The organism is Streptomyces sp. MUSC 14 (genome assembly GCF_001866675.1).
GTDB lineage: Bacteria > Actinomycetota > Actinomycetes > Streptomycetales > Streptomycetaceae > Streptomyces.
This window is the reverse complement of the sequence record NZ_MLYN01000062.1, coordinates 1-96,447: the sequence shown is the minus strand read 5'-3', so window position 1 is coordinate 96,447 and position 96,447 is coordinate 1. Positions and strand designations below refer to the sequence as shown.

General features: G+C 72.6%; 85 protein-coding genes, 1 tRNA gene and 3 pseudogenes. 34 read left to right on the top strand and 55 right to left on the bottom strand.

Annotated elements, in window-relative coordinates; genetic code table 11:
- Positions 1 to 670: 670 nt before the first annotated feature.
- Positions 671 to 744: transfer RNA gene (locus BIV25_RS36110), tRNA-Pro, on the bottom strand.
- 126 nt (positions 745 to 870) lie between these two features.
- Between BIV25_RS36110 and BIV25_RS36105 the strand changes: the two genes are divergently transcribed.
- Positions 871 to 1,578 (top strand): transketolase, encoded by a 708-nt coding sequence (locus BIV25_RS36105; RefSeq protein ID WP_071376740.1) that lies wholly within the window; start codon positions 871 to 873, stop codon positions 1,576 to 1,578.
- 36 nt (positions 1,579 to 1,614) lie between these two features.
- On the top strand, positions 1,615 to 2,538 hold the full coding sequence (locus BIV25_RS36100; protein WP_071376739.1) for a transketolase family protein: 924 nt from the start codon (positions 1,615 to 1,617) through the stop codon (positions 2,536 to 2,538).
- 275 nt (positions 2,539 to 2,813) lie between these two features.
- Here the strand turns inward: BIV25_RS36100 and BIV25_RS36095 are convergent, their stop codons facing one another.
- The 11 genes from BIV25_RS36095 to BIV25_RS36045 all read right to left on the bottom strand — a co-directional run bounded on the left by BIV25_RS36095 (position 2,814) and on the right by BIV25_RS36045 (position 12,875).
- Positions 2,814 to 3,173 carry an MmcQ/YjbR family DNA-binding protein gene (locus tag BIV25_RS36095; protein WP_071376738.1) on the bottom strand — a complete coding sequence of 120 codons (360 nt, stop codon included), beginning with the start codon at positions 3,171 to 3,173 and terminating at the stop codon, positions 2,814 to 2,816.
- Between the two features lie 30 nt (positions 3,174 to 3,203).
- A complete protein-coding gene (locus BIV25_RS36090) occupies positions 3,204 to 3,740 on the bottom strand; it encodes an N-acetyltransferase family protein (protein ID WP_371273107.1) in 537 nt (178 codons plus the stop codon).
- An 88-nt stretch (positions 3,741 to 3,828) separates the two neighbouring features.
- Positions 3,829 to 4,734: a LysR family transcriptional regulator gene (locus BIV25_RS36085; protein ID WP_071376737.1), complete on the bottom strand. Its 906-nt coding sequence runs from the start codon at positions 4,732 to 4,734 to the stop codon at positions 3,829 to 3,831.
- 31 nt (positions 4,735 to 4,765) lie between these two features.
- A complete protein-coding gene (locus BIV25_RS36080; RefSeq protein WP_071376736.1) occupies positions 4,766 to 5,965 on the bottom strand; it encodes a glycine C-acetyltransferase in 1,200 nt (399 codons plus the stop codon).
- 40 nt (positions 5,966 to 6,005) lie between these two features.
- Positions 6,006 to 7,034 (bottom strand): L-threonine 3-dehydrogenase, encoded by a 1,029-nt coding sequence (tdh, locus tag BIV25_RS36075; RefSeq protein ID WP_071376735.1) that lies wholly within the window; start codon positions 7,032 to 7,034, stop codon positions 6,006 to 6,008.
- Between the two features lie 191 nt (positions 7,035 to 7,225).
- The gene (locus BIV25_RS36070; RefSeq protein ID WP_071376734.1) at positions 7,226 to 7,801 is read right to left on the bottom strand and encodes a GAF domain-containing protein; all 576 of its coding nucleotides are present in this window, start codon (positions 7,799 to 7,801) and stop codon (positions 7,226 to 7,228) included.
- A 127-nt stretch (positions 7,802 to 7,928) separates the two neighbouring features.
- On the bottom strand, positions 7,929 to 8,528 hold the full coding sequence (locus BIV25_RS36065) for an ATP/GTP-binding protein (protein ID WP_071376733.1): 600 nt from the start codon (positions 8,526 to 8,528) through the stop codon (positions 7,929 to 7,931).
- Entirely contained in the window at positions 8,506 to 8,877 is a 372-nt protein-coding gene (locus tag BIV25_RS36060; RefSeq protein WP_071376732.1) for a DUF742 domain-containing protein, read from the bottom strand. Before BIV25_RS36060 ends, BIV25_RS36065 begins: the two co-directional genes overlap by 23 nt.
- A 2-nt stretch (positions 8,878 to 8,879) precedes the next feature.
- A complete protein-coding gene (locus BIV25_RS36055) occupies positions 8,880 to 9,314 on the bottom strand; it encodes a roadblock/LC7 domain-containing protein (protein ID WP_071376731.1) in 435 nt (144 codons plus the stop codon).
- A 123-nt stretch (positions 9,315 to 9,437) separates the two neighbouring features.
- A complete protein-coding gene (locus tag BIV25_RS36050) occupies positions 9,438 to 11,390 on the bottom strand; it encodes an ATP-binding protein (RefSeq protein WP_079177085.1) in 1,953 nt (650 codons plus the stop codon).
- Between the two features lie 312 nt (positions 11,391 to 11,702).
- Positions 11,703 to 12,875, bottom strand: a complete 1,173-nt coding sequence (locus BIV25_RS36045; RefSeq protein WP_071376730.1) for an MBL fold metallo-hydrolase — start codon at positions 12,873 to 12,875, stop codon at positions 11,703 to 11,705.
- Positions 12,876 to 13,057: 182 nt separating this feature from the next.
- On the opposite strand from BIV25_RS36045, the gene BIV25_RS36040 reads away from it, so the two are divergent.
- Together BIV25_RS36040 and BIV25_RS36035 are read left to right on the top strand one after the other, a co-directional pair.
- Positions 13,058 to 14,248: a Glu/Leu/Phe/Val dehydrogenase dimerization domain-containing protein gene (locus BIV25_RS36040; RefSeq protein ID WP_071376729.1), complete on the top strand. Its 1,191-nt coding sequence runs from the start codon at positions 13,058 to 13,060 to the stop codon at positions 14,246 to 14,248.
- Positions 14,249 to 14,327: 79 nt separating this feature from the next.
- Entirely contained in the window at positions 14,328 to 14,942 is a 615-nt protein-coding gene (locus BIV25_RS36035; protein WP_107486515.1) for a TetR/AcrR family transcriptional regulator, read from the top strand.
- Positions 14,943 to 15,011: 69 nt separating this feature from the next.
- On the opposite strand, the gene BIV25_RS36030 is transcribed toward BIV25_RS36035, so the two are convergent.
- Positions 15,012 to 15,830 carry an SGNH/GDSL hydrolase family protein gene (locus BIV25_RS36030; protein WP_256256802.1) on the bottom strand — a complete coding sequence of 273 codons (819 nt, stop codon included), beginning with the start codon at positions 15,828 to 15,830 and terminating at the stop codon, positions 15,012 to 15,014.
- A 108-nt stretch (positions 15,831 to 15,938) separates the two neighbouring features.
- Entirely contained in the window at positions 15,939 to 18,026 is a 2,088-nt protein-coding gene (locus tag BIV25_RS36025; protein ID WP_071376727.1) for an alpha-galactosidase, read from the bottom strand.
- 173 nt (positions 18,027 to 18,199) lie between these two features.
- Between BIV25_RS36025 and BIV25_RS36020 the strand changes: the two genes are divergently transcribed.
- Positions 18,200 to 18,997: a tyrosine-protein phosphatase gene (locus BIV25_RS36020; RefSeq protein ID WP_071376726.1), complete on the top strand. Its 798-nt coding sequence runs from the start codon at positions 18,200 to 18,202 to the stop codon at positions 18,995 to 18,997.
- A 16-nt stretch (positions 18,998 to 19,013) separates the two neighbouring features.
- Here the strand turns inward: BIV25_RS36020 and BIV25_RS36015 are convergent, their stop codons facing one another.
- The 19 genes from BIV25_RS36015 to BIV25_RS35920 all read right to left on the bottom strand — a co-directional run bounded on the left by BIV25_RS36015 (position 19,014) and on the right by BIV25_RS35920 (position 40,291).
- Positions 19,014 to 19,136: a DUF6126 family protein gene (locus BIV25_RS36015; RefSeq protein WP_071376725.1), complete on the bottom strand. Its 123-nt coding sequence runs from the start codon at positions 19,134 to 19,136 to the stop codon at positions 19,014 to 19,016.
- A complete protein-coding gene (locus BIV25_RS36010; protein ID WP_071376724.1) occupies positions 19,133 to 19,756 on the bottom strand; it encodes a helix-turn-helix domain-containing protein in 624 nt (207 codons plus the stop codon). The genes BIV25_RS36015 and BIV25_RS36010 overlap by 4 nt, the downstream gene beginning before the upstream one ends.
- 162 nt (positions 19,757 to 19,918) lie before the next feature.
- Positions 19,919 to 21,304: an aspartate aminotransferase family protein gene (locus BIV25_RS36005; RefSeq protein ID WP_071376723.1), complete on the bottom strand. Its 1,386-nt coding sequence runs from the start codon at positions 21,302 to 21,304 to the stop codon at positions 19,919 to 19,921.
- On the bottom strand, positions 21,301 to 23,247 hold the full coding sequence (gene dxs, locus BIV25_RS36000; protein ID WP_071376722.1) for a 1-deoxy-D-xylulose-5-phosphate synthase: 1,947 nt from the start codon (positions 23,245 to 23,247) through the stop codon (positions 21,301 to 21,303). Before dxs ends, BIV25_RS36005 begins: the two co-directional genes overlap by 4 nt.
- 30 nt (positions 23,248 to 23,277) lie before the next feature.
- Positions 23,278 to 24,411, bottom strand: a complete 1,134-nt coding sequence (ispG, locus tag BIV25_RS35995) for a flavodoxin-dependent (E)-4-hydroxy-3-methylbut-2-enyl-diphosphate synthase (RefSeq protein WP_071376721.1) — start codon at positions 24,409 to 24,411, stop codon at positions 23,278 to 23,280.
- 4 nt (positions 24,412 to 24,415) lie between these two features.
- On the bottom strand, positions 24,416 to 25,438 hold the full coding sequence (gene hpnH / locus BIV25_RS35990) for an adenosyl-hopene transferase HpnH (protein ID WP_071376720.1): 1,023 nt from the start codon (positions 25,436 to 25,438) through the stop codon (positions 24,416 to 24,418).
- A 5-nt stretch (positions 25,439 to 25,443) separates the two neighbouring features.
- Positions 25,444 to 26,085 (bottom strand): 1-hydroxy-2-methyl-2-butenyl 4-diphosphate reductase, encoded by a 642-nt coding sequence (locus tag BIV25_RS35985; protein WP_071376719.1) that lies wholly within the window; start codon positions 26,083 to 26,085, stop codon positions 25,444 to 25,446.
- A gap of 1 nt (position 26,086) precedes the next feature.
- A complete protein-coding gene (gene shc / locus BIV25_RS35980; protein WP_071376718.1) occupies positions 26,087 to 28,132 on the bottom strand; it encodes a squalene--hopene cyclase in 2,046 nt (681 codons plus the stop codon).
- A gap of 116 nt (positions 28,133 to 28,248) precedes the next feature.
- Positions 28,249 to 29,313, bottom strand: coding sequence for a polyprenyl synthetase family protein (locus BIV25_RS35975; protein WP_071376717.1), 1,065 nt, complete (start codon positions 29,311 to 29,313; stop codon positions 28,249 to 28,251).
- A 68-nt stretch (positions 29,314 to 29,381) separates the two neighbouring features.
- Positions 29,382 to 30,788 (bottom strand): hydroxysqualene dehydroxylase HpnE, encoded by a 1,407-nt coding sequence (hpnE, locus tag BIV25_RS35970; protein ID WP_071376716.1) that lies wholly within the window; start codon positions 30,786 to 30,788, stop codon positions 29,382 to 29,384.
- Positions 30,789 to 31,038: 250 nt separating this feature from the next.
- The gene (gene hpnD, locus BIV25_RS35960) at positions 31,039 to 32,001 is read right to left on the bottom strand and encodes a presqualene diphosphate synthase HpnD (RefSeq protein ID WP_071376714.1); all 963 of its coding nucleotides are present in this window, start codon (positions 31,999 to 32,001) and stop codon (positions 31,039 to 31,041) included.
- Positions 31,998 to 32,894, bottom strand: coding sequence for a squalene synthase HpnC (gene hpnC / locus BIV25_RS35955; RefSeq protein ID WP_071376749.1), 897 nt, complete (start codon positions 32,892 to 32,894; stop codon positions 31,998 to 32,000). Before hpnC ends, hpnD begins: the two co-directional genes overlap by 4 nt.
- Positions 32,895 to 33,254: 360 nt before the next feature.
- Positions 33,255 to 34,055, bottom strand: coding sequence for an ABC transporter ATP-binding protein (locus BIV25_RS35950; RefSeq protein ID WP_071376713.1), 801 nt, complete (start codon positions 34,053 to 34,055; stop codon positions 33,255 to 33,257).
- Positions 34,048 to 34,977 carry an ABC transporter permease gene (locus BIV25_RS35945; protein WP_071376712.1) on the bottom strand — a complete coding sequence of 310 codons (930 nt, stop codon included), beginning with the start codon at positions 34,975 to 34,977 and terminating at the stop codon, positions 34,048 to 34,050. Before BIV25_RS35945 ends, BIV25_RS35950 begins: the two co-directional genes overlap by 8 nt.
- 60 nt (positions 34,978 to 35,037) lie before the next feature.
- Positions 35,038 to 35,910: a glycosyltransferase family 2 protein gene (locus tag BIV25_RS35940; RefSeq protein ID WP_071376711.1), complete on the bottom strand. Its 873-nt coding sequence runs from the start codon at positions 35,908 to 35,910 to the stop codon at positions 35,038 to 35,040.
- A 5-nt stretch (positions 35,911 to 35,915) separates the two neighbouring features.
- Positions 35,916 to 36,695 carry a CDP-alcohol phosphatidyltransferase family protein gene (locus tag BIV25_RS35935; protein WP_079177087.1) on the bottom strand — a complete coding sequence of 260 codons (780 nt, stop codon included), beginning with the start codon at positions 36,693 to 36,695 and terminating at the stop codon, positions 35,916 to 35,918.
- Positions 36,673 to 37,734, bottom strand: a complete 1,062-nt coding sequence (locus BIV25_RS35930; RefSeq protein WP_071376709.1) for an iron-containing alcohol dehydrogenase family protein — start codon at positions 37,732 to 37,734, stop codon at positions 36,673 to 36,675. Before BIV25_RS35930 ends, BIV25_RS35935 begins: the two co-directional genes overlap by 23 nt.
- Positions 37,722 to 38,474: a sugar phosphate nucleotidyltransferase gene (locus BIV25_RS35925; protein WP_071376708.1), complete on the bottom strand. Its 753-nt coding sequence runs from the start codon at positions 38,472 to 38,474 to the stop codon at positions 37,722 to 37,724. The genes BIV25_RS35930 and BIV25_RS35925 overlap by 13 nt, the downstream gene beginning before the upstream one ends.
- Positions 38,471 to 40,291 carry a DUF5941 domain-containing protein gene (locus tag BIV25_RS35920; RefSeq protein ID WP_071376707.1) on the bottom strand — a complete coding sequence of 607 codons (1,821 nt, stop codon included), beginning with the start codon at positions 40,289 to 40,291 and terminating at the stop codon, positions 38,471 to 38,473. Before BIV25_RS35920 ends, BIV25_RS35925 begins: the two co-directional genes overlap by 4 nt.
- 271 nt (positions 40,292 to 40,562) lie before the next feature.
- Here BIV25_RS35920 and galE point away from each other — a divergent pair, with 271 nt between their 5' ends.
- The 3 genes from galE (at position 40,563) to idi (ending at position 43,380) form a co-directional block, all read left to right on the top strand.
- Positions 40,563 to 41,534: a UDP-glucose 4-epimerase GalE gene (gene galE, locus BIV25_RS35915; protein ID WP_071376706.1), complete on the top strand. Its 972-nt coding sequence runs from the start codon at positions 40,563 to 40,565 to the stop codon at positions 41,532 to 41,534.
- Between the two features lie 136 nt (positions 41,535 to 41,670).
- Complete coding sequence (locus tag BIV25_RS35910; RefSeq protein ID WP_071376705.1) at positions 41,671 to 42,612, top strand: cation diffusion facilitator family transporter; 942 nt, start codon at positions 41,671 to 41,673, stop codon at positions 42,610 to 42,612.
- Positions 42,613 to 42,786: 174 nt separating this feature from the next.
- A complete protein-coding gene (gene idi / locus BIV25_RS35905; protein ID WP_071376748.1) occupies positions 42,787 to 43,380 on the top strand; it encodes an isopentenyl-diphosphate Delta-isomerase in 594 nt (197 codons plus the stop codon).
- 38 nt (positions 43,381 to 43,418) lie between these two features.
- Here the strand turns inward: idi and BIV25_RS35900 are convergent, their stop codons facing one another.
- A complete protein-coding gene (locus BIV25_RS35900) occupies positions 43,419 to 43,913 on the bottom strand; it encodes an ATP-binding protein (protein WP_071376747.1) in 495 nt (164 codons plus the stop codon).
- Between the two features lie 178 nt (positions 43,914 to 44,091).
- Positions 44,092 to 44,688: an HdeD family acid-resistance protein gene (locus BIV25_RS35895; RefSeq protein ID WP_071376704.1), complete on the bottom strand. Its 597-nt coding sequence runs from the start codon at positions 44,686 to 44,688 to the stop codon at positions 44,092 to 44,094.
- Positions 44,689 to 44,804: 116 nt separating this feature from the next.
- On the opposite strand from BIV25_RS35895, the gene BIV25_RS35890 reads away from it, so the two are divergent.
- Complete coding sequence (locus tag BIV25_RS35890; RefSeq protein WP_071376703.1) at positions 44,805 to 45,560, top strand: enoyl-CoA hydratase/isomerase family protein; 756 nt, start codon at positions 44,805 to 44,807, stop codon at positions 45,558 to 45,560.
- On the opposite strand, the gene BIV25_RS35885 is transcribed toward BIV25_RS35890, so the two are convergent.
- Positions 45,532 to 46,182, bottom strand: coding sequence for a DJ-1/PfpI family protein (locus BIV25_RS35885; RefSeq protein ID WP_071376702.1), 651 nt, complete (start codon positions 46,180 to 46,182; stop codon positions 45,532 to 45,534). The genes BIV25_RS35890 and BIV25_RS35885 overlap by 29 nt on opposite strands.
- 31 nt (positions 46,183 to 46,213) lie before the next feature.
- Positions 46,214 to 47,171 (bottom strand): annotated as a pseudogene (locus tag BIV25_RS35880) (GlxA family transcriptional regulator).
- Positions 47,172 to 47,350: 179 nt separating this feature from the next.
- On the opposite strand from BIV25_RS35880, the gene BIV25_RS35875 reads away from it, so the two are divergent.
- Complete coding sequence (locus BIV25_RS35875) at positions 47,351 to 49,774, top strand: Tex family protein (protein WP_071376701.1); 2,424 nt, start codon at positions 47,351 to 47,353, stop codon at positions 49,772 to 49,774.
- Positions 49,775 to 49,924: 150 nt separating this feature from the next.
- Here BIV25_RS35875 and BIV25_RS35870 read toward each other — a convergent pair whose 3' ends face one another.
- Positions 49,925 to 51,565, bottom strand: coding sequence for an ABC-F family ATP-binding cassette domain-containing protein (locus BIV25_RS35870; RefSeq protein ID WP_071376700.1), 1,641 nt, complete (start codon positions 51,563 to 51,565; stop codon positions 49,925 to 49,927).
- A 35-nt stretch (positions 51,566 to 51,600) separates the two neighbouring features.
- Positions 51,601 to 52,668, bottom strand: coding sequence for an oxidoreductase (locus BIV25_RS35865; protein ID WP_071376699.1), 1,068 nt, complete (start codon positions 52,666 to 52,668; stop codon positions 51,601 to 51,603).
- Between the two features lie 101 nt (positions 52,669 to 52,769).
- Here BIV25_RS35865 and BIV25_RS35860 point away from each other — a divergent pair, with 101 nt between their 5' ends.
- Positions 52,770 to 53,684: an FAD-dependent oxidoreductase gene (locus BIV25_RS35860; RefSeq protein WP_071376746.1), complete on the top strand. Its 915-nt coding sequence runs from the start codon at positions 52,770 to 52,772 to the stop codon at positions 53,682 to 53,684.
- Positions 53,685 to 53,696: 12 nt separating this feature from the next.
- Here BIV25_RS35860 and BIV25_RS35855 read toward each other — a convergent pair whose 3' ends face one another.
- Positions 53,697 to 55,661 (bottom strand): Xaa-Pro dipeptidyl-peptidase, encoded by a 1,965-nt coding sequence (locus tag BIV25_RS35855; protein ID WP_071376698.1) that lies wholly within the window; start codon positions 55,659 to 55,661, stop codon positions 53,697 to 53,699.
- Positions 55,662 to 55,860: 199 nt separating this feature from the next.
- Here BIV25_RS35855 and BIV25_RS35850 point away from each other — a divergent pair, with 199 nt between their 5' ends.
- Positions 55,861 to 57,363 carry a M1 family metallopeptidase gene (locus BIV25_RS35850; RefSeq protein ID WP_071376697.1) on the top strand — a complete coding sequence of 501 codons (1,503 nt, stop codon included), beginning with the start codon at positions 55,861 to 55,863 and terminating at the stop codon, positions 57,361 to 57,363.
- A gap of 15 nt (positions 57,364 to 57,378) precedes the next feature.
- Here BIV25_RS35850 and BIV25_RS35845 read toward each other — a convergent pair whose 3' ends face one another.
- The 3 genes and pseudogenes from BIV25_RS35845 to BIV25_RS35835 all read right to left on the bottom strand — a co-directional run bounded on the left by BIV25_RS35845 (position 57,379) and on the right by BIV25_RS35835 (position 60,264).
- Positions 57,379 to 58,371 carry an adenosine kinase gene (locus BIV25_RS35845; protein ID WP_079177084.1) on the bottom strand — a complete coding sequence of 331 codons (993 nt, stop codon included), beginning with the start codon at positions 58,369 to 58,371 and terminating at the stop codon, positions 57,379 to 57,381.
- A gap of 175 nt (positions 58,372 to 58,546) precedes the next feature.
- A pseudogene (locus tag BIV25_RS35840) lies at positions 58,547 to 58,750 on the bottom strand (Appr-1-p processing protein); the annotation flags it as partial.
- A gap of 50 nt (positions 58,751 to 58,800) precedes the next feature.
- The gene (locus BIV25_RS35835) at positions 58,801 to 60,264 is read right to left on the bottom strand and encodes an amino acid permease (RefSeq protein WP_071376696.1); all 1,464 of its coding nucleotides are present in this window, start codon (positions 60,262 to 60,264) and stop codon (positions 58,801 to 58,803) included.
- Positions 60,265 to 60,498: 234 nt separating this feature from the next.
- On the opposite strand from BIV25_RS35835, the gene BIV25_RS35830 reads away from it, so the two are divergent.
- Positions 60,499 to 61,260 (top strand): MerR family transcriptional regulator, encoded by a 762-nt coding sequence (locus tag BIV25_RS35830; protein WP_071376695.1) that lies wholly within the window; start codon positions 60,499 to 60,501, stop codon positions 61,258 to 61,260.
- Between the two features lie 599 nt (positions 61,261 to 61,859).
- On the opposite strand, the gene BIV25_RS35825 is transcribed toward BIV25_RS35830, so the two are convergent.
- From BIV25_RS35825 to BIV25_RS35815, 3 genes are all read right to left on the bottom strand, one after another.
- The gene (locus BIV25_RS35825; RefSeq protein WP_071376694.1) at positions 61,860 to 64,031 is read right to left on the bottom strand and encodes a 3-hydroxyacyl-CoA dehydrogenase NAD-binding domain-containing protein; all 2,172 of its coding nucleotides are present in this window, start codon (positions 64,029 to 64,031) and stop codon (positions 61,860 to 61,862) included.
- Between the two features lie 50 nt (positions 64,032 to 64,081).
- Positions 64,082 to 65,296: an acetyl-CoA C-acetyltransferase gene (locus tag BIV25_RS35820; RefSeq protein WP_071376693.1), complete on the bottom strand. Its 1,215-nt coding sequence runs from the start codon at positions 65,294 to 65,296 to the stop codon at positions 64,082 to 64,084.
- Positions 65,297 to 65,360: 64 nt separating this feature from the next.
- Positions 65,361 to 66,497, bottom strand: coding sequence for a CaiB/BaiF CoA-transferase family protein (locus BIV25_RS35815; protein WP_071376692.1), 1,137 nt, complete (start codon positions 66,495 to 66,497; stop codon positions 65,361 to 65,363).
- Positions 66,498 to 66,683: 186 nt separating this feature from the next.
- On the opposite strand from BIV25_RS35815, the gene BIV25_RS35810 reads away from it, so the two are divergent.
- A complete protein-coding gene (locus tag BIV25_RS35810; protein ID WP_177235531.1) occupies positions 66,684 to 67,889 on the top strand; it encodes a trans-acting enoyl reductase family protein in 1,206 nt (401 codons plus the stop codon).
- A 119-nt stretch (positions 67,890 to 68,008) separates the two neighbouring features.
- Positions 68,009 to 68,197, top strand: a complete 189-nt coding sequence (locus tag BIV25_RS35805) for a hypothetical protein (protein WP_071376690.1) — start codon at positions 68,009 to 68,011, stop codon at positions 68,195 to 68,197.
- Here BIV25_RS35805 and BIV25_RS35800 read toward each other — a convergent pair.
- Complete coding sequence (locus tag BIV25_RS35800) at positions 68,161 to 68,904, bottom strand: endonuclease V (protein ID WP_071376689.1); 744 nt, start codon at positions 68,902 to 68,904, stop codon at positions 68,161 to 68,163. The two genes, BIV25_RS35805 and BIV25_RS35800, sit on opposite strands and share 37 nt — an antisense overlap.
- A 60-nt stretch (positions 68,905 to 68,964) precedes the next feature.
- On the opposite strand from BIV25_RS35800, the gene BIV25_RS35795 reads away from it, so the two are divergent.
- Positions 68,965 to 69,261, top strand: coding sequence for a YciI family protein (locus BIV25_RS35795; protein ID WP_071376744.1), 297 nt, complete (start codon positions 68,965 to 68,967; stop codon positions 69,259 to 69,261).
- Positions 69,262 to 69,274: 13 nt separating this feature from the next.
- Here BIV25_RS35795 and BIV25_RS35790 read toward each other — a convergent pair whose 3' ends face one another.
- Complete coding sequence (locus BIV25_RS35790; RefSeq protein ID WP_177235530.1) at positions 69,275 to 70,384, bottom strand: oxidoreductase; 1,110 nt, start codon at positions 70,382 to 70,384, stop codon at positions 69,275 to 69,277.
- A gap of 209 nt (positions 70,385 to 70,593) precedes the next feature.
- Between BIV25_RS35790 and BIV25_RS35785 the strand changes: the two genes are divergently transcribed.
- From BIV25_RS35785 to BIV25_RS35770, 4 genes are all read left to right on the top strand, one after another.
- The gene (locus BIV25_RS35785) at positions 70,594 to 71,010 is read left to right on the top strand and encodes an SsgA family sporulation/cell division regulator (protein ID WP_071376688.1); all 417 of its coding nucleotides are present in this window, start codon (positions 70,594 to 70,596) and stop codon (positions 71,008 to 71,010) included.
- A 328-nt stretch (positions 71,011 to 71,338) separates the two neighbouring features.
- On the top strand, positions 71,339 to 72,964 hold the full coding sequence (locus BIV25_RS35780) for an ABC-F family ATP-binding cassette domain-containing protein (protein WP_071376687.1): 1,626 nt from the start codon (positions 71,339 to 71,341) through the stop codon (positions 72,962 to 72,964).
- 156 nt (positions 72,965 to 73,120) lie between these two features.
- Complete coding sequence (gene ddaH, locus BIV25_RS35775) at positions 73,121 to 73,897, top strand: dimethylargininase (protein WP_071376686.1); 777 nt, start codon at positions 73,121 to 73,123, stop codon at positions 73,895 to 73,897.
- A 249-nt stretch (positions 73,898 to 74,146) separates the two neighbouring features.
- Positions 74,147 to 75,121 carry an acyl-ACP desaturase gene (locus BIV25_RS35770; protein ID WP_071376685.1) on the top strand — a complete coding sequence of 325 codons (975 nt, stop codon included), beginning with the start codon at positions 74,147 to 74,149 and terminating at the stop codon, positions 75,119 to 75,121.
- A gap of 53 nt (positions 75,122 to 75,174) precedes the next feature.
- On the opposite strand, the gene BIV25_RS35765 is transcribed toward BIV25_RS35770, so the two are convergent.
- Positions 75,175 to 75,420, bottom strand: a complete 246-nt coding sequence (locus BIV25_RS35765; protein WP_071376742.1) for a WhiB family transcriptional regulator — start codon at positions 75,418 to 75,420, stop codon at positions 75,175 to 75,177.
- Positions 75,421 to 75,701: 281 nt separating this feature from the next.
- On the opposite strand from BIV25_RS35765, the gene BIV25_RS35760 reads away from it, so the two are divergent.
- Positions 75,702 to 76,490 (top strand): VOC family protein, encoded by a 789-nt coding sequence (locus BIV25_RS35760; RefSeq protein WP_071376684.1) that lies wholly within the window; start codon positions 75,702 to 75,704, stop codon positions 76,488 to 76,490.
- A 48-nt stretch (positions 76,491 to 76,538) separates the two neighbouring features.
- On the opposite strand, the gene BIV25_RS35755 is transcribed toward BIV25_RS35760, so the two are convergent.
- From BIV25_RS35755 to ligD, 3 genes are all read right to left on the bottom strand, one after another.
- Entirely contained in the window at positions 76,539 to 77,612 is a 1,074-nt protein-coding gene (locus BIV25_RS35755) for a LacI family DNA-binding transcriptional regulator (protein ID WP_071376683.1), read from the bottom strand.
- 141 nt (positions 77,613 to 77,753) lie between these two features.
- Positions 77,754 to 78,692 (bottom strand): ornithine cyclodeaminase family protein, encoded by a 939-nt coding sequence (locus tag BIV25_RS35750; protein ID WP_071376682.1) that lies wholly within the window; start codon positions 78,690 to 78,692, stop codon positions 77,754 to 77,756.
- 103 nt (positions 78,693 to 78,795) lie between these two features.
- A complete protein-coding gene (gene ligD, locus BIV25_RS35745) occupies positions 78,796 to 79,815 on the bottom strand; it encodes a non-homologous end-joining DNA ligase (protein WP_177235529.1) in 1,020 nt (339 codons plus the stop codon).
- 104 nt (positions 79,816 to 79,919) lie between these two features.
- On the opposite strand from ligD, the gene BIV25_RS35740 reads away from it, so the two are divergent.
- Positions 79,920 to 80,981, top strand: a complete 1,062-nt coding sequence (locus BIV25_RS35740; protein WP_071376681.1) for an ATP-dependent DNA ligase — start codon at positions 79,920 to 79,922, stop codon at positions 80,979 to 80,981.
- A 239-nt stretch (positions 80,982 to 81,220) separates the two neighbouring features.
- The gene (locus BIV25_RS35735) at positions 81,221 to 82,273 is read left to right on the top strand and encodes a DUF3048 domain-containing protein (protein ID WP_256256756.1); all 1,053 of its coding nucleotides are present in this window, start codon (positions 81,221 to 81,223) and stop codon (positions 82,271 to 82,273) included.
- Positions 82,274 to 82,349: 76 nt separating this feature from the next.
- On the opposite strand, the gene BIV25_RS35730 is transcribed toward BIV25_RS35735, so the two are convergent.
- Complete coding sequence (locus BIV25_RS35730) at positions 82,350 to 82,814, bottom strand: MarR family winged helix-turn-helix transcriptional regulator (protein WP_071376679.1); 465 nt, start codon at positions 82,812 to 82,814, stop codon at positions 82,350 to 82,352.
- A gap of 182 nt (positions 82,815 to 82,996) precedes the next feature.
- On the opposite strand from BIV25_RS35730, the gene BIV25_RS35725 reads away from it, so the two are divergent.
- The 8 genes and pseudogenes from BIV25_RS35725 (at position 82,997) to pcaD (ending at position 89,208) form a co-directional block, all read left to right on the top strand.
- On the top strand, positions 82,997 to 83,752 hold the full coding sequence (locus BIV25_RS35725) for a CoA transferase subunit A (protein ID WP_071376678.1): 756 nt from the start codon (positions 82,997 to 82,999) through the stop codon (positions 83,750 to 83,752).
- On the top strand, positions 83,752 to 84,396 hold the full coding sequence (locus BIV25_RS35720) for a CoA transferase subunit B (RefSeq protein ID WP_071376677.1): 645 nt from the start codon (positions 83,752 to 83,754) through the stop codon (positions 84,394 to 84,396). The genes BIV25_RS35725 and BIV25_RS35720 overlap by 1 nt, the downstream gene beginning before the upstream one ends.
- Positions 84,393 to 84,623, top strand: coding sequence for a hypothetical protein (locus BIV25_RS35715; RefSeq protein ID WP_071376676.1), 231 nt, complete (start codon positions 84,393 to 84,395; stop codon positions 84,621 to 84,623). The genes BIV25_RS35720 and BIV25_RS35715 overlap by 4 nt, the downstream gene beginning before the upstream one ends.
- Positions 84,620 to 85,229: pseudogene (locus BIV25_RS35710) on the top strand (3-oxoadipyl-CoA thiolase); the annotation flags it as partial. The gene BIV25_RS35715 and the pseudogene BIV25_RS35710, both read left to right, overlap by 4 nt.
- Before the next feature lie 115 nt (positions 85,230 to 85,344).
- Positions 85,345 to 86,118 (top strand): protocatechuate 3,4-dioxygenase subunit beta, encoded by a 774-nt coding sequence (gene pcaH / locus BIV25_RS35705; RefSeq protein ID WP_071376674.1) that lies wholly within the window; start codon positions 85,345 to 85,347, stop codon positions 86,116 to 86,118.
- A gap of 5 nt (positions 86,119 to 86,123) precedes the next feature.
- Entirely contained in the window at positions 86,124 to 86,726 is a 603-nt protein-coding gene (pcaG, locus tag BIV25_RS35700) for a protocatechuate 3,4-dioxygenase subunit alpha (protein WP_071376673.1), read from the top strand.
- Positions 86,723 to 88,075 (top strand): 3-carboxy-cis,cis-muconate cycloisomerase, encoded by a 1,353-nt coding sequence (gene pcaB / locus BIV25_RS35695; RefSeq protein ID WP_071376672.1) that lies wholly within the window; start codon positions 86,723 to 86,725, stop codon positions 88,073 to 88,075. Before pcaG ends, pcaB begins: the two co-directional genes overlap by 4 nt.
- Positions 88,072 to 89,208, top strand: a complete 1,137-nt coding sequence (gene pcaD, locus BIV25_RS35690; protein ID WP_071376671.1) for a 3-oxoadipate enol-lactonase — start codon at positions 88,072 to 88,074, stop codon at positions 89,206 to 89,208. Before pcaB ends, pcaD begins: the two co-directional genes overlap by 4 nt.
- Before the next feature lie 160 nt (positions 89,209 to 89,368).
- Here the strand turns inward: pcaD and BIV25_RS35685 are convergent, their stop codons facing one another.
- Complete coding sequence (locus BIV25_RS35685) at positions 89,369 to 92,053, bottom strand: AAA family ATPase (protein ID WP_071376670.1); 2,685 nt, start codon at positions 92,051 to 92,053, stop codon at positions 89,369 to 89,371.
- Between the two features lie 347 nt (positions 92,054 to 92,400).
- Between BIV25_RS35685 and BIV25_RS35680 the strand changes: the two genes are divergently transcribed.
- Positions 92,401 to 93,561, top strand: a complete 1,161-nt coding sequence (locus BIV25_RS35680; protein WP_071376669.1) for a DUF2510 domain-containing protein — start codon at positions 92,401 to 92,403, stop codon at positions 93,559 to 93,561.
- 155 nt (positions 93,562 to 93,716) lie between these two features.
- Here BIV25_RS35680 and BIV25_RS35675 read toward each other — a convergent pair whose 3' ends face one another.
- A complete protein-coding gene (locus BIV25_RS35675; RefSeq protein ID WP_071376668.1) occupies positions 93,717 to 94,331 on the bottom strand; it encodes a TetR/AcrR family transcriptional regulator in 615 nt (204 codons plus the stop codon).
- Positions 94,332 to 94,606: 275 nt separating this feature from the next.
- Here BIV25_RS35675 and BIV25_RS35670 point away from each other — a divergent pair, with 275 nt between their 5' ends.
- Both BIV25_RS35670 and BIV25_RS35665 read left to right on the top strand, forming a co-directional pair.
- Positions 94,607 to 95,410 carry a phosphatase PAP2 family protein gene (locus BIV25_RS35670; RefSeq protein WP_071376667.1) on the top strand — a complete coding sequence of 268 codons (804 nt, stop codon included), beginning with the start codon at positions 94,607 to 94,609 and terminating at the stop codon, positions 95,408 to 95,410.
- Positions 95,407 to 96,375 (top strand): hypothetical protein, encoded by a 969-nt coding sequence (locus BIV25_RS35665; RefSeq protein WP_071376666.1) that lies wholly within the window; start codon positions 95,407 to 95,409, stop codon positions 96,373 to 96,375. Before BIV25_RS35670 ends, BIV25_RS35665 begins: the two co-directional genes overlap by 4 nt.
- Positions 96,376 to 96,447: the final 72 nt, after the last annotated feature.

Genomic DNA, 96,447 nt, shown 5'->3' with positions numbered 1-96,447 from the left:
GATCCCGTACACCACGACGAGGGACACCATCGACCCCCAGACGGGCCTCTAGGTGCCGGATGGCCCCTGTCTCACGCTGGACCAAGCCGCACCCGTCCACGTCGACCCTTGAAGCCGCCACTCCCGAGACCTACTTGGCAGTCGGCGTCGACGACCTGCTCCGCCACCGCCCGACGTCGAGGCCCCCGTCACTGTGAAGTTCGCAGCCCATGCAGGCACATGCCGCAATAAACCTCATCGCCGCTGGGGGCCCCTGGACCTTGTTGGGCCTTCCGGCTGCATGAACGGGCACTAGCGTTCAACAGCCGTCATTGGGACAGGTCAGCAGGCCCTTCGATATCCGTGCCACACGCTGCCTCAGAGCCAAACCGGCGCGATGCCAGACGTCGGTAGCGCCAGCCTCCGGGAGGTCACGTCCGATGGAGTGGTGTACCGACGGCCACTCCACGAGACGCGCCCCGCCGTCATCATCCGTCCAGGACGCACTAGAAAGTCACAGGTCAGAACATGTACCCGCGCCACCGGCCTGCCATCTGTGGCGCACCTTGACTGGGTCAAGATGCGCCACAGCCCCTTCAAAGTGCACTGGTCCCCAAGCGGTCCCCAAGAATGATCAAGGGGCCACTCCAGATCTCCTCTGAAACGGCCCCTGACCTGCGACTTCGTAAAGTCGGGACGACAGGATTTGAACCTGCGACCCCTTGACCCCCAGTCAAGTGCGCTACCAAGCTGCGCCACGTCCCGATGCCGTTTGACCTGGGGTTTCCCCGGTCGAAACGTGCAGGGAAACAATACCGCACTCGGATCGGTCGTCGCGCCCCGCTTTCCGCTGTTGACCTCAAGTTTGGTTGAGGTTGCACGATCGACGGCATGACGATCACAGCGGACCACGGCCGGACCCACGGCTACGACGATCTCCCCGGGCTGATGGGCCTGATGACCGGCGACGAGAAGCACGGACCGGCGGCCACCTCCACGCTCGACGTGCTGTGGGTGCTCTACGACCGGGTGCTGAGGGTGACTCCGCAGCGGCGGGACGATCCGGCCCGGGACCGGTTCCTGCTGAGCAAGGGGCACGGGCCGATGGCGTACTACGCGGTGCTGGCCGCGAAGGGGTTCGTGCCGGTCGGCTGGCTGCCCGGGTTCGGGGCGTACGACTCCCCGCTCGGCCATCACCCCGACCGGGTCCTGGTGCCGGGGGCCGAGATCGCCAGCGGGTCGCTCGGACACGGGCTGCCCATCGCCGTGGGCAGCGCCCTGGGGCTGCGGGCGCAGCAGCTGCACGACCCGGCGGTCTGGGTGCTGATCGGGGACGCCGAGCTGGACGAGGGCAGCAACCACGAGGCGATCGCCTTCGCGGGGCCCGCCGGACTGGAGCGGCTGCACACGATCGTGGTCGACAACTCCTCCGCCAGCCATGCGCGGCCCGGCGGGATCGCCGCCCGGTTCGAGGCCGCGGGCTGGTCCGCGGTGACCGTCGACGGGCGCGACCACGAAGCCCTGTACGCCGCCTTCACGGCGCCGCATCCCGGGCGGCCGCACGTGGTCGTGGCCCGGGTCGAGCCGAAGACCGCCTGAATCTCCCTCCCTCACCTTCTTGAAGGGCTCTCTGTCATGGACACCATGCGTGACCGTTTCGCTCCCGTCGTCTCCCGGATGCTGGACGAGGACCCGCGCGTCGCGGTCGTCCTCGCCGAGATCGGCAAGGACGCCTTCCACGAGGCCATGGCCCGGCATCCCGACCGGGTGATCAACGTCGGCATCCGGGAGCAGCTGCTGGTCGGGGCGGCGGCCGGGCTGGCGCTGACCGGGCTGCGCCCCGTCGTGCACACCTTCGCGAGCTTCCTCGTGGAGCGGCCGTTCGAGCAGGTCAAGCTGGATCTGGGGCACCAGGAGGCGGGGGCGGTGCTGGTCAGCGCGGCGGCCTCGTTCGACTGGCCGGCGGGCGGCTACACGCACATGTCCCCCGGGGACGTGGCGCTCCTCGACACCCTGGACGGCTGGACCGTCCATGTGCCCGGGCACCCGGACGAGGCGGAGACCCTGCTGCACCACGCGGTCGCCGCGGGCGACGACAAGGTCTACGTGCGGCTCTCCGTCCAGTCCAACCGGCGGGGGCGGGTGATCGACGGACGGCACCTCGTCACGGTCCGCGAGGGCCGCGCCGGGGTGGTCGTCGCGGTCGGGCCGATGCTGGACGCCGTCCTCGCCGCCACGGAGGGGCTGGACGTGACCGTGCTGTACGCGACGACCGTACGGCCCCTCGACGCGGCGGGCCTGCGCCGGGCCGCGGAGGCGGCGGGCACCGACGTCGTCCTGGTCGAGCCGTATCTGGCCGGCACCTCGACGGCCGAGGTGAGCGAGGCCCTGTCCGACGCGCCGCACCGGGTGCTGGGCCTGGGCGTGGGACGCCGGGAGCTGCGCCGCTACGGGACGGTCGAGGAGCACGTGGCCGCTCACGGGCTGGACGCGCGGAGCCTGCGGGAGCGGATCGGCGCGTTCGTGGGGGCGCGGGGGCGGGTGGCCGCCGGGGTGTGACCCGCGGTGCGGCGGTGACGCCGGGGGCGTTCGGCTCCGCCCGGAGCGGGGTGCGTATCGGCAGGACCGCCGGGAGGGCCGTGGCCGGCGCCGAACCTCCCAGTCGGCGGGAAGACGAGGTAAGGGACGCCGGCAGCGTGGTGTCGCCGAGGGGGGGCGACGGCCCGGGCCGTGACGAAGAACAGGGCGAGGTCCCGTGACCAGACGGCCACGGCGCCGCCTTCGGAGCGCCGCGCGGGATCATGCCACGCCGGACCCGCGCGCACCGGGAATTCTCACTCCGCGGCCGGGCGGCCCAACTCGGGGTGGACGTCGAGGAGTCGGGGCGGGGCGGCCTGGCGCCAGGAGTCGGCGAGGATGTCGCGCAGCTCGTCCTCGTCCTCCAGCGCGCCGAGTCTCGCTCTCACCCAGGCGAACTGGGCCTCGTGGTCGGCGACCCAGAACTTCTCGGGCTCGGCCAGCACCAGTTCGTCACGCTCCTCCTTGGGGCAGCGCACGGCGATGGACGTCTCCTCCTCGGGCAGGGTCACGAACATCTTCCCGGCCACCCGGAAGGTGGGCATGCTCCAGGCGATCTTCTCGGTGGTCTCCGGCAGGGACAGGGCGATACGGCGTACGTCTTCGGCATCCGGCATGCAACGCACCGTAGCCCCTGCCACTGACAGTCACCCTCCGGGCCGCCGGAAATCGAGCCGCTTGAAATACAGCGTCGTCGGCCGCAGCTCGCCCGCCGGGCTCAGCACGTAGTCGGGGATGACGCCGGCCCGGGTCCAGCCCGCTGAGCGGTACAGCTGCTCGGCGGGGCTGTCGGTCTCGGTGTCGAGGTGGAGCAGGGTGATCCCGGCCGCGGCGGCCGCGTCCTCGGCGGTGGTCAGGAGGCGGCGGCCGAGGCCCTGTCCGCGCGCGGTGCGGTGCACCATCAGCTTCACCAGTTCCGCGCGGTGACGGCTGTTCGGTTTGTCGGGGCGGTCCAGGCTGACGGTGCCCAGGACCCGGCCGGTGTCCGCCACGGCCGCCCAGACGGCGAGCCGCCCGCACACCATCGCGTCCGCCCGCTCCCGCCACCAGCCGGCCGCCTGCGCACGTCCGAACGAGGCGAGGAAGCCGACCGAGGCGCCGCCGGCCACGGTGTCGGCGAGCAGCTCCGCCAACTCCCCCGCGCACGCCCGCACGTGACCCTCGTCCCAGCGCTCCACCCGCACGGGCGCGCGATCGCGCGCGAAGGCGCTCTCCTCACATCTCACGTCCGGGAAGCTATCCCGCACGGGGGACGTCCGCGTTACGAAAGCCTCACGCCCCCTGCGCTGCCCGTCCCAGTGCCTCCAGCACCGGGCGGATCAGCGGGTGCCCCTCGGCTCCGCGTCGTACGGCGGCGAAGACGCGGCGGGTGGGGGCCACGCCGTCGACGGGGCGGACGATCACCCGGGTCAGGTCCATGCCGTTCAGCGCCGAGCGCGGTACGAGGGCCACGCCCGCGCCGGCCGAGGCCAGGGCGACGACGGCGCGGAAGTCGTCGGAGGAGTGCTCCAGCCGCGGCTGGAAGCCGGCGCTCTCGCAGGCGAGGACGACCACCTCGTGACAGGGGTTGCCGGGGTACGGGCCGATCCAGGCGTCCTTGGCCAGGTCGGCGAGGGGGACCTGGGCGCCGTCCGCGAGGCGGTGGCCGACGGGGACGACGGCGTCGAACGGCTCGGCGTAGAGCGGGACATGGGTGAGCCGGGGGTCGTCGGCCGGCGGGGCGCCCCGGTACTCCACCGCGACCGCCACGTCGACCTGCCGGTCCAGCACCATCGGCAGGCTGGCGTCGCCCTCCGCGTCCTGGACGCGGATGCGTATGCCGGGCGCCGTGTCCGCGAGCCGGGCCAGGGCCGGGGCCACGACCTGGGCGATGCCGGTGGCGAAGGCGGCCACGGTGACCGTGCCCGCCTCGCCCGAGCCGTACGCCGCCAGCTCCGCCTCGGCCCGCTCCAGCTGCGCGAGGACCGCGTTGGTGTGGCCGAGCAGGATCTCGCCGGCCGGGGTGAGCCGGACCCCCTTCGCGCCGCGCTCGACCAGCCGGTGGCCGGTCTCCTGCTCCAGGGCCGTCAGCTGCTGGGAGACGGCGGAGGGGGTGAGATAGAGCGCGGCGGCCGCCGCCGTGACCGTGCGGTGGTCGGCCACCGCACGGAGGATGTGGAGCCGCCGTGCCTCGATCATGCCCTCAATTATCGCAAGGCGTCCGGGCTGCTCAGGCCCCCAGTTCCGCGCGCGCCGCGACGAACGCGTCCACCGCGCGGTTGACGTCGTCCGTGGAGTGCGCGGCGGACAGCTGGACGCGGATACGGGCCTGGCCCTGCGGGACGACCGGGTACGAGAAGCCGATCACGTACACGCCGCGCTCCAGCAGCAGCTCGGCCATGCGGCCCGCCTCCGACGCGTCACCGATCATCACGGGGGCGATGGCGTGGTCGCCGGGGAGGATGTCGAAGCCCTCCTCGGTCATCCGGCGGCGGAACAGCGCGGTGTTCTCGGCCAGCCGGACGCGCAGGTCGTCCGCCGACTCCAGCAGGTCGAGGACCTTCAGGGAGGCGGCGGCGATCACCGGCGCGAGGGTGTTGGAGAACAGGTAGGGGCGGGAGCGCTGGCGCAGCAGGGCGACGATCTCGGCGCGGGCGGCGACGTAACCGCCGGAGGCGCCGCCGAGGGCCTTGCCGAGGGTGCCCGTGACGATGTCGACGCGGTCCATGACGCCGTGCAGCTCGGGGGTGCCGCGGCCGGTGGGGCCGACGAAGCCGACGGCGTGCGAGTCGTCGACCATGACCATCGCGTCGTGGCGGTCGGCGAGGTCGCAGATCTCGCGCAGGGGCGCCACGTAGCCGTCCATGGAGAAGACGCCGTCGGTGACGATCAGCTTCCGGCGGGCGCCGCCCTCGGTGGCCTCCTTGAGCTTCGCCTCCAGGTCGGCGAGGTCGCGGTTGGCGTAGCGGAAGCGGCGGGCCTTGGACAGGCGGATGCCGTCGATGATGGAGGCGTGGTTGAGGGCGTCGGAGATGACCGCGTCCTCCTCGCCGAGCAACGTCTCGAAGACGCCGCCGTTGGCGTCGAAGCAGGAGGAGTACAGGATCGTGTCCTCCTGGCCGAGGAAGGAGGACAGGCGCGCCTCCAGCTCCTTGTGCACCTCCTGGGTGCCGCAGATGAAGCGGACCGAGGCCATGCCGTAGCCCCAGCGGTCCAGGGCCTCGTGGGCGGCGGCGATCACCTCGGGGTGGTCGGCGAGGCCGAGGTAGTTGTTGGCACAGAAGTTGAGGACCTCGCCGGGGCGGCCGCCGGCGGTCACGGCGACGGTCGCCGACTGCGGGGTGCCGATGACGCGCTCGGGCTTGTGCAGACCGGCGGCGCGGATCTCGTCGAGGGCGGCGCGCAGGTCGTCGCGGACGGTGTCGAACATGGGGAAGCTCCTGAAAGTGCGGGCGCGGAACGGGGGTTGCTCAGACGGTCCAGTCGAGGATGACCTTGCCGCCCTTGCCGCTCGCGGCGTCGGCGAAGGCCGCCTCGAAGTCGCGGTAGCCGTACCGGCCGGTGATCACGGGGGCGAGGTCCAGGCCGCCCTCCAGCAGCACCGACATCGCGTACCAGGTCTCGAACATCTCGCGGCCGTAGATGCCCTTGATGGTGATCATCGAGGTGACGATGCGCGACCAGTCGACCGGGAACTCCTGCGCGGGCAGGCCGAGCATCGCGATCCGGCCGCCGTGCGTCATGTTGGCGATCATGTCCCGCATGGCCTCGGGGCGGCCGGACATCTCCAGGCCGACGTCGAAGCCCTCGCGCAGGCCCAGCTCACGCTGGCCGTCGGCGATGGTGGACGTGGCGACGTTCAGGGCGAGGCTGGCCCCTGTCTTGCGGGCCAGTTCCAGGCGCTCCTCGCTGACGTCGGTGACGACGACGTTGCGGGCGCCGGCGTGCCGGGCGACGGCGGCGGCCATCAGGCCGATCGGTCCGGCGCCGGTGATCAGGACGTCCTCGCCGACCAGCGGGAAGGACAGCGCGGTGTGCACGGCGTTGCCGAACGGGTCGAAGATCGCGGCCACGTCGAGGTCGACGGGGACACGGTGCACCCACACGTTGGTCGCGGGCAGGGCGACGTACTCGGCGAACGCGCCGTCGCGGCCGACCCCGAGGCCGACGGTGGCCCGGCACAGGTGGCGGCGGCCGGCCAGGCAGTTGCGGCACTTGCCGCACACCAGATGCCCCTCGCCGCTGACCCGGTCCCCTGTGCGGATGTCGGTCACGTCCCGGCCGGTTTCGACGACCTGGCCGACGAACTCGTGCCCGATCGTGAGCGGGGTGCTGATCGCCTGCTGCGCCCAGCCGTCCCAGGCCCGGATGTGCAGGTCGGTGCCGCAGATACCGGTCCGCATGACCTTGATCAGTACGTCACCGGGGCCGATCTCGGGCTCCGGGACGTCCGTCAGCCAGAGTCCCGGCTCCGCCTTCTGCTTGACCAGCGCCTTCACGAATGCGGCTCCTGTGCGTGAGATCCCGGCCCGCGGGCATGCCGAAGGCGCCCGCACCGGGTCAGAGGGGTGGAATCACCCTGCAATCTGCCGTATGCGCGGCCGCGGGTCCATCGAGCTTTTCTTAACCGCCGCCTCAGCTTTCCTTCACGCCTCCTGAGTTTCCCGCACCCCGGTACGGGCCACAGGGCTCAGAGCGGTAGCCCGTCCTCGGCGCTGCGTTCGAGACGTACGACGAGGTCGGCGGCGAGCGCCTTGATGCCCTCCAGGCCCGCCCTGCCCCACACCCGGGGCTCGACGTCGGCCGCGCACACGGTGCCGAGTGTCATGCCGGAGCTGTCGATGAGCGGGGCGCCGAGGTAGGAGCGGATGCCGTAGGCGTCGACGACCGGGTTGCCGGCGAAGCGCGGGTAGTCGCGGACGTCCTCCAGGACCAGCGCCTTGTGGCGGACCACCACATGGGGGCAGAAGCCGTGGTCACGGGGCAGGACCCGGCCGAGCTCGGCACTGCTGCCGTCCTCGCGGAGGACCGGCACGACGGTGGGGGCGCTCAGGCCGGCGAAGAACTGGTGCTCCTCGCCGATGAAGTTGACCATGGCGTACGGCGCGCCGGTGAGCCGGGCGAGATGGTCCGCGAAGGAGTCCAGCGCCGGGTCGGGGCGGTCCGCCAGGCCGAGCCGGCGCAGCCGGTGCACACGGGCGGGAGCCTCTCTGTCCTCGGGGGTGAGCAGCAGACCCCGGACCGGCCGGGGCGGCTCGTAGCTCATGGCCGGGCTCCGGTCCGTACGTCCGGCCCTGGCCCCGCCGCGGTGCCGGCTCGTGACCGTGCTCCGGGCGGGGCTTCGGCGCTGCGGGTGTACGTCATACGGGAACTCCGGGGGCGAGAGGGCGGGATCACCGGTGGGCGCCATGGCTCGGCGCGGTCGCCGGGGCATGGGCCAGGAGGTGGCGGACGAGGGTGAGCAGGGTCTGCACGCCGGAACTGGAGATGCGTGCGTCGCAGCGGACGACGGGGATCTCCGGGTCGAGGTCGATGGCGGCGCGGACCTCTTCGGGGTCGTAGCGGTAGCCGCCGTCGAACTCGTTGATGGCGACGATGAAGCCGAGCCCGCGCTCCTCGAAGAAGTCCACGGCCGCGAAGCAGTCCTCCAGGCGCCGGGTGTCGGCGAGGATGACCGCGCCGAGCGCGCCCTCGGACAGCTCGTCCCACATGAACCAGAACCGCTCCTGTCCGGGCGTGCCGAACAGGTACAGCACATGGTCCGGATCGAGGGTGATCCGGCCGAAGTCCATGGCGACCGTGGTCTCCATCTTGTTCTCGATGCCGTCGAGACTGTCCGTTCCGACGCTGACCGTGGTGAGCAGCTCCTCCGTACTGAGCGGCGCGATCTCGCTGACCGCGCCCACGAAGGTCGTCTTGCCGACCCCGAACCCGCCCGCGACGAGGATCTTCAGCGCGGTCGGGAACGGGTCAGAGCTGTCGTCGTAGTCCATCGAGCACTGCCTCCAGCAGAGACCGGTCAGTGGGTGTGTGGTGGAAGACGGGGGGCTTGGTGGTCAGCGCCCCGCAGTCGACGAGGTCGGAGAGCAGCACCTTGGTGACCACCGCGGGCAGCTTCAGCTGCGCTGCGACCTCGGCGACCGAGACGGGCCCGCGGCACAGGTCCAGGGCCTGGGCGTGCTCGGGGCCGAGGTAGCCGAGCGGAGCGACGCCGGTGGCCATCACCTGCGACATCAGGTCCAGGGCGACGCTGGGCTCGGTGCGTCCGTTGCTGACCGTGAACGGGCGCACCAGCCGTCCGGCCGCGTCGTCCAGCCAGGGCCCGTCGCCGGCTGCGGCCACGCTCAAGGCCTCGTCGCCGCGGAGTCGACGGGGTGCTGGCGGGGCGCGGTCACCAGATAGGGGCGGACGCTCTTGACGAGCATCGCCATCTCGTAGCCGAGCACGGCGGCGTCGGCCTCGCGCCCGGCGAGCACGGCGAGACAGGTGCCGGAGCCGGCGGTGGTGACGAACAGCAGGCTCGTGTCGAGTTCGACGACGACCTGGCGGACGTCGCCGCCGTCACCGAACCGGACGCCCGCGCTGCGGCCCAGCGAGTACAGGCCGGAGGCCAGGGCGGCCATGTGGTCGGCGCTGTCGATGTCGAGGCCGTGCACGGACTTCACCAGCCCGTCGCAGGACAGGAGCACCGCGCTGGTGGTGTGCGGTACGCGCTGCACGAGGCCGCTCAGCAGCCAGTCGAGGTCGGATGCATGGGCGGTCGGCGCATCGCTCGCCATGGTGGATCGACTCCTTGGGGTACGAAGGTCTGCGGGAGCGCGGACAGTTGGGGGATGGGGGGGGATAGGGGGATGAAAGGGATGGGGGGAACGGTCGGGTGGAGCGGGGGTGGGTGCGGGCGGTCAGCCGGCCGGAGCGCTCCCGTCGGGCCGGCCGGCGCCGTGGGCACCGTCGATTCCGGGCGCGTGGGCGCGCCCTTGGGGTATGGGCGTCGGGCCCAGGAGTTCCGCCCCGTTCATGGGTGGGGGCTCCATGGGTACGGCCGCCGTGTTCTCTAGGTGTTCGAGGTGTTCAAGGTGCTGCTGGGCCTCGGCGAGTCCGATCCCGCGCTGGAAGGCGGCCATCAGCCCCGGGTCGTGGCCCGCGACGGTGTCGGCCTCCCGGCGGGGTGCCGGGCCGCCGCGCAGCTCGGGGACGATGTGCTCCTGGGCGCGGCGGCGGGGCAGTTGGGGCTTGCCCATGGTGCCGCGCACGGCGCCGGCGCGCGGGGTGGGCAGGACGCCCGCGTGCGCCTCGACGGCGGACCGGTCCCCGGCGCCGATGCCCGGGACGGCCGCGGCGGGAGTGGGCCGGTCCTGCCGGGCGCCGCGCACGGGCAGCGGCGCGGGCGCCCCGGCGTCCCGCTCTCCCCGCACGTCCTCGGCACCGGATCGGCTCGGCTCGGCGTGGGTTCCGTGCTGTTCGGCCCCGGTGTTCCCGGCCGCCGGCCGGCCTTCGACACCCTGCGGGGGCACCGGCGCGGACACCTGGGCCTGCGCGTGCGTCCGGACCTGAACGTGCGGCTGAGGCTGTTGCTGTGGCCGCGTGTGCGGGTGCGGCTGGACCCCCGCCTCCGGTACGGCCGCCGTCGGCTCCTCGGGCGCGCCCGCAGCGGTGCCCAACAGCGCCTGCGGGACGACGAGTACGGCCTGGACACCGCCGTAGATGTTGGTCTGGAGGCGGACGTGGATGCCGTGCCGGCGGGCGAGCTGGGAGACGACGTAGAGCCCGATGCGGCCGTCGGCCAGCAGGCTGGCGACGTTGACCTGGTCGGGGTCGGCGAGCAGGGCGTTCATCCGGTTCTGTTCGCCGACGGGCATGCCGAGTCCGCGGTCCTCGACCTCCACGGCGAGCCCGGAGGTGACGAGGCCCGCGCGGAGCAGCACCTGGGTCTGCGGAGCCGAGAACACCGAGGCGTTCTCGATGAGTTCGGCGAGCAGGTGGATGACGTCGGCGACGGCGTGCCCGCGCAGCTCGCCGTCGATCGGTGGCACCAGCTTGACCCGGGAGTACTGCTCGACCTCGGCGATGGCGGAGCGCAGCACCTCGGTCATGCTCACCGGGTTGCTCCACTGGCGCCGGGAGACGGCGCCGCCGAGCACGGCGAGGTTCTCGGCGTGCCGCCGGATCCGGGTGGCCAGGTGGTCCACGTGGAACAGGCCCTTGAGCAGGTCGGGGTCCTCGATCTCGTTCTCCAGCTCGTCGAGGATCGAGATCTCCCGGTGCACGAGGGACTGAAGCCGGCGCGCGAGGTTGACGAACACCTCCAGCTTCTGCTCGCTGCCCGTGTGGCTGGAGAGCTGGGCGGCGCGTACGACGGCGGTGACGGCGCCGTCGTGCGCACGGGCCAGGTCGGCGGCGAGCAGCTCGAAGTCGTCGGCGTCGGCGGGCAGTCGACGGCGCGCGGAGCGCTGCGGCGGCGCCTCGCCCTGGCGCAGCGCGTCGACCAGCGCGTGCAGGTCGGCCTCGCCGCGTGCGGCGGTGCGGCGCAGGACGTCGACGCGGTCGGCGACCGAGCGGGCGGCGCGGTCGGCGGCCACGGCGGCGATGAGGATGCCGGCGACGGTCACGGTGACCGCTCCGGCGAGCACGGCCCACAGGACGGGGCCGGTGCGGGCGCCGGTGGAGCGGATGCTGAACAGGACCGCGGCGGAGGCGCTCAGCGCGACCGCGAGCGGCGGCAGCACGGCGAGCCGCATCAGCTGGGGCCGTATGTGCATTTCGGGCAGTGCGGGAGCGGTTCGGGCACCCGGCCGCCCGTGCCGCCCGCCCTCTCGGCGGTCGGCGCGCGTGGCCGGTGCTCGGAGGTGAGACATCTGCGTCCTCGTACTGGTCCGTCGGGCCTGCCCTCGCGGGATGTGCGAGGCGGGCATGCGTCATCGCAGCGCCGGCGGACGGAACCCGGAGATCCGGCCACCCGTCAGCCGACGGACACTCACAGTAATGGCCTGAGCATCATGTGCGGTGGGCAGTTGACAAACTCCCCCGAGGAGCGTCCCGCTCTGGTATGAAGCCTCGTACGACAGACCGATTAACCGGCCGGGCCCGGAATCGGCCCGGCCCACGCGTCGATCGCCTGGGGCGGAATGTTACGGAGAGTATCCGCTTTGGCCTTGGCTGATCCGGCCCTACGACCGGCCCCGCGCGGGCGGCTCCGCCACCAGCGCCCCGACCGAGCTCCAGGTCCGGCGCTCCGTGCCCGCGACACCTCGCCACCAGGCCTCGGCCGGGAGCTTGCCCGCCGGTTCGAAGGGCTCGCCGGGGCGCGGCAGGGCCACCGCCTGGCCGACCTCCTCGGCCGCCTCCTTGGTCCACTCCCCCGGCTCCGCCCACGGATGCGGCGCGAGGTTGAACGTGCCCCAGTGGATCGGCAGCAGCGCGCCGTGCGGCGCGCCGCCCTGGAGGTCCAGGTGGGCGCGCAGGCCCTCGTCGGGGCGCATGTGGATGTCGGGCCAGAACTCGCTGTACGCCCCGACCTGGATCATCGTCGCGTCGAACGGGCCGTGGGCGGCACCGATCTCCCGGAAGCCGTCGAAGTAGCCGGTGTCGCCGCTGTGGTAGATCCGGTGCTCCTCGCCGGCGACGACCCAGGAGGCCCAGAGGGTGTGCTGGGTGTTGCGCAGGGCGCGGCCGCAGAAGTGGCGGGCCGGGGTGGCGGTGAGGGTCAGGCCGCCGACCCTGGTGGACTCGTGCCAGTCCAGCTCGCGCAGCCGGTCCGGGGAGACGCCCCAGTGCTCGAGGTGTGCGCCGACGCCGAGCGGCACGGCGAACAGGGTGTCCGTGCCGGCCAGCGCCTTGATCGTGGGCAGGTCGAGGTGGTCGTAGTGGTCGTGCGAGATCACCACGACGTCGACCGGGCCCAGCGCGGCCAGCGGCAGCGGGACGGGGTGCAGCCGCCGTGGTCCGGCGAACGGGAACGGCGAACAGCGCTCGCCCCAGACCGGGTCGAACAGGACCCGCCGGCCGTCGATCTCCGCCAGCACGCCGGAGTGGCCCATCCAGGTCAGCCGCAGCCCCGTGGCGGGCGGCTTGGCCAGGTCGGCGAAGGTCGTGGGGTACACCGGGACGGTGCCCTTCGGGGCGCGCAGCGGCCGGGTCTCCTTGTCGAGGAAGACCTTCGCGAGGTCCAGCGAGGAGCCGGAGGGGCGGGTGCGCGCGGGGCCGCCGGGGTTCTGGAAGACGCCGTCCTTGAAGTGGGGGGAACGGCGGATGCGCGCCATGCGCTCACCGCCCGGGTCCGCGCCGAAGGCCTCCGGACGCAGCGCGCGGAGCCCGGAGATCGAGGAACGCAAGCCGGTCACGGTACCTCCCGGTGAAGTGGGTGAGGCTCCCCATTATGGTCGGCGCCTCCGACAGCCCGGAGGCCCCGGGGCGCGAGGCCTGCCTCACACGGCCCCGCCGACTCTCCGTCCGGCGCGTTGACAGGGCCCGGAGCGGCTCCTGATACTGACTCGTGATTCAGTACCGTGCCCGAGGAGACCTCATGACGGCGCCCGTCCCCACGCCCCTGATGTCGCTCGTCTGGACCGACCACGTGACCGGCCGCCGGGGCTTCCTGGTCGTGGACCGGCTGGTGCGCGGCGTGGCCAGCGGCGGGCTGCGGATGCGCCCCGGCTGCACGCTGGAGGAGGTGACGGGGCTCGCCCGCGGCATGACGATGAAGGAGGCCCTGCACTACGACCCCGAGCGCCGCTACGTCCCCCTCGGCGGCGCCAAGGGCGGTATCGACTGCGATCCCCGGGCCCCGGAGGCGTACGGGCTGCTGGTGCGCTATCTGCGCGCGATGCGGCCGTACATCGAGAGTTTCTGGACCACCGGCGAGGATCTCGGTCTCTCCCAGGACCTGGTGGACCGGGCGGCGGCAGAGGCGGGTCTGGTCTCCTGCGTCCAGGCGGTGTACCCGCTGCTGGACGACGAGGCGGCGGCCCGCGCGCGGCTCGCGGACGCCTTCGCGGTCGAGGTGGACGGCATCGGCCTGGACGAGCTGGCGGGCGGCTGCGGGGTCGCCGAGTCGGTGCTCACGGCGCTGGACCGGGCGGCGGTGCCGTACGCGGGCGCGCGCGTGGCCGTCCAGGGGCTCGGCACGATGGGCGGCGCCACCGCGCGCTTCCTCACGCGCGCGGGGCTGACGGTGGTGGCGGTCGCCGACATCAAGGGCACGATCGCGAATCCGGCGGGGCTGGACGTCGAGGCACTGCTGGCCGCGCGGGACGGCTACGGCACCGTCGACCGCCGGGTGTTGCGCCCCGGCGACCGGGAACTGCCCGGCGACGCCTGGCTGTCCGCCGCCGCCGAGGTGCTGGTGCCGGCGGCGGTGTCGTACGCCGTCGGCACCGGCGAGGCGGAGCGGATCCGCGCCCGCTGGATCGTGGAGGCCGCCAACATGCCGGTCCTGCCGGCGGCGGAGGGACTGCTGACCGCGCGCGGGGTGACCGTGCTGCCGGACGTCGTGGTCAACTCCGCGACGAACGCCTGGTGGTGGTGGACCCTGTTCGGCGACATCGGTGCGGACGCCGACGAGGCCTTCGCGTACATCCGGCGCTCCATGCGCGCCCTGACCGGCCTGATGCTCGACCGCGCGCAGGCCGACGGCACGACCCCGCGCGCGGCCGCCCACGCCCTCGTGACCGACCGGCTGCCGGTGATCGCGGAGCGCTTCGGGTGGTACCGCTGACGGCCGGACGACGGCCGCAACCGCCCGTGGCAGCCGGGTCGCGTCGGCGCTGCCCATGACAACGGATTAGGGTGGCCGCGTGGCGAGAGTGCGGTTGAGCGTGGCCGAGCGGCGCGAGGAGCTGCTGCGGGCCGCCATCGGGCAGATCGAGGCGCGGGGCGTGGCGGCGGTCAGGATCGCCGACGTGGCCGCGGCGCTCGGGGTGAGCAACGCGCTGGTGCTGTACCACTTCTCGACGAAGGAGCGGCTGGTCGCCGCGGCGTTCACGTACGCGGCCGAGGACGATCTCGCGCATCTGCACAAGGTGCTGGGGCGGCGCACGTCCGCGCTGCGCCGGCTGCGGGCGGCGGTGCGCTGGTACGCGCCGACCGGGCAGGCCAAGGGCTGGCGGCTGTGGATCGAGGGCTGGGCCGTGGCACTGCGCGAGCCCGCGCTGCGGGACGTCACCCGGGACCTGGACCGGCAGTGGAAGGCGGCGATCACCGAGGTGATCGCCGAGGGCGTGGCGGCGGGCGAGTTCACGTGCGCCGACCCGGCCGGTGCCGCCCTGCGGCTGACCGCGCTGCTGGACGGGCTGGCGGTGCAGCTGACGTCGTACCCGGGCGCGGTGCCGCGCAGCCGGGCCCAGCAGTGGGTCGACGACACCCTCGCACGCGAACTGGGCCTGGCCGGTGAGGCGTTGACCGAGCGCTGAGGGGTGCGCCGCCGCCCGCGCCCCGCTCCGTCGGCCGGGCGGAGCGGGGCGGGGGCGGGAGCCCCGGTGTCAGGCCACCGACGCGATGCGGTGCTTGATGTCGTCCGGGGACAGGGCGCCCTTCGCCGTCACGTGGTCGCCGGAGGACTCGCCGCGCAGCCTGCGGCCGATCCACGGGACGAGGAACTCACGGGCCCAGTGGACGTCGTCGCGGCGGATCTCCAGCGTGCCCCGGGGCGGCAGCGGCGGCCACGCCTGCTCCGGGTCGGCCGGGATCTCCAGGCCGAGGGCCTGACCGGCGCGCAGCGCCACGCGGGTGTGTCCCTCGGGCGAGAGGTGGAGCCGGTCGCTGTCCCACACCCTGCGGTCCTGCACGGACTTCAGGGACCACAGGTCCAGCACCGGGCAGCCGTACCGGTCGGCGATCGCCCGTACATGTCCGTTGTACGTGGCGATCCTGCCCCGCAGATGCTTGAGCACGGGCACACCGCGGGTGTCGAACCCGGTCGTCACCATGACCGTGCCCGCGGCCTCGCTCAGCCGGGCCACGGCCCGTTCGAAGCGCTCGGCCACCTCGTCCGGGTCGGTGCCCGGGCGGATGATGTCGTTGCCGCCCGCGCAGAGGGAGACCAGGTCCGGGGCCAGGTCGACGGCCTTCGGGAGCTGGTCCTCCACGATCTGGTCGAGCAGCTTCCCGCGGACCGCGAGATTGGTGTACTTGAAGTCCCCCTCGGGACGCCGGTCGGCGAGCAGGACCGCGAACCGGTCGGCCCAACCGACGAACGCCCCGTCGGGGCCGGGATCGCCGACGCCCTCGGTGAAGCTGTCCCCCACCGCCACGTACGACCCGATCGCTGATCTGTTGTCATTCTTCGAATCGTCTGCCACGTCGGACCATGATTCACCTTCGGATGTGACCTACGCGACCGTAGGCAGGGGTTGACGAACGGTGAGATGAGACACCCCAAAAGAATTTGCCATTCAGGAATAGACCGGTCATCCGACGCGTTGGAGCCGCAGCACCGTCGCGTCCAGGTCGCCCGTGAGTCCGGTGCGCAGCCCGTGGTGCAGCAGCACGGCCCCGCGGTGCACCTGGCCGGTTTCGCGGCATGCGTACGACGCGGCCGGGTCGAGCCCGCGCAGCCGCAGCGCCGGTGCCGGCTCGCCGTAGCGCTGCGCCTGGAGCCAGGCGAGCACCACCGTCTGTGCGCCCCGGACGTACTGGACGGCGCTCAGACCGCCGGCCGGGGGCCGCAGCCGGTACAGCTCGCCGTGCTGGACGACCGGGCGGATCTCCTTGTACAGGTCCACCCAGCGCCGGGCCTCGGCCAGGTCTTCGTCGCTCCACTCGGTGAGGTCGCCGCCGACGCCGAGCACGCCCGCCATGGCGCTGACGAACCGGAACCGCAGCGAACTGACACGCCCGTTGAGCTGGGTGTTGGGGCTGTCGGTGACCCAGGCGGCCATGACCCGGGCGGGGTGGAGCTGGCTGAAGCCGTGCTGGATGGCGAGGCGGTCGAGCGGGTCGGTGTTGTCGGAGGTCCACACCTGGTCGGTACGGCTCAGCACCCCGAGGTCGATCCGGCCGCCACCGCCCGAGCAGGACTCGAAGGCGACACCGGGGTGGGCGGCGCGCAGCCGGTCCAGCAGGGCGTACAGACCGCGGACATGGTCCACCCACAGCCGCTGCGGGTACGGCTCGCCGGGCCAGCCGGCGTCGGTGAAGCAGCGGTTGAAGTCCCACTTCACGTAGTCGACCGGGGCGCCGGACAGCAGCGTGTCCAGCTGCTCCCACAGGTACTCCCGGACGTCCTCGCGGGCGAGGTTGAGGACGAGTTGGTTGCGCAGTTCCGTCCGCCTGCGTCCCGGCTGGTACTGCACCCAGTCGGGGTGCGCGCGGTACAGGTCGCTGTCCGGGTTGACCATCTCCGGCTCGACCCAGATACCGAACCGCATGCCGAGGCCGTGCACCTGGTCGGCGAGCGGCTTCAGGCCGTGCGGGAAGCGGTCGGGGTTGGGCGTCCAGTCGCCGAGCCCGGCGCGGTCGGCGGTGCGGGCGCCGAACCAGCCGTCGTCCACCACGAACAGCTCGACCCCGATCGCGGCGGCCCGGCGCGCGAGGGCGAGCTGCTGCTCCTCGGAGATGTCGAAGTTCGTCGCCTCCCAGGAGTTGAACAGCACGGGCCGGTCCCGCTCGGCGTCCGGGACGACGTACGCGCGCTGGTACGCGTGCCAGGCGCGGCTCGCGCCGCCGAAGCCGCCGTCGCTCCACAGGCCCGCGAAGACGGGGGTGGTGTACGACTCCCCCGGCTGCAGGAGCAGCAGGCCCGAGTCGTCGTAGCCTGCGCCGCCCGTGATCTGCACGCGCGCGTCCGGGAGTTGGGCGACGGCGATCCGCCAGGAGCCGGACCAGCCGAGCGCGCAGGCGTAGACCTCGCCCCGCTCCTCGGCGGCGTCGGTGTCCAGGGCCACCCAGGGCAGGTGCTGGTGGCCGGTGTGGCCGCGGCGGCTGCCGATGACCTTCTCGCCGTAGGTGAGCGGGACGGTGGTGAGCCGGGACTCGGCGGCCCAGCGACCGTGCAGCTGGGACAGCCGCCAGCCCTCGCGGTCGGGCAGGGTCCAGGTGGCCGCGTCGGCCCGCAGCAGCTCCACGCGCGCGTGCCCGCCGTTGTCCACGCTCACCCAGCGCTCCACGACGTCGCCGCGCATCCGGTGGTGCAGGGTGATCGCGATCCCGTCGTCGTCGAAGCGCAGCCGCAGCTCGTCGTCCCCGCCCTCCCGCCCGGTGTCGTACGACACGAAGCGCCACTCGGTGCCGCGCCGCTCCTCGGTGCGCACGGACAGGGCGGGCCGGACGAAGCGGGGGCCGCCCTCGACGGGGTACTCCTCGCGGCCGTCGAGCGGGGACTCGAAAGGCCAGTAGCCGGGCAGCGGGTCCCGCGCCAGGGCCTCGGCGTCCGCGAGGGCGATGCGCGGCCCCCAGTGGAGGTGGAGCAGTTCGTCCGCACCGGTGAGATGCAGCGCATAACTACTGGTGGGCCCCGTAAGGAGCCAGGTACGACCGTCTTCGGCGATGTCCAGCACGTACGACCTCACAGGTGCCAACAGATCCGCTCAAGTGCCAACATCATCAAGCCGCCCGGCGCTGGTGACAATGCCTGTGGACAACTCCTTGCCCGAGGTAACCGATGTCGTATGGTCGACAGAGCGCCCGCCGACGAGCCGCGACGGCGGGGCCCGACCGCGAGGAGCCCCCCGTGACGCAGCAGGTCCCGTCGACCGAGCCGGAACTGGCCGGCGTGCGCAATTTCCGCGACGTGGGCGGACTGCCGACCGCGGACGGGCGCCGGGTGCGCCCCGGCGTGCTGTTCCGCAGCGGACATCTGGCGCACGCGACCGAGGACGACGCGGCCTTCCTCGCCTCCCTGGGCCTGCACACGATCTTCGACTTCCGCAACGCGGCCGACCAGAAGCTGGAGGGCCCGGACGTCGCGCTGCCCGGCGTGCGGAATGTGAACCTGCCGCTGAGCGACCCGGCCGACGGCGCCGAGTTCTGGAAGATGGTCCGCGACGGCGACCTCGACCAGCTGCGCGCGATCCTCGACCACGGCAAGGGCGCGGCCCGCATGTCCGCCTCGTACCGCACGATCGTCAAGGAGCGCACCGCCGAGCACTCCCGGGTGCTGCACGCGCTCGCCGAGGACAGCGTGCCCGCGCTCATGCACTGCGCGGCGGGCAAGGACCGCGCCGGCATCTCCATAGCCGTGACGCTGCTCGCCGTCGGCGTGGAGCGCGACGCGATCGTCGCGGACTACCTGGAGTCCAACGCCAAGCACCGGCGCTACAGGGTCCACCGCAGCGGCAGCGCCGAGTCCGCGTACACGCCTGAGGTGATGGAGCTGCTCAGCCCGCTCTTCGACGCCCGCGCCGAGTACCTCCAGGCGGCCTTCGACAGCATCGAGGAGACCTGGGGCGGCACCGACACCTACCTGGAGCAGGGTCTCTCCCTCGCTCCCGCCCACCGCGACCGGCTGCGCGAGCGCCTGCTGGGCTGAGCGGCGGCCGGCCCGGTCAGCCCTTGCCGCCGATCGCGAACAGCAGGTAGAGGAACGCGGCGAAGACATGGCCGACGGCGATGTAGATGATCAGGCGGATCCACAGGGAACGGGGGAACTTCGTCTCGAAGTTGCTCATGGCAGCTCTCCGGTCGACGGCCCCAGGCACAGCGTGGCCGTGGGGCTCTGCAGCAGGGTGTGGACGAACAGCAGCTCGACACCGTCGTGGTCCTCGGCGGCGAGACGGTGCGGGGTGAGCGAATCGAAGTGCGCGCTGTCGCCGGGCGCGAGCAGGTGCACGGTGTCACCGAGGCGCAGACGCAGGCGGCCCCTGAGGACGTAGAGCCACTCCTCGCCGGGGTGCACGCGTACGACGTCGCCCTGCGAGCCGTACGGCACGCGCACGCGCAGCGCCTGCATGCCGCGGCCGGACGCCCCGGCCTGGAAGTACGTCCAGCCGCCCGCCCGGGTGGGCTCCATGTCGCCAGAGCGCACGATCGCGTCCCGGTCGGCGGCCGTCTCGCCCAGCAGCTCGGAGACCGTCGTACCGTAGATGCGGGCGAGGGCGAGCAGCATCGGCAGTGACGGCTGGCGCTGTCCGGTCTCCAGCCGGGACAGATGGGCGGCCGAGAGACCGGCGGCACGGGCCGCGGCCTCCAGCGTGAGGGCGGCTCGCCGGCGCAGTGCGCGCAGCTGTGGCGCGACCACGGGCAGTGCGTCGCCCGGCTCCGCCGGCGGCCCGGCGTCTGAGGCGTTCATGTCTCCATTCAGCCCCAGCTTTGCCTCAGGGGCAATTTTTTTGCCTCAGAGGCAAACCTGCGGCGCCTGGCCCACGCGCACCTTCCTCCTGTTTCCCTGGCCGCGGTCGGGCTCGCCGCCTTCGTCGTCTTCTTCGTGACCCTGTACGAGACACCACGGCGCTCAGCGGCCCGCCACCGCCTGCTTGATCAGGGTCTTTCCGAAGTCCCACATCAGACCGCCGCCGCTGTGCGCGTCGTCCATCACGGCCGTGAAGGCGTCCACGAACCGGTCCACGTCGGCCGTGTCGAGAACCAGCGGCGGGATCAGCTTGATCACCTCCAGGTGGTCGCCGGAGACCTGGGTGAGGATCCGGTGCCGCTGGAGCAGCGGGACCACGACCATCTGCGCGAACAGGCCCTTGCGGGCCGCCTGGAGCATGGTCCAGCGGCTGCGCAGCTTCAGCGAGGACGGCCTACCGAACTCGATGCCGATCATCAGGCCCCGGCCCCGGACGTCGGCGAGCAGCTCGTACTTCTCGACCAGCGCGGTCAGCCGGGACTTCAGCAGCTCGCCGGTGGCGCGCGCACCGGCGACGACCTGCTCGTCCTCCATCACCGACAGCACGGCGAGGCCGCACGCCATCGCCTGGGCGTTGGAGCCGAAGCTCGCCGAGTGGACCAGCACGCGGTCCATGGACGAGTAGACCTTCTTGAAGATCCAGTCCCGGCCCAGGGTGGCGCTGACCGGGACGTACCCGCCGGACAGGGCCTTGGAGACGCACACGAGGTCGGGCTCCACGCCGTCCTCGTGCTGGTAGGCGTAGAAGTCGCCGGTGCGGCCGAGGCCGGTCTGCACCTCGTCGGCGATCAGCAGCGCCTTGTGCCGATGCAGCAGGTCCTGGGCGGCACGCAGATAACCGGGTGGGGCCTCGTGCACGCCCTTGCCCTGGATCGGCTCGACGATCAGTGCGGCGACGTCGCCCTTCCTCAACTCCCGTGCCAGGGCGTCGAGATCGCCGAGCGGTACGGCCGTGTCGGGCAGCAGCGGGGCGAAGCCGTCCCGGAAGCCGCCTTCGCCGTTGACCGACAGGGAGCCGGTGGTCAGGCCGTGGAAGGCGTGGTCGCAGTAGAGGACGCGGGGCTTTGCGGTGGCGTACCGGGCGAACTTCAGCGCGGTCTCCACAGCCTCCGTGCCGCTGTTGCCGAAGAACACCCGGTCCAGGTGCGGGCTGTGCACGAGCAGCCGCTCGGCGAGCAGGCCGGGCAGCGGCTGGCAGTCGAAGCGGGTGAGGTCGGCGAGGTCGAGGTCGAGGACGTCGTGCAGCGCCTTGCGGACGACCGGGTGGTGGCGGCCGAGGCCCATCACCCCGAACCCGGCGAGCATGTCCAGGTAGTCGTTGCCGTCCGCGTCGTAGAAGTGGGCGCCCTCGGCCCGCTCGTAGACCTTGTCGAAGCCGATGGTGTGCAGCATGCGCGGGAACTGCGGGTTGAGGTACTTCGTGTGCAGCTCGTAGCGTTCGCCGCCGCGCTCGGCGAGCAGGGCGCCGAGGTCGAACTCCGTGCTCATTCCTTCTCCTCGGCCTTCTCCTCGGCCTTCTCCTCGGCCATCTCCTCGGCCTTCTCCCCGGCCGGGGCGGCGGCGTCGGTGACGGCCAGGCTCGCGCTGATCCGTCCGGCGATCTCGACGGGCGTGAGACCGATGTCGGCCAGCACCTCACCGCGCTTGGCGTGCGCGAGGAACTGTTCCGGGATGCCGAAGCGCCGTACCGGCACGTCCACGTCGGCGTCCCCGAGGGCCAGCGCGACCGCCGAACCGACGCCCGCGGAACGGCTGTTGTCCTCCACGACGGCCACCAGCCGGTGTCCGGCGGCCAGGCCCGGCAGGGCGGGGTCGACGGGTTTGACCCACCGGGGGTCCACCACCGTGCAGGTGATCCCGCGCGCTTCGAGCAGATCGGCGGCCTGGAGGCACACGGGTGCCATCACGCCGACGGCGACGAGCAGCACCTCGGGGTCGTCGGCGCGGTGCAGGACGTCCATGCCGCCGATCCGGTCGAGCGCCGGGAGGTCCGGGCCGACCGACTCCTTCGGGTAGCGGACCAGGGTGGGCGCGTCGTCCACGGCGACGGCCTCGCGCAGCTGGGCACGCAGCTGACCGGCGTCGCGGGGGGCGGCGATCCTGAGGCCCGGCACGACCTGCAGGACCGACATGTCCCACATGCCGTTGTGTGAGGCACCGTCGACACCGGTGACACCGGCCCGGTCGAGGACGAAGGTGACCCCGCAGCGGTGCAGGGCGACGTCCATCAGGAGTTGGTCGAAGGCGCGGTTGAGGAAGGTGGCGTAGACGGCGAAGACCGGGTGCAGCCCGCCGGTGGCGAGGCCGGCCGCCGACACCGCCGCGTGCTGCTCGGCGATGCCCACGTCCCACACGCGGCCGGGGAAGCGCTCGGCGAACCTGGTGAGCCCGACCGGGTGCAGCATGGCCGCGGTGATGGCGACGACGTCGCCCCGCTCCTCGCCGATCCGCACCATCTCGTCGCCGAACACCGAGGTCCAGGACGGCCCGCCGGACGGCGAGAGCGGCTCGCAGGTGAGCGGGTCCATCACGCCGACGGTGTGGAAGTGGTCCTCCTCGTGGGCGAGGGCGGGCTCGTAGCCGCGGCCTTTCTCGGTGAGGCAGTGCACGAGGACCGGTCCGTGGAAGCGTTTCGCGCGCCGCAGCGCCGACTCGACGGCCAAGACGTCGTGGCCGTCGATCGGGCCGACGTACTTGAGGCCCAGGTCCTCGAACATGCCCTGCGGGGCGAAGGCGTCCTTGAAGCCCTTCTTCGCGCCGTGCAGGGACTCGTAGATCGTGTTGCCGACGACAGGCGTTCTCAGCAGCACGTCCTTGCCCCAGGCCAGCACCTTCTCGTAGCCGTCCGTCGTGCGCAGGGTGGCCAGGTGGTTGGCGAGGCCGCCGATGGTGGGGCCGTAGGAGCGCTCGTTGTCGTTGACGACGATGATCAGCGGCCGGTCCTTGGCGGCCGCGATGTTGTTCAGCGCCTCCCAGGCCATGCCGCCGGTCAGCGCGCCGTCGCCGATGACCGCGACCACATGGCCCTTCTCCCCCTGCACCTGGCGGGCCTTGGCGAGGCCGTCGGCCCAGCCGAGCGCGGTGGAGGCGTGGCTGTTCTCGATGACGTCGTGCTCGGACTCCTCGCGCGAGGGGTAGCCGGACAGCCCGCCCTTGCCGCGCAGCTTGGAGAAGTCCTGACGACCGGTCAGCAATTTGTGCACATAGCTCTGGTGGCCGGTGTCCCACAGGATCCGGTCGACCGGCGACTCGAAAACCCGGTGGAGCGCGACGGACAGTTCCACCACCCCGAGATTGGGCCCGAGGTGACCTCCCGTCCGCGAGACCGCCTGCACCAGGAACTCCCTTATCTCCCGGGCAAGTTCACCGAGTTCCGCCTCGGACAGCGCCTTCAGGTCGCGCGGTTCCCGGATGCTCTCCAGAATGGTCACGCTGGGCCCCCTCTCGGTCCGTGCCGTGCCTCAATTCGACTGCTCTGCGGGGCTCGTCCGTTCGGCGAGCTTCATGGCCTCCTCGATCAGGGTCTCCACGATCTTCGACTCGGGCACGGTCTTGACGACCTCGCCCTTGACGAAAATCTGCCCCTTTCCGTTGCCTGAGGCAACTCCGAGGTCGGCCTCACGGGCCTCGCCCGGACCGTTGACCACACACCCCATCACCGCGACCCGGAGCGGCACCTCCATGCCGTCCAGCCCCGCCGTGACCTCCTCGGCGAGCTTGTACACATCGACCTGGGCCCGGCCGCAGGACGGGCAGGAGACGATCTCCAGCCGCCGTTCCCGCAGGCCCAGCGACTGCAGGATCTGGATGCCGACCTTGACCTCCTCGACCGGAGGCGCGCTCAGCGACACCCGGACGGTGTCGCCGATGCCGCGCGACAGCAGCGCCCCGAAGGCGACGGCCGACTTGACCGTGCCCTGGAACGCCGGGCCCGCCTCCGTGACGCCCAGGTGCAGCGGGTAGTCGCACCGGTCGGCGAGCTGCCGGTACGCCTCGATCATCACGACCGGGTCGTTGTGCTTCACCGAGATCTTGATGTCCCGGAAGTCGTGCTCCTCGAAGAGCGACGCCTCCCACAGGGCCGACTCCACCAGCGCCTCCGGAGTCGCCCTGCCGTACTTCCGGAGCAGCCGCCGGTCCAGGGAACCGGCGTTGACCCCGATCCTGACCGGCGTGCCGTGGTCCCTGGCGGCCCGCGCGATCTCCTTCACCTGGTCGTCGAACTTCTTGATGTTGCCCGGGTTCACGCGAACCGCGGCGCAGCCGGCCTCGATCGCGGCGAACACGTACTTCGGCTGGAAGTGGATGTCCGCGATCACCGGGATCCGGGACTTCCGGGCGATCGTGGCGAGCGCGTCCGCGTCGTCCTGCGTGGGGCAGGCGACGCGGACGATCTGGCAGCCGGACGCGGTGAGTTCCGCGATCTGCTGGAGGGTGGCGCCGACGTCCGACGTCCGGGTCGTCGTCATCGACTGCACCGACACCGGGGCTCCGCCCCCGACCGCCACCGGCCCGACGCGGAGCCGGCGCGACGTGCGCCGCGGCGCGAGGGGCCGGGCCGGTACCTCGGGAACGCCCAGGGGAACGGCGGCCATGACGTCAGTCCCGGTTCCCGGAGACGGTCTCGCGCATGGCCCGCAGGGACTCCTTCAACGAGCCCATGGTGGCGAGCACGGCGGTCGGCTCGTAGCCGCAGTGGGCCATGCAGTTGGCGCAGCGCGGGTCCTTGCCGCGGCCGTACTTGTCCCAGTCGGTCTTCTCGATGAGTTCGCGGTACGTCGGCACGTATCCGTCGCTCATCAGGTAGCAGGGGCGCTGCCAGCCGAAGAGCGAGTAGTTCGGGATCGCCCACGCCGTGCAGGGGAAGTCGACCTTGCCCTCCAGGAAGTCCAGGAAGAGCGGCGAGTGGTTGAGCCGCCACTTCTTCCGGTTGCCCCCGGAGAAGGCCTTCCTGAACAGCTCGCGGGTCTGCTCGACGCCGAGGAAGTGCTCCTGGTCCGGGGCCTTCTCGTAGGCGTAGGCGGGCGAGATCATCATCTCGTCGACCTTGAGGTCGTCGTTGAGGAAGTTGAGCACCTCGATGATGGTCTGCGGGGTGTCCGTGTTGAAGAAGGTGGAGTTGGTGGTCACCCGGAAGCCGCGCCGCTTGGCCTCCTTGATGGCCGCGACCGCCTCGTCGAACACGCCCTCCTTCGCCACGGACTCGTCGTGCCGTTCACGCAGCCCGTCGATGTGCACCGCGAAGGCGAAGTACGGCGAGGGCGTGAACTTGTCCATCTTCTTGCGCAGGAGCATCGCGTTGGTGCACAGGAAGACGTACTTCCGCCGGGCCACCAACTGCCGGACGATCTCGTCGATCTGAGGATGCATCAGTGGTTCGCCGCCGGCGATGGACACCATCGGCGCACCGGATTCCAGCACCGCGCCCACGGCCTGGGCGACGGGCATGCGCTGCTTGAGGACGCCTGCCGGATGCTGGATCTTGCCGCAGCCCTCGCACTTGAGGTTGCAGGCGAAGAGCGGCTCCAGCTCGACGATCAGCGGGAACTTGTCCCGCCTGCGCAGCTTTTGCTCGGCCAGGTACGTAGCAACCTTGATGGACTGACGCAACGGCATGGCCATCTGGCTCACCTCCGGGGGAGCAGCAAAGAACGGTGCCATTCGAAAAATGCGGGCAGTACGGAACGGAGCACGCGGAAGGCCGATATCCCGCCGCGCACGGTGCCGATCCGGACGAGTTCGTGTTCGGGAGCGTCCACGACCACCCGGACGGCCGCGACCGGGCGGTCACCGGTGCGGACGGCGGTGCGGAGCGTGGCCGCCGACTCCATGTCGACCGCGATCGCGCCGGTCGCGAGCAGCTGGGACCGCTCGGGGCCGCGCACGACGTGATCGGAGCCGGTGAGCGGCCCGGTGTGGACCGTGCGCCCGGGCAGCAGGCGCACGAGTTCCTTGACCAGCAGTTCGGTCGCCACGCAGGCGACGGCTCCGCGCGGGTCCCGGGTCTCGTCGGCGACCACCAGGTCACCGGGGTGCATGCCGGGCGCGAGCCCGGCGCAGAAGCCGGTGGCCAGCACGGCCGCGTCGGCGCACTCCGGGAGGGCGAGCTGCCGTTCCAGAGTGCGCTCCGCCGCCTTCGGGCCCATGCCCGTACGGACGACGGAGTACGGCCCGCCCGCCCCGCTCCTGTCACCGGTGCGCAGGGCGAAGTGCTCGATGCCGAGCGCGCAGGCGATCAGCAGCGGGGGCGGGGCGGGCTGGGTGTTCACCTCAGCTCACCCTGGCCTCGGCGAGAGGTTTCTGCACCTCGGCGAGCGGCTTCCTGGCGAGCAGCCGGCGCTCGAAGGGGTCGCCGTGCAGGTACCGGCCGAGCGCGGTGAGCGGGAAGACCTGCCGGTACAGGTGGTAGTTGATGGAGAAGTCCCAGGGGAAGCCGGTACCGGTGAAGTACGGCTCGTCCCAACTGCCGTCCTCGCGCTGGGTGTCGGCCAGCCACCGCACGCCCCGCTCGACGGCCCGGGAGTCCTGCTCCCCCGCCGCGAGCAGCGCCATCAGCGCCCACGCGGTCTGCGAGGCGGTGGAGGCGCCGCGGCCGCTCCACTCCTTGGCGTACTTGTAGGAACGCAGGTCCTCGCCCCAGCCGCCGTCGTCGTTCTGGACGGACTCCAGCCAGGTCACGGCCCGCCGGATCGCGGGGTGCGAGCCGGGCAGTCCGGCCGCCGTCAGCGCGGGGACCACGGAGCCGGTGCCGTAGACGTAGTTGACGCCCCAGCGGCCGAACCACGAGCCGTCCGCCTCCTGTTCGGCGAGCAGCCAGTCGATGCCGCGCCGGGTGCGCGGGTCGTGGGCGAGGCCCTCGGCCGCGAGCATCTCCACCACGTGCGCGGTGACGTCCGCCGACGGCGGGTCGATGACCTCGCCGAAGTCGCAGAACGGCAGCCGGTTGGGGAACGGGCTGGTGTTGTCGACGTCGAAGGCGCCCCACGCGCCGTTCCTCGACTGCATCCCGAGGTTCCAGCGCACCGCCCGCCCGATGGACCTGTCCACCCGCTCGGGGTCGTGGTGGCGGACCCGGCGCAGCGCGAGCGCGACCTCGGCGGTGTCGTCGATGTCCGGGTAGTTGTCGTTGTGGAACTCGAACGCCCAGCCGCCCGGCGGCAGTTGGGGTCGGCGCACGGCCCAGTCGCCGGGCCGGACGATCTCCTCGCCGAGCATCCAGTCGGCGGCCTTGACCAGTTGCGGATGGTCGACGGGGAGCCCCGCGTCGACGAGCGCGATGGTGGCGAGGCAGGTGTCCCACACCGGGGACTGACAGGCCTCGATCATCCGGGCGCCGTCCTCACGCCACACGGCGAAACGGTCCAGCGAGGCGATGCCCTCGCGCAGCACCGGGTGGTCCAGGTCGTAGCCGAGCAGGTGCAGGGCGATGACCGAGTACACGGCCGGGGGCTGGATGCCGCCCCAGCAGCCGTCGTTCTCCTGCCGCTCGATGATCCAGCGGGCCGCGCTGTTCATCGCGGCCCTGCGCAGCCGGCGCACGGCGACCCTGCGGTAGCCGCGGACCACCTTGTCGAGGCGCTGGAAGAGCCCGTCCCAGCTCGCCACCGGGGCGAGCGGCTGTGGGGGGTTGGGGTTCGCCGGGTCGGTGTGCAGTTCGTCCAGCGCGAAGGGCGCCGGGCGCACGGGACGCTTGGCGGAGACGACGGTGAGCGGCACGATGGTCTGCCGCGCCCAGCAGCCGAAGTTGTAGATGTTGAGCGGGAACCAGGTGGGGAAGTAGAGCAGCTCCGGCGGGAGTTCGGGCAGGTCGTCCCACTTCCACCAGCCGAACAGGGCGAGCCAGATGCGGGTGAAGACCCGGGCGGCGGCGATCCCGCCGCGCTCGCGGATCCAGGCGGCGGCCCGCGCCATGTGGGGCGCGTCGGGCGCGTCACCGGCCAGCCGGAGGGCGACGTACGCCTCCATGGTGGCGGACAGGTCGCCGGGCCCGCCGTAGAAGGTGGCCCAGGTGCCGTCCTCGCGCTGCTCGCCGCGGATGAAGAGGGCGGCGGCCTGTGTGGTCCGCTCGTCGCGGATGCCCAGGAACTGACGCAGGAGCAGGTCCTCGGCGTCCATGGTGACGTTGGTCTCCAGGTCGCCCTTCCACCAGCCCTGGGCGTCCTGCCGCGCGAGCAGGAAGTCGGTGGCGCGCCGGGCGGCGCGGGCGGCGGCGTCGTGCACCCCGGCCGTCTCGGGGGTGGTGAGGGTGGTGTCGCTGGCCGCGGCCGCGTGGGACGGCGAGGGCGCCCCGGTGCTTCCGTCGGTCGTCGCTGTCATGGCTTCCCCTTCGTGCAGTCGTGCGAGTCGTGCTGCTGTGGGTCCGCCGTCGGCCGGTGTCCTGCGTCGAGGGACACCGGCCGGCGACTACGCGAGCTGTATCGAACCGATAATGATCATCTCTTTCGTACGACGACGAAGTCGGCGAGCGCCGCGAAGGCGTCCCGGACCCGGCCGGGCATGTCGACCGCGTCGAGGGCTTCGAGGGCGACGGTGTGCTGCCGGCGCGCCTCCTCGGCCGTCCAGTCGCGGCCGCCGGCCTCCTCGATCAGGGCCGCGCGGGCCGCGAACTCCTCCTCGGAGAAGTTCTCGAAGTCGGTGCTCTTGGCGTCCGCGGCGAGCATCTCGCCGAGCTTCTCGGAGGCGGCGCCGCCGGCCGCGAGCGCGGCGACGACCGGCAGGGACTTCTTGCGCTGGCGCAGGTCGCTCCAGGTCTGCTTGCCGGTGGCCTCCGGGTCGCCCCAGATGCCGAGCAGGTCGTCGACGGCCTGGAAGGAGAGGCCGAGGTGGTAGCCGTACTTCTCCAGGGCGTCGGCGGTGGCGTCGTCCGCACCGCCGAGCACCGCGCCGATGGAGCTGGACGCGGCGAGCAGCGCGCCGGTCTTGTTGCCCTCCATCTCCAGGCACTCCTCGACGCTGACGCGGTCGCGGTGCTCGTAGGAGATGTCCTGCGCCTGACCGTCGATCAGGGCGCGGGAGGCGGCGGTCAGCCGGCGGGTGGCACGGCCCGCCTCGACGGTGCCGAGCTCCAGCAGGACCTCGTTGGCGAGGGCGAACAGGGCGTCGCCGACCAGGATGGCCTGGGCGGGGCCGTGCACCTTCCAGACGGTGTCACGGTGCCTGCGCTGCTCGTCGCCGTCCATCAGGTCGTCGTGCAGCAGCGAGAAGTTGTGGACGAGTTCGACCGCGACGGCCCCCGGGACGCCCACCTCCGGCCGCGCGCCGGTGACCTCGGCGGAGAGCACGGCGAGGGCGGGCCGTACGGCCTTGCCGCCGTCGCCGTCGGCGGGGTTGCCGGCCGCGTCGATCCAGCCGAAATGGTAGGCGGCGACGGTGTCCATGGGCGGCGCCAGCCGGTCGACGGCCGTCCGCAGGACCGGTGTGGCCAGCGTCCGTCCGCGCTCCAGCAGCGCGGTCACGTCCACCGCGGTCCTCCGAGCGGGTGTCGAGGCCGGGGGCACAGTGGGCACAGTCTCTCCTCTTGTTGCGGTACCGGGGGTGCGGGGACCTGCCGCGCGCTCACCGAGCATCAGGCCGCCTCCTCGAACGCGAAGAGACGGCGGGGGCGGGGCCGGCCCAGGGCACTGAGCGCGGCGTCGGCCGCGCTCACTCCACTGCGGACCGCACTCTCCATGGTCGCGGGCCACCCGGTGGCGGTCCACGCTCCGGCCAGGTACAGGCCGGGGGCCTTGGTGCGGGCGCCGGGCCGCAGCCGCCCGACGCCGGGGGTGGGAGCGAACGTCGCCGTGCGCTCCCGGGTCACGAAGAAGTCCTTCACCACCGCGCCGCGCGTGCCCGGGATCAGCCGCTCCAGCTCGGGCAGATAGCGCTCGCGCAGTGCGGCGACCGGCGCGTCGATGTCGTCGTGCGCGGCCGACTGCGACAGCGCCAGGTACTGGCCCTCGGCGAGACCGGAGGCGTCCGTGCGGTCGAAGACCCACTGCACGGGGGTGCCGAGCGCGGCGAAGAAGGGGCGGGCGAGCACCGTGCGGTCGTAGACGACGTGCACGTTGAGGATCGGCGCGGTGCCGATGCCGAGCAGCCGCCCGGGGTCGTCGAGGGCGCCGGGCGGCAGCAGGCCGTGGGCCTCGCGCTGGGGTACGGCGAGGACGACGGCGTCCGTCCGGAGCGTCTCGCCGGGAACCTGAACGCTCCAGCTCCCGTTCTCGTTGAGGGAGACGGAGGTGACGCGTGTACGGACCTCGGTACGCACGCCCGCGGAGTCGAGCGCCCTGCGGGCCAGCCGGTCGTGCAGTTCGCCCAGCGGGACATGGGCCCAGCCGATGTCGGCCGCGCCCGGCTCGGAGAGCAGACCGGTCTTGAACACCATCGCGGCGAGCCCCAGCGAGGCGTCGCCCGCGACCGCGTTGAGGGTGGCGACCCCGACCAGGTCCCACAGGGCCTCGACGGCGCGCGCCGACTGGCCGTGTGCGGCCAGCCAGCTGCCGAAGTCCTGTGTGTCCAGGGCCGGATCGGCGAGGTCGAGCCCCCCCAGCGCGAGCGCGGCCCGCCCGACGGCGGCACGCTCGGCGAGCGAGAGATGCGGATACGTGGCGAGGCTGCGTCCCAGATGCAGCGGGACGGGCAGCGCGTCGCGCCGCAGTCTGCCGAGCCGCCGGCCCTCGGGTCTGGCGACGTCGACGACGGGCACGTCCAGGCGGTCCTGCAGCGGTGCCAGCGCCGAGCCCTCGATCCGGTCGAGGAACCAGCGGTAGGCGGTGCAGCAGCGCAGGTACACGTGCTGGCCGTTGTCGACGGTCAACTCGCCGCGCTGGAAGGAGAAGGCGAGGCCGCCCAGCCTCGGTCTGCCTTCGAGCAGGGTGACGCGGACGCCCGCGTCCGCGAGCGCGAGCGCCGCGGTGATGCCCGCGAGTCCGCCGCCGACCACGACGGCGCTGCCGGCATGCGCCGGTGCGGGGCGCGAGCTGTCGCTCATCGTGCGTCGTCCTTCCATACGTGCGCCCCGCAGGGGGTGCCGTGACGGGCCGTCCGGCGTTCGCGGTTCCGTCGTGTCCGGTCGCGCCCGCGCGGCGGTAGCCGCATGTCCAGCACCGCCTCGCGCCCCTCGGGGGCGCGGGCCCGCAGGGTGAACGGTGCACGGTCGGCCGTCGCAGACTGGGACGCCACGCCGGAGTGCGGGGTTGCCTGCCGCACGCCCTCTGGTTCGGCTGGTTCGGCGAGGTCCATCAGGCGCGCCTCCTGACGGAGCGGGGCGCGACATGGCGGGTCACGTTGCGGGTGTCGAGCCCGGACAGGCCGCGCACGGCGACGTAGGCCTTCTCGCGTCCGGGCAGCGAGACCCGGCCGCGCAGCACGGCCTCGGGATCGCGCTCGATGCGGTCCAGCAGCCGGCGGTAGATGCCGGCCATGGCGGCGACACAGGCGCCGCTGCGCCGGTCGAGCATGGGGAGCAGCCGGTAGCCCTCGGCGAAAAGGGCGCGGGCCCGCCGCACCTCGAAGTGGACGAGGCCCGCGAAGTCGGAGCCCTCGGGTGGCGTCGGCCCGTCGAACCCGGCCGAGCAGCCGAACTTGGCCAGGTCGTCGGCGGGCAGATAGGTACGGCCGCCCTGGGCGTCCTCGCGGACGTCTCTGAGGATGTTGGTGAGCTGGAGCGCGAGGCCGAGGGTGTCGGCGTACTCGGGGGCGCGCTCGGCGCCGCGCGCGCCCGGTTCGGTGCCGAACACGCCGAGCGAGAGCCGGCCGATGGCACCGGCGACACACCGGCAGTAGACCTTGAGGTCGTCCCAGGTCTCGTACGTCTGACCGCGCACGTCCATCTGGACGCCGTCGATCAGCTCGTCCAGGCCGCCGAGCGGGATCGGGAAGGCGCGCGCGGCATGGGCGAGGGCGACGGCCACCGGGTCGGTGTCGTCCTCGGCGACCTCGCCGGCGTGCACCCGGGCGAGCAGCGCACGGGTGTCCTCCAGGCGGGTCAGCTTGGTCTCGCCGGGCAGGTCGCCGTCGCCGATGTCGTCCACGCGCCGGGAAAACGCGTACAGCGCCGACATGGCGCGGCGCTTGGGCGTGGGCAGCAGCCGGATGCCGTACGCGAAGTTACGGGCCTGCTGCCCGGTGACGGCCTCGCAGTAGCTGTAGGCGGCGAGCACCGGCGCGGACACGTGCGACGGAGACTCCACGGTCCGGATCACCCCTCTCCTCGCAGGATCACGCCCGCCTCACGCAGCAACTGGACCTTGCCGGGTCGGGGCGGGCCGGGAAGTACGTCGTATTCGGCGGCGGCGATCGCCCGGATCGCCGCCCTTCCCCCCGCCACGAACCCTGCGAGCAGCAGCTTCAACCTGCCGTGGACGCTACCCACCAGGGGGGCGCCTTCATTCAGCAGATCGCGGGCGCGTTGTGCTTCGTATGCAACCAGGGCGCGCACCGATGCGCCCGCGGTTTTCGCGCCAAGATCCGCTTCCTGCACGTGGAAGCGCTTCATGTCGGCGGCGGGGAGGTAGATCCGGTCGCGGCCGAGGTCCTCGGCGACGTCCTGGAGGTGCTCGACGATCTGGAGGGCGGTGCAGACGGCGTCGGAGAGGCGGATCCGCTCGGGCGTCTCGGTGCCGGTCACGCCGAGCACGAGGCGGCCGACGGGGTTGGCGGACAGTTCGCAGTAGGCGAGCAGGTCGTCGTACGTCTCGTAGCGGGAGACGAGTTGGTCCTGGCGGTTGGCGGCGATCAGGCCCAGGAAGGGCCCGGGGGTCAGGCCGCGGCGGCGGACGGTGTGCTGGAGGCGGCGCAGCAGCGGGTGGGCCGGGGTGCCGTCGAAGACGCGGCGCAGGTCGGCCTCGAAGGCGTCGAGCAGCACTAGGCGGTTCTCGGCCTCGGTGGCCGACACGCCGAGCAGACGGGCGTCGGCACCGCCGGGGGCGAGGTCGCCGTCGCCGATGTCGTCCACGAGGCGGGCGAAGCCGTAGACGGCCATGAGATCGTCGCGCCAGGCCCGGGGCAGGAAGAAGGGGGCCACGGGGAAGTTCTCGCTCGCGGCCTTGTCCAGGGTGGCGCGTTCCAGGTCCGGCGCCGTCTCGGTGGCCGTCATCGCCCGCAGCCCGTGGCGGGGACGGCACATGCTGCGTTGAGCTGGGGAGTTTCCGTAGCCATTGCCGTCACATCTCCCGTTCTACACTGCCGACCCAATACACACTATTTCGGACACGCCGCCCGGCAATCCGCGGGGTCGCCCCGGCGCGGGATGTCGCGCGGTATCGCCCCACTTGCCGCTTTCCGGGACCGGTACAGCTTACGTTGTACAACGCATCGAGGTCCGCCGGGGTGTCCTGCACATCACAACAACACACCGATTGGCGTCAAGATTCCTTGCGCAGACCGGAGTTGACGTTTCCTTTGCGACCCGGGGCCCGACCGGACGGCTGCCGACGGACCCCTGGCCGAAAACAGGCTACTTGCCCGTGAACTTCTCGTACTCCCTCAGCACCTCGTCGGTCGGCCCGTCCATGCGCAGCTCGCCGCGCTCCAGCCACAGGACGCGGTCGCACGTGTCACGGATGGACTTGTTGTTGTGGCTGACCAGAAAGACCGTTCCGGCCTCCTTGCGCAATTCCCGGATGCGGTCCTCGGAGCGCTTCTGGAACCCCCGGTCACCGGTGGCGAGAGCCTCGTCGATCATGAGGACGTCGTGGTCCTTGGCGGCGGCGATGGAGAACCGCAGCCGGGCGGCCATGCCGGAGGAGTACGTCCGCATCGGGAGGGTGATGAAGTCGCCCTTCTCGTTGATCCCGGAGAAGTCCACGATCTCCTGGTAGCGCTCCTTGATCTGCTCCCGGGACATGCCCATGGCGAGACCGCCCAGGATGACGTTGCGCTCACCGGTGAGGTCGTTCATCAGGGCCGCGTTGACGCCCAGCAGCGACGGCTGGCCGTCGGTGTAGACCTTGCCGCGCTCGGCCGGCAGCAGCCCGGCGACGGCGCGCAGCAGGGTCGACTTGCCGGAGCCGTTGGAGCCGATCAGGCCGACGGCCTCGCCCCGGTGGGCGACGAAGGAGACCCCGCGCACGGCGTGGACCTTGCGCACGCCCCGCGCCTCGTCGCCGGAACCCCGTCGCACGATGCGGCTGAGTGCGGCCGTCGCGCTGCCCTTGCCGCTCCTGGCGCCGTTGACGCGGTAGACGATGTGGAGGTCGTCCGCGATGACCGTGGGCCTGCGTGCGCCCGTTGCCGGATCGTGCAGCTGCTCAGCCACGGCCGTACCTCTCCTCCGCCTTCCAGAAGAACACGAAGCCGCCGGCGAAGACGACCACGGCCCAGAACAGCGCGATGGCCCACACGTGCGGAGGCAGGTTCGACGCGCCGTAGCCGTCGATGAGGGCGTAGCGCATGAGGTCCATGTAGACCGCGGCCGGGTTGACCTGGAGCAGCCGGACGGCCAGCTCCGAGCGGCCCTCCATCATCTTGCTGATGGAGAACATCACGCCGGAGGTGTACATCCACGTGCGCAGGAGGAACGGCATCAGCTGGGCGAGGTCCGGCGTCCTGGCGCCCAGGCGGGCCACGATCAGCGCGAGCCCGGTGTTGAACAGGAACTGGAGCACCAGGACCGGCACGATCAGCAGCCAGGACGGGCCCGGATAGCTGCCGAACCCGATCGCCACGACGAACATCACGATCATCGAGAAGAGCAGCTGCTGGAGCTGCTGGAGCGAGAAGGAGATGGGCAGCGAGGCGCGCGGGAAGTGCAGGGCGCGCACCAGGCCCAGGTTGCCGGAGATCGCCCGGACGCCCGACATGACCGAGCTCTGCGTGAAGGTGAACACGAACACGCCCGTGACCAGGAACGGGATGTAGACGTCCTGGGACAGCCCGCGGCTCGCGTGCAGGATGACACCGAAGATGAAGTAGTACACGCCCGCGTTCAGCAGCGGGGTCGCCACCTGCCAGAGCTGGCCGAGCTTGGCCTGGCTGTACTGGGCCGTCAGCTTGGCCTGCGAGAAGGCGAGGATGAAGTGGCGCCTGCCCCACAGCTGACGGACGTACTCGGCGAGCGAGGGACGGGCGCCGCTGACGGCGAGCCCGTACGCGGCGGCCAGCTGCGCGGCCGTCGCTCCCTCGTCGGGCGACGGTATCGCGCTCACCGCGACACCGCCGTCTTGGGTTGTGTGACTCACGAGTGGGAATCCGGAATCTCTTGGTAAGAAGCTTGCTCTCTTCAGGTAAGAGCAAGCTTCTCAGATCACCGGGGGCCGGCCCAGCCGGGTCAGCCGCCACACCGTGCGCCAGCGCATGGGACGGCGCGGACCGCACGGTGCCGTCCAGCCCTCCTTGAAACCGCCGAACCAGGCCTTCAGGGCGGGCACGGACGGGCGGCGCAGCAGCGTGAGCAGCAGCCAGACGCCGAGGTAGACGGGGACGAGCGGCAGGGGCAGGTTGCGGCGGGCCAGCCAGACGCGGTTGCGGGCGACCATGCGGTGGTAGACCGCGTGCCGCGAGGGGGCCGTCGTCGGGTGGTACAGGACCATGTCCGACCGGTAGTCGATCATCCAGCCGGCGTCCAGGGCCCGCCAGGCGAGGTCGGTCTCCTCGTGCGCGTAGAAGAACGCGTCCGGCAGCGTCCCGGCCTCCGCGAAGACCCGGGTGCGCACGGCGTTGGCGCCGCCGAGGAAGGTGGTGACGCGCGAGGAGCGCATCGGGTCGGAGGCGCGCAGCCGGGGCACGTGGCGGCGCTGGGTCTCGCCGGTCTCGGGGTCGGCGATGCGGAAGCTGATGATGCCGAGCTCCGGGTCGGCCTCGAACGCCTCGCGGCACAGCTGGGCGGTGTCGTGCCGGGCGAGCAGGCCGTCGTCGTCGAGGAACAGCAATATGTCGACATTGCGGCCGCCCGGCCCGAAGGCCTCTATGCCGACGTTGCGGCCGCCGGGGATGCCCAGGTTCTCGGGCAGCTCGATCGTCCGCACGCCCTCGGGGACGTCCGGGACGGGTGAGCCGTTGCCGACGACGACCACCTCGACCGGGTCGCCGTCCTGCTTGGCGACCGAGTCGATGAGGGCCCGCAGCTCCTCGGGCCGGTTGCCCATCGTGATGATGACGGCACCGACCTTCACGGCACTCACTTCAGCCTGCTGGAGGCGAGGATGGACACCAGGTGCAGCAGGGTCTGCAGCAGGGCGATGCCGGCCAGCACGGCGACACCCAGCCGGGAGAAGAACAGGTCGCCGCGCACGTGGTCGACGATCGCCAGCACCAGGATCAGCAGGGACGCCTCGATGCCGAGGATCAGCCGGTGGAACTTGAACGCGGCGGCGGCCCGGCGGGCCAGCGCCATGCCGGAGGAGCGCATCTCGGCGGCGGCCTCCTTGACCGGCGGCTTGCCGGCCTGGTGCCGCGCGACCCCGACGAGGTCCGTCTCGGCCTTGATCAGGATGGCGCCGAGCGCGGCGAGCGTGCCGAGGAAGGCCCACAGCCAGTCGATGCGGCCGCCGCCCCACAGGTCGGCGGCGCGCAGGCCGAAGCCGACGAGCACCGCGGCGTCGGTCAGATAGGCGCCGACCCGGTCCAGGTAGACGCCGCTCAGCGAGTACTGCTTCTTCCAGCGCGCGATCTCGCCGTCGACGCAGTCCAGCAGCAGGTACATCTGGACGCAGACCACACCGAGCACGGCGCCCCAGATCCCCGGCACCAGGAGTGCCGGGGCCGCGAGGACGCCGAAGACGGTCATCAGGTACGTGAGCTGGTTGGGCGTGACGCGGGTGCCGACCAGGTAGCGGTCCACCCGCAGGGACACCTCACGCATGTAGAGGCGTCCCATCCAATGCTCACCACTGCGCCGGTCCTTCACCCCGGCGGGGTGGACGACCGGACGGAGTTCAGCTACCGATGGCCTTGACATAGTCGGCGTAGATGTCCTTGATCTGGTTCGGCTTGAGGGCGAGGTGTTCGAGGATCGTGTAGCGGCCGGGCCTGGTCTCGGGGGCGAACTCCACGACGCGGACGAACTCGTCCACGGTGAAGCCGAACTCCTCCGGCAGCACCGGAAGCCCGTGCCGGCGCAGCACCCCGGCCGTGTGGACCGCCTCCTCGTGGGCCCCGCGCAGATACGTCGCGAAGGCCGCGCCGAATCCGCACTGTTCGCCGTGGGCGGCCGCCCGCTTGGGGAACAGCAGGTCGAAGGCGTGGTTGATCTCGTGGCAGGAGCCGGAGGACGGGCGGGAGTCGCCGGAGATCGACATCGAGATGCCGCTGAGGACGAGCGCCTCGGCGAGCACCTGGAGGAAGTCGTTGTCGCCGATGCCGCCGGGGTGGCGCAGCACGGCCTCGCCGGCCTGGCGGGCCATGGCGGCGGCGAGACCGTCGATCTTCTCACCGTTGACCCGGTTCGACAGCTCCCAGTCGGCGACCGCGTTGATGTTGGAGATCGCATCCCCGATACCGGCCCGGACGAAGCGGGCCGGGGCCTCGCGGATCACGTCCAGGTCGATGACGACCGCGATCGGGTTCGGCACGCCGTAGGAGCCGCGCCCCGCGTCGTTGTCCAGCGTCGCGACCGGCGAGCACAGACCGTCGTGCGCGAGGTTCGTCGGCACGGCGACCAGGGGCAGGCCGACACGCGCCGCGGCGAACTTGGCGCAGTCGATGATCTTGCCGCCGCCGAGCCCGACGACGGCGTCGTAGTGGCCGGACTTCATGTCGCCGGCCAGCCGGATCGCGTCGTCCAGGGTGCCGCCGCCCACCTCGAACCAGGCGGCGCCGGGCAGCGAGGGGCCGAGGCGCTCGCGCAGCCGGGCGCCGGAGCCGCCGCTGACGGCGACGGCGAGCCGGCCGGACTGCGCGATGCGCTCGTCGGCGAGGACTCCGGCCAGGTCGTCCAGGGCACCCGGGCGGATGTCCACGACGACCGGCGAGGGGATCAGCCGGGTCAGTAGCGGCACGCGATCTCCCGCCCCTTGGCCAGGTCGTCGTGGTTGTCGATCTCGACCCACGAGACGTCGCCGATCGGCGCCACGTCGATGCGGAAGCCGCGGTCGACCAGTTCCTGGTAGCCGTGCTCGTAGAACTGCTGCGGGTCGGTCTCCCAGACCGTCTTCAGCGCGTCGGCCAGGTCGGGGGCGGCGTCGCCCTCGATCAGGGTGACGCCGATGTACTCACCGGTGGCCTCGGCGGGATCCATCAGCTTGGTGATCTTCGTCATGCCCTTCTCGGCGTCGACGACGACCTTCATCTCCTCGTCCGCGAGGGACTTCACGGTGTCCAGGGCAAGGATGATCTTCTTGCCCTCGCCGCGCGCGGCGAGCAGCGTCTTCTCCACGGAGACCGGGTGCACGGTGTCGCCGTTGGCGAGGATCACGCCGTCCTTGAGGGCGTCACGGCCGCACCACAGGGAGTAGGCGTTGTTCCACTCCTCGGCCTTGTCGTTGTCGATGAGGGTGAGCGTGAGGCCGTACTTCGCCTCCAGCGCCGCCTTGCGCTCGTACACGGCCTCCTTGCGGTAGCCGACGATGATCGCGACCTCGGTCAGGCCGATCTCGGCGAAGTTGCCGAGGGTGAGGTCGAGAACCGTGATCGAGTCCTCTATACCTGCCGGCCCCACCGGCACCAGCGCCTTGGGCAGGGTGTCGGTGTAGGGGCGCAGACGGCGTCCGGCGCCGGCCGCCAGCACGAGGCCGATCATGCGGGTTCTCCTTCATCGTGTACGGCGGGTGCGCCTCCGAGATGAGACGACACCCAGAAGCGGATGCTCTCGGCGAGCACCACGAGGGCGACGGCCACGGCGAGGACCGTGAGCGCGACCGTGAACTGCGAAGCGGTGAGCACCGCGGCCAGGACGGCGACGAGCAGCGTCCGCCCCTCGTGCCCCCCGATGACGCGCGTCAGCCAGGCCGGGGGTGCTCCGGCGTCGCCGCGGATGCGGTACACCGTGTCGTAGTGATGGTAGGCGACGGCGGCCACCAGTCCGAAAGCCGCAGGAAGGGCCCCGTTCACCCCCGCCGTGCCCGCGAGGGCCAGCACGGTGCCGTACTCGGCGGCCCGGAAGAAGGGCGGGACCAGCCAGTCGAGGGTGCCCTTGAGGGGGCGGGCGACGGCGAGTGCCGAGGCCAGGACGTAGATCAGGGCACCGATCACGGGCAGGACCGAGCCGGGACCGGTGAGGGCCGAGCAGACGACGACCGCGGCGCCGCCGAGGAAGGCGACGGCCGGCCCGGCGAGCCCCGGCAGGCCCCGCCGGGCCACACGTCCTGCGGCCTCGCTCAGCGGGCCGGAGTCGGCGAGGTCCGCGAGCGCCCGGGCGGCCCGGTCGGTGCGCCGGGCCCTGCGGGTCAGGGAGCGCAGGACGCGGCCGGCCGTGGTGTACGTCGCCGCGAGGGCGCAGCCGACGAGCAGGACGTAGAAGGTGATCCGGGGTGTGGTGGCCGCGGTGAGGACGGCGATCATCGCCCAGCGCTCACCGATCGGCAGCACTATCATCCGCCGCACCCAGACCGTCCAGCCGACGCTGTCCAGCTTGTCGGAGAGGGCGGCGGTGGGGCTGGTGTTGGCCGTGGCGTCGTGGTTGGCCTCGTTGAAGGAGAAGTCGACCACGTGCCGGCAGGTCTGGAGGATCATCGCGCCCAGCGCGAGCGCCCATACGTCGTCGTGGTCGCCGCAGCGGGCCGCACCGAGGGCGAGTCCGGCGTAGTAGGCGTACTCCTTGGCCCGGTCGAAGGTGGCGTCGAGCCAGGCGCCGAGCGTGGAGTACTTCAGGGCGTAGCGGGCGAGCTGGCCGTCGGTGCAGTCGAGCACGAACGACGCGATCAGCAGCACGCCGGCGGCGACGAACCCCGCGCGCGTGCCCGTCGCCGCGCAGCCGGCCGCGATCAGGGCGGTGAGCAGCGAGGCCGTGGTGACCTGGTTCGGGGTCAGGCCCCGGCGGGCGCACCAGCGGGCGAGGTAGCGCGAGTAGGGGCTGATGAGGAACGTGGTGAAGAAGCCGTCGCGGGACTTCACGGCCGACTTCAGGCGTACGGCCTCGTCGTCCACGGCGGCGACGGCCTGCCGCGCCTCGTTACGGGCCTGCGGGTCGGCGGGGACCGCGGCGACGAGGCTGCCCAGCTCGGGCCGGTGCACCTCGCTGCCGTCGGCGTCGAGGGCGGTGACGATGCGGTCGGCGAGGCTGGCGACGGCGAGGGCCGTGCCGCTGCCGCCGCCCGCGGAGGTCTCGCGGGCCACGGCCCGGGTCAGCGCCTGCCGGGCGTCCGGCCGGGCGGTGACGCCGCCGGGGACCGCGGCGAGCGCGAAGCGCGGGTCGGTGAGGCCGAGGCGCAGTGCGTGCAGGTGGCCGACGAAGCGGGCGTCGACCAGGGCCACGCGCTCGGTGGCAGCGGCGGCGGCGAGCGCGGTCTCGGCCTCCGCGGCGTCCACGGCCACCAGGACGTCGAAGCCGAGGGACCGCAGATCGTTCTCCAGTGACGATCCGGGGACCGGCTGACCGGTGACGATGGCGGTCGACAACCGAACTCACTCCCTGGGTGTCGGCGCGCGGGCGCCGGTCGCTTGCATGGTGGGGCGCCTGCCTGCGGGCACCCGGGTGTCGGCAGAGGGTATCGGATGGTTCCGGACCTGCGTTCACCGGCCGTTCACGGCCCTGTCCACGTCGGCTGCCCCGGCCTTTGCCGCGATCATCATCACGGAAACGGGGCCCCGCCCACAAACCCGGCGGCGCAGACCCGGGTAAGACCCGGCAAAGGAGACACCCCCGGTGATCGGCTTAGGGTGGGCGACCATGACGTGGCTGATCACCGGCGGAGCCGGATACATCGGGGCACATGTGGCGCGGGCCATGACGGGCGCAGGGGAGCGGGTCGTGGCGCTGGACGACCTGTCGGCCGCGGTGCCGGCGCGGCTGCCCGCCGGCGTCCCGCTCGTCGAGGGCTCGACGCTGGACAAGGACCGGCTCACGCGGGTCCTGCGGGAGTACGACGTCACGGGCGTCGTCCATCTCGCGGCGCGCAAGCAGGTCGCGGAGTCGGTGGCCGAGCCGACCCGCTACTACCGGGAGAACGTGGGCGGCCTCGGCACGCTGCTCGACGCGGTCGCCGCGGCCGGGATCCGGCGGCTGGTGTTCTCCTCCTCGGCGGCCGTGTACGGCAACCCGGACGTGGACCTGATCACCGAGGACACCCCCTGCGCCCCGGTGAACCCCTACGGCGAGACCAAGCTGGCCGGGGAGTGGCTGGTGCGGGCGGCGGGAGCGGCGTACGGCATCTCCACGGTGTGCCTGCGGTATTTCAACGTGGCGGGCGCGGCGGCGCCGGAGCTGGCGGACACGGGCGTGTTCAACATCGTCCCGATGGTCTTCGACCGGCTCACCCGCGACGAGGCCCCGCGGATCTTCGGCGACGACTATCCGACGCCGGACGGCACCTGCGTGCGGGACTACATCCACGTGGCGGATCTGGCCGAGGCCCACCTGGCCGCGGCACGCCGGCTCGCCGGGGAGGGCGCGGCGGGCGACCTGACGCTGAACATCGGGCGCGGCGAGGGCGTCTCGGTGCGCGAGCTGATCACGGTCGTCGGCGAGGTCACCGGGGACCGCCGCGCGCCGGTGACCGAAGGACGCCGCCCGGGCGACGCGCCCCGCGCGGTCGCCTCCGCCGAGCGCGCCGCGCGGGAACTGGACTGGCGGGCCCGGCGCGACGTACGGGAGATGGTCGCCTCGGCCTGGCAGGGCTGGCGGCTGCACCGCGGCGGCTGACGCTCCGCGGAACGTTTCCGCAGGTCAGGGAAGACGATAACGAGGTTCAGTGCCGCGTTGCCCCATACCCCCCGCCCGTAGTTCACTGGGCCTGCCGGACGGGTTCCGCGAAGGGCGAGGAAAGGGCGGTTCCGCCATGGGGGCAGGGCACGACCACGGCCACGCGCACACGCACGCGCCGGCCACGGGTACGGCCGCGGCGGCGTACCGCGGGCGGCTGCGGATCGCGCTGGGCATCACGCTCACGGTCATGGTCGTCGAGATCGCCGGCGGTCTGGCCGCGGACTCGCTCGCGCTGATCGCGGACGCGGCGCACATGGCGACCGACGCGGTGGGCCTCGCCATGGCGCTGCTCGCGATCCGCTTCGCGAACCGCCCGGCGAGCGCCCGCCGCACCTTCGGCTACGCCCGCGCCGAGATCCTCGCCGCCCTGGCCAACTGTCTGCTGCTGCTCGGCGTCGGCGGCTATGTGCTGTACGAGGCGGCCGAGCGGTTCGTCGCGCCCGCGCCGACGCGCGGCGGGCTGATGATCGTGTTCGGTCTGATCGGCCTGGTCGCGAACTCGGTCTCGCTGACCCTGCTGATGCGCGGGCAGAAGGAGAGCCTGAACGTGCGCGGCGCCTTCCTGGAGGTCGCCGCGGACGCGCTCGGCTCGTTCGCGGTGATGGTCTCGGCGGCCGTCATCCTGACCACCGGCTGGCAGGGCGCCGACCCGGTCGCCTCGCTGGTCATCGGCCTGATGATCGTGCCGAGGACACTCAAGCTGCTGCGCGAGACGCTGGACGTGCTGCTGGAGGCGGCCCCGAAGGACGTCGACATGGCCGAGGTGCGCGCGCACCTCCTGGCGCTCGACGGCGTGGAGGACGTGCACGACCTGCACGCCTGGACGATCACCTCCGGCATGCCGGTGCTCTCGGCGCACGTGGTGGTCGGCCCGGCGGCGCTCAACGCCATCGGCCACGAGAGGATGCTGCACGAGCTGCAGGGCTGCCTGGGCGATCACTTCGACGTGGAGCACTGCACCTTCCAGCTGGAGCCGGGCGGGCACGCGGAGCACGAGGCACGCCTGTGCCACTGAACATCTGCACGAGCGTTCGCCCTGGCGGGCGGTTCCGGCCGCGGCCTGCCGGGCACGATGATCTACCGGGTCCCCGTCCCGGTACGGCGCCGCGCGCGGACGTGCGGGGAAGTGCCGGGAGTGCCGGATTCGTACGGCAGACTTGGGGTGCGAAGAACGAGGCGAAGGATGGGTATGCCGATCACACCTGCCACCGCGACGCACAGCTCGTCGACGGGCACCGCAGAGCAGATTTTGCTGGAACTGGTCGACGAGAAGGGTGTGACGATCGGCACGGCGGAGAAGCTCACCGCCCACCAGCCGCCGGGACAGCTGCACCGCGCGTTCTCGGTGTTCCTCTTCGACGAGCAGGGCAGGCTGCTGCTCCAGCAGCGGGCGCTCGGCAAGTACCACTCCCCCGGCGTCTGGTCCAACACCTGCTGCGGCCACCCGTACCCGGGCGAGGCGCCGTTCGCCGCGGCGGCCCGGCGCACGTTCGAGGAGCTGGGGGTGTCCCCCTCGCTGCTCGCGGAGGCCGGCACGGTCCGCTACAACCACCCGGACCCGGCCTCGGGCCTGGTCGAGCAGGAGTTCAACCACCTCTTCGTCGGCCTGGTGCAGGCACCGCTCGCGCCGGACGCGGACGAGGTCGCCGAGGCCGCCTTCGTGACGGCGGCCGAGCTGGCGGAGCGGCATGCCCGCGACCCGTTCTCGGCCTGGTTCATGACCGTGCTGGACGCCGCCCGCCCGGCGATCAGGGAGCTGACCGGCCCGTCCGCGGGCTGGTGAGCACCGCTGCGGCCCGGTGAGCGGACGCCGGTGCCGCGCTACGGCAGTGTCGCGGGCTTGAGCGGCAGGGCGGCCCAGATCACCTTGCCGCCGCTCGCGGTGTGCTCCACGTCGACGGCGCCGCCCGCCTCCCGGGCCACCTCACGGACCAGCAGCAGGCCCCGGCCGCCGGTCCGGCCGTGGTCGGCCTCCAGGGCGGTCGGCCGGTAGGGGTGGTTGTCCTCCACGGACACCCGCACCCACTCGGCCCCGACGGCGACCTCCACGGCCAGCATCGGCGACAGCAGCGCCGCGTGCCGTACCGCGTTGGTGACCAGCTCGGAGACGATCAGCAGCAGGCCGTACTCCAGGTCGTCGGAGAGCGGTACGCCCTGGCGCAGCAGCAGGTCCTGCACGGCGTGCCGGGCCTGCGGGACCGAGGCGTCCACGGCCGGAGCGGTGAACCGCCAGACGCCCTCGTACGGCAGTGGATCGGGCGGCCGCTCGGCGCCCCCCGCTGGGCGCGGGCCGTCCCCGCGCCCGTGGTTGTCCATCGTCCGGTCGCCACCCTCGCGCTCGATTGTCACCACACGTCGAGTGTTGGTAACGATCCGCTCCGGGCCGGATACCTGAACACAAGTCAGCGGGTATCGAGCGCTTTGTGACCGAGTGCGTATGACACGGTCACGTGTGGGACTGTTTCCTGTCCCCCTGGCGCCGCTTCGCGAACTCTTAGGGTTGTACGGGTTTGGGCCCGCCCTGCCCCGAGACGAGCCCCACGACACGGCGCCCGCCGTAGCCGGTGGCCACGAGCCCGAGGCCGTCGAAGAGCAGGGCCAGCGAGAAGAAGGTGCCGATCACGTACTGGCTGCTGCTCGGCCAGGAGCCGAGGACCAGGATCCCGAGCAGCAGGTCGAAGGCGCCGAGGAGCAGCGTCCAGCCCAGCTGCGGCCCGCGTACGACCAGGCCGCCGGCCAGCCGGAAGATGCCTCCGGTGAGGAACAGCAGGGCGGCGAACATGGTGAGGGCGGCGGCCGTGGCGTGGGGCAGGTGGATGACGACGACGCCGGCCGCGATGTTCAGGGCGGCGACGATGACGCCCAGCCAGAAGTAGCTGGTGCCGCGGGCCTGGACCGCGTGCACCAGGCCGACGGTCCCGCCGATCAGCAGCAGCCAGCCGAACAGCAGCATCGAGGTCAGGGTGGCGACCGCGGTGTAGCCGAGCCCGACGAGTCCGGCGAGGACGAGGAGCACACCGAGTGCCGCGAGCAGGCCGAAACCACGGCTCAGGCTCGTCGCGCTGTCCTTCCGCTTCCCGGCTCTGGCCATCACAGCCTCCCTCGCACCCCCACATCACCATTGAGCCACTTCCCTCCCTATTTTTCCCTATTTCCCCCGGGGGGCGGGGTTCGGTGACGCGCGCGGGGGCGCATAGCATCCCGACCATGGAGCCCCAGCTGTCGCACCGCGTCGAAGGCGCCGTCGCCACCGTCGTCATCCGTCACCCGGCCAAGCGCAACGCCATGACCGCCGCGATGTGGCGGGCGCTGCCCCCGCTGCTGGACGCCTTCGCGCGGGATCCAGGAGTGCGGGCACTGGTGCTGACCGGAGAGGGCGGGACCTTCTGCGCGGGCGCGGACATCAGCACGCTGCAGGGCTCGCCGGAGGAGGCACAGATGCTCGCCGTGGCGGCCGAGGAGGCGCTCGCGGCGTTCCCGAAGCCGACCGTGGCCGCGGTGCGCGGGCACTGTGTGGGCGGCGGGGCGCAACTCGCGGCGGCCTGCGATCTGCGGCTGGCGGAGCAGGGCGCGCTGTTCGGGGTGACCCCGGCGCGGCTCGGCATCGTCTACCCGGCCTCCTCGACCCGCAGGCTGGTGTCGCTCGTCGGCCCGTCCACCGCCAAGTACCTGCTGTTCACGGCCGAGTTGATCGACGCCGGACGGGCGCTCGCCACCGGGTTCGTGGACGAGGTGCTGCCGGAGGGCGAACTGGACAAGCGGGTGGCGGAGTTGACCGGGATCCTGGTCTCGCGCTCGCAGCTGACGCAGGCCGCCGCGAAGGAGTTCGCCGGCGGCCGGACGGACCGGGACGGCCACTGGGCCGGACAGGCGCGCGGCAACCCCGACACCGCGGAGGGGGTCGCCGCGTTCCTGGAGCGCCGCCCGCCCCGTTTCACCTGGAGCGTGGCTGCGTCAGGCTGAACCGGCCGCCCGTGCGCAGCTCCTCGACGAGGTGTGCGGGCGCCTTGTGCGGGGAACCCGCGTCGTACGGCGGTTGCGGATCGTACTCCGTCAGCAGCTGCACGGCCCGGGCGTGTTCGTCGCCCGCGATCCGGCCGGTCAGGGTGAGCGCCATGTCGATGCCGGCGGAGACCCCGGCGGCGGTGACGTACTTGCCGTCGGTCACCACCCGCTCCCCGGTCGGTTCGGCGCCGAACCGCGCCAGCGTCTCCAGGACGCCCCAGTGGCTGGTCGCGCGGCGGCCGCGCAGCAGTCCCGCGGCGGCGAGCAGCAGGGAGCCCGAGCAGACCGAGGTCGTCCAGGTGCTCGCCGCGTCGGCGGCGCGCAGCCAGTCGAGCAGGGCGGGGTTCTCCATCTGGTCCCTGGTGCCGGGGCCGCCGGAGACCACCAGCAGGTCCGGGTGCGGCATCTCGTCCAGGGCCCGGTCGGCGGTGACGGCGAGGAATCCGGTGTCGGTGCGGACGGGGCCGGGCCGCTCGGCGACGAAGGCGAGCTGTGCGTCCGGCAGCCGGCTGAGGATCTCGTAGGGGCCGACCACGTCCAGCGCGGTGAAGCGGTCGTAGACGACCAGGGCGATCTGCACGGCGGTCTCCTTCGGTGGGTGTTCCGGGCGGTCAGCGGACCGGGGCGGGGTGGAAGCGCCTGCGGTACTCCGCGGGGGGTGTGCCGAGGGCGCGCAGGAAGGCCCGGCGCATGGCCTCGGGGGTGCCGTAGCCGCCGGCGCGGGCGATCTCCTCAATGCCGTCGGCGGTGTCCTCCAGCAGTCGGCGGGCGTGTTCGAGGCGGACGCGGTCGACGTAGCGGCCGGGGGTCATGCCCGTCTCCTCGCGGAACGCGCGCGAAGTGGCGCGGCGAGAGCCGGGCCCGGGCGGCGAGCGAGTCGACCGTCAGGTCGCCGGCCGGGTGCTCGGTGATCCACTGCTGGACCTCCCGCAGGGGCGCGCGCTGCGCCGTCTGGGCCGCCAACTGGGCGCTGAACTGCGCCTGGTTGCCGGGCCGGCGCAGGAAGACCACCAGGTGCCGGGCGATGTCGAGGGCGACGTCCCGGTCCAGGTCCTCCTCGACCAGGGCCAGCGCGAGATCGATGCCAGAGGTCACCCCCGCCGAGGTGGCGATCTCCGCGTCACGGACGTAGATGGGATCCGGTTCCACGGTGACCGCCGGATGGTCCCGGGCGAGCTTGTCGCAGTAGGCCCAGTGGGTCGTCGCCCGGCGGCCGTCGAGCAGCCCGGCCGCGGCGAGCAGGATCGCGCCGGTGCACACGGAGACCAGGCGCCGGGCGCGCGGGCCGTGGGCGCACAGCCAGTGGATCAGCCGCGGGTCGGGCGCGCGGGTGCCCGCCCCGCCGGGGACCACCAGGGTGTGCGGGTCGGACGCCGCGGTGAGCGCCCCGTCGGGGACGAGGGTCAGCCCGCCGGAGGTGCGCACCGGGCCGCCGTCCAGGGAGGCCGTGCGGATCCGGTACGACCCCGGCGTGTGTTCCTCGGCGCCGGCGAAGACCTCCATCGGGCCGGTGACGTCGAGGCTCTGGACACCGTCGAAGAGGACGAAGAGGAGCGTGCGCTGCGGCATGTCTCCCAGTCTTCGCCGCCCCGGGCGTGGCCGCAATGACGAGTTTCCCACCTTTTCTGCCATCGGCGGGGCCCGGCGCGGGGGTGCGCGGCCCGCCGGTGAACCGCCCTGACCGACGGTTGTCGGTGCCACCTGCCACAATTGCCGCGCAACCTCAGTGGAGAAGGCGGTACGGGATCGTGACGACACCCGGGTCCAGCGGATCCATCAGCGTGGGATCCATCGAAGGCAGGATCGCCGAGGAACTCGGCGTACGGGAGCGGCAGGTGAAGGCCGCGGTGGAACTGCTCGACGGCGGTTCGACGGTGCCCTTCATCGCCCGCTACCGCAAGGAAGCGACCGAGATGCTCGACGACGCGCAGCTGCGCACGCTCGAGGAGCGGCTGCGCTACCTGCGGGAGCTGGAGGAGCGGCGGGCCGCGATCCTGGAGTCGGTGCGCGAGCAGGGCAAGCTCACCGACGAGCTGGAGGCGCGGATCCGCGGCGCCGAGACCAAGGCGCGGCTGGAGGACATCTACCTCCCGTACAAGCCCAAGCGGCGCACCAAGGCGCAGATCGCGCGCGAGGCGGGGCTGGAGCCGCTGGCCGAGGGCCTGCTGGGCGACCCGTCGGTGGAGCCGCTGGCGGCGGCCGCCGCGTTCGTGGACGCCGACAAGGGCGTCGCCGACCCGCAGGCCGCGCTGGACGGCGCGCGTGCGATCCTCACCGAGCGGTTCTCGGAGGACGCCGACCTGATCGGCGAGCTGCGCGAACGCATGTGGGTGCGCGGGCGGCTGGCCGCGAAGGTGCGCGACGGCAAGGAGGAGGCCGGCGCCAAGTTCGCCGACTACTTCGACTTCGCCGAGCCGTTCACCGAACTGCCCTCGCACCGGATCCTGGCGATGCTGCGCGGCGAGAAGGAGGAGGTCCTCGACCTCGTCCTGGAGCCGGAGGAGCCGGGCGAGCAGCCCGGCCCGTCGTCGTACGAGGGCATCGTCGCGCACCGGTTCGCGATCGCCGACCGGGGCCGCCCGGCCGACAAGTGGCTGACGGACACGGTCCGCTGGGCCTGGCGCACCCGCATCCTGGTCCACCTCGGCATCGACCTGCGGCTGCGGCTGCGTACGGCGGCCGAGGACGAGGCGGTGAACGTCTTCGCGGCCAACCTGCGCGACCTGCTGCTGGCCGCCCCGGCCGGCACGCGCGCGACGCTCGGCCTGGACCCCGGTTTCCGTACGGGGGTGAAGGTCGCCGTGGTCGACGCGACCGGCAAGGTGGTCGCCACGGACGTGATCCATCCCCACGTCCCGGCCAACAAGTGGGACGAGGCCCTCGCCAAGCTGGCCCGGCTCGCCCAGGAGCACGCGGTCGACCTGATCGCGATCGGCAACGGCACGGCGTCCCGCGAGACCGACAAGCTCGCCGGTGAACTCATCACCAGGCACCCGGAGCTGAAGCTCACCAAGGTGATGGTGTCCGAGGCCGGCGCGTCCGTGTACTCGGCCTCCGCGTTCGCCTCCCAGGAGCTGCCCGACATGGACGTGTCGCTGCGCGGCGCCGTGTCGATCGCCCGCAGGCTCCAGGACCCGCTCGCCGAGCTGGTCAAGATCGACCCCAAGTCGATCGGCGTCGGCCAGTACCAGCACGACCTGTCCGAGGTGAAGCTCTCCCGCTCGCTGGACGCGGTGGTCGAGGACTGTGTGAACGGCGTCGGGGTGGACGTCAACACCGCCTCCGCACCGCTGCTCTCGCGGGTCTCGGGCATCTCGTCCGGCCTCGCCGAGAACATCGTGGCGCACCGCGACGCCAACGGCCCCTTCGGCTCCCGCGCGGAGCTGAAGAACGTGGCGCGGCTCGGCCCGAAGGCGTACGAGCAGTGCGCGGGCTTCCTGCGCATCCGCGGCGGCACCGACCCGCTGGACGCCTCCAGTGTGCACCCCGAGGCGTACCCGGTGGTGCGCCGCATGGTGAAGACCAGCGGCCAGGAGGTGGCGTCCCTCATCGGCAACACGGGTGCGCTGCGCTCACTGCGCCCCACAGACTTCGTGGACGACACCTTCGGTCTGCCGACGGTCACCGACATCCTCAAGGAGCTGGAGAAGCCGGGCCGCGACCCGCGTCCCGCCTTCAGGACGGCCACCTTCAAGGAGGGCGTCGAGAAGATCTCCGACCTGTCCGCCGGGATGATCCTGGAGGGCGTGGTGACGAACGTGGCGGCCTTCGGCGCCTTCGTGGACGTCGGTGTCCACCAGGACGGCCTGGTGCACGTCTCCGCGATGTCGAAGACGTTCGTCAAGGACCCGCGGGACGTCGTCAAACCCGGTGACATCGTCAAGGTGAAGGTCCTGGACGTGGACATCCCGCGCAAGCGGATCGGGCTGACCCTGCGTCTGGACGACGAGGCGGCCCCGCAGGGCGGTCAGGGCCAGGGCGGCGGACGCCAGCAGCGCGGCGGCGGCCGGCCGCCCCAGCAGCGGCAGGGCGGCGGCCAGGGGCAGGGGGGCGGCCAGCGGCAGGGCCGGGGCGGCGGCGACCGGGGCGGGCGGCAGGCTCCGGCCCCGGCGAACAGCGCCATGGCCGACGCGCTGCGCCGCGCGGGTCTGCTCGACCCGAAGAAGCGCTGACCGGGCTGGGCCGGAGCCGCAGTGCTCCGGCCCCGTGCGCCCGCGCCCCGAAGGGGCGCGGGAAACTGCGCGACCGGCCACAACGGTGCCGCGGCCGCATGACGCACGGCACGCCCAGGCCCTGCACGCTCCGGCCCGGCCGGCGGAGCGCTACCTCTCCGTCACCTTTCCGTCCGCCACCTCCAGGCGCCTGCTCACGTGGACCGCGTCCAGCATCCGGCGGTCGTGGGTGACCAGCAGGAGCGTGCCGGTGTAGGAGTCGAGGGCCGATTCCAGCTGCTCGATGGCCGGCAGGTCGAGGTGGTTCGTCGGCTCGTCCAGGACCAGCAGGTTGACGCCCCGGCCCTGGAGCAGGGCGAGGGCGGCGCGGGTGCGCTCGCCCGGGGAGAGCGTCGCGGCCGGGCGCAGCACGTGGTCGGACTTCAGCCCGAACTTGGCGAGCAGGGTGCGCACCTCGACCGGCTCGGTGTCCGGGACGGCCGCGCAGAACGCGTCGAGCAGCGTCTCGGGGCCGTGGAACAGCCCGCGGGCCTGGTCGACCTCGCCGACCAGGACGCCGGGACCGAGGGCGGCGTGGCCCGCGTCGAGCGGGACACGGCCGAGGAGCGCGCCGAGCAGGGTGGACTTTCCGGCGCCGTTGGCCCCGGTGATCGCGACCCGGTCCGCCCAGTCGATCTGGAGGGACACCGGTCCGAAGGTGAAGTCGCCGCGCCGGACCTCGGCGTCGCGCAGGGTCGCCACGACCGCGCCGGAGCGTGGGGCGGCGGCGATCTCCATCCGCAGCTCCCACTCCTTGCGCGGTTCCTCGACGACGTCCAGGCGCTCGATCATGCGCTGGGTCTGCCGGGCCTTGGCCGCCTGCTTCTCGCTGGCCTCGCTGCGGAACTTGCGGCCGATCTTGTCGTTGTCGTTGCCCGCCTTGCGCCGGGCGTTCTTCACGCCCTTGTCCATCCAGGACCGCTGCATCTGCGCCCGGTCCTGGAGGGCGGCACGCTTGTCGGCGTACTCCTCGTAGTCGTCGCGGGCGTGCCGCCGGGCCACCTCGCGTTCCTCCAGGTAGGCCGCGTAGCCGCCGCCGTAGAGATTGATCTGCCGCTGGGCGAGGTCGAGTTCGAGGACCTTGGTGACCGTGCGGGTGAGGAACTCGCGGTCGTGGCTGACGACGACCGTGCCGGCGCGCAGGCCGGTGACGAAGCGTTCGAGGCGCTCCAGTCCGTCGAGGTCGAGGTCGTTCGTCGGCTCGTCGAGGAGGAAGACGTCGTAGCGGGACAGCAGCAGCGAGGCGAGGCCGGCGCGGGCCGCCTGGCCGCCGGAGAGGGCGGTCATCGGCTGGTCGAGGCCGACGGCGAGGCCGAGGGAGTCGGCGACCTCCTCCGCTCGTTCGTCGAGGTCCGCGCCGCCGAGGTCCAGCCAGCGCTCCAGGGCTGTCGCGTAGGCGTCGTCGGCGCCGGGTGCGCCGTCGACCAGGGCCTGGGTGGTCTCGTCCATGACGCGCTGCGCCTCGGCGACGCCGGTGCGGCGGGCGAGGAACTCCCGGACCGTCTCCCCCGCCCTGCGCTCCGGCTCCTGCGGCAGATGGCCGACGGCCGCGGTCGGCGGGGACAGCCGCAGCTCGCCCTGCTCGGGTGCGACGAGCCCGGCGAGCAGCTTCAGCAGCGTGGACTTGCCCGCGCCGTTGGCACCGACCAGCCCGATCACGTCGCCGGGCGCGACGACGAGGTCGAGCCCGGAGAAGAGGGAGCGGTCACCGTGCCCGGCGGTGAGGTTCTTGGCGACGAGGGTGGCAGTCATCAGGACGCCGATCCTAATGCGCCCGGCCCCCGGTCTCAGCCCCGTTCCCCGCCGGTCACCGTGGGACGGGCCCGCCGGCGCTGCCCGCCGACGACCGGGGCCGCCCGCACGTCCCCCGCCGTGCGGGCGACGACGTAGGCCTGCCCCCTGACCGCCCGCGGATCCAGCGGGACCCGGTGCCGGCCGGGCTCCAGGGCGCCGTCGAACACCTCCTCGGTTCGGGTGCGGTGCAGCCGGTCCAGGCGGTACGCCGTGATCCGCACCCGGCATGCGGCGCCCACCTCGACGTCCGCGGTGGTGCCGGTGGCGGCCAGTGCGGTCAGCAGGCGGCGCGGGAGCGGGCCGCGGCCGAGGGCGTGCTCGATCTGGGCGACCAGCAGCGGCACGATCGGGGCGAGGCCGTCCACCGCGGCGACCTCGGCCCCGGCCTGTTCGAAGGCCCGCAGCACGGCGGCCCGTTCGGCCGGGCCGACCGCCCGGCCGAAGGCGACCGCGCCGTAGCCGCGCAGTTCCTCGGCGGTGACCCCGCGCGCGTCCTGGGTGATGTCGGCGCCGATGCCGATGGTGCGCAGGGCGGCGGCCAGCCGGGCGAGGACGGCGACCCGGGCGCCGATCAGCAGCACCCTGCGCCGGGGCGCGGCCGAGCCGTCCCGCAGGGCGGTCAGGGCGGCACGGTACTCGGGTCCGCGGAACCGGAACGGCCCCATGCCGGGATAGCCGTTGCGCTCCAGATCGGCGTGCTCGTCGGTCTGCCAGGCGAAGTCCCGCCAGACGTAGTCCTCGCCGTCGCGCTCGATGACGGCGGTGACCGCGCCGCAGCCCAGGTCCTCGCACTCGGGACAGCCGTAGAGGACGAACCGGCCGGCCGGGAGCGGCGGTTCGGCCTCCAGCAGCAGCGCGCGCACCTGCTCGGTGAAGATGGCGGGCGGCACGTCCGAGGCGAGCGGGGAGACCCCGTCGAGGTCGGACAGCTGGAAGAGCAGTGGACGGCCGTCCACGACGAAGTCCACGAAGTCGCGGTGGACCTGGTAGCGGCCGTCGGCGAGGACACCGCCCGCGCGGGTCGCCGGTGCCAGGTCGAAGGTCGCGTATGCGCCAGACATGTGGTGAGTATCCCCACACCGGGACGAATCCGATCGCAGCATGACATGGTCGTCCGGACGGGTTCTATCGTCCAGGCGTGGGCAGTGAGCCGAACGACGAAGTGATCGTGGTCGGGGACGGGGTCGCCGGGCTGGCGACGGCCGTGCTGCTGGCCGAGTCCGGGCACCGGGTGCGGGTGTGGGCGCGGGAGCCCGCCGAGCGCACGACCTCGGCGGTCGCGGGCGGCCTGTGGTGGCCGTACCGCATCGAGCCCGAGCGGCTGGTGAGCGCGTGGGCGCTGGAGTCCCTCGCCGTGTACACGGAGCAGGCGCGGCGCCCCGAGGAGACGGGCGTACGCCTGGTCGACGGCGTACACGCGGGGACGCGGCTGGACGACCTGGGCGACTGGGCGGGCCGGGTGCCGGGGCTCCGGGAGGTGCCGGACGGTCTGGCGGCGCGGCTGCCGGTGATCGACATGCCGGTGTATCTGGCCTGGCTGCGGGAGCGGTTGGGGAAGGCGGGAGGGACGGTGGAGGCGCGCGAGGTGAGCGACCTGACGGCCGTGCCCGCCCGTGTCGTCGTCAACTGCACGGGGCTGGGCGCCCGTTCACTGGTACCGGATCCGCGGTTGCGTCCGGTGCGCGGGCAGCTGGTCGTCGTGGCGAACCCGGGGGTCACGACCTGGTTCACCGCCGCCCCGCACTCCGGCGACGAGTCGGCGTACTGCATCCCGCAGCCCTGCGGCCTGCTGCTGGGCGGTACGGCGCAGGAGGACGACTGGTCCCTGGAGCCGGACCCGGCCATCGCCGCGGCGATCGTCGCCCGCTGCGCGCGGATCCGCCCGGAGATCGCGGGCGCGCGGGTCCTCGGCCACCGCGTGGGGCTGCGACCGGTCCGCGACGCGGTACGGCTGGAACGCCGGCCCCTGCCCGGCGGCCGCGCGCTGGTGCACAACTACGGGCACGGCGGGGCCGGGGTGACGGTGGCGTGGGGGTGTGCGCGGGCGGCGGCCGGACTGGCGTTTCCGGCCGCCTGAGCCCCTGCGGGGCTACCCCGGGATGTGCCGGGCCGCCCGGGGTGCGCGGACTCCCTCCAGGGCGCCGGGCGCGGCAGCCGCGGCCGTGGAGCCGGACGTGGCACGGGTGAAGGCCGCCGCGCCGCCCACGAGCGGGAGGCGGGCCGTCGTACCGGACAGCGCCACGGTGAGGCTCGGCCGGGTGGACGGCGGGTCGATGAGGTCCTTGTCCGTGCCCGCGACGATCAGGGCGAGGCGGTGCCCCGCGGGGACGACGTGGTCGGTGGCCGCGAGGTCGAGGGTCATCGTGCAGGCCTTGCCCGGGGTGAGCGGAACTCCCTTGCCGAGGGAGGCGTGGTGGCCGAGGTCGGCCCAGCCGCGGCTGAACACGGTGTAGTCGACCTTGACGGTCTTGGCTCTGGTCTCCTTGAAGCAGGCGCTGTCCCCGGCCGTGCTCTCGCCCCAGCAGGTGCGGTGGGTGAGCGTGGTGATGCCCTCGGCGGCGTCGGCGTAGTCGCGGATGGTGTCCGGGCCGACGTCGACCAGGACGGCGGACAGATGGGCCGACGCGGTGGTCGGGGTCGCGGTCACCGTCACCGTGGACGACCCGGACAGGCGCAGGTCGTGGGTGAGCGGTGCGGTGAGGAAACCGGCCTTCTCGGGGGTGGGGGCGGTGAGACGGGCCGCCCAGTCGGTCTCGCCCAGCTTCGGGTCGTCGGTGAAGGTCTCGGTGCCGGTGGCCGGGCGCAGGCCGAGCGTGCCGACGCCGTTCCGTGTGCCGGGCGCCGGGTGCAGGACGGTGGTGCGGGTGGTCTGCGGGGGCCAGGTCCGGGAGGGCACCCACTGGTCGGGGCGGCGCTCGATGTCGGCCATCGGCTCGCGGTCGATGCCGTTGTCGTAGCCGAGGAGTTCATGGTCGAACCAGCGGTGCAGGGTGTCGACCCAGGCGCCGCGCCGGTAGTCGAAGGGGTCGACGTGGCCGGTCTGGGAGAGCCAGATCTTGCGCTCCACCCCGTGCTTCGCGAGGGCGTCCCACCACTGGCCGAAGTGCTTGGTGCGGACGTTGAGGTCCTGCATCCCGTGCACCAGGAACACGCTCGCGCGCACCTTGGCCGCGTCCTTGACGTAGTCCCGCTCGGTCCACAGCGACGTCCAGTCACCGCTGCGCGGGCTGCCGTCGGTGAGTTTCTTCTGCACGGCCGCGCAGTGGGCCTTCGCCGCGTCGCTCTCGACGTCGCCGGCCAGGTCGGCGGGGCCGCCGTCGTACAGCGGGGCGCCCTGCGCGAAGTAGTAGTCGTACCAGGAGGAGATGCCACTGATCGGGACGATGGTCTTCAGTCCCTGGACGCCGGTGGCGGCGACGCCGTTGGCGATCGTGGCGTCCCAGCTCTTGCCGATCATGCCCGTTCTGCCGTTGGTCCAGGTGGCCTTGACGGTCTGTGTCCCGGTCCGGCTGGTGTACGCCCTGGCGCGGCCGTTCAGCCAGTCGATCACGGCCTTCGCGGACTGGATGTCGGAGCGGCCGCCGACGTCGACGCAGCCGTCGGAGCGGTTGGTGCCGGCGAGGTCGACGCCGACGAAGGCGTAGCCGCGGGGCACGAAGTAGTTGTCGTAGAACAGCGGCATCTGGACGACGTGGCCCTGCGCGTCGTACGTCTTGAGCTGGTTCTCGTTGCCGCGTCCGCAGCAGGAGTAGTACGGGCTCGCGTCCATGATGACGGGCACCTTGCGGCCCTCGCGGGCGGGTTCGGCGGGTCGGACGATGTCGGCGGCGACCCGGTCGGGCTTCCCGTCGCCGTCCCCGTCGAGGCCTGTGTCCACCCAGACGGACTCGCGCACGGCGTGGGCGTACGAGTAGACGGGCCGGCTCTCGTGGGCGGCCCGGCCGTCGGGGCCGGCGGCCTGTGCGGCGGCCGGGGTCAGGAAGGCGGCCGTCAGGACGGCGGCGACCGCTGTCGCGAACGGTCTCCAGATCGTGAAGCGCGTACGTCTCGGCATGCGCGGACGGTACTCCGGTCAACTCCCCGACAGAAGAGGGCACCACGGTGACCCGGGTGACACATGACGGCTGAATGGCGATCGTGTGACAGGGGGGACCGTGGACAGGCCGGGAGGCACAGGGAATGAATAGGCTCCGAACGGATCCACCACGCATGTCCCACGAACGCACTTGCACTCCCGACGACTTGGAGCTGACGTGCACCGCAGAATCATCGCACCGGGCGCACTGGCGGCGGCCTCCCTCCTGCTGGCGATCCCGGCATCGGCCGCGAGCTACACCCCCGGCGCGCCGGGCATCGGCGACCCGTACTACCCCGACTACGGCAACGGCGGCTACGACGTCTCGCACTACGACCTCAGGCTGCAGTACCAGCCGAAGACGGACGAGTTGCAGGGCACGGCGACGATCCTGGCGAAGACCACGCAGGACCTGTCCAGCTTCGACCTGGACTTCCTGCTGGACGTCAGCGAGGTGCGGGTCAACGGCGCCAAGGCCGCCTTCACCACCTCCGGGCAGCACGAACTGGTCGTGACGCCGAAGACGCCGCTGGCCAAGGGCACCCCGATCACCGTCACCGTCCGCTACAGCGGGGTGCCGTCGACGAAGAGCGCGTACGGCTTCAACACCTGGCACCGCACGCCCGACGGCGCCGTGGCCGCCGACGAGCCCGAGGCCGCCTGGTGGTGGTTCCCGAGCAACGACCACCCGAGTGACAAGGCCACCTACGACGTGTCCGTGGCCGTGCCGGACGGCACCCAGGTCATCTCCAACGGCACGCTGCAGTCGACCGCTTCGCAGCTGGGCTGGACCCGCTACAGCTGGCGGCAGAACAAGCCGCAGGCGACGTATCTGGCCACACTCGCCATCGGTAAGTTCGACATCACCACCAGCACCTCCGACGGTGGCGTACCGGTCATCAACGCCTACAGCAAGGACCTCGGCGACAACGACGGGGCCGCGCGGGCGAGCGTGGAGCGCACCGGGGAGCTGGTCGACTGGCTGAGCGGCTACTTCGGGCCGTATCCGTTCAGCACGGCCGGCGGGTACGTGCCGAACACCACGACCGGGTACGCGCTGGAGACCCAGAGCCGCGTCTACTACAGCCCGAAGCAGTTCGCCAAGGGTGCCAACGCCTCGGTGGTCGTGCACGAGCTGGCGCACCAGTGGTACGGCGACGACGTGTCGGTCAAGGACTGGAAGGACATCTGGCTCAACGAGGGCTTCGCGACGTACGCGCAGTGGCTGTGGTCCGAGCACGAGGGCGAGGGCACCACGCAGCAGCTCGCCGACTACGTGTACGCCTCGCACCCCGCCGACGACGCCTTCTGGACGGTCAAGCCCGGTGACCCGGGCGCGGACCACCAGTTCGACGACGCCGTCTACGACCGGGGCGCCCTCGCCATCCAGGCCCTGCGCGAGGAGGTCGGCGACGACGCGTTCTTCCGCATCCTGAAGGGCTGGCCGCAGGAGCACGCGTACGGCAACGCCTCGGTGGCCGACTTCCAGCGGTACGCCGAGCAGGTGTCCGGCAAGCCGCTTGCCGCGCTGTTCGACACCTGGCTCTTCCAGCCGTCGAAGCCGGCCGCGCCCGCGGCGCGCGCCGCGTCCCTGCTGACGTCGGGTGCGAAGGCTGCCGGGGTGGCACAGCCGAAGTCATGGCGGAAGATCGAGGCGGCGCACGGCGGCCACGGGAACTGACCTGACCCGGGCCCGTCAGGGTCTGGGCTCGGCCGCCGCGTCGAGCAACCGGTCCCGGCCCATCGCGTCCGCGCGGGAGGCCGGGACCGTGCAGGCGTACGCCCCCGCGAGCGCGCCGTAGCGTGCGCAGGTCTCGGGCGGCTCGCCGGCGAGGCGGCCGTAGAGGAACGCGGCGGCGAAGGCGTCGCCCGCGCCGTTGGAGTCGACCACCGGTGCGGGCGGCGTCTCGGCGGGCACGCGGGTCAGCTCGCCGTCGGCCAGCAGATACGAGCCCTGGGCACCGGCCGTGGCGACGACGGTCCGGGCCCGGCCCCGCTCGGCGATGCGCCGCAGCGTCCGCTCGGGGTCGGCCAGGGCGGCGGCCGACAGGAAGACGATGTCGGCCGCGTACGCGAACGGCTCGTGGTACGGATTCTCGCCGTCCCAGTCGTGCAGGTCCGTGGAGAGCGGCACGCCCGTCGCGGTCAGCACCGGCAGTGCCTCGGCACAGGGCTGGGTGATGGTCACGTGCACGTGTCGGCTCGCGGTGGCGAGCGCGCGCAGCGTGTCCTGCGGAAAGCGGTCACCGGGACGGGAGCGGCTGGTGTCGTACAGGGACAGGCGGCGGCCGTCGGGGCCGACCAGGTTGACCGCGCGCCTGGTCCCGGCGGGCTGCGGGAGCGCGCTGAGCCCGATGCCGTGCTCGCGGTGCAGGGCGCGCACGAGGTCGCCCTCGGGGTCGTCGCCGAGCAGGTCGAGGTGGTGGGTGCGCAGGCCGAGGGCGGCGAGGCCCACGGCGACGAAGTCGCCGGTCTGCCCGGCGCGGGTGCGGATCCCGGAGTCGATCATGTAACTGTCGGCGTACGGCAGCGGCAGCTCGGGGACGTGGACGATGGTGTCCACCCCGGCTCCGCCGAGCACCAGCACATCCGTGGTGCCGGTGTGCGTCGTATCGGTCCGCGACGCGCCGTCCTGCGTGACGCCGGTCTGCGTGACGCCGGTCTGCGTCACGTCGTTCTGTGCGGTCATCCCCCGCCCTCCCCGTGGTCGTACACCGTGACCGCGATCCGGCTCCGCCGGATGGGCCAGGCTTCCGTCGCCGTGGGCCCTCCCGGCAACGGGCGTGTGCGGCTCCGTCGTGGCCGGTCGCGCAGTTCCCCGCGCCCCTTCAGGGCGCTGCCCTGACCGTACGTTGACAAGTACCGGCGGCGCCCAGCCCGAAGTCGTTGTGCGCGCGGTCGCGGTGCCAGGCGCGGTACGCCTTCTCCGGCTCGGGCCAGCGGCGTGAGAGCGCGAGGACGAAGCCCTTCCCCCAGCCCCCGATGTCGTTGCAGACATGGGCGATCACCTTGGCGCCCCTGACCGACGGAACGGTGGCGTCACCCTGGATGTATGTGATCTCCGACATGACGCCACCGTAGGCGATGCCACTGACAGTGGCCCTGAGCTGCTACGTCGTCATCGCGTCAGCTCGGTGAGTTCCTTCTCGGCGTTGGCGGACACCCGGCGGCGCACAGCGAACCAGCCGGCGACGAGCATGACGGCGATCACCGGGATCAGCAGGATGGTCTTCCGGCCGACGTCGGGGTCGTTCCACATCATGCCGAGGCAGATCAGCAGGAAGGTGATGGTGACGATCTCGATGACCGGGCTGAACTTCAGCTGGAAGTGCGGCCGGGTCACGAGGCCGGCGCGGGCGCGGCGGACGAAGACCATGTGGCAGATCATGATGATCACCCAGGTGCTGATGATGCCGAGGGAGGCGACGTTCAGCACGATCTCGAAGGCCTGGCTGGGCACGAAGTAGTTCAGGCCGACGCCGAGGACGCAGACCCCGCAGGTCAGCAGGATGCCGCCGTAGGGCACCTGGCTGCGGCTCATCCTGGCGGTGAACTTGGGGGCGGAGCCTGCCATGGCCATCGAGCGCAGGATGCGGCCGGTGGAGTACAGGCCGGAGTTCAGCGAGGACATGGCGGCCGTCAGCACGACGAGGTTCATGACGTCACCGGCCGCCGGCACACCGATCTTGGACAGTACGGTCACGAACGGGCTCTCGTCGGCGGAGTACACCGAACCGGGCAGCAGCAGCGCGAGCAGGACGACCGAGCCGACGTAGAACAGACCGACACGCCACATGATCGAGTTCACCGCGCGCGGGACGACCTTCTCCGGCTCGGCGGTCTCACCGGCGGCCACACCGACCAGCTCCAGTGCGGCGTACGCGAAGATCACGCCCTGCATGACCAGGACGACCGGCATCAGGCCGTGCGGGAAGATGCCGCCGTGGTCGCTGATCACGCTCAGGCCGGGGGTGTGGCCGTCGACCTTGTGCTGCGTGGCGAGCAGGAAAATGCTGATCAGCATGAAGCCGACGATGGTGGCGACCTTGACGATCGCGAACCAGAACTCCATCTCACCGAAGATCTTCACCGAGATCAGGTTCACGGCCAGGACCACCGCGAGGGCGATCAGCGCGAGGACCCACTGCGGGATCGAGGTGAAGAAACTCCAGTAGTGCGTGTAGAGCGCGATCGCGGTGATGTCGGCGATGCCGGTGGTCGACCAGTTCAGGAAGTACATCCAGCCGGCGACGTAGGCGCCCTTCTCGCCGAGGAACTCGCGCGCGTACGACACGAAGGAGCCGGAGGACGGCCGGTACAGGACGAGCTCGCCGAGGGCGCGCACGACGAAGAAGGCGAAGACGCCGCAGACCAGGTAGGCCAGGGCCAGTGCCGGGCCGGCGTTGTGCAGTCGGCCACCGGCTCCCAGGAGGAGGCCGGTACCGATGGCACCGCCGATGGCGATCATGTTGATGTGGCGGGCCTTGAGGTCCTTGCTGTAACCGGCGTCGCCCGCGTCCGCGGGCTTCTGGGCCGCCTGGGGGGCGGCGGCCTGTGCCGATTCCACGGCTTCCTTGCTCACGGGTGGTTCACTTCCTGGTGCGCCCAGGCCTCGTGGGCCCGGGGGTCGTGCAGGTCGAGGCCCGCACCACCCTGTCGAGTTGCGGCACAGACCAAGGCAGCACCTTCCCAGAAAGATCCGCGAGTACGCGGTGGTCCACATCACAGAGCGTTACTTCTCACACGATCCACTTGGTGGACGCGCGCTGTTCACCACGGGTTTCACACATCTGCTGGGACAGCAATACTGCTGCACATGACGACCGACGCGACGACCAACGCGACGACCGACACCGGGGAGCCGGCCCTCACCATCGACGAGCTGGCCGCCCGCACGGGTGTCACGGTCCGCACCGTCCGGTTCTACGGCAGCAAGGGGCTGCTCCCGCCGCCGGTGATCGGTCCTCGCCGGGTCGGGCGGTACGGGCCCGAGCACGTGGCACGGCTGGCCCTCATCGAGGAGTTGCAGCAGCAGGGCATGACGCTGGCGGCGATCGAGCGCTACGTACGGCAGCTGCCCGCCGACCTCACCCCGCACGACCTGGCCATCCACCGCGCGGTGGTCGCGTCCTGGGCACCGGACGCGGTGGACACGGTGGCCCGGCGGGAGCTGGAACGACGGGCCGGGCGGCCGCTGTCGGCCGAGGACGTGGAGCGGCTGGCGGCGATGAACGTCGTCCGCGAGAGGGCGGACGGCACCTTCCGGGTCGACGCCGGACTGCTCCGGCTCGGCGTGCAACTGCTCGACGTACCGCTGTCGCAGGAGGCGATCCTTGCGGCCCGCTCGGTGCTCATCGAGCACTCGCGCGCCGCGGCCCGCGAGCTGTCCCAGCTCTTCCGCGGCGAGGTGGCCGAGCGCGCCACCCGAGACGTGAAGTCCCTGTCGGCACACATGCACCCCCTGGTCGTACAGGCCCTGCTGACGACGTTCCAGCGCTCACTGCGGGAAGAGCTGAGCAAATGGGTCAGCAACTCGGCCCCGACCACAGCGGGGCGGGCGGAATCGGAGTCGGAGTGATGGGGGGGCGTCTGGCGGGGGCAGGTCTGCTCGGGGCCTACCTGCGGGGGCCTGTCTGCTCGGAGTGGGCCTGACGGGGCCTGTCCGGTCGAGCTCAGCGGATCGGGACAGGCCCTCGCGGGGCCCGGCTGATGACGGCCGGATGGGCGAATCCCCCGGGGAACGAGGCCCGGCCGAGCGAGCCCCGCGCCCTCGCCCGCACGCACCATCGCGCCGCGCCGTCGCCCGGCACACGGGAGCCCGGTCGGCTGGGCCCAGCCGACCGGAGTCCGGCCGGTCCCGGATCGAACGATCTCGTCCCGGTTGGCCCCGGATTGGGCAGCCCAAGTCCAGAGGACCCAGGACCGGAGGATCCGGAGCCCGGCGGACCGACGCGCCGGTGGTCCGGTGGTCGGGCGGACCAGACCCCGGCCGATCCTTCCTCGGGCCGAGCCGGGCCCCGGCCTGGCGAGGCTCCGGCCGAGTCGGGCTCCAGCCAGTCCAGGCCCTGGCCGCCGATCCCGGCTCGGCGGGCCGAGGGCCGGTCGGCGGACGTCGGCTGGAGTCCGGCCGGTCAGGGTCCGGTCGACCCGTAGCGCCGGGCTCGGTCCGGGCGGGTGTCAGTCGGTGAAGCGTTGGCCCTGCTCCGCCTTCTCCACGAGCAGTGCGGGCGGGGTGAACCGCTCGCCGTAGGACTCGGCGAGTTCGCGCGCGCGGGCGACGAAGCCGGGCAGGCCTCCGTCGTAGCCGTTGATGTACTGGAGCACGCCGCCGGTCCAGCCGGGGAAGCCGATGCCGAAGATCGAGCCGATGTTGGCGTCGGCGACCGAGGTCAGGACGCCCTCCTCCAGGAGCCGGACGGTGTCGAGCGCCTCGGCGAAGAGCATCCGTTCCTGCATGTCCCGGAACGGGATCTCGTGCCCGGGCTGCGTGAAGTGCTCACGCAGGCCGGGCCACAGCCCCGCGCGCTTGCCGTCCTCGGTGTAGTCGTAGAAGCCGGCGCCGCCGCTGCGGCCGGGGCGGCCGAACTCGTCGACCATGCGGTCGATGACCGCCTCCGCCGGGTGTGCGGTCCAGGTGCCGCCGGACTCCTCCACGGCCCGCTTCGTCTCGCCCCGGATCTTGCGCGGGAGGGTGAGGGTCAGCTCGTCCATGAGGGAGAGCACCTTGGCTGGGTAGCCGGCCTGGGCGGCGGCCTGCTCGACGGAGGCGGGCTCGACGCCCTCGCCGACCATGGCGACTCCCTCGTTGATGAAGTGGCCGATCACCCGGGAGGTGAAGAAGCCGCGCGAGTCGTTTACCACGATCGGCGTCTTGTTGATCCGGCGGACCAGGTCGAAGGCCCGGGCGAGTGCCTCGTCACCGGTGCGCTCGCCCTTGATGATCTCGACCAGCGGCATCTTGTCGACCGGCGAGAAGAAGTGCAGCCCGATGAAGTCGGCCTGGCGCTCCACGCCCTCGGCGAGGGTGGTGATGGGCAGGGTGGAGGTGTTGGAGCACAGCAGTGCGTCGGGTGCGACGACGGACTCGATCTCCTGGAACACCTTGTGCTTGAGCGCGGTGTCCTCGAAGACGGCCTCGATCACGGCGTCACAGCCCGCGAGGTCGGCCGCCTCGCCGGTCGGGGTGATCCGGGCGAGCAGCGCGTCCGCCTTCTCCTGGCTGGTGCGGCCCTTGGCGACGGCCTTGGCGCACAGCTTCTCGGAGTAGGCCTTGCCCTTGGCGGCGGCCTCCTCGGAGACGTCCTTCAGGACGACGTCGATGCCCGCGCGGGCGCAGGAGTACGCGATGCCGGCGCCCATCATGCCGGCGCCGAGGACGGCGACCTTGCGGACCGTGCGGGACGCGATGCCCTTCGGGCGGTTGGCGCCGGAGTTGACGGCCTGGAGGTCGAAGAAGAACGCCTGGATCATGTTCTTCGCGGTCTGGCCGGTGACCAGCTCGGTGAAGTAGCGGGTCTCGATGGTGATCGCGGTCTCGAAGTCGACCTGGGAGCCCTCTACGGCGGTGGCCATGATGTTGCGCGGAGCCGGGTAGGGGGCACCGGCCGTCTGCTTGCGCAGGTTGGCCGGGAAGGCGGGCAGGTTGGCGGCGAACTTCGGGTTCGCGGGGGTGCCGCCGGGGATCCGGTAGCCGGGGATGTCCCAGGGCTGGTGCGACTCGGGGTGCGCGTCGATGAAGGCGCGGGCCTTGGCCAGCATCTCCTCATGCGTGGCGGCCACTTCGTGGACCAGGCCGTTCTCCTGGGCGCGGCGCGGGTTGTACTGCGTGCCCTGGAGCAGCACCTTCAGCAGGGCGTCCGTGATGCCCATCAGGCGCACGGTGCGGGTGACACCGCCGCCCGCGGGCAGCAGGCCGAGCGTGACCTCCGGCAGGCCGATCTTGGAGCCGGGGGCGTCGAGGGCGATGCGGTGGTGGGAGGCGAGCGCGATCTCGTAACCGCCGCCGAGGGCCGCGCCGTTGATGGCGGCGACGACCGGCTTGCCGAGCGTCTCGATGCGGCGCAGCGCGTTCTTGATCTCGGTCGCGCTGTCGAAGACCTGCTGGGCGTCCTCGGGACCGGCCTTGATCATGTCCTTGAGGTCGCCGCCCGCGAAGAAGGTCTTCTTGGCGGAGGTGTAGATGATGCCGCGGAGGGAGTCCTTCTCGGCCTCCGCGCGTGCGGCGATCGCCGTGATGGAGTCGCGGAACGCCTGGTTCATGGTGTTCGCGGACTGGTTCGGGTCGTCCAGGACGAGGGTGACGACACCGGTGTCGTCCTGCTCCCAGCGGATGGTGGTGCTCTCGGTCATGACAGTCGTCTCCGTTGAAGTCTCTGAAGTCTCGTGGTTCCGCGGGGAGTTCAGATGCGCTCGACGACGGTGGCGATGCCCATGCCGCCGCCGACGCACAGGGTGGCGAGGCCGTAGCGCTTGTCCTGGCGCTCCAGTTCGTCCACGAGGCTGCCGAGGATCATCGCGCCGGTCGCGCCGAGCGGGTGGCCGAGCGCGATGGCACCGCCGTTGACGTTGACCTTGTCGAGGGAGAGGCCCATCTCCTTGACGAAGCGCAGCACGACCGCGGCGAACGCCTCGTTGATCTCGACCAGGTCGATGTCGTCGATGGTGAGGCCGGCCTTGGCGAGCGCCTTGCGGGTGGCGGGGGCGGGACCGGTGAGCATGATGGTGGGCTCGGAGCCGGAGACGGCCGCGGAGACGATCCGCGCGCGCGGGGTGAGGCCGTAGCGCTCGCCGACCGCCCGGGAGCCGATCGCGACGAGCGAGGCGCCGTCCACGATGCCGGAGGAGTTGCCCGCGTGGTGGACGTGGTCGATCTTCTCCACCCAGTGGTACTTCTGCAGCGCGACGGCGTCGAACCCGCCCAGCTCGCCGATGTCCGCGAACGACGGCTTGAGCTTCGCCAGGGAGTCGGCGGTGGTGCCGGGGCGCGGGTGCTCGTCGCGGTCGAGGACGACCAGGCCGCTGCGGTCCTTGACGGGGACCACGGAACGGTCGAAGCGGCCCTCCTTCCAGGCCGTGACCGCGCGCTCCTGGGACAGGGCGGCGTACTCGTCGACGTCGCGGCGGGTGAATCCCTCGATGGTGGCGATGAGGTCGGCGCCGATGCCCTGGGGCACGAAGTTGACGGCGAGGTTGGTCATCGGGTCGTTGAACCAGGCGCCGCCGTCGGAGGCCATCGGCACCCGGGACATCGACTCCACGCCGCCCGCGAGGACCAGGTCCTCCCAGCCCGAACGGACCTTGGCGGCGGCCAGGTTGACGGCCTCCAGGCCCGAGGCACAGAAGCGGTTCTCCTGTACGCCCGCGACCGTGTCCGGCAGTCCGGCGGCGATCGCGGCGATCCGGGCGATGTCGGACCCCTGGTCGCCGACAGGTCCGACGACGCCGAGGACGATGTCGTCGACGGCGGCCGGATCGAGTCCGGGGAAGCGGGCGCGGATCTCGTGGATGAGCCCGACGACCAGGTCGATGGGCTTCGTGCCGTGCAGGGCGCCGTTCGCCTTGCCGCGGCCGCGCGGGGTGCGGATCGCGTCGTACACGTACGCTTCGGTGCTCACTGAGGTGCCTTTCGGAAAGGATGGGCCGAGCGGGGTCGGTCGCTGCCCGCGACCGGGTCGTCGTTCACGCGTCGTCGTGCGCCGCCGCCGGTATCCCCCATTCCCGCACCACCGACTCGGTGTCCGCGCCGGGCAGGGCCGGACCGGTACGGACGGTGGTGGGCGTCGCGGAGAACCGGGGGGCGGGGGCGGGCTGGGTGATGCCGCCGTGGTCGGTGAAGGTGCCGCGGGCGGCGAGGTGGGGGTGGTGCGGGGCCTCGCGCAGGGACAGCACGGGCGCCACGCACGCGTCGGTGTCCTCGAAGAGCTCCGTCCACTGCGCGCGCGTGCGGGACCTGAAGCGGGCGGCGATGCGTTCGCGCAGCTCGCTCCAGCGGGTCCAGTCCTTGCGGGCGTCGGCCAGGTCCGCCAGGCCGAGCAGGCGCAGGAACTCCTCGTAGAACCGGCCCTCCAGCGCGCCCACCGCCATGTATCCGCCGTCGGCTGTCTCGTAGGTGCCGTAGTAGGGGCAGCCGCCGTCGAGGAGGTTGGCGGCGCGCCGGTCCTGCCAGCCGCCTGCCGCGAGCATGCCGTGGATCATCGACGAGAGGTGAGCCGTGCCGTCGACGATGGCGGCGTCGACGACCTGTCCGGTGCCGGTCGCGCGCGCGTGGTGCAGGGCGGCGAGGACGCCGACCACCAGGTAGAGGGAGCCGCCCGCGTAGTCCCCGAGGAGGTTGGCGGGGACAGCCGGGGGCTCGTCGGGGCGGCCGATCATGCCGAGGGTGCCGGTGAGCGCGATGTAGGCCACGTCGTGGCCCGCGCGGTGGGCGAGCGGGCCCTCCTGGCCCCAGCCGGTCATCCGGCCGTAGACCAGGCGGGGGTTGCGGGCGTGGCACTGCTCCGGGCCGACGCCGAGGCGCTCGGCGACGCCGGGGCGGTATCCCTCGACGAGGATGTCGGCCCGCTCGGCGAGATCGAGCACGCGCGCGGGGCCGGCCGGGTCCTTCAGGTCGACGACGATCGAGCGCTTGTTGCGGTTCGTGACGTCGTACGCGGGGTCGATCGCGAGACCGGGGCCGCCCGGCCGGTCCACCCGGACCACGTCCGCGCCCAGGTCGGCCAGGAGCATGGCGGCGAACGGGCCGGGGCCGATGCCGGCCAGCTCGACCACCCGCACACCGGAGAGCGGGCCCTGCCCCGGCTTCGCTGCCGTCGTCATGCTCCAGCCCCCAAGCCTGTGTGACACAACTGATGTAACACCTGTGATGCTAAGAACGCGTTCCATCCGGCACAAGACCTGAACGAGCAAGCGCTTAGCCAAGTGCCCGCCCGGTCGACGGCGTGCGCACCTCTCACGCTAGCCTCAGCCACCGACAGCGGCGCGGACCGCACGACAAGGGGTGTCATGAGCAGGATGAAAAGGACGGATCGTCCCTACGACCTCGTGCTCTTCGGAGCCACCGGCTTCGTCGGCGTCCTCACCGCGGAGTACCTCGCCGCGCATGCGCCGGACGATCTGCGCTGGGCGATCGCCGGCCGCGACGAGCGGAAGCTGGAGCGGCTGCGCGAACGGCTGTCCGGCACGGCGGACATCGGCGTGCTGCGGGCCGACGTGGCCGAACCGGCCACGCTGCGCGCCCTCGCCGAGCACGCGCGCGTGGTGGCCACGACCGTCGGGCCCTACGTGCTGTACGGCGAGGAGCTGGTCGCCGCCTGCGCGGACACCGGTACCGACTATCTGGACCTGACCGGCGAGCCGGAGTTCGTGGACCTGATGTACGTCCGGCACGACGCACGCGCGCGTGAGACGGGCGCCCGCCTGGTGCACGCCTGCGGTTTCGACTCCGTACCCCACGACCTGGGCGCGTACTTCACGGTCCGGCAGCTCCCGGAGGGCGTGCCGCTGCGGGTGGACGGGTACGTGACCGCGGACGCGGCCTTCTCCGGCGGCACCCTGGCCTCGGCGCTGAACCAGATGGCGCGCGCCCGGCAGATGCTGGCCGCCGCGCGGGACCGGGGGCGGCACGAACCGCGGCTGCCGGGACGCCGGGTCACGTCACCGACGGGCGCGCCGCGCTTCGCGGGCGAGGTCGGCGCGTGGGCCCTGCCGCTGCCGACCATCGACCCGCAGATCGTGCTCCGCTCGGCGCGGGCGCTGGAGCGCTACGGGCCGGACTTCCGCTACCGGCACTACGCGGCGGTACGGCACCTGCCGGTCGCCCTCGGCGGGATCGCCGCCGTCGGCGCGGTGGCGGCGGCCCAGCTGCCGCCCGCGCGGCGCTGGTTGTCAAACCGGCTGAAGCCGGGTGACGGGCCGAGCGCGCAGAAGCGGGCGAGGAGCCGGTTCGCGGTGCGTTTCGTCGGCGAGGGCGGCGGCAGGCGGGTGTGCACGGAGGTCGCGGGCGGCGACCCCGGCTACGACGAGACGGCGAAGATGTTCGCCGAGGCGGCCCTGTGCCTGGCCTTCGACGACCTGCCGCCGACCGCCGGGCAGGTCACCACGGCGCAGGCGATGGGCGACGCCCTCACCGGGCGGCTGCGTGCGGCGGGGATCACCTTCCGGGTGGCGTCCGCCGGACAGGCCTCAGCCGCCGCCTCCCCTACGGTTTGAGACTTTGGCGCGAGGGCATGCCGTCACTCCAGGCCACCACCGGCTGTAAGTCTCACCGGGTTCCTCAATGACACGATGGAGACCCGGACAGGCGGCAGCCGCAGGGAGGCGAGAAGAGCGTGAAGTTCGTGCTCGAAGTGACCGTGGACGAGGGCGCGTCGGCGCAGGACCGGGCCCGTGAGCTGGGGCGGATCCTGCGCTACTGGGGCGGCAATGTGCACCACTACGCCCTCGAACCGGGCGACGGCTCGGCCGTGTACGACTCGGCGTATCAGGAGGTCGGCGCCTGGCGCGTCGTCCCCTCCTGAACGTCCCCCGGAACCGCACCCTGTGCCGCCTCGCGCAGCACCAGGCGGCACAGGGCGTCCGCCCGGCGCGTGGTCTCGGGCAGCCGGTAGCGCGGAGTCAGGGCCAGGGTGTGCGCCACAGCGTTGTCCAGGCTCACCCGGTGGCCGACCGAGACGAAGACCGGTTTGACGCCGTCCCGGGTGCGCAGGGCGCGCCCGACCTCCTCGGTCCCGGCGAGCAGCGCAGCGCACGCGCCCCGCGCGGGGGCCGGTTCCTCGTACCTGAAGGTGAACGGGTTCTTGGCGACACCGATGACCGGCAGGCCGGTGAGCACGCCGAGATGACTGGCGAGGCCGAAACGGCGCGGATGGGCCAGCCCGTAGCCGTCGCACACCAGGAGGCCGGGCGGGCACGGCAGACGGTCGAGAGCGGTCAGCACGGTCGGGATCTCCCGGAAGGCGAGCAGCCCGGGCACGTACGGGAACGACACCCGGCCCACGGCCGTAGCCTCGGCCACCACCTCCAGGGTGGCGGCGTCCAGCACGACGGCCGCCGCGGCGACGAGGTCGAGGCCGTCGTCGTAGGCGACGTCGACGCCTGTGACGTGGCCCCGCGCCGGCGGCGGTCCCGGCTCGTCCCGCACCACCCGCCCGCGCAGCTCGTCCTGTACGGCGCGGGCCTCTTCCTCGGTCGCGGGCCAGCCCGCGGGTACGCCTACGGTCGTCATGGTGACCAGAACTGTACGGCCCGGGGCCGGCTGTCGGAGCCCGGGGGTAGCCTCGTGATCATGTTCGTACTGGAGCTGACCTACACCGCACCGCTCGACGCCGTCGACACCCTGCTCCCCGACCACGTGGCCTGGCTGGAGGAGCAGTACGACCAGGGTCTCTTCCTCGCCTCCGGGCGCAAGAACCCCCGGGACGGCGGAGTGATCCTGGCCGTCGCGGAGGACCGCGCCCTGATCGAGGCGGCCATCGCGCGCGACCCGTTCGCCGTCGGCGGCGTGTGCACGTACCGCGTCACGGAGTTCACGGCCACGAAGACCTCCCCCGAGCTGGACCGGTACCGCCAGACGCCCGGCTGACCCGCCGCCGCGCTCAGCGCTCCAGCCGGGCCGCTCTGCCCTGTTCGCCCGCCGCCCAGCAGCTCAGGTCGGGCGTGCAGGAGACGGTGTCGTACGAGCCGGTGTCGATCGTGCGCCAGGTGCGGCCGGCGTCGGTCGTCAGGTCGGTGCCGGTGGGGCCGACGGCGAGGGCGGCGGTGCGGCTGTGCGGGAGCCAGGCGGCGCCGGAGCGGTAGGCCGGCGGGGGTGTGGCGGCCGGGGTCCAGGTGCGGCCGCCGTCGGCGGTGACGGCCGCGGCGTGCGGCGAGGGCCGGTCGGGGCGGTAGTCGCCGCCGACGGCGAGGCCGTGGGTGCGGTCGCGGAAGGCGAGCGCGAAGACGCCCTTGGCGGGATCACCGGCCGGCACGGGCGTGTCGGCCGCCGTCCAGGTCAGTCCGCGGTCGGCGGAGTGCAGCACGCGCGCGTGGGCGCCGCCCCCGGTGGCCAGCCAGACGTCCCTGGCACCGGAGGTGACCAGGCACTGCCCGCTCGCGGCGAAGCCGGCCTCGCCGTCCAGGGCGGGCGGCATGCCCTCGGCGGGCAGCACCCGCCAGGAGCGGCCGCCGTCGCTCGTGGACAGGATGCGGAACTTCCCGTCCACCGGGTCGCCCAGGGCGAGGCCGTGGCGGCGGTCGAAGAAGGCCAGGCAGTCGTAGAAGGCGTTCGGGTCGGTGTTGCGGAACGACTCGGTCCAGGTCGCACCGCCGTCCTCGGTGCGGTAGACGCGGGAGGCCTCGCCCTCACCGATGGCCAGCACCACGGCGCGCCGCGCGTCGAAGGCCTCCACGTCCCGGAACTCCAGGCCGGCCGCCCCCGGCGGAGAGACGTTCCGCCAGCTCGATCCGCCGTCTGTGGTGCGCAGCACCGTGCCGCCGGTGCCCGCCAGCCAGGCAGTGCGCCGGTCGACGGCCGCGAGCCCCCGGAACCGGACCTGCGGGGTCCCGGTGTCCTTCACCGCCCAGTGCACTCCCCCGCCGTCCGGCCCGAGGGTCCGTGCCCCGGCCGCCGGGACGGTCAGCGCGGCCAGCGCCGCTCCGCACGCCACCCCCGCCGCCACCAGCCGGCCCGTCCGTCCCCTGCGTCGCGTGCTCCCCGAACGCCTCATGGCGGGCGAAGCTAGCCCACCGGACGGGCGCCGTCCAGGGGACCGGCTTCCCTCGTCCCGGGGCGAACGGCCCACATCCGGCCACGCATTCGCGCGGTGACCGAGGTCACTCGTGCTCCGTGTGCACGCATCAGCCGGATCGGACGTCTCTTCCAGTGCCAGGAGTCGCACACCCGGCCGTAGTCCAGCCGTCACGAGGGAGCAAGGCGTTGTCCACCGTCATCGAGCAGCCCGTAGAGGCCCGCCTCGTCGCCGCCGCACCGCGCATGCCGAGCATTCCCGCCACGCTGCGCTACGACCGCCGCGACCCGTTCGCCGTCGTCATGACCTTCCCGGCCCCGGCCACCCTGGAAGGCGTCGAGGTGGGCTGGACCTTCTCCCGCGAGCTGCTGATCTCCGGGATGCAGGGCCCCGAGGGCCAGGGGGACGTCCGGGTCCGCCCGTACGGATACGACCGCACGGTGCTGGAGTTCCACGCCCCCGAGGGCACCGCGATCGTGCACGTGCGCTCGGGCGAGATCCGCCGTTTCCTGGCGGCGGCCGACGAACTGGTGCCGGTCGGCCTCGAACACCTCCAGCTCGACCTGGACCACGACCTGGCCGAACTGATGCGGGACGCCTGCTGACCGGCACGCGCGCGTGAACGGCACGCCGGACCCAGCTCCCCGGACCGGCGGCAGCCCCTGAGGAATTGCGTTGACAGCCGCCGACGCCCCTCCTACCGTTTACCTCGGTCCTGTTGCCGTCGATTGGAGAAGGACGTTGCTCGTCTGAGGTCCTGAGGCACCGCGTCGCACCGGTGAGGTGTGCGCGGCGTACGACCTCGGCGTCCGAGCCGTCCTTGTGGCACAGGCCTTTTTTCATGGCCTCCTCGTGCCCAGACCCTTCGGTTTCCGCCTCGCGGTGTCTCGAGATGCGTCCACCCGACCGCACGCACTTCATCGCGAGGCCTCCATGTCATCTTCTCTCACCTGCACGTCCCTGACCTTCGCCTGGGCCGACGGCACCGCCGTCCTCGACGGCCTCGACGTCGCCTTCGGCCCCGGCCGGACCGGGCTCGTCGGCGCCAACGGATCCGGCAAGTCGACCCTGTTGAAGCTGCTGGCCGGGGAACTCACCCCGACCGACGGCAGCATCAGGGTGGCGGGCGAGGTCGGCCACCTCCCGCAGAACGTCACCCTCGACACCACGCTCCGCGTCGACCAGGTCCTCGGCATCGCCGCCCGGCGGGCCGCGCTGCACGCCATCGAGGCGGGCGACGTCGCCGAGGAGCACTTCGAGACGGTCGGCGACGACTGGGACGTCGAGGACCGCGCCCTGGTCACGCTCGGCGAACTCGGTCTCGGCCACATCGGCCTGGACCGCACCGTCGGCGAGATCTCCGGGGGCGAGTCGGTGCTGCTGCGGCTGGCCGCGCTGCTGCTGCGCCGCCCCGACGTCCTGCTGCTGGACGAACCCACCAACAACCTCGACCTGTACGCGCGCCGCCGGCTGTACCAGGCCGTCGCCGCGTGGCCCGGCGTCCTGGTCGTGGTCAGTCACGACCGGGAACTGCTCGACCTGGTCGACCAGATCGCGGAGCTGCGCTCCGGTGAGGTCACCTGGTACGGCGGGAACTTCTCGGCCTACGAGGAGGCCCTCGCCGTGGAGCAGGAGGCCGCCGAGCGGATGGTGCGCGTGGCCGAGGCGGATCTGCGCAAACAGAAACGCGAACTCGTCGAAGCGCACACGAAGTTGGCGAAACGCGTGCGGTACGCCGACAAGATGTACGAGAACAAGCGCGAGCCCAGGGCCGTGATGAAACTCAGGAAACGCTCGGCCCAGGTCTCGGCGGGCAAGCACCGCATCATGCACGAGGAGCGGCTCACGGAGGCCCGGGAGCGGCTGGACGAGGCCGTGGAGGCCGTACGGGACGACGACGAGATCCGCGTCGACCTGCCGTACACGGCCGTACCGCCGGGCCGGCAGGTGCTCACCCTTCAGAACCTGGAGCTGGCCCACGGGGCGCGCGTCAAGGGGACCGTCGATCTGCGCGGCCCGGAGCGGATCGCGCTCGTCGGCCGCAACGGCGCCGGGAAGACGACGCTGCTGCGGACCGTGGCCGGGGAGCTGGCACCGGTGGCGGGCGAGGCACGCGCGCACGTGCCGATGCGTTTCCTGCCCCAGCGGCTGGACGTGCTCGACGACGCATCGACGGTCGCCGAGAACGTGGCCCGGTTCGCGCCGGGCACGACCAACAACCGGGTCCGGGCGCGGCTGGCCCGCTTCCTGTTCCGGGGCGCGCGGGCCGACCAGCAGGCGGCCACCCTGTCGGGCGGCGAGCGGTTCCGGGCGACGCTGGCGGCGCTGATGCTCGCCGAACCGGCACCCCAGCTGCTCCTGCTCGACGAGCCGACCAACAACCTGGACATGGCGAGCGTGCGGCAGCTGACATCGGCCCTGGAGTCGTACGAGGGTGCCCTGCTCGTGGCCGGCCACGACATGCCGTTCCTCGCGTCGATCGGCATCACCCGCTGGCTGCTGATGGAGGAGGGAGAACTGAAGGAGATCACGCCCGAGGCCGTCGGGTACCCCGCCTGAGGGCGGGGCCCGGCGCCCGGTCCGGCAGGCCCCGACGTCTCAGGAGGGGCACAGCCTGACAACGGGGGTTTTGCCCTGGCGGGAGGGGACTGCATGATGCTGAAACCGGTGCCGCGATCGGCGCCGGAATCCGCACCACCGATTGAAAGGCCCCTCGTGCCCAGCAAGAAGGCCCTCGTCCGCCGCCCCGGTCCCCGCCTCGCCGAAGGCCTGGTGACGCATATCGAGCGGGAGAAGGTCGACCTGGGGCTCGCCCTCGAACAGTGGGACGCCTACGTCGAGGCGCTGCGCACGCACGGCTGGGAGACGGTCGAGGTCGACCCGGAGGACGACTGCCCGGACTCGGTGTTCGTCGAGGACACCGTCGTCATGTACAAGAACGTGGCGTTGATCACCCGGCCCGGCGCCGAGTCCCGGCGCATCGAGACCGTCGGCGTCGAGGAGGCGGTGGCCCGGCTCGGCTGCTCGGTGAACTGGATATGGGAGCCGGGCACGCTGGACGGCGGTGACGTCCTCAAGGTCGGCGACACCGTCTACGTCGGCCGGGGCGGGCGCACCAACGCGGCCGGGGTGCAGCAACTGCGGGCCGCCTTCGAACCGCTGGGCGCGCGCGTGGTGGCCGTCCCCGTGAGCCGGGTGCTGCACCTGAAGTCGGCAGTGACCGCGCTGCCCGACGGCACGGTGATCGGGCACATCCCGAAGCTGGACCGGCCCTCGCTGTTCCCGGGGTTCCTGTCGGTGCCGGAGGAGTCCGGCTCGCACGTGGTGCTGCTCGGCGGCCACACGCTGCTCATGGCGGCGAGCGCCCCGAAGACGGCGGAGCTGCTGACCGATCTCGGCCACGAGGTCGTCACGGTGGACATCAGCGAGTTCGAGAAGCTGGAAGGCTGTGTGACCTGTCTCTCGGTGCGCCTGCGGGAGTTGTACGCCTGACCGGGTGCGCCTCGCCACTCGAACGGCCCCGGGACCTGCCCCTCCCAGGGCTGTTCCGCATACCGGCACGGCCCGTCCGCGGTGTGTCGAATACCCGTGCCAGGGGTGCTGATCAGCGATCTTTACAGCGAACTTAACCTACGGCTTCGTAACCTACGGCTTCGTAGCCTACGATCTCGTAGGTTTCCGGCCCCGCTCGCCGGACCGTCCCCCGTACCCGCTCTCGCTCGGCGCCCCCCTGGAGTTCCCGTGACGATCACCTCCCCTCACCTCGGCAGCCCGTCCGCCTGGACCGACGCGCGGCTGCTGTACGCGCTGGAGGAAGTGGTCGAACAGGAACTGAACCGGCATCTGAAGGTCGCCAAGGACTGGATGCCGCACGAGTACGTGCCGTGGAGCGACGGCCGTAACTTCCCGGGCCTGTTCGAGGACGGCGAGGCCTGGGACAAGGAGCAGTCCAAGGTGACCGAGATCGGGCGGACCGCGCTCGTGGTCAACCTGCTCACCGAGGACAACCTGCCGAGCTACCACCACGAGATCGCCACGCTCTTCGGCCGCGACGGCGCGTGGGGCACCTGGGTGCACCGCTGGACGGCCGAGGAGGGCCGGCACGGCATCGTGATGCGCGACTATCTGCTCGCCTCGCGCGCGGTGGACCCGGACAAGCTGGAGCAGTTCCGCATGTCGCACATGAGCGAGGGCTTCGAGTCCGACAACGGGCACTCGATGCTGCACTCGATCGCCTACGTCGCCTTCCAGGAGCTGGCCACCCGGATCTCGCACCGCAACACCGGCCACCAGTCCGGCGACCCGGTCTGCGACCGCATGCTGGCCCGCATCGCGACCGACGAGAACCTGCACATGGTCTTCTACCGAAACCTGCTGAAGTCGGCCTTCGAGCTGGCGCCCGACCTGACCATGCAGGCGGTCCGGGACGTCGTCGTCGACTTCCGCATGCCCGGCCACGGCATCCCCGGCTTCGAGCGGGCCGCCGCGCAGATGGCCATCGGCGAGGTCTACAACCTGCGCATCCACCACGACGACGTGCTCCAGCCGGTGCTGCGCTTCCTGAAGGTCCTGGAGATCGACGGCCTCGGTCCCGAGGGCCGCCAGGCGCAGGAGGAACTGGGCCTGTTCTTGGGCGGCCTGAACGCCGAGGCCACGAAGTTCGACGAGAAGCTGGCCGCGCGCAAGGCCCGGATGGCGGCGCGCGCGGCGCGCTGACGACTGCCGTACGCGACGGCCGTCGGCCACGGAGCCCGGCGGCCCGCCCGGTCTCAGCCGGAGGTACGGCGCAGGGCGAGGCGCTCCTTCTCGGAGAGCCCGCCCCAGACGCCGAAACGCTCGTCGTGGGCCAGGGCGTAGTCCAGACAGGCCGGACGCAGCTCGCACATGGCGCAGATGCGCTTCGCCTCGCGCACCGAGCTGCCGGGCTCGGGGAAGAAGAAGTCCGGCCCGGTCTGGGCGCACAGGGCCTGCGCCTGCCACGTCTCGTCGGCCGGGGTCATCGTGTCGAAGTGCATGCCCAGGATCGTGCCGGGCGGCGAAAAACGTTCGATCAACGCCCGCTCAACGGGGCCGTCAAGGCCTCCGGCCGCCCCGATCATGCGCCCCCGGTCCCGGCACATGCACGGCGGCGCGCGGGGCGTGTCGCAATGCCCTGGGAACGCGCCCGGTCACCCAGGGTGGTCATGGGGCCGCCCGGTCGCGCGGAACCGCTGCGGCGGTGCTCCGGCGGCGCGTGTCAGTGGCGGGTGCCAGACTCGGCAGTGCAGAGGACGGGACCCTTCCGAGGAGGGCGAAGATGCTCACCACCCGTTTCGCCGACGGCGCCCCGAACTGGACCGATGTCAGCAGTCCCGACATCGACGGTGCCCGCGCCTTCTACGGCGGCCTCTTCGGCTGGCAGTACCGGTCGGCGGGACCGGACGCCGGCGGCTACGGCTTCTTCCAGCTGGCCGGCCGGACCGTGGCGGGCCTCGGGCCGAACGACCCGCAACAGAGCCCGCCCGCCTGGACCGTGTACTTCCGGAGCGCGGACGCCGGGGCCACCGCCGAGGCGGCCGGGCTGGCGCACGGCCGGGTGCTGGCCCCGCCCATGGACGTCATGGGCCAGGGGCACCTGGCGATCCTGGGCGACACGGCGGGCGTGCCGTTCGGGATCTGGCAGCCCGGACGGACCGAGGGCTTCGAGGTGGCGAGTGAGCCCGGGGCGCTGTGCTGGGTCGAGCTGTACACACCGGACGTCGCGGCGGGCGCCGCCTTCTACCACCGGGTGCTCGGCCTGGAGACCTCCTCGGTGTCGCTGCCGGACGGGACGTACACGTGCCTCAGCCCGGCCGGTGCCGGCGAGGACGCGATGTTCGGCGGGATCATGTCGCCGGCCGACAGCGGCGCGGCGGACGGCGGTCCGTACTGGCTGCCGTACTTCGAGGTCGAGGACGCGGACGCCACGGTCGGCAGGGCCGAGCGGCTCGGCGGGGCGACACGCATGCCGCCGACGACCCTGGCGGGTGTCGGCCGCGTGGCCCGGCTCACCGATCCGTACGGCGCCCGCTTCGCGGTGATACGGAGCGCGTCGCAGCAGGGCTGAGCCCCGACCGACACCGAGGCCCCGGCGCGCGGCCGTGCCTGACCGTGGCTATGCGGAGGCCCGGCGGATCAGGGTCGTCGGGAGGATCACGCCGCCGTCGGGCGGCGTGTCCGCCCGCAGCGCGGCGCGGTCGCGACCGCCGGCCGGGCCGCGCAGCAGCAGACGGGCCATCAGGCGGCCCATCTCCTCGATGTCCTGACGGACCGTGGTCAGCGGCGGCTCGGTCTGCTCGGTGACGGGCAGCATGTCGTCGAAGCCGATCACGGCCACGTCCTCGGGAACGCGCCGGCCGCTCGCGCGCAGCACCCGCAGGGCGCCGAGCGCGGTGAGGTCGTTGGCGGCGAACACGGCGTCCACGTCCGGGCACCGGTCGAGCAGTTCACGCATCGCGCGTTCCCCGCCGGCCGGGGTGAAGTCGCTCTCCACGACCAGCCGGGCATCGGCCCCGCCCGGCACGTCGGCCATGACCTCCCGGTATCCGTCGAGCCGGTCCACGGCCGAGGTCTGGTCCAGCGCACCGGTGAGGTGCGCGATGCGCCGGCGGCCGAGGCCCACGAGATGGCGTACGGCGGCGCGGGCCCCGCCCCGGTTGTCGCAGTCGACGTAGACGACGCCCGCGCTCCGGCCTGCCCGGGGGTCGTCGCCCCAGTGGGGCCGCCCGCCGAACACGGTGGGCACACCGGCGTCGTGGATGAGTCCGGGCAGCGGGTCGTCGAGGTGCAGCGAGAAGACGAGCGCGCCGTCGACGTGTCCGCCGGCGAGATAGCGGGCCACGCGCGCGTGGTCGGCACGGCCCTCGGTGAGCAGCAGCACCAACTGGTTGTCGTGGGCGGTCAGTTCCTTGCTGATGCCGCGCAGCTGGAGGGCGAAGAAGGGGTCGGCGAAGACCCGGGCCTCGGGCTCGGCGATGACGACGGCGACAGCGTCGTGCCGCCGGGTGACGAGGCTGCGGGCCGCCCGGTTGGGGACGTAGCCCAGCTCCGCCACGGCCTGCCGGACCCGCTCGGCGAGCGGCGCGCGCACCCCGTCGCCGCCGTTGACCACCCGCGACACGGTGGCTCGGGACACACCGGCCAGCGCGGCCACGGCCTCCAGCGTGGGGCGCGACACTGCCTCGGTCACTTCAGGACTCCTCATCGGGGGCTGCCGGTCAGGATAACCGCGAGCGGGCACCGCCGGCGGTGCCGTGGCAACGCCCCGGCCAGGACGGATCGCCCGGCACCGGCCGGCTCTTTCCGATCCGGGGCCTGCCGGGCCGAGGGCTCAGCCCAGCAGGTCGATCGTCGATCCCACGCCCCGGCGTTCCGCCTCCCGCCAGGCGAGCCAGGAGAGGGCGAGATCCTGCCAGGGCAGCCCGACCGGGGCGTACACCGTGCGCTGCCCGGCCGAGGTGCGCCCGGGGTGGGTGCCGCTCAGGACGTCGGTGAGGGTGGTGTCGGCGGTGCTCCGGGCGAGCGCCGCGTCGGTCAACACGCCCATGGTGGAGGCGAGTTCGCCGTCGTCGACGACGAGCAGCGCGGCGTCGAGCAGATCGGGGGCGAGCTCCCGCTTGCCGGGCTCGTCGGTGCCGAGGCTGGTGAAGTGCTGTCCGGGACGGGTGTGGGCGAGGGTGAGCAGCGGTGTCCGGGACCAGGTCGCGAGCAGGACGACGTCGGCCGCCTCGGCCACCGCGCCGGCGGAGGCCAGCACCCGGCCGCCGTGCCGGTCGGCGAACGCGGCGGCGCGCCCGGCGTCCGTGTCGTGGACGACGAGTCGCCGGGGCCGCTGCTCGCCCGTCAGACCGCGGAGCGTCAACTCGGCCTGGGCGCCCGCTCCGATCACGCCGAGGACGTCGTACCCGGCCGGGGCCAGCAGCGCGGTGCCGAGGGCGGCGGCCAGCCCGGTCCGCCAGGCCGTGACGGTCGCCGAGTCGAGCAGCGCGAGCAGCTCCCCGTCCGCCCCGCTGTGCAGGCAGACCACCCCGCGCAGGGCGGGCCGGGCCGCGGGGAACTTGGCGTTCACCTTCACCGTGTACGCGTCGATGCCGGGCAGCAGGCCGGGGACGAGCGCGGTGGCGGTGCCGGGGAACGGCAGGTCGGTGCGGACACGTCGGCCGGGTACGGCCACGGTGCCGGCCTCGCAAAAGCCGTCACGCAGGGCCGCGAGAGCGGCCTGCGGCGCCAGCACGCTCTGCAGGTCGCTCCGGGTCAGGACACGGGTCATCCCGCCATGATCGCCCGGCCGGGCGGCCGTTGTCAGTGGCGTGGTGCATGCTGTGATCAGTGGCGGAGCGGTGCTGGCCCGGCACTCTCCTCATGACGCCCCCTCACGACGTCCCCTCCCGCCGGGCCCGGCTCGGCTGGACCCGTTTCGGTTCGCCCGGCATCTTCGGGTATTCCGGCGGGTACGGCAGATCGCCCAGGCCGTGGTCGTGTTCGTCCCGGCGGGCGAGTTCCAGGAGGGCGTCCAGGGAGTAGGCGTGCTCGTCCATGTCGGCGTGCACGTCGCCGAGTTCGGCGAAGCGGGCCGGCATGGTGGCGAGGTCGAAGTCGCGCGGGTGGACCGCGTCGGCCTCCGCCCAGCGCAGCGGTGCCGAGACGGGTGCGTTCGGGCGGGGCCGTAGCGAGTAGGCGGAGGCGATGGTGCGGTCGCGGGCGGTCTGGTTGTAGTCCAGGAAGATACGGCGGCCCCGTTCCTCCTTCCACCACTTGATCGTCACCTGGTCCGGCATCCGGCCTTCCATCTCCCGGCCGACCGCGATCGCGGCACGACGCACCTGGGTGAAGGTCCAGCGCGGTTCGATCGGGACGAAGACGTGCAGGCCGCGCCCGCCGGAGGTTTTCGGCCAGCCGCACAGCCCGCCGAACTCCGCCAGCACGGCCCGCAGTTCGTGGGCGGCGCGGACGGCGTCGGCGAAGTCGGTGCCGGGCTGCGGGTCGAGGTCGATGCGCAGTTCGTCGGGGTGGTCGACGTGGCTGCGGCGCACCGGCCATGGATGGAAGGTGAGCGTGCCGTACTGGGCGGCCCACACCACGGCGGCCTCCTCGGTGGGGCACATCTCGTCGGCGCTGCGGCCGCTGGGGAAGGTGATGTGGGCGGTCGGGATCCAGTCGGGCATGCCCTTGGGTGCGCGCTTCTGGTAGAACCACTCGCCTTCGACGCCGTCCGGGTAGCGCTGGAGGGTGGTGGGGCGGTCGCGCAGGGCGCGCAGGATGCCGGGGCCGACGCAGGCGTAGTACCGCGCCACGTCCAGCTTGGTGAAACCGCGCTCGGGGAAGAAGACCTTGTCCGGGCTGGACAGCCGTACGGTCCGGCCGGCCACCTCCAGTTCCACCGCATCGCCCATGCGGCCACGGTAGGCGCACCCCGTGCGCCTCGCATACCGGGATATCTGATGAAGGAGCAGGTGACAGCGGGCGATCGAGGTCGTATGCGAGCAGAATCGGATGCATGGACCTGCCGGTGATGCCGCCCCTGAAACCCATGCTCGCCAGGTCGGTGGCGACGATCCCGCCGGGTATGCACTACGAGGCGAAGTGGGACGGGTTCCGGGCCGTCGTGTTCCGTGACGGGAGCGAGATCGAGCTGGGCAGCCGTACCGGAAAGCCGTTGACCAGGTATTTTCCCGAGCTCGTGGCGGCGTTGCGGGAGCGGGTGCCGAAGCGGTGCGTGCTCGACGGGGAGATCGTGATCGCGCGGAACGGCCGGCTGGACTTCGACGCGCTGACCGAGCGGATCCACCCGGCGGACTCCCGGGTGCGGATGCTGGCCGAGAAGACCCCGGCGTCCTTCGTCGCCTTCGACCTGCTCGCGCTGGACAGCGAGTCGCTGCTCGACGTGCCGCTGACCGACCGCCGCGCCCTGCTGGACCGGGCGCTCGCGGCGTCGACCCCGCCGGTGCATCTGGCGCCCGCGACGACGGACCTCCAGGTGGCCGAGCGGTGGTTCGAGCAGTACGAGGGGGCCGGCCTGGACGGTGTCGTCGCCAAGCCGCTCACGCTGCGCTATCTCCCGGACGAGCGGGCCATGTTCAAGATCAAGCACGAGCGGACGGCCGACGTCGTCGTGGCCGGGTACCGCTTCCACAAGAGCGGGCCGGTGGTCGGCTCGCTGCTGCTCGGGCTGTACGACGAGCACGGCAGGCTCCAGCACGTGGGGGTCTCGGCCGCCTTCGCCATGAAGAAGCGGGCCGAACTGATCGAGGAACTGGAGCCGTTGCGCATGGACGACGTGACCGGGCACCCGTGGGCCGCCTGGTCGGACGAGTCCGCGCACGAGACGGCCCGGCTGCCGGGGGCGCCGAGCCGCTGGTCCGGCAAGAAGGACCTGTCCTGGGTGCCGCTGCGCCCGGAGCGGGTCGCCGAGGTGGCCTACGACCACATGGAGAACGGCCGGCGATTCCGGCACACGGCCCGCTTCCGCCGCTGGCGCCCGGACCGCACCCCGGAGAGCTGCACGTACGGCCAGCTGGCGGAGCCGGTGCGGTACGACCTGGCGGAGATCCTGGGCTGACGGCCCGGCCGGAGGGCGGGGAGCATCTCCCGGGGCGCCACGACACACCGTCCGGTGACCGAGGCACCTTCGTGGCCGACCTGCCGTGCCATGCGCGCCGCGGCACCGTCGCAGCCTCGCGCGTTCCCCGACGGAGCCGCACCGTCGGAGCCCACCCCCGCCCGGGTCACGCCCTGCGCCCAATCGGCCCACCGACCGGGCACGACCGTACGCGACCGGGTACCTCCACCGTCAACCTGATGAGCACACGATCGGACCATGTGGACGGGATGGCAACGGTGGGCCTGAGATGCGGAGCGCGCTCGCGGCGCGCGGTACTGGTGGCGGCCGGGCTGGCCGTCGCCCTGACGTCCTCCCTCACCGCGGGCTGCGCCCACGGCGGCCGGGACGACGACCGCGCGCCGCAGCACACGTCGGCGGTACCCGCACCACCCGCCGCACTGTCACGAGGAGCGACCTCCCCGGACGTGCCGGCCGGGACACCCCTCGCCGTGAAGATCGACAACGCGCCCGCGGCACGCCCGCAGACCGGGCTGGACGAGGCGGACGTGGTGTACGCGGAGCAGGTGGAGGGCGGGCTGAGCCGGCTGATGGCGGTGTACGCGAGCCGGCTGCCGCGTGCCGTCGGACCGGTGCGCAGCGCCCGTGAGTCCGATCTCGAACTGCTGCGCCAGTTCGGCCGGCCGACGCTCGCCTTCTCCGGCGCCCAGCACAGACTGCTGCCGCTGATCGGCCGCGCCCCGCTGCGGGCGCAGCCGCCCGACCGCGCCCCCGGCGCCTACTACCGGGGCCCCGGCAGGCGCGCGCCGCACAACCTCTACCTCCGTCCGGACCGGCTGCTGCCGGCCGCTCCGGGCACGGCGGCCCTGGGGACGGGCTTCCGGTACGGCCCGGCTCCGGCGGCCGGCGGAATCCCCACCACCTCGCGCACCGTCCGCTACCCGGCCGCCCGCTTCACCTTCACCTGGTCCGCCGCGCGCGGCCGCTGGCTGGTCGCGATGGACGGCAGGACGACGGTGACGACCGCCGGCACCGCGGTGGCGCCGGCCACGGTCGTCGTGCAGTACGTGAGGATCCGCACCTCGGACTACCACGACAAGCTCGGCAACCACACGCCGTACACGCAGACGGTCGGCTCGGGCAGGGCGGAGGTGCTGCGCGACGGACGGTCCTTCCCCGCCTCCTGGTCGCGGCCGGCCGCGACGGGCGGTACCGCGTTCACGGCGGCGGACGGCGGGCCGCTGACGTTCGCCGCCGGCCAGGTGTGGGTGGTGTTCGCCCCCGCGCCGTGAGTCGCCCTGTCCCTTTGTGCAGCGGTACACCTCCGTGCGGCGCCGTACACCGCCGTGAAGGCCGGTGAAGGCGCGGTCAGCCCTGCGCCGGCGCCGGCTCGGCGGGATGGCGCAGGTCCTCCGCCGCGTCGGCCACCCTGCGGAGCAGATCGAAGAACACCGTCTGCTCCTCGGCCGACAGGGGCGCGAGGAAGACCTGGTTCATCCGCGCGGTGCGCACGGTGAGCTTGCGGTGGGTGCGCAGCCCGTCGTCGGTGAGGCCGAGCAGGAAGCGCCGGCCGTCCTGCGGGTCGCGCGCCTTGGTGAGCAGTCTCCGGCGGGTGAGCCGGCTGATGACCTCGGCGATGGTCGAGCGGTCCAGCCCGACCCGCTCCCCCACGGTCCGCTGGTCGAGTCCGGGCTCGGCGACGAGCGCGTTCATGACGGCGAACTGGGGCGAGGTGATCTCCTCCGAGACCATCGTGTTCCACAGCAGATAGTGCGCCTGCTGGAGTCGCCGGGCCAGATGCCCGGGATGGGTGGTGAGATCCACCGCGGCCATGCGCGCTCCCCCTGATCAATTAGTTGGTGTACTGAACGATAACCGGCGACGAGTCGATCTGTCGCCCAGCTGGAGCCCATAGCTATGGGGGACTTGACGGCCTTCTTGCCTGGTGACAGCGTGAGGGGCACCTCGCTGAAATAGTCAGTGCTCTGATTAATTGACGAGATGGGGCTTCACGGATGGACAAGGTGGTCGCCACGGCCGGGGAGGCCGTGGCCGATGTGCCGGACGGCGCGTCCCTCGCGGTCGGCGGATTCGGGCTGAGCGGTGTGCCGAACGTGCTGATCCAGGCGCTCCACGAGCGCGGGGCCGGCGCGCTGAGCGTGGTGTCGAACAACTGCGGGGCGATGGAGACCGGGCTGGCGGTGCTGCTGGCCGCGGGCCGGATCGCCCGGGTGACCGGCTCGTACATCGGCGGCAACAAGGAGTTCGCCCGGCAGTACCTCGGCGGCGAACTGGAGGTGGAGCTCATCCCGCAGGGCACGCTCGCCGAGCGGCTGCGCGCGGGCGGCGCCGGGATTCCCGCCTTCTACACCCCCGCCGGGGTCGGCACGCAGGTCGCCGAGGGCGGTCTGCCCTGGCGTTACGACGGCGCGGGCGGCGTCGCGCTGGCCTCGCCGCCGAAGGAGGTGCGGGAGTTCGACGGCACCGAGTACGTGCTGGAGCGTGCCATCCGTACCGACTTCGCGCTGGTGCGGGCCGCGCGGGGCGACCGGCACGGGAACCTTGTGTTCCACAAGTCCGCCCGGAACTTCAATCCCCTTGCCGCCATGGCCGGCCGGGTCACGATCGCCGAGGTCGAGGAACTGGTCGAGCCCGGCAGGATCGACCCGGACGCGGTCCATGTGCCGGGCGTGTTCGTCCAGCGGGTGCTGGCGCTGACCCCTGAACAGGCGGCGGACAAGAAGATCGAGCAGCGGACGGTGAGCGGCTGATGGCCTGGACACGCGAGGAGATGGCCGCGCGGGCCGCACGGGAGCTGCGCGACGGGCAGTACGTCAATCTCGGCATCGGCCTGCCGACGCTGATCCCGAACCATCTGCCGCCGGGGGTCGAGGTGGTGCTGGAGTCGGAGAACGGGATCCTCGGCACCGGGCCGTACCCGACGGACGACCAGGTGGACCCGGATCTGATCAACGCGGGCAAGGAGACGGTGACGGTCCTGCCGGGGGCGTCCTTCTTCGACTCGGCGCTGTCCTTCGCGATGATCCGCGGCGGGCACATCGACGTGGCCGTACTCGGCGCGATGCAGGTGTCCGCCGGCGGCGACCTGGCCAACTGGGCCGTACCGGGCAAGCTGGTCACCGGGATCGGCGGCGCGATGGACCTGGTGCACGGCGCCCGGCAGGTGATCGTGGTGATGACGCACACCGCGAAGGACGGCTCGCCGAAGATCCTCAAGGAGTGCACGCTGCCGCTCACGGGGAAGGCGTGCGTGAACCGGGTCATCACGGATCTGGCGGTCCTCGACGTCACCGGGGACGGACTCGTCCTGGCGGAGACCGCCCCCGGCATCACGGTGGACGAGGTGGCCGCCCGGACCGACGCCGAACTGACCGTCGCGGAGAACCTGCGGTGAACGCGGTCGGCACACCCACCACCGCCCACGTCGCCGACACCACCCACACCCCGACCGGCCGCCACGACGCCACCCTCACCTCCGCACACCCCGACAACCCCACCACCCACACGACCCACACCCCCCTCGACCACACCCCACAACCGGACCCCGCCCGGATCGAAGACACCCGCCTCAGCAACACCGACACCGACACCGACAGCGCCGGCAAGGAGAACCTGCCGTGAACGCGGTCGGCACACCCACCACCGCCCACGTCGCCGACACCACCCACACCCCGACCGGCCGCCACGACGCCACCCTCACCTCCGCACACCCCGACAACCCCACCACCCACACGACCCACACCCCCCTCGACCACACCCCACAACCGGACCCCGCCCGGATCGAAGACACCCGCCTCAGCAACACCGACACCGACAGCGCCGGCAAGGAGAACCACGACGTGGCCCGGACGGCCGCCCTCCTCGCCGGTCTGCCGGCTTCCGTACCGGGCGTGACCGTCGACCGGCTGTGCGCCTCCGGCCTGAAGGCGGTGATCCAGGCGGCCCGCGGCAGCGCCGCCGGTGACGCGCACAACGCGCTCGCGGGCGGCGTCGAGTCCATGCCCCGCGCCCCCTCCGTCCTGCCCAAGTCCGTCCGGCCCTTCCCCGCCGGACACGCGGAGCTGCGCTCCACGACGCTCGGCCGGCGCAGGGTCCACCCGAGGACAAACCCTCCGGTGGACCGTCCCGCTCGGCGCAAGCGCCCAACTCATCGCCGACAAGCACACGATCTCGCGCGAGCCGCAGGACGAGTTCGCCCTCGCCTCCCGCCGCACGGCGGCCGCGGCGCACGGGCGGCCCGGTCGCCTTCAGCGCCGGCGACTGCCACCGCGCACGCTCCATGACAGGCAGGACATCTGGCGATCCGTCAGCTCTGGCACTGAAGGAAGCATCAGGTATTCCCATGGCTCTCACCCAGCAGGACATCGACCTCGAGATCGCCGCCGGGCGCGCCGCGTACGACAAGCGTGTCGCCGACGGCGCTCCCGTCGAGCACCACCCGCGCCGGGACTACGCCCCGTACCGCTCCTCCGTCCTCCGCCACCCACGGCAGCCGCTGGTCGCCATCGACACCGGCACGGACCCGGAACTGGTGGAGCTGCACTCCCCCGCCTTCGGCGAGCGCGACCTCACCGGCATCGACAACGACCTCACCCGGCAGCACACCGGGGAGCCGATCGGGGAGCGGATCACCGTCTCCGGGCGGCTGCTGGACCGCGACGGCCGCCCGGTGCGCCGGCAGCTGGTCGAGATCTGGCAGGCCAACTCGGCCGGGCGGTACGCCCATCAGCGCGAACAGCACGACGCGCCGCTCGACCCGAACTTCACCGGCGTCGGCCGCACCCTCACCGACGCCGAGGGCCGCTACCGCTTCACCACCGTCCAGCCCGGCCCCTACCCCTGGCGCAACCACGTGAACGCCTGGCGCCCGGCCCACATCCACTTCTCGGTGTTCGGCACGGCGTTCACCCAGCGGCTGGTGACCCAGATGTACTTCCCGAACGACCCGCTCCTCCCGTACGACCCGATCCTCCAGTCCGTGACGGACGACGCGGCCCGGCAGCGGCTGGTCGCCACCTACGACCACAGCCTGTCGGTGCCGGAGTTCTCCCTCGGCTACCACTGGGACATCGTGCTGGACGGCCCGGCCGCCACCTGGATCGAAGAAGGACGCTGACCGCCGTGACGAAGACCGACACGAGCGACCCGGAGCAGGCGCCGCCCACCCCGTCCCACACGGTCGGCCCCTTCTACGGCTACGCGCTGCCCTTCCGCGGCGGCGAGGACATCGCGCCCCTCGGCCACCCGGACACCGTCACCGTCCACGGGTACGTCCTCGACGGCGCGGGCGAGCCGCTGCCGGACGCCCTCGTGGAGGTCTGGGGTCCGCGGCCCGACGGCACGGTCCCCAAGGTCGACGGCTCCCTGCGGCGCGACCCGGCCACCGGCGGCCATCTCGGCCGCAACGGCGTGGAGTTCACCGGCTGGGGCCGGATCCAGACGGACGCCGACGGCCACTGGTACGCCCGTACGCTCCGCCCCGGCGCGCGCGGCGACAGCGCCCCGTACCTCAGCCTGTGCGTCTTCGCGCGCGGCCTGCTGGTACACCTGTTCACCCGGATCTACCTGCCCGGCGACGAGGCCGCACTGGCCGCCGACCCGCTGCTCACCCGGGTGGGCGACCGGCGCGGCACGCTGATCGCCGGGGACGAGGGCGCGGGCCTCTGCCGTTTCGACATCCGCCTTCAGGGCGAGGGCGAGACGGTCTTCCTGGAGTACCGGTGACAGCCGAGCCGACGGCGGCCGCGCCGCACGACGGTGACACCGGCCTGCTCGGACCCGGGTGGGCCGGTTCCGCGGCGGCGGACGCCACGAGCGACTCCGCGTTCCTGCGTGCCCTCCTCGACGCCGAGGCCGCCCTCACCCGTGCGCAGGCGGCCCTCGGCCTCGCGCCCGCCGCGGCCGCCGACGCGGTGACCGGGGCGGCCGACCCCGCCCGCTTCGACGTCCGCTCCCTCGCCGGACGCGCCCGGGCCGGCGGCAACCCGGTGATCCCGCTCGTGGCCGACCTGACCGCCGCGGTGGGCGAGCCGTACGCCCCGTACGTCCACCGGGGCGCCACCAGCCAGGACATCCTGGACACGGCCGCCATGCTGGTCGCCGCGCGCACCCTGGACCTGATCCTCGACGACCTCGCCCGCACCGGGCGCGCGCTCGCACGGCTCGCCGCCGGCCACCGCGACACATTGATGGCGGCGCGCACCCTCACCCAGCACGCGGTACCCACGACCTTCGGGCTGAAGGCCGCCGGCTGGCGCTCGCTGACCCTGGACGCCCGCGACCGCATCGCACGGGTACGGCGGACACTGCCCGCCCAACTGGGCGGCGCCGCCGGAACGCTGGCCGCCTTCGAGGCGTACGGCGCCCCGGACGCGACCGCGCTGACCGATGCGTACGCCGGCGAACTGGGCCTGGCCGCACCGCCGTTGCCCTGGCACACGCTGCGCACGCCCGTCGCCGACCTGGCCGGTGCGACGGCCTTCACCGCCGGCGCCCTGGGCAAGCTGGGCGAGGACGTGCTGACCCTGTCGCGAACGGAGATCGGCGAGGTCGCCGAGGGCAGCGCCGGCGGATCGTCCGCCATGCCGCACAAGGCCAACCCCGTGCGCGCCACCCTCCTCGCGGCCGCCGCCCGCCGCGCGCCGCAGCTCGCGGCCACCCTGTACGGCTCGCTCGCCGCCGGGGACGAACGGCCGGCCGGGGCCTGGCACGCCGAGTGGGAACCGCTGCGCGACCTGCTCCGGCTGACCGGCGGCGCAGCCCGGGACGCGGCCGAACTCGGCGAGGGCCTGCACGTGGACGCCGCCGCCATGCGCCGGAACCTGGACCTCGACCACGGCCTGATCGTCTCCGAGCGACTGTCCGCCGTCCTGGCGCCCTGCCTCGGCCGCGCCCGGGCGAAGGAACTGCTCACCACACTCGCCCGCCGCACCCACACCGAACAACGGCCGCTCCGCGAACTCCTCGCCGAGGAGCCGGAACTGAAGGACCTCGACCTTGCCGACCTGAGCGACCCCGCCCATTACACCGGCTTCGCCGGCTCCCTCACCGACCGTGCTCTGGAGCGCCCTTGACGACACGACTCCTCAACCACCGTGCGGAAGGCCCTGCTTCCGCTCCCCCGCTGCTGCTCGGACCGTCGCTGGGCACCTCGTACGCCGTCTGGGACGCGGTCGCGCCCGAACTGTCCGTCACCCACCGGGTGGTGCGCTGGGACCTGCCCGGGCACGGTGGCTCGGCCGCGGACCTGATCGGGCCCGGCGCGACCGTCGCCGACCTCGCCACACTGGTGCTGGACCTCGCCGACGCGCTGGGCGTCGACCGGTTCGCGTACGCGGGGGTCTCCCTGGGCGGCGCCGTCGGCCTGCACCTGGCCGTGCACCACCCCGACCGGCTGACCTCGCTCGCCGTCCTGTGCTCCTCCGCCCACTTCGGCGGCGGCGCGGCCTGGTCGGAGCGGGCCGAGCGGGTGCGGCGCGAGGGACTGGAGTGGCTGGCGCAGAGCGCCGACGCGCGCTGGTTCACGCCCGGGTTCACCGTGCCGCGGCTGGTGCGGGACCACCGGGAGGCCGACCCGCGGGCGTACGCCGCCTGCTGCGACGCGCTCGCGGCGTTCGATCTGCGCGACCGGCTCGGCGGGATCACCGTACCGACGCTGCTCGTGGCGGGCCGGGAGGATCCCGCGACGCCGCCCGCGCATCTGCGGGAGCTCGCCGACGCGGTGCCCGGCGCGGCGCTGGTCGAACTGCCCGGTGCCTCGCACCTCGCTCCCGCGCAGTGCCCCCAGGCCGTGTCGACGGCGCTGCGCACCCAGCTCGACGGACCGCCGGCGAGCGGGATGGCGGTGCGGCGTCAGGTGCTGGGCGACGCGCACGTGGACCGGGCGCAGGACCGGCAGACGCCGTTCACCGCCCGCTTCCAGGACTTCATCTCCCGCTACGCCTGGGGCGAGATCTGGACCGACTCCACGCTGTCCCGCCGCGAGCGCAGCATGATCACCCTGACTGCGCTCGTCGCGCACGGCCACTACGACGAGTTGGCGATGCACGTCCGCGCGGCACGGCTGGGCGGGCTGACACCCGAGGAGATCGGAGCGGTACTGCTCCAGACGGCCGTGTACTGCGGGGTGCCGGCCGCCAACTCCGCGTTCGCGACGGCCCAGCGGGTGCTCGCCGAACTCGCCGAGGAGGAGGAGGGGGCGGGCTGAGGTCGACGGTATGCGGTCGACGGTACACCGGTGACGGTATGCAATGAACACGATCGATCGTATGCAGCCACCCGCCGCACGGCATACGCCATGCCTCATACGACATACGACATACGACATATCGCCGACTGCATACAGTCTTCGCGCTACCGCCTCACGCCTACCGCAGCCCCCGCCCCGTCTCCAGTACCTCCCTCGCCTGGGCCACCAGGCCCTCCGCCCCGCAGGACCGGGCGAGGTCCAGGCCCCGGTTGAGTTCCGTGAGGGAGCGGGCGGCGATGCCGTACTCGACGCGGGCCGCCGCGTGTTCGTACTGGCAGGGGGAGGCCTCCAGGTAGGTGACGGCCTGGGCGGCGAGCTGCACCGCGCGGTTGCCGGTCTCCAGCGCGGCGGCGCAGCGCAGGGCCTCGCCGATCGCGGTGTCCGTGCCGAACCGCTCGGCCTGTCTGCGGGCGTCGGCCATCAGCTGGGCGGCGCGCGGCGGGTCCTGCACGGCGAGGGCCTTGGCGAGGTCGATCGACCAGGGCGCGAAGACCGGGTTGTGGCCGCCGCGCGAGGCGGCCGTCTTCTCCGCGGCCTCCAGCTCGTTGAGGCCGTCCTCGGTACGGCCGACGGCGAGCAGCAGCCGGCCGCGCACGCAGCGGATGTCGGGCAGCACGATCGTGGACGGGTACGGCGGGGCGAAGCCGTACTGGTCGGCGATCGACCAGGCCTCCTGGATCCGGCCGCGGGCCAGCAGGGTGTCGACCAGTCCGCAGGTGGCCGACCAGTACAACGGCAGTCCGCGGCCGACCCGTTCGGCGAGGACGAGTGCCTCGCGCAGGGTGGACTCGGCGTCGCGCAGGCGGCCTTGTCTGCGGTAGGCGAGGCCGAGGAAGGCGTTGGCGAGGGAGAGGTGGCCGCCGCGCCAGCCGGCACTGGTGTAGGCGCGCAGGGCCTCGGCGAACAGGCTCTCGGCGCGGTCGAGCCGGTCGGCGTAGGCGTACGCGCTGCCGAGCATCATCAGCAGCTCGATGCCCCACTCCTGGTCGGTCCAGCCGAGACCGGGCGCGAGTCGGCCGTTGACGAGGGCGCGGTCGCACAGCTCGACGATCTCCTCGGCGCTCTCGCCGTGTGTCATGGCGTCGAAGCCGCGCAGGATGAGCAGGGCGCGCTCGGCGTTGTCGCGGCCGGTGCAGGTGCTCGCGAGTTCGGTCAGGCGCCGGGAGCGGGCCGGGGAGACGGTCTCGCCGTGGATGCCCTCCCACATGAACTGCACGGCCGTGAGCCGCATCCGGGCGGGGCCCGGTTGGTGCCGGGCGGCCTCGGCCTCGACCGTGCGGACGGCCTCCTCCAGCTGGTCGTTGTGGAGCTGCGCCTGGGACAGGCGGACCACGGCGTCGACGCGCCGTTCGCCGTCGAGCCCGGGCATGCCGAGCGCGTACTGGAGGTGGTCGATGGTGACGGCGGGTGCGGTCAGCAGGGTGGCGCAGCCCAGTTCGTACAGGACGTGAGCGTGGACGTCGGGGTGCGGCGGTTCCTGCAGGGCTCGTTCGAGACAGCGGCGGGCGGCGTCGGGCGCGCCGACGGCGAGGTGTTCGCGGGCCGCCTCGCGCAGCTGGGCGACGAGTTCCTCGTCGTCGTCCGGGTGCACCTTGAGCAGGTGGCGGGCGGCTTCGGCGGCGCCGCGGCCGAGCTCGGTGATGATCTGGGCGGCGACGCCGTGCATGGCGGTGCACACGGCGGGCGGGATGGAGTTGTAGACGGCGGTGGCGATCAGCGGGTGGACGAACTCCAGCTCGCCCTCCTCCCGTTCGGCGCCGGCCGCCGGGGCGGGCGTGCTGAGGATGCGGGCGCTGCAGAGGAGTTCGGCGCAGTGCCGGGCGATGCTGTCGTCCATGGTGGCGAGGCGGGCGACCATGTCGACGGTGATGGAGGTGCCGAGGATGGCCGCGGCCCAGGCGAACCGGGTGGCCTCCAGGCCGAGACCCTTGAGGCGGTCGACGAGTCCGCCGCCGCGGGCGGAGCGGTTGAGGGCGCGCAGTTCGCCGGCGCGGGACTCGACCGGCTGGACTTCGCTGTCCTGCACCTTGGCGAGGAGTTCGACGGTGTCGTAGGGGTTGCCGGCGGTCACCGCCCACACCTCGCGGCAGAACGCGTCGTCGGCGTGCCGGCCGAGCGTGGCGCGGGTGAGTCCGGCGGTGGCGTCCGGGGTGAGGGCGCTGAGGTTGTTGACGGAGCGGTCCGCGGCGGCGGCCACGGCGTCGAGGTGGCGGGCGCTGTCGCCGCTGACCTCGCCGGGCCGGCGGGCGACCACGACGAGCACGGAGAGGTCGTCCAGGCGCTCGGCGAACGCGGCGAGCCAGCGCAGGGTCTCCTGGTCGGCCCAGTGGGCGTCGTCGATCAGCAGCACGAGGGGCCATTCGCGGCGGGCGAGCCGGCGGACCGCGGCGACGAGGCCGTCGCACACGTACTGCGGGTCGGCGCTGCCCTCCTGCGGTTCGGCTATGCCGAGGGCGGGGCCGGCGATGTCGTACCAGTCGCCGAGGTACTCGCGGGCCTCTTCCGGCAGTAAGGAGAGCAGGGCGGGCTGGAGGAGCTGCCGTACCACGTTGAACGGGACGGACTTCAGGGTCTCCGCGCCGCGCGCGGACCAGACGTCGCAGCCTCGGCGTTCGGCGATCCTGCGGGTCTCGGCCAGCAGCGCGGTCTTGCCGAGTCCCGCCACGCCGCGGAAGACCAGCAGGCTGCCCGCGGAGGACCGGTCGGCGCACAGGACGTCGAGTGCGTCCGCGACGGTGGCGATCTCCGCGTCCCGCTCCCACAGGGAAGCCGAGGCGGCCGTCGGGGGCCGTCCCTCCGTCATCCCGTTACCTCCCCAGGTCGCCCGAATGACGTACAGAGCACGAGCGTAGCCGTCCGTCGGGTCCCGTGGTGGGCGGTCCGGGCAGCTGTTGCCCCGCCGGGTGAAAGTGCGTGCGGGCAGGCGACGCGCGTCCGGCACGAACCGCCGGTCAGCAGCCGATGGGGCGTCAACCGGGCCGCCCGGGTGCCGGTGCCGGAGACGGCCCGCCGGATGCCGTTCACCGCGCGGGGACGGAGAAAAGAGGATGGGAGAAAGACGGGAGAATTCGGAGGCGAAATAATCCGGTCTGTTCCGTTCGCGACAGATCCTCTCATCACACTTTCACGGTCGCCTCATACGGTGGGGTCATGACGCAGGTGACTCCCCCCGGGTGGTACCCCGACCCCGGGCAGACGAACGACGGTCCGCCCACCGAGCGCTGGTGGGACGGCAAGGCCTGGACGGACCAGACCCGCCCCGCCGGGACGGCCGCCGCCTGGGGTCCCCCGACGCAGCCGCCGCCGGACACGGCCGCGCGGCCGGCGCCTCCGGCGTCCCCGGTGCCTGCCGCACCCGCCGCGTTCGGGACGGAGCCGGCGCTCCCCGCGCCCGCCGGATACGGCGGGCAGCCGGGGTACACGGGATATCCGGGACACCCCGCCGAGCCGCCCTCCGGATCCCGGCGCCGGCTGCGCAACGGCATCGCCGTGACGGCGGCGGCCGCGGTACTCGCGTGCATCGGGGTCGGCGTCTACGCCCTGACCAAGGACGACGGCAACGGCAGCGGCAGCGATCGCGCCGGCTCGCAGCAGGGCACCCCGGGCGGACAGGACGGCGGACGCAGCGGCGGCCAGGCCGACCCGTTCGGCGGCGGTTCGGGCGGCTCCGGGGGCTCGGGCGGATCCGGCGGGCCGGGAGAGCCGGGCGGCTCCGGCGGCTCAGGGAACTCCGGCGGTGGCGCGCCGTCGCCGGGGCGGTCCGCCGCGCCCAAGGTGCAGGGCGGCGGCACGGTGCCGGACGCCGTCAACGGGATCAGCCTGCCGGTACCGAAGGGCTGGACCGGGCAGTCGATCAGCGTCGGTGCGGAGGTCACCTCGAACGACTCCTACAAGTGCCCGGGCAACGCCACCCAGACCTGCACCGCGGGCGGCGCCTACACGAGTCCGGCGGTGGTGCTGGGCAACAAGGGCACGACGCCCGAGGCGGTCGCCAAGGCGGACATCGCGGCCAACGCCAAGGATTCCTACGGCGGTGACACCTACGGCAGCATCAGCTCGCACCAGGTGCTGGCCTCGCAGGCCGTGACGGTGGCCGGGCAGAAGGGCTACATGGTGCGCTGGAAGGCGGTCACCAGCAAGGGCTCCGACGGCTACGTCGAGTCGGTCGCCTTCCCCTCGCCCAACGACGCGCAGCAGATCGTGGTGGTCCGCTTCGGTGTCGACGTCGGCCAGCAGGTGTCCGTCATCGACGACATCGTGAAGGGGATCAGGGTCTCGTCCGGCAGCGGCGGCAGCGGCCAGGCCGTCTGAGCCGGAGCCCGGGGACACCGATGCGGATCGGCCGGGCGGGGTGCCTCTCCGCTCAAGAGGAACCCCACCCGGCCGGGGGTGCGCGCCGCCCCCGTCCCCACGGTGCGGCGCGAACAGGTCGCCGTTCAGTCATCCCGTGAACGGCGGCCTGGGTCTCAGGTCAGCCCGAGCGCGGGCAGCACGGTGGCGTCCACGAAACGGGCGAGATAGTCGGCGTCGGCGTACTGGCCGCTGAGCACGGGCCGCACCCGCAGCACGCCGAACATCATCGCTGGTACGTACTCCAGCGCCGGATGGTCGGCACGGACCTCGCCCCGGGCCACGCCCCGGGCGAGCATCTCCTGCAGAGCGGCGATCTCCGGGTAGACCAGCGCCTCGCGCAGCGCCTGGGCCAGTTCCTTGTCGGCCGTCCACGCGTGTCCCAGCGCCTGGAGCAGGCTGGTGTCCTTGCCGGACCAGTCCCCCGCGGCCCGCGCGGCCTGGCGCAGGTCCTCGGCGAGGGATCCGGTGTCGATGCCGGCGAACCGCACCCGGTGGCTGGCGCGCAGCGCGGCCGCGACGAACTGGGGCTTGGTCTTCCACTGCCGGTAGAGCGTGGACTTGCTGCACCGGGTGCTGGCGGCGACGCCCTCCATGGTGACTGCCTCGTACCCGCACGCGCGGATCTGGTCCAGCACGGCGTCGAAGAACTCCCGCTCACGCTCCGGCGTGATCTTGGAGCGGCGCGAGGCGGCGACCGTGTCCGGTCCGTCCGCGGCCTGCGACGTCATGTGGCGCTTCCCCTCACTCGTGTCCGGTGGGCCCGTCGGTCGTCGGTGTACGACACCGCCGAGGACCGGGTCGATCCCGGCTCGAGCCCGGCTCGACCCGGGCCGACGAATCTGTGTCTCCAGTGTGGCGCACATCAATCGATACGCCAGTGTACCGGTACCGAAGCGTATCGGTACACTGGCGTATCGGTACGACAACGTATCGATGAGTTCCGGTCCCGTACCGGGGCCCATCCGCACCACCCACGCACCACCGTCAGTGAAGGGGCCGGGGGATGACTGCCCGAACCGAGCCGCCAGAGGCAGAACCGGAGCCGCCGGACGCGATCCCGCGCCCGGCGCTCATACGCGAGCTGCTGCTGGTCGCAGGGCTCTTCCTCGTCTACAAGCTCGGCCGGCAGCTGGCCACGGGCCATACCGCGGGCGCGTTCCGCGACGCCCACCGCGTGTGGGACCTGGAGCGCACGCTGCACCTCCCCCACGAGAACGCCGTGCAGTCCGCACTGCTGCACGGCGACACCCTGGTCCACATCGCGAACACCTACTACGCCACCGTCCACTTCCCGGCGACGCTGGCCTTCCTCGTCTGGCTCTACGTCAGGCGGCCCGCCCACTACCTCTGGGCCCGCCGGGTCCTCGCGGTGGTCACCACCGCCGCCCTGGTGCTCCCGTTCACGTTCCCGCTGGCCCCGCCCCGGATGCTGACCGGTACCGGCCTGATCGACACCGCGAGGGTCTACGGCCCGTCCGTGTACGGCCCGCCGTCCAGCGACCATCTGTCCAACCAGTTCGCGGCGATGCCGTCGCTGCACTTCGGCTGGGCGCTGATGGTGGCTGTCGGCCTGATCGCGGCCACCCGGTCGCACTGGCGCTGGCTGTTCCTGCTGCACCCGCTGATCACCCTGGTGGTGATCGTGGGCACGGCCAACCACTACTGGCTCGACGCGATCGTGGCGACCGCCATGCTCGGCATCGCCCTCGCCGTGATCCGTCCCCCGTGCCCTACGGCCACCACGGCCGGCCGCGGCACGGACCGGCTCGCCCCGGAGGCGCCCGTACTGGTGGGGGCGGGCCGATGAGCGCCGCCGCCCTGGTCGCCGTGGGCCTCTCGCTCGTCTCGGCCGTCGCCTACGCCCTCGCCGCCGTCGCCCAGGAACGGCTCGCCGCGCGCACCGCCGGCGCCGGGCTGCTGCGGCTGCTCGGCACGGGGGCCTGGTGGTCGGCGGTCGGCCTGAACGCGACCGCCGCGCTGCTGCACGTCGTCGCCCTCAAGTACGGCCCGCTCACCCTCGTCCAGCCACTGGGCGCGCTCACCCTGGTCGCGGCCGTTCCGCTCGGGGCGCGGGCGGCCGGGCGCAAGGTCAGCGCGGCGGAGTGGCGCGGTACGGCGCTCACGCTGCTCGGCCTCGCCGCGCTGCTCGTCACCGCCTCCGGCCCGGCACCCGAGCGGGTGCTGTCGCTGACCGAGGCGCTGGCGGTCGCCGGTACGACGGCCGCGGCGATCGGCATGCTCTCCCGGCCCGGCGCCCGTCCGGGCCTGCGGCACGCGACGGCGTCCGGCTTCGCCTCCGGTGTCGCCTCCGCGCTCACCCAGACGGTGACGGTGGCCGCCACCGACCGCACCGCTCCGCTGCTGAGCACCGAGGTGATCGTCGTCGCCGTGCTCGTCGCCGCGTTCGCCGTCGGCGGGCTGCTGCTGTCCCAGACCGCCTACCGCGGCGGCCTCGGCGCCCCGCTGGCCGTGGTCACCCTCGCCAACCCGGTGGCGGCCGCCGTGATCGGCCTCATGCTGCTCGGCCAGGGCCTCCAGGGCGGCCCCGCCGGCGTCCTGCTGGCCCTCGCCGGAGCGGTCCTCGCCGCCTGGGGCGTGGTCCTGCTCACCCGGGTCGCCCCGGCACCGGGCGCCGCTGCCGGGCATGCCGAGGACGCCGTCGACGAGCATCCGGTGGCGGCGGTGCTGGCACTGGAGCCCGGCACGGCGACCGCGGAACCGGCCCTGGTGCCGCGCCAGCCGGACCAGCCGGGACACCTCACCGCGCTCTGAGCACACGAAACGGCGGACGGTCCGCGCGTCATGCGCGCAGACCGTCCGCCGCCGTCGTCGTACTCGTACTCG

Excerpts from the sequence above, each read along its gene's own strand:
- BIV25_RS35900 (WP_071376747.1), bottom strand. The coding sequence starts at position 43,913 with ATGGACAACCACGGGCGCGGGGACGGCCCGCGCCCAGCGGGGGGCGCC.
- BIV25_RS35720 (WP_071376677.1), top strand. The coding sequence starts at position 83,752 with ATGGCCTGGACACGCGAGGAGATGGCCGCGCGGGCCGCACGGGAGCTG.
- BIV25_RS35670 (WP_071376667.1), top strand. The coding sequence starts at position 94,607 with ATGACTGCCCGAACCGAGCCGCCAGAGGCAGAACCGGAGCCGCCGGAC.
- hpnH (WP_071376720.1), bottom strand. The coding sequence starts at position 25,438 with ATGGCCATGCCGTTGCGTCAGTCCATCAAGGTTGCTACGTACCTGGCC.
- BIV25_RS35815 (WP_071376692.1), bottom strand. The coding sequence starts at position 66,497 with ATGACGACGGCAGCGAAGCCGGGGCAGGGCCCGCTCTCCGGTGTGCGG.
- BIV25_RS35855 (WP_071376698.1), bottom strand. The coding sequence starts at position 55,661 with ATGCCGAGACGTACGCGCTTCACGATCTGGAGACCGTTCGCGACAGCG.
- BIV25_RS35675 (WP_071376668.1), bottom strand. The coding sequence starts at position 94,331 with ATGACGTCGCAGGCCGCGGACGGACCGGACACGGTCGCCGCCTCGCGC.
- BIV25_RS35665 (WP_071376666.1), top strand. The coding sequence starts at position 95,407 with ATGAGCGCCGCCGCCCTGGTCGCCGTGGGCCTCTCGCTCGTCTCGGCC.
- BIV25_RS35935 (WP_079177087.1), bottom strand. The coding sequence starts at position 36,695 with ATGTCAAGGCCATCGGTAGCTGAACTCCGTCCGGTCGTCCACCCCGCC.
- BIV25_RS36065 (WP_071376733.1), bottom strand. The coding sequence starts at position 8,528 with ATGGACTACGACGACAGCTCTGACCCGTTCCCGACCGCGCTGAAGATC.
- BIV25_RS35825 (WP_071376694.1), bottom strand. The coding sequence starts at position 64,031 with ATGACCGAGAGCACCACCATCCGCTGGGAGCAGGACGACACCGGTGTC.
- BIV25_RS35760 (WP_071376684.1), top strand. The coding sequence starts at position 75,702 with ATGCTCACCACCCGTTTCGCCGACGGCGCCCCGAACTGGACCGATGTC.
- BIV25_RS36095 (WP_071376738.1), bottom strand. The coding sequence starts at position 3,173 with ATGCCGGATGCCGAAGACGTACGCCGTATCGCCCTGTCCCTGCCGGAG.
- BIV25_RS35870 (WP_071376700.1), bottom strand. The coding sequence starts at position 51,565 with ATGACTGCCACCCTCGTCGCCAAGAACCTCACCGCCGGGCACGGTGAC.
- BIV25_RS36085 (WP_071376737.1), bottom strand. The coding sequence starts at position 4,734 with ATGATCGAGGCACGGCGGCTCCACATCCTCCGTGCGGTGGCCGACCAC.
- BIV25_RS35790 (WP_177235530.1), bottom strand. The coding sequence starts at position 70,384 with ATGAGGCGTTCGGGGAGCACGCGACGCAGGGGACGGACGGGCCGGCTG.
- BIV25_RS35865 (WP_071376699.1), bottom strand. The coding sequence starts at position 52,668 with ATGTCTGGCGCATACGCGACCTTCGACCTGGCACCGGCGACCCGCGCG.
- idi (WP_071376748.1), top strand. The coding sequence starts at position 42,787 with ATGCCGATCACACCTGCCACCGCGACGCACAGCTCGTCGACGGGCACC.
- BIV25_RS36015 (WP_071376725.1), bottom strand. The coding sequence starts at position 19,136 with ATGAGCAACTTCGAGACGAAGTTCCCCCGTTCCCTGTGGATCCGCCTG.
- BIV25_RS36010 (WP_071376724.1), bottom strand. The coding sequence starts at position 19,756 with ATGAACGCCTCAGACGCCGGGCCGCCGGCGGAGCCGGGCGACGCACTG.
- shc (WP_071376718.1), bottom strand. The coding sequence starts at position 28,132 with ATGACAGCGACGACCGACGGAAGCACCGGGGCGCCCTCGCCGTCCCAC.
- pcaH (WP_071376674.1), top strand. The coding sequence starts at position 85,345 with ATGGCTCTCACCCAGCAGGACATCGACCTCGAGATCGCCGCCGGGCGC.
- BIV25_RS35895 (WP_071376704.1), bottom strand. The coding sequence starts at position 44,688 with ATGGCCAGAGCCGGGAAGCGGAAGGACAGCGCGACGAGCCTGAGCCGT.
- BIV25_RS35800 (WP_071376689.1), bottom strand. The coding sequence starts at position 68,904 with ATGACGACCGTAGGCGTACCCGCGGGCTGGCCCGCGACCGAGGAAGAG.
- hpnE (WP_071376716.1), bottom strand. The coding sequence starts at position 30,788 with ATGAGCGACAGCTCGCGCCCCGCACCGGCGCATGCCGGCAGCGCCGTC.
- BIV25_RS36080 (WP_071376736.1), bottom strand. The coding sequence starts at position 5,965 with ATGTTCGACACCGTCCGCGACGACCTGCGCGCCGCCCTCGACGAGATC.
- BIV25_RS36040 (WP_071376729.1), top strand. The coding sequence starts at position 13,058 with ATGACGGCGCCCGTCCCCACGCCCCTGATGTCGCTCGTCTGGACCGAC.
- BIV25_RS35750 (WP_071376682.1), bottom strand. The coding sequence starts at position 78,692 with ATGACCCGTGTCCTGACCCGGAGCGACCTGCAGAGCGTGCTGGCGCCG.
- BIV25_RS35780 (WP_071376687.1), top strand. The coding sequence starts at position 71,339 with ATGTCATCTTCTCTCACCTGCACGTCCCTGACCTTCGCCTGGGCCGAC.
- BIV25_RS35910 (WP_071376705.1), top strand. The coding sequence starts at position 41,671 with ATGGGGGCAGGGCACGACCACGGCCACGCGCACACGCACGCGCCGGCC.
- BIV25_RS35830 (WP_071376695.1), top strand. The coding sequence starts at position 60,499 with ATGACGACCGACGCGACGACCAACGCGACGACCGACACCGGGGAGCCG.
- BIV25_RS35795 (WP_071376744.1), top strand. The coding sequence starts at position 68,965 with ATGTTCGTACTGGAGCTGACCTACACCGCACCGCTCGACGCCGTCGAC.
- BIV25_RS35730 (WP_071376679.1), bottom strand. The coding sequence starts at position 82,814 with ATGGCCGCGGTGGATCTCACCACCCATCCCGGGCATCTGGCCCGGCGA.
- BIV25_RS35890 (WP_071376703.1), top strand. The coding sequence starts at position 44,805 with ATGGAGCCCCAGCTGTCGCACCGCGTCGAAGGCGCCGTCGCCACCGTC.
- BIV25_RS35725 (WP_071376678.1), top strand. The coding sequence starts at position 82,997 with ATGGACAAGGTGGTCGCCACGGCCGGGGAGGCCGTGGCCGATGTGCCG.
- ligD (WP_177235529.1), bottom strand. The coding sequence starts at position 79,815 with ATGGGCGATGCGGTGGAACTGGAGGTGGCCGGCCGGACCGTACGGCTG.
- BIV25_RS36100 (WP_071376739.1), top strand. The coding sequence starts at position 1,615 with ATGGACACCATGCGTGACCGTTTCGCTCCCGTCGTCTCCCGGATGCTG.
- BIV25_RS36050 (WP_079177085.1), bottom strand. The coding sequence starts at position 11,390 with ATGTCTCACCTCCGAGCACCGGCCACGCGCGCCGACCGCCGAGAGGGC.
- BIV25_RS36055 (WP_071376731.1), bottom strand. The coding sequence starts at position 9,314 with ATGGCGAGCGATGCGCCGACCGCCCATGCATCCGACCTCGACTGGCTG.
- BIV25_RS35810 (WP_177235531.1), top strand. The coding sequence starts at position 66,684 with ATGAGCAGGATGAAAAGGACGGATCGTCCCTACGACCTCGTGCTCTTC.
- BIV25_RS36105 (WP_071376740.1), top strand. The coding sequence starts at position 871 with ATGACGATCACAGCGGACCACGGCCGGACCCACGGCTACGACGATCTC.
- ispG (WP_071376721.1), bottom strand. The coding sequence starts at position 24,411 with ATGGCCGCCGTTCCCCTGGGCGTTCCCGAGGTACCGGCCCGGCCCCTC.
- BIV25_RS35925 (WP_071376708.1), bottom strand. The coding sequence starts at position 38,474 with ATGATCGGCCTCGTGCTGGCGGCCGGCGCCGGACGCCGTCTGCGCCCC.
- BIV25_RS35765 (WP_071376742.1), bottom strand. The coding sequence starts at position 75,420 with ATGCACTTCGACACGATGACCCCGGCCGACGAGACGTGGCAGGCGCAG.
- BIV25_RS35845 (WP_079177084.1), bottom strand. The coding sequence starts at position 58,371 with ATGACCGCACAGAACGACGTGACGCAGACCGGCGTCACGCAGACCGGC.
- BIV25_RS35740 (WP_071376681.1), top strand. The coding sequence starts at position 79,920 with ATGGACCTGCCGGTGATGCCGCCCCTGAAACCCATGCTCGCCAGGTCG.
- BIV25_RS35685 (WP_071376670.1), bottom strand. The coding sequence starts at position 92,053 with ATGACGGAGGGACGGCCCCCGACGGCCGCCTCGGCTTCCCTGTGGGAG.
- hpnC (WP_071376749.1), bottom strand. The coding sequence starts at position 32,894 with ATGACGGCCACCGAGACGGCGCCGGACCTGGAACGCGCCACCCTGGAC.
- BIV25_RS36005 (WP_071376723.1), bottom strand. The coding sequence starts at position 21,304 with ATGAGCACGGAGTTCGACCTCGGCGCCCTGCTCGCCGAGCGCGGCGGC.
- BIV25_RS35680 (WP_071376669.1), top strand. The coding sequence starts at position 92,401 with ATGACGCAGGTGACTCCCCCCGGGTGGTACCCCGACCCCGGGCAGACG.
- BIV25_RS35735 (WP_256256756.1), top strand. The coding sequence starts at position 81,221 with ATGAGCACACGATCGGACCATGTGGACGGGATGGCAACGGTGGGCCTG.
- BIV25_RS36070 (WP_071376734.1), bottom strand. The coding sequence starts at position 7,801 with ATGAGCTACGAGCCGCCCCGGCCGGTCCGGGGTCTGCTGCTCACCCCC.
- galE (WP_071376706.1), top strand. The coding sequence starts at position 40,563 with ATGACGTGGCTGATCACCGGCGGAGCCGGATACATCGGGGCACATGTG.